Consider the following 115024-nt stretch of genomic DNA (forward strand, 5'->3'; position numbering starts at 1 on the left):
GGCACAGCTGATAATCATCGCCGCCGTTTAGCTGATGTTGCCACCGCTTGGTATCGGGCAGTTTTTGTAAAATTGGGTGCGTGGGTAGCTTATCCAAATCCAGTACCGCACCGACACCGCTGGCGGACAAAATATGCCCCAAATCTTGAGCCAGCCCATCAGAAATGTCAATCATCGCCGACGCATAACCGACAAGCTGCCTGCCTAGTCGAACCTGTGGCATCGGCAAATCTAGGGTGTGCTTAAGCGGTGAAACGACGCCCAAAAACGCCTGCGACAGGGCAAAACTTGCCGAGCCAATCTCACCGCTGACACAAACGAGATCACCGACCTTGGCACCGTGGCGAGTGATGGCTTGATTTGGCTCAATAAAGCCCAAAGCCGTGATGGAGATGGTCAAAATCTCACTGCCAGTGGTATCGCCGCCGATGAGCTCCACGCCAAAGGGCTGACATATCGCCACCAATCCACGACAAAATTCGCCCAGCCAAGCGTCATTTGCCAAGGATTTTGGCAAGCTAAGCCCCAACAAAATCGCATAAGGTGTCGCCCCCATCGCCGCTAAATCGGACAAATTGACCGCCACCGCCTTATAAGCGATGGCATAAGCTGGCGTATCAACCAAAAAATGCCGACCTGCCACCAGCGTATCCATGCAGCTGACCAGCTGGCAGCCTGCTGGCGGCTGACTGACGGCACAGTCATCACCGATGCCAAGCACAGTATCAGGGTGCGACAAGGTGGCATTGGCGAAGTGCTGCTGAATCAGGGCAAATTCGGACATGGCGGCTTGGGGTTTGGGCTTTTAATTCTAATTTTGGTTTTTGTGGGCGGCCACTTCGATGCTGCGGACTTGCTTGGCATATTTGTCCAAAACGGCATTGATGAGCTTATGAGCATCTGTCGCCCCAAAGTGCGTGTTTAGCTGCATGGCTTCGTCCAGCACGACTTTATAGGGAATGTGTTGGCTGTATTTGAGTTCGTACGCACCGATGAGTAAAATCGCCTGCTCAACAGGATCTAGAGCGTCAAAATTACGATCAAGATGTGATGAAATGTCCACAATCAACTCACCCACTTGCTCTGGAATTTGTCGCATCATTTGATGATAATAGCCCAAATGCACCGTGTGCATGGCGTTATCCGCTCGAGTGCGAGCCACGATGGTGTGCGGCTCATTACCACCGACCAAACTGCGGTCGGTTTTACTCAGCCGATAATCGGTGGTCAGCCATTCGTACAAGCCTTGCAGGGCAAAGCGGCGAGCCTTACGCACGGCACTGTGGGTGGTTTTGTAGCCAGTTTCGGCAAAAGTATCATGAATTTCGCTCATAATCATCTCGGTATCATCAGTTGGCGGCAAAAATGCATGGGCATTTTGGTTGATTTTGGGTTGATGTTATCTTATCGCATAAAATCAATTTTGCCAAAGACAAATTTGCCAAAGAAAGGGTGGTTTGATTGTTAAATAGCTTGGAAAAATCCCAAAGCACACCGCATAAGCGTGCTTTTTAGCCAAATTCGCCATGGAAAACTTGGCTAAAATCTGCAAATTGCCCAAACCGCCCAAGGTTTTAAGAATTTCAAAAAAAAAAATTGAGAAATTTACTAATTTGGGCTTGGGCAAATCAATCAGATGGCTTTTAGTACAGCGACCATCTCAAGGGCGGTCATGGCGGCTTCATAGCCTTTGTTGCCAGCTTTGGTGCCAGTGCGCTCAATGGTTTGCTCGATATTTTCGGTGGTCAAGATGCCGTTAATCACAGGGATATTGTGCTGCAAGGCAACATGGCTTAGACCTTTGGCAGATTCGCTTGCCACGATGTCAAAATGTGGTGTCGCCCCACGGATAATCGCCCCCAAGACCACAACGGCATCGTATTTTTCTGAAATTGCCAAACGCTTGGCGACCAATGGCAGCTCAAACGCCCCTGGCACACGCACGACATCGATGTTCTCACCTTTGACACCGTGGCGTACCAGTGCATCGATGGCACCTTCGACCAAACTTTCTACCAAAAAGCCATTAAATCGCCCAACAGCGATGCCGATGCGGACAGATTCGTTTAGGTGTAATTCGCCTTCGATGTGTGTGATGGCGGATTTTTGGGCGGTAAATGTTGTCATTGGGTTTTCCTTGATAAATAATAAGGCGTGGCGGTTGCCAAATCTGATGCTGACAATCAGCCACACGGCAGATGGGTTATTTTAGCATAATTTGCTTTATTTTTTTAGATTTTCGTTGGCTTTTTGGTGGGTTGATTGCTGTCAAATTGATGCCAATCAAGCCGATTTGACCCATGATAACTTGGGACAAATTGAGCAAATTGTGCAAATTGACACAAAACCCAAGCAAATTATCCGTTTAAATGGGGCGGATTGCGATGCCTTGACTTGCCATAAACGCCTTGGCTTCGGCGATGCTATAATCGCCAAAGTGAAAAATACTGGCAGCCAGCACAGCATCAGCACCGCCTTTTAGCACGCCATCGGCCAGATGCTGCAGATTGCCCACGCCGCCTGATGCGATGACAGGGATATTGACCAAATCGCTGATGGTGCGTGTCAAAAGTAAATCATAGCCTTGGCGTGTGCCGTCGCCGTCCATGCTGGTAACCAGTAGCTCGCCTGCACCCCGCTTAGTCATCTGCACCGCCCACTCGATGGCATCGATGCCTGTCGCTTTGCGGCCGCCGTGAGTAAAAATCTCAAAGCCGATGCTGCCGTCAGCTCTGGCGACTCGTTTGGCGTCAATGGATACCACGACGCACTGACTGCCAAAGCGTGCCGCAGCATCATTGACCAAATCAGGATTGGTGATGGCGGCTGAATTGATGCCGACCTTATCAGCTCCAGCGTTGAGCAGATTGCGAATGTCATCAATCTTTCGCACACCGCCACCGACCGTCAGCGGAATAAAGATTGAGCGAGCGATTTTTTCGACCATGTGATAAGTGGTCTCTCGTCCGTCTGATGTGGCGGTAATGTCCAAAAAAGTAATCTCGTCCGCCCCTTGTTCGTTGTAGCGTTTGGAGACTTCCACAGGATCGCCTGCGTCTTTGATATCGACAAAATTCACGCCTTTGACGACACGACCATTTTCGACATCAAGGCAAGGGATTAGGCGTTTGGCTAACATGATTTTCCTTAATAATGAATATATAATTAATTTATTGATAAATTTACATGAAAAAATCAGCACCGATACCGCAGGGCTTTTGTTCATTTTAAATAAAATAACGATTAAATACAAAATATTTGGAAATTTTAACAAAAAATCATTAAAATAGCAGTCAGTTTAATCACTGAATTTGGAAAAATCCCCATGTCTGTCTATACTCACCTTTCTGATGATGAATTTTTTGCGTTTTGTGGCTTGTTTGGTGTGAAATTTGTGCGCGCCATTCCCATTGTCCAAGGGATTAAAAATTCCAATTGGTTTATTCAGACCGATGGCGACAAGGGCGATGATTTTAGCTATGTGTTCACCTTGTACGAAGAGCGTGTGCCAGAAGACATCATCAAAATGGCAACCATCATGCACACCTTAAAGGACAAGCTGCCCATCGCTGCACCGCTTGTCAAGATGACCGCCAAAGGCGAGCATATCGGTGCTGATTGTGTGATGCGTTATGAAAATAAGGCGATTTTGGTTGTGCCAAAATTGGCAGGCTCACACCCAAGTGTAACCGATGAGAAGATGTGTACCGAGATGGGGCGAGCGTTGGCGACTTTGCATAAGACTTTGCAGACGCTAGAGCCTGCCGAAGCGTATGGCGTGCCGCTGTATGACTGGGCTAGAGTCAAAGAGCGTGAAACGGCGTTTATGCCGATGGACGAATCACGCTTAATGAATGACATCTGGCAGGCGTATGCCAACTTGCCCCAAGATTTGCCAAAAGGCTTGTGTCATTTGGATATGTTTACTGATAATACTTTGTGGGATTTTTCAGGCGATGCGGTCAAATTGACTGGCTTGCTTGATTTTACCGAAGTGTCGGTTGAGCATTATTTGATGGACATTGCCATTACGATTAATGATTTTTGTACCACTTGGGGCAATGCCACAGACGGCGAGAGCGTCAATTTTGACAATCAAAAAATGCAGGCCTTTATCGCAGGCTATGAGAGCGTCCGAGCATTGACGGCAGACGAAAAGGCGGCACTGCCAATCATGCTGGCGTACAGTGCGACCATTTTTTGGCTGCTGCGGCTCAATGTCATTCACTACAACCGTGAGCAAGGACGCACAGGCGATGATATTATGGTCAAAAACCCCGATTTGATGAAACGCTTGGCAAGCTATCATTGGGGGCGTGTGTAATGCCATCAAAACCCAAGGCATGGATTGACACACCAGACCAACTTGATTTGCTCAAAAAACGCGGGCTTGTCATTGATGACGATGGGCGAGCCTTACATTATTTGCAAAGTTTAGGGTATTATCGTTTAAGCGGCTATATTTACCCTTTTCGCCAAGTGCAAAATGGTCAGAAAGTCAGCAAGTTAATTGACGACACCAATTTTAACACCATTTTACAGCTGTACTTGTTTGACAAGGGTTTACGGATTTTGGCATTTGATGCCTTAGAACGCATAGAGATGGCAATTCGCACCGACATCGCTCATACATTGGGCAAACACCACCCCAATGCTCACGAAATGCCCGAGCATTTGGATAAAAAATTCACCACAAAAGCTCCCAACCAAACCAAATCCAAACACGACATTTGGCGAGAAAAATACCAAAAACTGCTTCAAAGTAACGCCAAACAAGACTTTATAAAACATCATCTCGACAACTATCAATATTTGCCCATCTGGGCGGCGCGTGAGATTTTGGATTTTGGGGCGTTATCCCATTTATACGGCGGCTTAAAATATAAAGACCGTCAAAAAATTGCCCAAAAATACCATACTACCGCTAATATGTTGGGCAAATGGCTAAAAAGCCTAAATTTTATTCGCAATATCGTGGCTCATCATGGCAGATTGTGGAATTTGAATATTGTTGAGCGTAGTGATTTTGAGAAATCTTTTGCTCACATTGGCAATCGGCTAGAAAATCATAAGGCATTTGGTTACTTTTATCTGATGGGGTACTTTTTGGATATTATTAGCCCAAATTCCACTTGGAAATGTCGTGTCATTGCCCATATTCATGACAATTTTCCCAAGGTGAGCAACAATGCCATAAGCCTTGCCGATTTTGGCTATCGTGATGACATTGGTACATTATGGCAAGCCAAACAAAACATTTAGACAAAAGAAAGCCCCAGATTACCGTTGTTCCAAAAGAACTAGGCAGGGTCTGGGGGCGTATTAGTTAGCATTATAGCAAAATTTTAATATCTTGTCCACAAAAAGAGAATTTCATGTGTCAACTTCTTGGAATGAATTGTAATGTCCCAACGGATATTGGTTTTAGTTTTGCAGGTTTTCGTCAGCGTGGTGGCTTGACTGACCATCACGAAGACGGCTTTGGCATTGCGTTTTTTGAGCCAACGGCATCAGGGGCGATCGGCTTGCGGCAGTTTCACGATGATAAGCCCAGCCACTTATCTCCAGTGGCGGATTTGGTCAATCACTATCCGATTCGTGCGATGAATGTCATTGCCCATATTCGTAAGGCAACCACAGGCGGTCACGGACTTGCCAATATCCACCCATTTGTGCGTGAAGTGTGGGGCGAGCAGTGGGCATTTGCCCATAATGGTCAGATGACCGACAGCTTTATCCGCCGCACCGAACGCCTGATAAATAACGGCAATGCCGAACATTATGCCCCTGTTGGCACGACCGACAGTGAGTTGGCATTTTGTTATCTGCTTAATCGACTAAAAGCCACTTTCAAAACTCGCCCATCAGACGAAGCCTTGTTTGCTTTTTTGACGGCACAATGTCGCTATCTGGCGGCCAATGGCTTGTTTAATTGCCTGATTTCTAATGGCAACTGGCAGCTGGCGTATGCTGGCAGTTTGTTGTTTTATTTGACTCGCAAAGCACCGTTTGGCGAAGCTCGACTGTCCGATGGTGAGATGTCGGTGAATTTTAGCGATGTGACCACCGATAAGGACAAGGTAACGATTTTGGTCACCATTCCTTTGACGGATAATGAAAAATGGCAGCAGCTGGCGGTCGATGAGTGCATCGTTTTTGCTGATGGCGATGTGGTGTTTCGAGATGCTCCCAGCAAAAAAACCTACCTAAGTATCCAAGACGGCATCGAGCTGGCTCGGCAGGTTGGGGCAAGTGTTTAGATACAAATTCTTATCATTATAATAATAGTTCTTATTTACAAATTCATGCCCACACCGTATAATCTTTATTGAATTTTATATAAAATCAATCGTGGACTGCGTCGGTTAGCCAGATTGTTGCGGTGGGCATGATGGGATATTATCGTCAGTGTAATTGTCAGCTTGATTATCAACTCAATTACCAACTTAATTATCGACATAATGATAACTGTCAGCCCAATCATCGGCTTGGTTGTCGGATTGGATATTGGCAAATTGTCATTTGGACAGCTGTGGTGGCTACGGCGATTTGGCTGGCTTTGGTGTCGCACAGTGCCGCAGCTGGACAAGCTGGCATTTGCCAAAATCACGGCGTTTATGATTATCCATGCCTACGCAAGCAATATGCCAAACCCATCAGCAACTGGCCAAAGCCAGTCGTTGATGCCGTCGCATCTTGGCAAGAGTTTTTGCCGATTTTACCTGCATCGATAACGCCTGATGACGAGCCAAAAGTCGCCCTTGGCAAAGAGCTATTTTTTGAAAAATCCCTGTCCGATGACGCTCAAGTATCCTGTGCCAGCTGCCATAATCCTGATTATGCCTTTACCGAGCCAAGAGTAGTTTCGCAAGGGGTTTTTGGGCGGCAAGGTCGCAGAAATAGCCAGTCTTTGGTGCATTTGGGCTTACAAGGTCATCATGGGCAAATGTTTTTTTGGGACGGTCGAGCCAAGACCTTGGGTGAGCAGATTTTGTTGCCCTTGACCGACCCAAATGAGATGAACATCACGCTTGACAGCATTCCTGCACGCCTAGAAAGTGCTGGCTATCGCCCAAAATTTCAGGCGGTGTTTGGTTCGCAACCACAAGCCATCGACATTGAGCAGATGGTCGATGCCTTATCGGCGTACCTAACTCATCTGCGACCGAGCCAAACACGCTTTGATAAAGTGCTGATGGGCGAGATTGACGCTTTTGGCAATCAAGAGCTGCTGGGCATGCACTTATTTCGCACCAAGGCACGCTGCATGAATTGCCATTTTGGGCAGACGCTCAGTGATGGCAAACTGCACAATCTGAACCAAACCTTAGTGGGTGGGCGTTTTGCCGATTTTGGTGCTTATGAAATCACAGGCGATGTTGCCGATTTTGGCAAATTCAAAACGCCGTCATTACGCAATTTAAGCCAATCAAAACCTTGGTTTCATCATGGGCGATTTACCAATTTAGAAGGCGTGGTCGAAATGTACAACCAAGGCATGCCAGAGCGTCTGCCAAAAAACGCACCGCCAATAGCTTGGCAAAATCACAAAGATCCCTTGATACAGCCGCTGGGTCTGACTCGCAGCGAACGAAAGGCGGTGGTTGCTTTTTTGCTGACATTATGACGACAAACCAAATTGTCTATTAATTTTTATTAATCATCTATTAAATCATTCATTAAATCACGGTGCATTGTGCTGGTTTTGCCGTATTTTCTGTAACTATTCTGTTATAAAATAACAACAAAATCATTGATTATAGAAATATTTGCGAAAAGGTATTGACAAATTTTTATAACTAAATAATAATCATTATCTCTTTTTTTTATTGTTTATGTTTCCAAATGAAAGCAAATTCTTTTACATTAACTTTATTAAGTGCGTCCATTGCTTTATCGTTATCCATGACCGCTCATGCCGACACGGCAGTAGCGGATCCAGTGCCTACTGTCGTACTGGAGACGATGTATGTTACTGGCTCTGGTGCGGACGCTGTGCAGCAAGCAAATCTGATCGGCAAAACGCAATATCAGGCATCGGATATTCAAAACACGCCAACGATTAACAAAACCATCACCGAAGTTTTGCAGCAGCATCCCAATGTGCAGTTTGACCGTGAGCAAAATACTGCAGGCACGCAGGGCGAGATTTCGGCAGGGGATTTTAGTATCAATGGCGGGCTGTATTATGATAATAAAATTTTGCTAAATAATATTGATATTGCCAATCGCATCAATCCCAACAGTGGCAGTACATACGATTTTAATGATACCAGACTGCCAGCTGGTTCGCAGACGGCGGTCATTAATACCGATTTGTTATGCCAGCTTGAAGTACTAGACAGCAATGTCGATGCCAAATATGGCGATTTTACTGGCGGTGTGGTCAAGGCAGAAATTTGCATACCCAAGACCCAAGTTGGCAAAATCCACGGCAAAATTGGCTATGACTACACCAGCAGCGACTGGGCAAGATATAATTATGCGTCGGACAAAGAGCGAGAATTTTTTGAAGAAAATAACAGTGTAAAATACCAAAAAGATTATAAAAAACAAGGGCTAAGTGCGTCTATCCACGGCAAGGCAACCGACAATCTGGGTCTGTCGTTGAGTGCATCTCGCCGAATGTCGGACATTAATTTAAAGGCGGATTTGCCTGATGCTAGAGCGTACAACCAAGAGCGTGTGGCGGACAATGTCGCCATTCATGCCGATTATCAGATTGACCAAGATAATAGCGTCAAGCTGGGTTTATTGTACACCAACAGCCATTCTTTGGCGTATCAGCCTAAGGCGACTGACAGCCGCTACACACTTGACCAGAGTAACTATGCACTGGATTTGTCGTTTAAACACTCGCTGCCGATGGCGGTTTTGCAGCATGGATTGGTTTATAAAAAGAACCAACAAGAACGCCAAGTCAGTGCCGATGAATACATCGCTTGGCGTAGCTCACCTGCCAAAAATTGGGGCAAATCGGTGGTCAATGAAGGCACAACGGGCAACCCTTTGCAGCACAATGACACTTCTTTGGATTATCGCATTACGGCGGCGTTTGATGCCTTTACCAAGGGCAAATTTAGCCATCAAATGGAAGTGGGGGCAAGCTTGGGCAAAGACTGGGTGGATTGGCGTCGTGTGCGTGATTATTATTGGTACATTTCGCCAAATGTTACGGGTGCAGGCGGCACAGATTGCCGATTGGCAGATGGTAGCATTGATAAACACTGTGATAGCACCTACGAGCGTAGCGGCAAGATGGTGGGGCAATATCACACACGCCGCAATTATTATCAAGCTGGTAATATCAATCTGGATCAGACTCGTTGGTCGGCTTTTATGGATAATACCTTTAAATTTGGCGAGCATTTGACTGCCAAATTGGGCGTGCGATATGACGACGACAGCTTGACCAAAAAGGCGACCTTAGCACCACGCTTTAACATCACTTATCGACCATTTACCAATCAATCCTTGGGCATCAATGTCGGTGCGAACCGCTATTATGGACGCAATGCCTTTAGTATGGCATTGCAAGATGGTGTCAATAAACTCAGCTGGGAGCAAAAAAGACAGAATCTGAACGACCCATGGACGACAGAAGGCAATGTAACCAATACCAATGTGGCACGCAGTGAACTAAAATCACCTTTTACCAATGAATATGTTTTTGGTGTTTTTGGCAAAGCGTATCACACCGATTGGCAATTAAAGTATGTACATCGTGATTATAAGGATCAAATCAGAAGATACCGTGTCAGCACAGCACCTTTGGTAACATCGTATGACAATCTGGGACAAAGCCAGTCGGACACTTATAGCATCAGTATTAAAAACAGTCGTCCGATTGAGTTTTTGAGTGGTAAACACTACCTATCTTTGGGCGGCAGCTATACCAAGACTTTAAGAAATTTTGACGACTTTGACGACTCAGTCACCTACGAAAAGCCGTATGTGCTGTACGAAGGCAAAGTCATTGCCAATGTCGATAGACCAGCGACGAATTTTAACCAGCCGTGGCGTGCCAGCTTGTCGCTGACCAGTCAATTTGACCGCCTAAAACTGAGCCATCAGTTCAGTTATCGTTCGGCTCAGACCGCTTTGACTGCCAACACTTTGCCAAAAAATCAGCAAATTGTTCACGAAGGCTACAATGTTGATACTGAGTACAGCAAACAACGCACAGGCGGAACATTTAACTGGGATATGAACGCTCAATACACCTTTGGCAAGACCAACCAAATCACCATCGGTGCGACCGTCAAAAATGTCCTAAATCGCAAAAGCCAATATCTAAGCAGTGGTATTTCACGCTCAGAGATTGGCCGCCAATACTTGGCAGAAATCGGCATCAAGTTTTGATGCGTTTGCGACAGCACGGACAGCACGGATAATGTGCTTAATTTAACTGGTGCAAATCGCTTGGTGGCGGTATAATAATGCTTTTGCATTGACCAATTATGCTGCCACCAACCGATTTGTATTCTTTGATTTGTCAAATTTGTCCGACAGATAGCCATCTGACACCTTATGCAGATATTCATAATGATTTTATAAAAACTTATCAATCAGGCCATTTGTCAGATTGGCTCAATCATTATTTTCATATCCATCACATCAAGCCTGTTTTGCATGGCACAAATCAGCCGCTCAGATTTGTCGCTCAAGACGATTTACCGCACGGCACGGCCTACGAGCAGCACATTCACCAGACAGGTAACATTCCCACCAGAGACAATCTGCACGATTGGTTTGGGGCGTGTGTGTGGGCAAAATTCCCCAAATCAAAGGCGGTGCTAAACGCCAAGCACATTCAGCATTATCACGATAACGACAGCGGCAACGGACGCAACCGTGTGCGCGATGCCATTACTGTTTTTGACGAAAATGGGGCGATTTTGGTGGTTAGCGATGATGACGCAGGCGATATGATTGCCAAGGCGTTGGCGGATTTTGATTGGCAGACTTGTTTGGTTGCCAATCGTCAGCACTGGCATCAGCCGATGGTGGATGCTGGGCGTGCCAATATCAATGCCGATGCCAAAGCCTGCGTGTTTATCTTTGGTCATGCACTGCTTGAGCAGATGATAAATCCTTACAAATCGCTGTGCAGTCACACGGTAACGGTGCGAGTGCCAAGCGAGTTTTTTGGGCAAAATATCGATGAGCGTCTGGCGATGGTTGATGAATTATTAAGCCAAAAATTGGATCAGTTTTTGGATAAAGCCGTTACGCCAAAATCGCTCAATCCCTTGCCAATACTGGGTGTGCCGTATTTTTGGGACAATCAAGACCCCCAATTTTATCAAGATGCTTTTGTTTTTCGTTCGGGTCGAGCCAATAAGGACAAATCATGCACAAAATCGCTTTAATTTTACATTTATTGGGAGCCAGCATTTGGGTTGGTGGGCATTTGTACCTGCTGATTCGCCTGATGCCAAACTTTGTCCGCACAGGTGATGTGGCGGGTTTTTTACAATTTGAACAACGCTACGAACCGCTGGGCATGGCGGCGTTGGCGGTGCAGGTCATCACAGGGCTGTACATGATGCACGACATTGTACCGATGGGGCAATGGGGGCAGCCGATGGGCTATTTGACGGCACTGATTCATGGCAAATTGACTTGGCTGGCTTTGACCATCATTACCGCCTTGCACGCACGCTTTCGAGTGGTATCTCGCCTTGAGCAGGGGACTTATACCAAAAACACCCTAAAAATTATGGCGGTGCATGTGGCTTTGATTTGCCTATGGAGCGTGCTGTTTGTCATCACAGGGGCGATGTTTCGCTAAAGATTGGTGTAAGTAATTTGACAAATCCGTGCAAATCAGTGCAAATTTTGCCCAACACGCACAAACGCCCGCACAAAATCACCATAAGGCGGTGCAATATAAGTCAGCACCGCAATGATGGCGTATAAGCAGCCGTATTGGACGATTTTATTGCTCTCAAACAGCTTCATCGCCGTGCCAGCGGATTTTTTGAGTCGTAGGCCATAGATATTGATGCTATAAATTTCGTCCAACACCAAATGCACCACCGCACCGATGAACAACATCAGACCAAACAGCCAGCTGACAAAGGCGGTAAGCCGCAGCCCATAAAAGATGCCACAGACCAATATCAGGGCAAGCATTGCCATATAAGGCAGCGAATGCACCATGCCACGATGCACCGTCAAGCGGCTAAACAGCTCAAACACCCCAAATCGCAGCAACAAAAATCCGCCCGCCCACAAAATGAGCGAGTCCAGCAGCAATTTATCGGCATCATGGCGGTTGGCATAGATGATGGTGGCAAGCGTTGAGACAATGAGCGAGACGGCAAAAAATCCTTGCACTGCAGGCTTGGAATGCTCAAGGTCAATGTCTGGCAGCAGACTGCCAAGCGTGCCGATAATCGCACACAGCACCGCCGTGGTCAGCCCATACAGCTCAAAATAAAACCCTGCCGCCGCCACTGCCACGCTGCTGACTGCTCCAACGCTAATGTGTGTCCGAAAATTTGCCATAAGTTTGCCGTGTGGAAATTTGAAATATCAAATGGTGATAATCATTGATAGTCATTAACAATCATTGATAACCGTTGATAAGTTTGAATACTGGAAAGCACAAACAAAAAAGCCAGTCATCTAAAAGACTGGCTATTTGTTGCTCAAATGAGCAGAATATTGGCATCCCATAGGGGATTCGAACCCCTGTTACCGCCGTGAAAGGGCGGTGTCCTAGGCCTCTAGACGAATGGGACGCAAGTAAAAAGTTTTACAACTTTTAGAATGTAAGAAAGTGCCTAGGTGCTTACATTCTTGCCAAAACAAAATTTGGTGGAGCTAAGCGGAGTCGAACCGCTGACCCCTTGCATGCCATGCAAGTGCTCTACCAACTGAGCTATAGCCCCTTTGTTAAGGTGGGCGTATTATATAAAAGGTGGTGTGGGTTGTCAAATAAATTTTTTGGTAAAAATTCAAAAAAATTGTAAGTTATTGATTTTTAGATAAATTATTTGCTAATTTATCAGTAGATTATCGCCATCAATGCACCGCAGATTGACAGGGTGCATTTATTTCTGCTATCTGTTATCCATGGTCATTGACGGCGATGGGTTTTGGCTCAAAAATCAATTATTGGCTCAAAAAATTGGGCAGCGTTTTGTTTTTTTCTTCCAATTTTTTGAGTTTTTTCTTGCCAAGTCCGCCCAGCACTTCGCAGGCGTGGCGTAGGCGTGCCAAAGTCATGTCCGCTCCGATGATGTACATGGAGTTCATCACAGGCGTGCTGGCAGTCGAACCAGCAATCGCCACAAAAAACGGCTGCATAAAGTCCTTAAGCTTAATCTCAAAATGTGCCGCCAAGCCTTTCATCACTTGATAAATGTTATCTTCTGACCACTGTGGCAAGGCTTCTAGTTGCCAAGTGGCAAGGTATAAAATCTCAAGAATTTGCTCATCGCTTAGGCTTTTGTGGGCGAAGTTTTCGGCGGTCAGCTCAGGCAGATTTTGAAAATAAAAACCTGCCCAATTGACCGCATCAGACAAAAGATTGATGCGTGGGGCGATGGCTTTGGCGATGGCGGTGAGTTTGTCGTCGTCGCTTGCCCATGCCAAGATTCTGTTTTTTAGTTCGCTTGCGTCCATCGCACGCAGATATTCGCCGTTTAACCAGTAGAGCTTGTCGATGTCAAACACAGGACCGCCCAAAGACACACGCTGAATGTCAAAACTTGCAATCATCTCATCAAGCGTGAATTTTTCTTGTTCATTTGGCAGGCTATAACCCATGCGACCCAGATAATTCATCAAGGCTTCTGGCAGCACGCCAGCATCACGATAATAGGTGATGGAAGTGGGGTTTTTTCGCTTAGAAAGTTTGGATTTGTCAGGGTTTCTAAGCAGTGGCATGTGGCACAGCACAGGCATTTCCCAGCCAAAATATTGGTACAATAGCTGATGCTTGGGAGCTGATGGCAGCCACTCTTCACCACGCAGCACATGGGTGATTTGCATCAGATGGTCATCGACCACATTTGCCAAATGATAAGTTGGCAGACCGTCTGTTTTTAGCAAAACTTGCATATCCACCTGTTCCCAAGGAATCGTCACTTCGCCACGCAGCATGTCGTGAATGGTGCAGACGCCTTCGCTCGGCACACGCATGCGGATAACATATGGCTTACCTTGGGCGACCAGTGCGTCCGACTCTTCTCGGCTTAGGTTGGCATATCTACCATCGTATTTGACAGGCAAGCCTGCTGCCATTTGGGCTTCACGCATGGCGTCCAGCTCTTGGGGCGTGCAAAAACAGCGAAACGCATGGCCAGCGTCCAACAGTTGCTCGGCGTATTTTTTATAAATGTCGCTGCGTTCAGATTGGCGATATGGGGCGTGTGGGCCGCCGACATCTGGGCCTTCTGACCAGCTAAGACCAATCCATTTTAGAGCGTCTAAAATCATCTGCTCAGACTGTGCCGTCGAACGCAGCTGGTCGGTGTCTTCGATGCGTAGGATAAATTCACCGCCCATCGATTTGGCAAAAGCCATATTAAATAAGGCGATATAAGCCGTACCGACATGGGGAAATCCCGTTGGGCTGGGGGCGATGCGAGTGCGAACTGGTCGTGTCATGCGTTTTTCTCTGGTAATTTTGGATAAATGGAAAATAAAACGAAAAATAATATCAAATCAATGCGGTATCATACCAAATTGGCGGCGTTTTTGGTAGATTTTTGGTGAATGTGCCAAACGCACAAGGCATTTATGGCAAATCAAAAGTGTTTATCGCAAAAAACGCCAAGAAAACACAAAAAAATTTGCCCCAAGATGAGCGGCAATTGTTTAAAACGGGCAACAAATGAACACAAAAAAATCCCACAATTTCCCCACAAATCCATGATTTACTGATAAAATAGTAAGGTTATCTTTACATCATTTGATATTTTAAATTTTGCTAAATTATTTTTGGTAAAATTTACTAAAAATAAAGATAAACACACAAAGCAAATATCATGGCATCATCGATGAGCTGTCCGCATGAGTAATCCAGCGAAGTTTGTTGATTTTGTGCATGATTTGTTGAATGATTTGTTCAATGATTTGTGAAATTTTTATATAAATTGATTATCGTGAGTTATCATGCCAAGCAGTCAGCCCAGTCCATTTCGCCATACCACGGTTTTGCTAGAACAAACGGTTGCCATGCTGCTGGGTGTCAAAAACTTGGACGACATCGCCAAAGCGTCGGTGTCAGGTGTCTATGTGGACGCCACTTTTGGGCGGGGCGGGCATAGCCGTTTGTTGCTTGAGTATCTGGACAGTGCTGCCACTTTGGTGGTGTTTGACAAAGACCCTGAAGCCATCGCCCATGCTCATGCTTTGGCAAATGATGACGCTCGCATCAAGGTGGTGCATGACAGCTTTGCTAATCTTAGCCAAAACCTGCAGATGCTTGGCATTGACAAGGTCGATGGGCTGATGGCAGACCTTGGCGTGTCGTCGCCGCAGCTGGACGATGGCACTCGTGGCTTTAGCTTTATGCGTGATGGGGCGGTGGATATGCGAATGGACACCACACGGGGCGAGCCTGTGTCGGCTTGGCTTGAGCGTGTCTCGGCAGAGACGCTGGCTGATGTGCTGTATGAGTACGGCGAAGAGCGACATTCTCGCAAAATTGCTCGTGCGATTAAGCAAATGCCAAGCTACCATTCTACACTTGAGCTTGCCGAAGTGATCAAGCAAGCACACCCAAATTGGCAAAAAGGCAAGCACCCAGCGACCCAGAGTTTTCAGGCGATGCGGATTTTTATCAATAATGAGCTTGGCGATATTGATGAGTTTTTGCGGCAAAGCATTCAGGTGCTAAAGGCAGGCGGTCAGCTGGCGTTGATCAGTTTTCATTCGCTAGAAGATCGCCGCATTAAGCAGTTTTTGCAGCGGCACAGTCGTGGGCAATACGAAGAAGATGCCCATTTGCCCATCGCCCCCAAGCGACCCAAATATTTTGGCAAGCCAAGCCGCATCGCCCCAAGCGATCACGAAATCAAACAAAACCCACGAGCCAGAAGTGCGTGGCTGCGTGGTGCTAAACGCAGTGATGTGGCGTATGACGGCGATGTTCAATTGACCCAAAATTGATACCAAACAACCAAAAGTCAAAGCAGTTTTGGCAATTTTATGAATATTAATTCATAGATTATTGAGATATTATTAATATTTTTGAGATATTTTAAAGATTTTATTTGCATGATGGACGAAAAAAAATTCATGAACAACGATCATCTGACAGCACAGCAACCACATTCAGGCACGATAGGCGTGTTACGCTTGGTGCTGGCGGCGTTGATTGTGATGATTTTTGTGGTGGCGTTGGCGATTGTCCAGCAGACCCAAGAGCGGCACGAAACTTATATTCAGCTACAAAAACTCAGCCATGAATTAAATGTCCTAAAAACCGAAGAACAGCGATTGATGATTGAGCAACAAACTTTCAGTGCCACGCCGCAAGTCGCCCAGCGTGCGGTTACTGAACTGGGTATGTTTTTCCCAACCAACGACAGTCGCCGTGTCATCATGCCTAATGTCAAGCCAAGTGATGTAAGCAAGCCGAGTGAGTAAGCGACATGAGTAAAGCAACCAAAAAACCCAACACCAGCTCGGCAAAAGTAACCGCACCCATCAAAAAGCACAAAAAAACCAACAAGCGTGGACTGCTGTCACTGGGCAAAAAACCAACAGGTGCCAGCTTGATGGGCGGCAAGCAGGACGCTGGACGGTTTTTTTTGGTGATAGCGATTATGTTGGCGGTCTTTGCTGCCATTTTTGCACGAGCCATTTACTTACAAATTCTTAATTCAAAATTTTATATTGATAAAGGCGATGAGCTGATCACTTCGGTGCGTACCGAGCCTGCGTATCGTGGCATGATTACCGACAGAGTGGGCGCACCTTTGGCGGCAAATGCACCGCTTTATACGGTGTTTTTTGACCCTTATGCCTATGCCGAAGAATATTACCGCTTGCAATACAATCTTAACACCACCGAAAACGAGAACACCAAACAAAAAATTATCCAAAAAATGGACGACTTGGATTTGGCAAAATTGGCAGCGGTGGCAAATTTCCCACTCGAAAAACTGCAAGCAGCCACCAAGATTGACAAAACTTTAGATGTATCCAATGAACAAAAAGTCAAGGCAGCACTGCCCAAAGGTGCTGGCTCAAGACGCTTGGTGCTGCTTAACCGTGTGTCGCCAGAAGTGGCAAATTCGGTGATGGATTTGGGATTTTTTGCCATTGGCCGTGAGCAGTATTTTCAGCGGTATTATCTGCAAGCTGAGCCTAATGCTCAGATTTTGGGCTATATGTCGCAGTCTGATGACAAAAACAGCACCGCTTATATTGGACGCTCTGGCATCGAAGCTAAGTACAATGAGCATTTGGCGGGCAAAGATGGCAAAGTGATGATTTTGCGTGGTACAGGCAGACAGCCAATCCAAGAAATCAAGCAAGTTGAGCCGCTTGTCGAAGGTCAAGACATTCACCTAACCATCGATTCTCGCTTGCAATATGTGCTGTATAAGGAGCTTGAGCAAGTCGGCCGCCTACAATCAGCACGCTCAAGCTCAGGCATGGTGGTCGATGTCAAAACTGGCGAAGTGCTGGCGATGGGTTCGTGGCCGTCATTTAACTCAAACAATCTGTCCGAGCGTGACGGTGCTAACGAGCGTAACCGCCCCGTGCTTGATGTGTTTGAGCCGGGTTCGGTGATGAAGCCGTTTACCGTGGCGGCGGCACTGGAGTCTGGCAAATACAGCACCAATTCGGTGATTAACACCACACCGGGCAGCATCGTGGTGGGTGGCTATACCATTCGTGATGGCGGCAATTACGGCGTGATTACGCTGGACAAACTTATCCAAAAATCCAGTAATGTGGCATCAACCAAAATCGCCCTAAGCCTGCCTAGCGACGCCATCGCCAATATCCAAAAAAAGTTTGGCTTTGGCAGTAAAACGGCGTTGGATTTCCCTGCTGAAGCCAGTGGCAAAGTCAGCATTCCCAAGCAAAAAGAGCTGTCTCGCCGAGCCACTTTAAGCTATGGCTACGGTCAGCAGGTAACTTTGGCACAGCTGGTTCAGGCTTATGCGACACTGGGCAATCGTGGCGTCATGCAGCCATTAAAACTGGTCAAAGAGCAAGCCGAGCCGCAGCCGATTGAAGTCATCAAACCAGACAACGCCCAAGCGGTGGTACGCATGATGGAGCTGGTAACAGGCCCCGGGGGTACAGGTCAAGCTGCCGCCATCAATGGCTATCGTGTCGCTGGCAAAACTGGTACCAGCCGCCGCACCAATCCCCAAGGCGGCTATTATACCAATCAGCACCGTGCGATTTTTGTGGGTTTGGCACCAGCGTCAAATCCACGGTTTGCGGTGGCGATTTTGGTTGAAGATCCACGCCGTCAATCCTATGCAGGTCAGGTTTCTGCCCCTGTATTTCAAAGGGTGATGAAAGAAGCACTACGCCTGTACAATGTGCCGTATGATAAGCCGCTGCGTGAAGCTGCCCCTGATGCCGCCAAGCATTAATTAAACATAAAATTAAGCATAAGCAAGCACGAATAATTTGCCGAATAAATCAGCAGTAAATTAAAAATATAAGGAAAAAGATGATGCAGCCCATTTGTTTTGAACAGCTAATCGATGCCGCCGTAAGCACCGAGCAGACCATTGCCCATCAGATGGGAGCTGACACCCTAAAAGCGATGTTCGCCCCCATTTTGGCGTGTGAATTTGGGCAGTTTTGTCTTGATAGCCGTAAAATTACCGCCAATGACGGCTTTGTGTTACTGACCAGCACCAGCACAGATGCCGACACCGCCATCATCAATGCCAACCGCTACATTCAGGCAGTCAAAGACACCGCCAGCTTTATCATCAGTCAGTTGCCACTGGACAGGCTGGATTTGACCGATGTCAATATTGCTGTCGTCAGCGTGCCAAATATCCGCTCGGTGCTGGGCGATTTGATCGCTGCACGCTTTCAGTTGCATCAAGCCGTGCCACTGCCTAAAGTGATTGCGGTGACAGGCACCAACGGCAAAACCACCGTCAGTCAGCTGATTGCTCAGCTGTGCCAAGCATCTGGCATCGAGTCGGCGGTGATGGGAACAGCAGGCAATGGCCGTTTGGGCAATCTGGTGCAGGCGGCAAATACCACAGGCGATGTGCTGTCGGTGCAGCAGTTTATTTATCAAATGGCATCACAAGGCGTGCAAGTGATTGCATTAGAAGCCAGCTCGCACGGACTGGATCAGTATCGCTTGCAGGGCGTACCGATTGCGGTGGCGATTTATACCAATTTGTCGCACGATCATTTGGATTATCATGCCGATATGGACGATTATAAAGCCGCCAAAGCCAGATTGTTCGACTTGGCACTGTTTCCTACGCTAAAATTTGGTGTGGTGAATTTGGACGCTGAATATGCGTTGTTTGACTATGCTAAGCCGCAGGGTTATCCGCTTTATACTTATAGCCAACACGATGCCGCTGCCAGTTATTTTGCCAAATCCATCAGCCCAAGCCTAAGCGGTGTCGATATTGAGATGATGACACCGACAGGGCAGATGAGCGTCCGCAGTCCGCTGCTTGGCTTGTTTAATGTGGATAATCTGCTTGCCAGTATGGCAGCTTTTGGGGCGTTATTTGCCGATAGCACCAGCCGTTTGCCACAATTGGTAACTACGCTACAAGGAGCAAGGGGGCGTATGCAGCGAGCCGCCAGTCAGTCAGGCTGCTTTATTGTGGATTATGCTCACACACCTGATGCTTTGGTACAGGTATTATCCAGTCTAAGACGGCACTGCGATGGCAGGCTGATAGCGGTGTTTGGCTGCGGTGGCGACCGTGATCGCACCAAGCGGCCACTGATGACCAAAGCAGGATTGGATTATGCCGATTTGGTAATTTTGACAGCGGACAATCCCCGCTCAGAAAATCCTGCCGATATTTTAAGAGATATGCAACAAGGGCTAACTTGTGAAGATCATTACAAAATTACCATCGAAGCTGACCGCAAAAAAGCGATAGAATTGGCGGTAAAAACCGCCACAGCGTCCGACATTGTCGTCATCGCTGGCAAAGGACACGAAACTTACCAAGAAATCAACGGCATTCGTTATGATTTTGACGATTTGGCGGTGCTTGATGAGTTTTTGGCAAAATATCGCAAATAATTAACGAACAAATAATTAACGATGGATTGACATTTAAATCACACGACATTTAAATGCTTAAAATCTAAAAATCATGCAAAAACAAGGCATTATCATGAGCAATCACACCCCATATTTATGGCACAAGGACAATCTACAACAAGCCACAGACGGCGATTGGCATCACGCTAAGACGGCGGACATTACCGCTGTTCGCATCGTTACCGACACTCGCCAAGTGTCTGCTGGCGATGTGTTTTTGGCGATTCGTGGTGAGCGGTTTGATGCACATGAATTTATCGAAACTGCCAAACAAAACGGTGCATCGGCGGTGATTGTGGAACGATTGGTTGAGTGCGACATTCCGCAGCTGCTCGTGGCGGATACTAAGCTGGCATTGGGGCATTTGGGCAAATTTCGCCGTGATGCACACCCTGATTTGACGGTGGTGGCACTGACAGGCTCAAGCGGCAAGACCACGACCAAAGAGATGATTGGGGCGGTTTTATCGCAAGTAGCACCGACTTTGGTCACTCGTGGCAATCTCAACAACGACCTTGGCGTGCCGATGATGCTGCTTGAGCTTAGCGATGAGCATCGTTTTGCGGTGATGGAGCTGGGGGCGAACCACTTGGGTGAGATTGCTTATACTGCCAATCTGGTGCGTCCTGATGTGGCGGTGGTGCTAAATATCGGCACGGCACATTTGGGTGAATTTGGCGGCCGTGAAAATATCGCCAAAGCCAAAGCCGAGATTTATTCGGCATTGGGTAGTGCAGGCGTGGCGGTGTTGCCATTTGCCGATGAATTTTATGACGAGCTGGCGGCAGCGGCAGCACAGTTTACTAAGCTTAGTTTATCGTTTGGCGAAAAAGCGGTGAGCATTGACAAGGCTGGGCTTGAGCCTGATGATTATCAAATGCTCAAAGGTGAAGGCATCACTTCGGTGCTGATGATGGGCGATTTGTTCGCTGATGATGTGGAAAGTTTTGCCACGCACAGCACCTTTAGCTTAAACGCCAATATTGATGTTGATGACATCGAAAGTCTGCCTGTGCATTTGCCGTTTATCGGTGAGCATAATGTGGCAAATGCTTTGGCGGCAGCGGCAGCGACTTTTGCACTGGGATTGGATTTGCCAACCATTGTCCAAGGACTACAAAACGCCACACCGCCAAAAGGCCGCTTGACTCGCTTGACTTTGGGTGAGCATATTTTGATTGACGATACTTATAATGCCAATCCCACTTCGATGCTCGCCGCTGCCAAGGTGCTAGAAACCGAATCACGCACCAAAGTGCTGGTGTTGGGCGATATTTTTGAGCTGGGCGAAGCGTCAGACGATGAGCATCACAAGCTGGGCGAAGCCTTGGCACAGCTAGACATTGACAAGGTATTGACGCTTGGCACGCACATGGCACACACCGCCGCCGCCATTAACGCTGTCAAGCCGATTGCCACGCATTATGCCGATAAGCCTAGCCTGTTGGCGGATTTAACAGCTTTACTTGACACACAAGCGGCGGCAGTTTTATTCAAAGGCTCTCGTGGCATGGCAATGGAAAGCCTGATTGGTGATTTGATGGCAGATTGATGAAAAACCACCAAAACGATTAAAAATTGCCAGCATTACCCAGACGCGATTGACATTGTAAATTTTAATATTGTAAAAACTATCAAAAACTTAAGGAAAACCCATGCTCTATTGGTTGTTGCAGCAAACAGACATTGCCATCGGCTCATTGACTTTGCGTGCATTGCTTGCGGTGATTACCGCATTACTCATCGTAATTATCGGTGGCAAGCCTGTTATTAATTATCTGCGAACCTTAAAATACGGTCAGGCGGTGCGTGATGACGGCCCAAAAACACACCTTGCCAAGCAAGGCACGCCAACTATGGGCGGTGTGCTGATTTTGGTGGCGATTGGCATTGCAACTTTGGCTTGGGCGGACTTGGGCAATCCTTATGTGTGGATTTTGATGGTGGTGATGGTGATTTTTGGAGCGGTCGGTTGGGCAGACGATTGGCTAAAAATCAAGCACAAAAACCCCCAAGGTCTGATTGCTCGTAAGAAATATTTTTGGCTGTCGGTCGGTTCGCTGTTTGCTGGGATTTCGATGTATTATATCGCCACCAAGCAAGACATGGCGACGATGATTGCCATGCAAGACATGCTCATTCCGCTGTTTAAGGATTTGGTGATTCCGTTTTCGGCGATTCCTTTGGGCTTGGGTTTTATCATTGCCACTTATTTTGTGCTGGCAGGCTCGTCCAATGCGGTCAATCTTACCGATGGCTTGGACGGCTTGGTGATTTTGCCAGTGGTGCTGGTGGCGGCAGGTTTGGGTGTGTTTGCTTATATTTCAGGTTCGGCAAATTATGCCGACTATATGCATGTGCCGCACATTGCTTATAATGGCGAAGTTACCATCGTTTGTGCGTCCATCATCGGTGCAGGCTTGGGTTTTCTTTGGTACAATGCTGCCCCTGCCGATGTGTTTATGGGTGATGTCGGTGCGTTGTCTTTGGGTGGTATGCTGGGTACGATGGCGGTGATGACTCGCCAAGAGCTGGCATTTGCCATCATGGGTGGGATTTTTGTTGCCGAAGCGGTGTCGGTGATTTTGCAGGTTGGCTCTTATCGCCTTCGCAAAAAACGCATCTTTTTGATGGCACCGCTGCACCATCATTTTGAAGAAATGGGACTCAAAGAAACCAAAGTGGTGGCACGCTTTTATATTGTGTGCATTATTTTGGTGGTGCTGGGTTTGATGACGCTAAAACTTCGCTAAATCAATACAACACACTTTTATCAAAAAATTATCAAAAAGCGAAACTGCTCGGCGGTGTCGCTTTTTTTTAATGCCGTAAATTTGGGCGATTTAAGATGGGTGATGCCAAATGGGTGGTGCTAAGTGGTTTGATGCGGTTTTGCTAACAGGGTTCATCAATGCATGGCGATGGACAAATTGTTAGCAAATTGACAAAAATATTCACTGTTTGCGGCATTTTGGGGTATAATAAGCAATTTAGTTGATAATTCATCATCAAAAAACCCTTGCCCATACGCAATTAACACAGGACACGGATTTGACAATGAATGCCCAAAAATATGTCATCGGCAACTGGAAATTAAACCCAAGCACCCACACGCACGCCCAGCAGTTGGCGGCGGCGATGGCGGACTTGCAGAGTGATGCGTCAGTGACGGTTGGCTGCACGCCAAGTTTTGTCCATCTGTCGGCTGTGGCGGCGGCGATGGCGGACACGCCGATTTTGGTGGGAGCTCAAGATGTGTGTGCCTACACCCAAGATGTCGGTGCTTATACTGGTGATGTGTCGGCACTGCAGCTGGTTGATGTCGGTGCAGACTTTGTCATCGTTGGGCATTCAGAACGCCGCAGCTATTATGGCGAAGACAATGCTTTACTTGCTGATAAAATCAAGCAGGCATTGGCGGCAGATTTGACGGTGATTTTTTGTGTTGGTGAGACGCAGACACAATATACCGCCAAGCAGACTTTGGCGGTGCTTGATGAGCAGCTGTCGGCATTGGCAGGTATTGCTGCGACCGACAAGCTGATTGTTGCTTATGAGCCAGTTTGGGCGATTGGCACGGGGCTTACGCCAACGGTTGATGAAGTGACGGCGGTGCATCAGCACATCAAGGCTCGGCTGAATACAGACGGCTGGCAGGGCATCAGTGTGCTGTATGGCGGCAGTGTCAATGCCAATAATGCCGATGAATTTGCTCACGCTGCTGCGGTGGACGGTGCGTTGGTCGGTGGAGCGTCTTTAAAAATTGACGCCTTTGCCCAGATTGTCGCTGCCTTTGCCAAAGCCCAAGAAGCTCAAAAAATCTAAAAAAACCCAAGCGGTCTAAGCAATCTAGCACGCCGCTAAGTTTTATTTTTGGCAAAATCATTTTTGCTTTATTTGCACTCAAATTTGCGTACAAGTTACGATTGGAAAATTTATGCTTACAGTACTTTTAGCCATTCATATTATCATCGCCATTGTTTTGGTTGGGTTTATCCTGATTCAGCATGGTAAAGGTGCGGACGCAGGGGCGTCGTTCGGTGCTGGTGCAGCTGGCACGGTTTTTGGTGCGGCAGGTTCGGCGAACTTTTTGACACGCACGACAGCGGTATTGGCGACGCTATTTTTTATCACCAGTTTGGCGTTGGCACATTTTGCCCAAAAGCAAGCCGAAGACCAGCTGCGACTTGATGTCCCAGCCAGTACCAGCCCAGCACCGACCGCTCCAAATACTGGCAACTGATTTACCAAATCTGCTTGCACTTGGCACGCTTTTTGGTTACAATACTCGGCAATTGCGATCGTGGTGGAATTGGTAGACACGCTATCTTGAGGGGGTAGTGCTTCACGGCGTAAGGGTTCAAGTCCCTTCGATCGCACCAAATTTAACAACCCCTAAAGGCTGACTTTGGGGATTTTGTTTTTGGGCAAGAACTTTCCGAAATTTGACAAAGGCATCATGCCAAAATCGTCAAACTTGGCTTGATTTTACTGGCATTTGGTGATAACTTTAGATAAGTTTATTAATTTTAAAATCAGGAATGACCATGTTAGCTACGCTAAAATCACAATATCAAAATGGTAAATCAAATCGCCCAGACAATCTCAATCTGCGTCTGCATCGAGCGTTGAGCTGGCTTGAAAAAGCCCAAAACTGCCAAGGCGATTTGGATATGCAATTTATCAGTTTGTGGATTGCGTTTAATGCCATTTATGCCAAAGAATTGAGCGATAGCAGCCCTGACAGAGCAAGCTTTGAGAGCTTTTTGGGGCGGATTTGCCAATTTGATAAATCGGACAAATTGTACCATTTAATTTGGGATAAATTCACCAAAAGCATTCGCACCATGCTGGATAATCGCTATGTTTTTGCAGAGTTTTGGGCATTTCATAACGGCAAAATCAGCCCAAAAGCGTGGCAAGAAGACTTTGAAACTTCCAACAAAAAAGCTTATTTCGCTTTGGCAAATCAAGACACCGATGCAATTTTAAGAGTGGTATTTAGTCGCCTGTATGTGCTAAGAAATCAAATCGTGCATGGCGGGGCGACTTATGGTAGTAGCGTCAATCGTGAGCAACTCAAAGACGGCTGCCAGATTTTATTGGACATTATTCCTGTGATTATCCAAGTGGTACTGGACAACGATGATAAAGATTGGGGCAAGCCGTTTTATCCTGTGGTGGATTAACCCAATTTTTGCCAAAATATAAAAAATTCAAAATTTTTACCAAAAACGCTTGACATTATCAAAATATCGACTATAATAGGCAGTCTAAATTGATGCGGGGTGGAGCAGTCTGGTAGCTCGTCGGGCTCATAACCCGAAGGTCGTTGGTTCAAATCCAGCCCCCGCTACCACTTTTTAAAATCCTAAGTGATGTTTTTTACGAAACTTAGGTAGCTTGCAATATTTAAAATGATGATTTAAAGTATTCAAGCTGTCGGCTGGTATTAAAATCACCCACCAACGATGCGTTTTGTGGGTTTTTTTGTATTTATTATTTGTTAAATTGTTTATTGATGACAAGTTTAAGTTATTGATTTTAATTTGCCGATTTTATCAACTTTTGTTGTCTTATCTAGGAAGTATCATTCAATCATGAAACCATCGAGCAAAATTGCTGAATTGACCGAACTGATTGCCCCTGCTGTGGCTGCTTGTGGCGTGGATTTGTGGGGCATTGAGTTTATGCCCCAAGGTCGCAAGTCACTGCTGCGTATTTATATCGAGTCATTGCCACAAAATCGTGCCAATGGCGAGCATGTAACAATCGAAGACTGCTCGGTGGTCAATCACCAAGTTTCAGGCGTGCTAGATGTCCATGATCCGATTGCAGGCGAGTATGTGCTGGAAGTTTCAAGCCCGGGGTTTGATCGTCCGCTATTTACTCGTGAACAAGTCGCCGAATATGTTGGCGAGATTGTCAATCTGCGTCTGATTCACGCCATTGGTACTGGCGACACCAAACGCCGCAAGGTCGTGGGTCGCTTGGTGGCGGTCGGTGGTGATAGCATGAAAGTTGTTACCGAAGATAAGCTAGAATTTGACATTGCCTTTGATAGCGTCGATAAGGCACATTTGGTTTATGAAGACTAAGCCAATCATTTATTAACACTAATCGATAACCTAACCCAAAGGAATCTACAGATGAGTCGTGAAATTTTGACCGTGGTTGAGACCGTCAGTAATGAAAAAGGGCTAAATCCTGAAGATATTTTTGAAGCGATTGAGCAGGCTTTGGTCGTTTCTACCAAGAAAAAAGTCTATACCGAGCAGCCTGAAGTCGCCATTCGTGTGCATATTGACCGCAAAACAGGCGATTATGACACTTTCCGCTACTGGACGGTGGTCGCTGACGAAGATCACGAGATGCCAGCTTGCCAGCTTGCCATTAGTGATTTGGACGAAAACGAATGGCAAATTGGCGACATCAAAGAAGAGCAAATCGAATCTATCGAATTTGGTCGTATTGCTGCTACCCAAGCCAAGCAAGTGATTATCCAAAAAATCCGTGAAGCTGAGCGTGCTTTGGTGGCAGATGCATTTGAATCACGCCTAGGCGAGCTGGTTACTGGCGAAGTTAAAAAACAAAGCCGTGATGCTTATATCATCGATTTGGGCGAAGGCGGTGAAGGTTATCTGGCCAAAGATCAGACCTTGCCAAGAGAAGCATTGCGTCCAAAATCTCGTGTTTCAGCGATTTTATATCAAGTCAATCGTGATGGCAGAAATCCGCAGCTGATGCTGTCTCGCACCAACAACGAGATGCTGGTTGCTTTGATGAACAAAGAAGTGCCAGAGATTAGCGAGCAAATCATTGAGATTCGTGATGTTGCACGCTTGCCGGGACTTCGTGCCAAGATTTCGGTAAAAACCAACGATCATCGCATTGATCCTGTGGGGGCGTGTATCGGCATGCGTGGCACTCGTATCCAAGCGGTACAGCAAGAGCTGGACGGCGAACGCATCGATGTCATCGTCTGGAATGAAGACCCAGCCCAGTACATCATCAGTGCCTTAGAGCCTGCCGATGTCAGCGGCTTGGTGCTGGACGAAGACAGCAAAACTGCCGAAGTGATTTTTGCAACCAACGATCAGCTGGCTCGTGCCATCGGTTCTCAAGGGCAAAATGTCCGCTTGGCATCAGAATTGACTGGCTATAAGCTCAACATGATTTTAGAGTCAGAATACAACGCACGCCAAGAAAGCGAAAACCAAGCGGTGATTGAGATGTTCTATGAGCGTCTGGAGCTGGATCGTGATTTGGCAGAAGTGTTGGCAGAAGCTGGCTTTGGCGATATTGAAACAGTGGCATATGCCCCTGTTGAAGAATTTTATGAAATTGATGGACTGGACGATGAAACCATCGCCGCCATTCAAGAGCGTGCCAAAGAAGTCATCATCAGTGACGAAATCGCCAAAAAACAAAATGTCAAAGAGCCAAGCGGTGAGCTTTTGGCACTTGAAGACATGACCCCTGCCATTGCCTATAAATTGGCAGAGCGTGATATCATCACCTTGGACGATTTGGCAGAGCAGGCAGTATTTGATATTGAAGATATCGAAGGCTTGGACAGCGACAGTGCTGGCAAGCTCATCATGGCAGCACGCCAATCATGGTTCGAGTAATCATGGCTGCTGCGGCGTTGGATGCATAGCAATGAATATGCAGCCGTCAAGATAATTTTGCCAAACCCTAATATCGGTTTGGCAGCGAAAACATAAAGCGGGCAATGTTTGGTAATCGATACCAAGCCCGCTTGCCAAACCAAAACAATTAGGTGATATGAATGGCAAAAACAGTCAAAGAACTTGCAAAAATCTCAAAAACAACAACCGATACTATCCTAAAACAGCTTGCCGATGCTGGCTTGCCAGCACGAGATGAGCATGATGTCGTTAGCGATGCCGAGCAAGAAAAGCTGGTGGCATTTTTAAAACAAAGCCATGGCGAAAAACCCAAATCTCGCATCAGTCTAAAATCAAAAACCACATCTGTCGCCCAAGTGACTGGCACATCAGGCAAAGCCAAAACCGTCAATGTCGTCCGCACCAAAAAAGTCGTGTACGAAAAACCAGACCCTGCCAAGATTGAAGCCGAGATTGCCGCTCAAGCCAAAGCTGCCGAAGAAGCACGCCTAAAAGCTGCCGAAGAAAAGCAAGCTGCCGAACGCAAAAAACAAGAAGCTGCCGAACGTCAAGCGGCGACATTGGCGGCGATGCGTGCCAGCAGTGAACCTGAGAAAAAGGCAGACGCCAGCACAGTCGTGGTGGTCAAGCAAGCCAAAAAAGCTGCCGAAACCAAACCTGCTGACAAAGCTGATAAGGTTGAAAAAGCAGATAAAGCCGATAAGAAAAAAGCGGCCAAACCAAGCAAACAAGAGTCTGCCGAGGATAAAAAAGCTCGTGAGGCTCGTGAGGCTGAAGAAGAACGCTTGCGTCAGATGGAGGCGGAAACTCGCCGCAAAGCTGCCGAAGAAGCCCAAAAACGCACCCTTGAGCAGATGAAGCAGATGGCATCACGATACAGCGACACCGATGACAGCACCAGCACCGCCATCGTCCGCACCAAAGACGATGCACCGCTGGCTGATGGCTTGGTGGGGGCTGCCTTAGAAGAGTCGTTCGAAAAAGAACGCCGAGAAATCAAGCGTGGCACGGCTGGCACAACTGGCAAAGGCAACAAAAAAGGCCGCAAAGGTCAGCAAGAAGAGCGTGAAATCAAAACTCGCTCAAAAGGTCTAAAATCATCGCAGGCCAATAAGCACAAGTTTGAGATGCCTGTTGAAAAGATTGTGCATAATGTGGAAGTGGGCGAGAGCATCGTTTTGTCCGACTTGGCTCAAAAAATGGCGGTCAAGGTGCGTGAAGTCATCAAGGCTTTGATGAAAATGGGCGAGATGGTGCGAGAATCAGACACCATCGACCAAATGACAGCAGCCTTGGTTATCGAAGAATTTGGCCATAATTTTATCGCCGTCAGCGACACGCAGCTAGAAGACGATTTGCAAGTTGCCGTTGATGAAAAATCAGGCAATGTCCAAACTCGCCCACCAGTGGTTACCATCATGGGTCATGTCGATCACGGCAAAACTTCATTGCTTGATAAAATCCGTGCCACCAAAGTGGCAAGCGGTGAGGCAGGCGGCATCACCCAGCACATCGGTGCTTATCATGTAACCACCGATCGTGGCGTGATTACTTTCCTTGACACCCCGGGCCATGCTGCCTTTACGGCGATGCGTTCTCGTGGTGCTCAGGCAACCGACATCGTGGTGCTGGTTGTGGCGGCCGATGATGGCATGATGCCACAGACCGAAGAGGCGATTGATCACGCTCGAGCTGCTGGCACGCCATTGATCGTAGCCATTAACAAAATGGACAAAGACACTGCCGATCCTGATCGTGTGATTAATGAATTGTCCGTCAAAGAAGTTATCCCAGAAGAATGGGGCGGCGATACGCCAATGGTCAAAGTCTCTGCCAAGTCAGGCATGGGCATTGATGAGCTTTTGGAAGTTATCAGTATCCAAGCTGAACTGATGGAGCTAGAAGCCCCTGTTGATGGTGCGGCTCAAGGTGTGGTCATCGAATCACGCTTGGATAAAGGCCGTGGTGCAGTTGCTAGCTTGTTGGTCAAAAAAGGTACACTTAACCAAGGCGATTTGGTCTTGGCAGGTGAATACTACGGCAAAGTGCGTGCGATGACTGACGAAAATGGCCAGCGTATCAAAACCGCAGGCCCATCAATTCCTGTTGAGATTTTGGGCTTGCCAGAAGCACCAGCGGCAGGCAGTGAGTTTTTGGTGGTCTCTGATGAGAAAAAAGCCCGTGAAGTGGCGGACTTTAGAGCAGCTCGTGAGCGTGAGCGTGTGCTGGATCGCCAAAACAAAATGCGTCTGGATACCTTGTTTGACAGCATGGGCAGTGCCGAGGTAGCGACCTTGAACATTATCCTAAAAACCGATGTTCGCGGTTCGCTTGAGGCATTGCTTGGGGCGTTGGACGAGCTATCAACCGACGAGGTCAAAGTGCGTGTCATCAGCTCAGGGGTTGGTGCGATTACCGAGTCTGATGTGATTTTGGCAGAATCGAGCGAGGCGGTGCTGCTGGGCTTTAATGTGCGTGCCGACAACGCTGGTAAGCGTAAAGCCGATGAAGCTGGCATTGATATCCGTTATTATAGCGTCATTTATGGCTTGATTGATGATGTCAAGGCGGCGATGAGCGGCATGCTTGCACCAGAGCATCGTGAGCAGATTTTGGGTATTGCCGAAGTGCGTGAAGTATTCCGCTCAAGTAAATTCGGTGCGGCGGCAGGCTGTATGGTTCAAGAAGGCACAATCCACCGCAACAAGCCGATCCGTGTTTTGCGTGATGACAAAGTCATCTTTACCGGTCAGCTACAATCGCTACGCCGCTATAAAGACGATGTCAATGAAGTCAAAGCTGGCATGGAATGTGGCTTGGCGGTCAAAGGCTATGAAGTTGCCGCAGGCGATAAGATCGAAGTCTTTGAGATTCACGAAGTCAAGCGTGAGCTGTAATTTGGCAGCTAAATTTACCAAAACCGTCCATAAGATTATGGGCGGTTTTTTGTGTTTTTGCCCATCAAAATTGGGTGGAAAATAGCTATAAATGGTGGTTGATTGTCGGTTTTGTGTGTGGTTTTTGATAAGAATTATTTTTAGAATAAGCTATGGTATTTTAGATGTATTATGATTTAATTTGTTAAGTGAGTATCAAAAATGGCATACAGAACTGATCCTGATTTAGAGTTTTTGGCATCTATTCCAAGCAGAGATTTAGATGATTTGGTTCGACATTTAACCCATGATAAGGACGGGTCCGCAAGACTTACCGAAGAGCTGACCTATTCGGAAAGTTATAAAATGTATTATCCAGATCATCGTAGATATTGGAGAGAGATTGCAGCAGAAATACAGTGTTTTGGGGCAAATTCTTTTGCAACTTTGTTTAGGGGTGGAAAAGGCGTTTTGTACAAAGAAGTCTTAACTGATGTTTGTGAAAAGATGAATGTAAGCTTTAATAGCAATGCTTCAGTTGTTAGAATTGAACAGGCGTTATTATTTAAAGTATTAGAAGACGCTTTGGAGCAGATGAGTCCCCAAGAGCTTAGAAGTATCGCTGAAGAGTTTAATTTTAACCCATCAAATCTCACTCCTCAAGCAATGATGGCAGCGGCACAGACTGTATTTATTCAAGGTGGCTTTGCTTCCTATCAATTAAGTATGGTTGTTGCAAATGCTGTTTCAAAAGCTTTATTGGGTAAGGGGCTGACTTTTGCGGCTAATAGTACACTCACTAAAGGATTATCTATTTTGACAGGTCCTGTGGGGTGGGCTATCACTGGTGCTTGGACGGCAATTGATTTGGCAGGTGCTGCCTATCGAGTAACAATCCCTGCTGTTTTTATGATAGCAACTCTTCGCCAGTCTTATTTGAATGGTTAAATGTAAAGAGCCATTAAAAAAGCAAGGTTAATCCTTGCTTTTTGTTTCTAATAGTTGCTTGAGCAGTTGGATTTGGGCGATGTGCTGCTCAATGATATAGTCTTTTTGTGCCAGTAGCTCGTCTTTATGTTTTAAAGAAAGTTTTAAAGTTTCGATTTCGATGGCATAATTGTCTGCATTGCCATAGTAATTCATATTGTGATGGTTGTTGTTATCGCCTGTCAGCCAAATTGGTGCTTGATAACCATTTGATAACAAATCGCTCAATTCCACCTGAAAAACTTCAGAAATTTTTTCTAATCTGCCCAAATAAATGCGTGATTCACCACGCTCAAGTTTGGCATAACTATTAACTGACATACCCAACTTTTCTGCCAAATCTTCTTGCGTCCAGTTTTGTGCTTCACGCATTAGGCGGATTTTTTCATTAGTTTTCATGAATAGTAATCAAGATAAGTGTTTGTGCTTGATTATAAACTGTTCAATATCAAAAGTAAACAAAGTAAATCAAGCCGTCAGTGGTCTAAATGATTAAAATCAGCTATACTATACCCATTTTAACCACAAGCAAACAAAGGCTAATATGAACCAACGACTACAACGACTTGCCGATCAGATTCAGCGTACTTTGGCGACGCTGATTCGTGATGAGATTAACGATCCCCGCTTGACAGGTTTTGTAACCATCTCTGGCGTCAAGGTCAGCCCTGATTTGGGCTATGCCGACATTTATGTAACCATCTTAGAACCAAGCCAAGATGGTGGCATGAACATCGATGCACACCGTGACAGCCTAAAAGTGCTAAACAGTGCCGCAGGGTTTTTGCGTACTGAGCTTAGCCGCACCATGAAAACTCGCACCACGCCACGCTTGCGTTTTCATTATGATGAAGTAACCGCACACGGCAATCACATGATAAATCTGGTCAGCCAAGCGATGCAAAAAACGCAAGAAAGCGAAAAAAACTACACCGATGGCGATGATGAATGAGCCAAAGTAATCCAAAAACCATCATTTCAGGCGTGTTATTGCTCAATAAACCTGCTGGCATCAGCTCGCATTCGGCATTGGCTCGTGCCAAGCATTTGTTCAAATCCGATTGCCAAGACTCCAAAAAAGCTGGGCATACTGGCACGCTTGATCCGATGGCGACAGGGCTTTTGCCGGTGTGTTTTGGTGAAGCGACCAAATTTAGCCAATATGGACTTGATGCCGATAAGGGCTACACGGCGTTGATTCGCTTGGGCGAGCAGACCGACACAGGGGATAAAGAAGGTCAGGTTATCGCCACGGCAGCAGTACCGCCTTTTGACCAAAATCAGCTAAATACCATCGCCAACGCCATGCTGGGTGAGCAGCAGCAAGTACCGCCGATGTATTCGGCACTCAAAAAAGACGGCAAAAAACTGTACGAATACGCCAGAGCAGGCATTGAAGTTGAGCGAGCGGCACGCTCGATTACCATTCATCAGCTGGCGTTGAGTAGTGTTGATAATCAGACGGTGGCGTTATCGGTGCTTTGTTCAAAAGGCACTTATGTGCGTGTGCTGGGCGAAGAGATTGCCGCACGGCTAGGCACGGTTGGGCATTTGACCCAGCTGCACCGCACGGCGACAGGCGGCTTTGATGTTGCAGCATCGCTAAGTCTTGATGAGCTTGATAAACTTACCATGCCAGAGCGATTGCAGCGGCTGTTGCCTGTTGATGCGATGCTTGGCCATTTGCCGATTTTGCAGGTCAATGCCGACCAAAGTCAGCGGCTACGACTGGGTCAAAGGCTCAATGTCAAAGATCAGCTTGCCACTTTGCCGCCTTTTGAATCAGCTCAGTCAGCCGATACGGTGATGCTGGTGCGTCTGTATGCCGATGGTGGCTTTATTGGCTTGGCGGAAGTGGCACACAGCGGCAGATTACAGCCCAAAAAACTGCTGGCTTGATGATTTGCCCATGCCAAATTATCAATAAAATCAATCGTTTAACAAGGCATATTGGTAGGCAATTAATCAAATCCTTGCTAAAATCAGGGTTTATATTTAAAATTAAGCCAATCAATTGAGTAAATTTTAACCATTTCACCCACTTTATTTAACCAGTTTGAACCAATTTTTGGTCAGTTTAAGGTGATTTTATGAAAAAACTAGCCATGATTGCAGCATTATTGACTGCCAGCACTGCCCATGCGTCCATTTATGATACGCCTGCCAAGACTAACGCATGGTATTATCAAGTGGATTTGGGCTATTCTGATTTGGATTTTAAATATCAAAATCTTAAGCGTAGCGAAGACGGCGTAGGCGTCAAAGTCGCCATCGGCAAGGACAAGGGCAATTATCGCTATGCCTTTGATTATAGCTATTATGGCGATGTCAAAACTCGCCGCACTTTTGACAGAAATTTTAACCAAGCGACCAATTCACCGTTTGCTCCGACACGCTTTACGCAAACGATTGACGATGAATACACCATCACCGCCCATTCTTTGGGGGCGACGGCGTATTATGATTTTAAAAATAGCACGCCCATCACGCCGTATGTTGGCGTGCGAGCTGGCGTAAATTTCGTCAATGATGAACTGTACCGCTGCATTTACACCGCAGGCATTCGCACGATTTGTGGCTATGACAGAGATGATGATGCCAAAGTCCGCCTAGGTGCTGGTGCGATCATTGGGGCAGCCTACCAAATCAAGCCAAATGTTGCCGCAACCATCAGCGGTGAGTACAATTATTTGGGTAAAATCGATGATGTCAAAATCAGCCAAGCTGGTGGGCATCTGGGCATGCGTGTGCAGTTTTAGGCGAGCTGATTTGCCAGTCAAATTAACCTGCTTTGCGTGATGTTGGCAGGTTAATTTTTTTTGAAAAATTTTGTAACATAATCACCCAATTGTATCAAAATGACTTGACAGCCATCACAAGGAGGGGGTAGAATGAACTAACTTTAGCAATTTATGCAAAACTTCGAAGGAGAGCTTTATGAAAAAGTTAGTTCTTGCAACCGCTTTGGCAGCACTATCAACCACCGCTATGGCAAATGTCGCCGCTAACAATGGCTACTATGTCCAAGGTAATGTTGGCGTATCAAAATTAGAAGCCAAAGAAGATGGCGACAAAATCAAAAAAAATCAAACTGGCTTTACGCTTGCTGTGGGTAAGGACACAGGTGCAGTTCGTTATGTGGGCGATTATACCTATTTTGGCAAAATCAAAAACGATGAAGTGGTCAGCCCTACTGACTACCACCATGCCAAATTGGTCGCACACTCGCTTGGTTTGTCAGCGATTTATGATTTTGACAATCAATCTGCTTTCACCCCTTATGCAGGTGCCAGATTGGGCGTGAATGTGTTGAAGTTAGACACAAACAGTCGTTACAATGCCAGCTATTCCAGCCTTGATGAAAGAAAAACCAATGTTGGTGCAGGCGTGCTTGCAGGCGTACAATATGCGGTTAATCCAAATCTAGCCGTTGATGCTGGCGTAGAATACAACTACCTTGGTAAAGTTGGCAATGATGATGTTAAAGTAAACCAATACGGTGCCAAAGTTGGTCTGCGTTATAACTTCTAATTAATACCGTTAGTTAAGAAGTCTAAAACCCATTGGTTCTCCACACCAGTGGGTTTTTTGGGTGATAAAATATAAAAACAGCTGACATCGCCCAAAAAAACTGCTATAATCAGCGTTTTAACGCCAATTGGCTTAGGCAGGCTTTAGCAATGCAATGCTTGCCCGAATAACTTTGCATTGCCTAGATAGGAAAGTATCTTATGCTAACTAACAAAGATCGTGAAGAGATCATCGCAAAATACAAGCGTGGCGAAAATGACACTGGTAGCCCAGAAGTGCAAGTGGCACTATTGACCGCTCGCATCAATGACCTACAAGAGCATTTTAAAGTGCATAAAGCAGACCATCACGGTCGCCGTGGTCTAATCCGCATGGTAAACCAACGCCGCAAATTGTTGGACTACCTAAAAGGTAAAGATCTAAACCGCTATACCGATCTTATCGGTTCATTGGGTCTGCGTCGTTAATTTGCTCTGTGAGCATCAGGATTATCCTGTGTACGATACCAAAAACGGCGTGCTTTTGCGTGCCGTTTTTCTTTGAAATTTTGCAATTTTTTAAATTTTATCAATCAAATTGCACAAAACATTTTAGCAATCGGCAAGAATTTAGAACTCTAAGGTATGACATTTTGGCATTGGTGCGTGATGTTATAGCTTAGGGCTTTAGATTTAGCCGAGCCACAAAAGATAGGAATTGTTATGTTTAATACCATTCGTCAAGAATTTCAATACGGCAACCAGCAAGTTGTCCTAGAAACGGGTCGCATCGCTCGCCAGGCCGACAGTGTGTTGGTACACATGGGCGGCGTGTCTGTACTGGTCGCTGTGGTGGTGCGTCCAGAAGCGGTCGCAGGTCAGAATTTTTTCCCATTGACCGTCAATTATCAAGAAAAAATGTACGCATCAGGTAAAATCCCGGGCGGCTATGGCAAGCGTGAAGGTCGTGCTAGCGAGTTTGAGACCCTAACTTCTCGCTTGATTGACCGTCCAATCCGTCCGCTGTTCCCAGAAGGCTACTATAACGAAATCCAAATTACCGCCACAGTTATCTCATCGGACAAATCACAAGATGCCGACATCGCAGCGATGATTGGTGCATCAGCGGCACTTGCCATCTCACCAGCACCGTTTAACGGTCCGATTGGTGCGGCACGAGTGGGCTTTATCAATGGCGAATATGTCCTAAACCCAAACAGTGCCGAGATGAAGCAAAGCGATTTGGATTTGGTCGTTGCTGGCACAAAATCTGCCGTGTTGATGGTTGAATCTGAAGCCAAAGAGCTGTCTGAAGATCAAATGCTGGGTGCGGTGCTATACGGTCATGGTCAGCAGCAAGTGGTGATTGATAATATCAATGAATTTGCTGCCAAGGTGGGCAATGCCAAGCAAGAATTTGTCGCCCCAGCCATCGATGAAGCACTGAATAATGCTCTAAAAGCAGGCTTTACCGAAAAAGTGAGCCAAGCGTACACCATCACCGTCAAGCAAGATCGCTATGCTCGCCTAGATGAAATCAAAAATGAAGCGGTTGAAGCTTTGGCAGGCGATCCAGAAAGCGAAGAATACGCCGAAAAAGCCGACAGCGTCAAAGCCTTGTTCGAAGAACTCAAATACCGCACCGTGCGTGATAATATCCTATCAGGCAAGCCACGCATTGACGGTCGTGATTTGGAGACGGTGCGTGCCTTGGATATCCAAGTGGGCGTGTTGCCATATACGCATGGCTCGGCATTGTTCACTCGTGGTGAGACCCAAGCGTTGGTGGTAACGACACTAGGCACGACTCGTGATGTCAATTTGGTCGATACTTTGGCAGGCACTAAGCAAGATCATTTCATGCTGCATTATAATTTCCCACATTACTCAGTGGGCGAAACTGGCCGTGAAGGTGCGCCAAAACGCCGTGAAATCGGCCATGGCCGCTTGGCACGCCGTGGGGTGCAAGCCATGCTGCCTGCTGCTGACCGTTTCCCATACACCATTCGTGTGGTATCTGAAATTACCGAATCTAACGGCTCATCATCGATGGCGTCAGTTTGTGGTGCGTCGCTGTCATTGATGGACGCTGGCGTTCCGCTAAAAGCACCTGTGGCAGGCATTGCGATGGGCTTGGTCAAAGAAGGCGAGCGTTTTGCGGTCTTATCAGACATTTTGGGCGATGAAGACCACTTGGGCGATATGGACTTTAAGGTGGCAGGGACTACCGAAGGCATCACCGCCTTGCAGATGGATATCAAAATCGAAGGCATCACCGCCGACATCATGGAGCAAGCCCTAAAACAAGCACACGCTGGCCGTATCCATATCCTATCGGCGATGAATGAAGTGATTGCCAGCAGCCGCACCGAGATTAATGCTCATGCACCAAACTATGCGACCATGAACATCAATCCTGAAAAAATTCGTGATGTTATCGGTAAAGGCGGTGCAACCATTCGCCAGCTGACCGAAGAGACAGGGGCGACCATCGATATCGAAGATAACGGCACAATCCGTATCTTTGGTATGGACAAAGCATCAACTCGTGCAGCAATGGCACAAATCGAAGCAATCACTGCCGAAGTGGAAGTGGGTACAGTTTATGAAGGTGTGGTGGCTCGCATCGTTGATTTTGGTGCATTTGTAACCATCTTGCCGGGTACAGATGGCTTGGTACACATCAGCCAAATCTCTGATGAGCGTGTCGAAAATGTCAGCGACTATCTAAAAGAAGGCCAAGTGGTCAAAGTCCAAGTCCAAGACATCGACAATCGTGGCCGCATCAAGCTAACCATGAAAGGCATTGCTTAATTTGCTTATTTTGGTTAATTTGTATTAATCAAACATTGGCTTTTAATAAAACCAAAACCGCCGATCAGACGATGGGCGGTTTTTGTTTTATTATTTTAATTAAAGATTAAATGTAAATCATCAGCCTAGCCGCCCCGATGATATGGGTGATTATTAATAATGCTCATCGCACGGTATAGCTGCTCCATCACCAAAACACGCACCAATGGGTGCGGCAAAGTCAGCTCAGACAGCGACCATTTAAAATCGGCAGCACGCAGCACTTTATCAGCCACGCCATCGGCACCACCAATGACCAAGGCAATGTCTACGCCATCTTGCATGGCAACGGTCAGCTTATCCGCCAGCTTTTCGGTGGAGAGCATTTTGCCCTTGACTTCCAGTAGCCACAGCAGCTCTTTGGGCTGTTTGGCGTTTAAGATGGTGGCAGCTTCGGTGGCTTTGTATTTTTCGATTTCGGCAGGCGAAGGGTTTTTGCTGCGTTTGGCAGACGGCAGCTCGACCATTTCGACCGTCATCATCGGCTGAATGCGTTTGAAATATTCTTCAAATCCTGCCTGCACCCAATTTGGCATTTTATGCCCAATGCTTAAAATTCGTAATTTCATAAATTTCTCACCGTCAATTCACAATATTTTACCGAAAATCCACAAAAAATTCACGGCAAAATCGCAGAACTTATGGCGAAAAGTCCAAAACTTTGTTATGCTAGAACCATTTTATCATAGTAATCAAAAACAACCGCCAAGGCGATCATAATATGACGACACCCAATACCATTCACGACCCACGATATGACGATTCACAATATCAGTACGCAGGATTTTGGGTGCGTTTTGCAGCGACGATGATTGACTGCTTACTGGTTTTTGCGATTATATTGGTTGTATCTTTGGCGATGATGGCGTTTTCGCCATCGGCAATGCTTGACAATCCATCGCTGGCAGACGATAGCGGGTTTGTGTATTTTGATCTGATTAGCAATTTGGCGATAACAGCACTGGTTATCTGGTTTTGGCTAAAAAAGGCAGCAACACCCGGCAAGATGCTGTTTGATTTGCAAATTTTGGACGCCAAAACAGGTCAAAAAATCAAACTGTCGCAGGCGTTGTTGCGGTATTTTATCGGCTATACGGTTTCTGGTATTGTGCTGGGGCTGGGCTATATTTGGGCAGGTTTTGATGCCAAAAAACAAGGCTGGCATGACAAAATCGCCAGCACGGTCGTGGTCAAGCGTATCCGCTGATGCCAAAGACCGCCAAACGCCAGCAGGGCGATGCGTTTGAGATGCGTGCGGCAGAGATTTTGCGTCAAGCAGGATTTCAGATTGTTGCCACCAATTACACCATAGCTCGCTTGGGTGAGATTGATATTATCGCCCGCCAAACTGCACACCAAACCAAACACCCAAGCAGCAGCTCAAACACCAAAAATCTTTTGGTTTTTGTGGAAGTCAGAAGTCGTTCGGCATCGGCATTTGGTACAGCCATTGACAGCATCACACCTGCCAAGCAAGCCAAAATCTATCGCACCGCCGAGCAGTTTTTGCAGACGCATGAGCAATATGCGGACGATGAATGCCGCTTTGATGTGATGGCGTTTGATTTGCTTGATGGTGTGGCGGTGCATGAGTGGCTAGTGGCTGCGTTTTGATTTGGCGGTCGATATGGCTTATGGTTTTGATTGTGTGGCAAATTGGTGATTTTTTTTGATGATTTTAACAAGGGATAAAGGCATATGTACCAAAATCCCAAGCGATACGGAATGACTTTTATGAAAAAAATCTTAGCAGTCGCCTTGTGTGCGGCGGTGTTTGGTTTGACGGCGTGTGCTTCGGGCAAGGCAGACAGCATCGGTGCTGATGCCATGGGTCGCAGCATTCCTGAGCATATCAGTGACAGCAGCATTGAGCTGACGGCACGCCGCAATTTGGTAACCATTCCAGGGATTAACCCCAGCAATGTCCGTGTCGCCATTGACAGCTATCGCCGAGAAGTGCTATTGACTGGTGAAGTGCCAAGCGAGCAAATCAAAGTGGACATCGGTCGCACCATCGAATCGATGAGAGATGTCAATAAAGTGTTTAATTATCTGACTGTGATTGAGACGCCAAAAAGCCAAAGCCACACGGTGCATGAAAACTACCTGCGTTCAAAAATTAACGCACGCTTGATTGCCAATCGCAATATCAAATCGTCGCAATATAAAATTATCGTCCGTGATCGCACCGCTTATGTGATGGGCAATTTGACCACAGCACAGCAAGACGATATTTTGCAGGCGATTCAAGCAACACCCGGCATGGCGATGGCGGTAACTTTGACCACTTTGGTGGATCATGCACCGATGGACGATGCGTCGATGGCGACCGAGACTTATACCCCTGATGAGCCATACCAAGGCGTGCCGTCAATGCCTGATACGCCAAATGATTCTGGCAATAACACTGGCAACTCAGGTTATGTCTTACAAGAAATTTACACGCCAAACGCCAGCAATGCCGCTCCGATAAACACCGCACCAGTTTTTGGTGGTGGCAATTAGCCAGCGTAAAACGCACGATAAATTAATGGACGCACGATAAATTAATTATCAACTTTTTAAATAATGTCCGATAGTTTTGTTATAATAATTGGTACAATACTGTTGGTATAATAATATTGGTACAATACGATTTTATGTCAGCCGATGCTGATTGAGATTTGATGAGAATTGCTATGAATGCAGAAAATTTGATTGAAACACTTCGCCCACATTTCCCTGATGCCAAGATAGAATCGGTCAATCAAGGCAATAAATTTGAAGTGCTGATTGTTGATGAAGTCTTTGTTGGCAAGCGATTGGTGGCACGCCAGCAGATGATTTTTCCTTTGGTGAATGAATATATCCAAAGCGGTGCAATGCACGCCTTGACCATTCACGCCTTGACCCCAGCCGAATACGCCGAGCGGACAGCACAATAAAGAGAGATGCTATGGACAAATTTAAAATCACAGGCAGCAGCCGTATCGCAGGCGAAGTCACCATTTCTGGCTCAAAAAATGCCGCCTTGCCGCTGCTTGCCGCCATGTTATTGCCCAATGACCAAACCGTCCTGCATAATGTGCCAACGCTCAAAGATACTGCTACTTTGATTAAGCTTATCGCAGGGACTGGTGTTAAAATCAGCAAAGAAGGCAACACGGTGGTGGCAGACGCTCGAGCTGTAACCGATTATTATGCCCCTTATGAGCTGGTGCGTACCATGCGGGCATCGATTTTGGTGCTGGGTCCGCTGCTAGCTCGCTTTGGTGAAGCCGAAGTGTCCTTGCCCGGTGGCTGTTCAATCGGCTCTAGACCTGTGGATCAGCACCTAAAGGCATTTGAAGCTTTGGGAGCTAGCATCGAAGTTGAAAACGGCTATGTTAAGGCAAAAGCACCTGCTGGCGGCCGTTTGATTGGCTGTGATTTTAGCTTTGATATGGTTACTGTTGGCGGTACCGAAAATGTAATCATGGCAGCAACTCTTGCCAAAGGCACAACACGCCTACAAAACTGTGCCACAGAGCCTGAAGTGGTGGATTTGGCAAATATGCTGGTAGCGATGGGGGCAAAAATCAGCGGCATCGGCACGACAACGATGATTATCGAAGGCGTGGACAGCTTGCATGGCTGTGAGTACAGTGTCATTGCTGATCGCATCGAAACAGGTTCATATTTGGCAGGTGCTTTGATGAGCCGTGGCGATGTTTTGACCAAAAACACATCGGCGGTATTTTTGCAGCCAGTTTTACAAAAATTTGAAGCCATGGGAGCGACCATCACCACAGGCGATGACTGGATTCGTGCGGTGATGACCACACGCCCCAAGGCGGTAGATATTCGCACGCAGGTACACCCGGGTTTCCCAACCGATATGCAGGCTCAGCTGATGGCGGTATGCTGTCTTGCCGAAGGTACCAGCACCATCATCGAAAATATCTTTGAAAACCGCTTTATGCATGTGCCAGAGCTACAACGCATGGGTGCTAAAATCCATATTGATGGGCATACCGCCATCGTTACAGGTGTCGAAAAATTCACCCCAGCCCCTGTGATGGCGACCGACTTGCGAGCGTCGATGTCCTTGGTGATGGCAGCCGCCTGTGCCGATGGCGAGAGCATTATTGACCGCATTTATCACATTGACCGTGGTTATGACGATGTGGAGAATAAACTGCGTGCTTTGGGCGTTAATATTGAGCGTATCAAGGCATAAGACAACCAGCACCGATGATGTATCGGTGCTTTTTTGTATAGACAATTTATCAGACGATTAAAATAATAACTGGGAATCTTGTTAACATGAATCATCAGACGCAAGCAGACACTTTTGATGGCTTGACCATCGCTTTATCAAAAGGGCGGATTTTGGACGAGACGCTGCCTTTATTTGCCAAAGCAGGCATCACGCCGCTTGAAGATATGAACAAATCACGCAAGCTGATTTTTCAGACCAGTGATCCGAGCGTGCGTTTGTTGATTTTGCGAGCGTCTGATGTGCCGACCTATGTTGAGCATGGGGCGGCTGATATTGGCGTGGCGGGCAAAGATGTGCTGATGGAATACGATGCCCAAGTGTATGAACTGCTTGACTTAAATATCGCCAAATGCCGCCTGATGACCGCAGGTGTGGCAGGGGCAAGTTTGCCAAATCGCCGCTTGCGTATCGCCACCAAATATGTCAATGTCGCACGAGAGTATTTTACTTGCCGTGGTGAGCAGGTGGATATTATCAAGCTCTACGGCTCAATGGAGCTGGCACCGTTGGTGGGTTTGGGTGATTTGATTGTCGATGTGGTGGACACGGGCAATACTTTGCGTGCTAATGGACTTGAGCCACTGGAGACGATTTGCCAAGTGTCATCACGACTGATTGCCAATCCTGCCAGCTACAAGCGTAAACTTGCCCAGCTTGAGCCGATTTTGCAGATTTTAGAAACAGCGGTGCAGCACTAACGCCATGCAGTATTTGTTTGTTTATGGTACACTGGCTCCCAATGAGTGCAATCACCACATCATGACGCCCATCACAGGCAGTTGGCAGCAGGCTTTTGCCAAAGCCAAGATGGACAAGGACGGCTTTGGCTTGACTGGCGGTTATCCTGCCTTGGTGCTTGATTTGCCTGAACAGATAACCCAGACGGTGCAGGGGTGGCTGTTTGGCTCTGATGAGCTGCATTTGCATTGGGACAGATTGGACGCTTTTGAAGGATCGGCGTATCAGCGTGAATGCATCACAGTAACCACAAGAGCAGGCGAGCGTGTCGATGCCTATGTGTACGCCTTGCATCGCAAGCTGTATCATAAGTTAGATGTGGCACGCACAAATTTGGCTGACCAATAACCAAATCGCCGAATTGCCAAATCACGCCAAGTCTTAACTAAATAGCCAAACAGTCAAATTGCCCATGCTTATCGGCCACCATTAAGCCAATAACCATTGATGACACAATAACTGATACGTAAATGATACGGATTTTAGGAGTAGCCTTATGCCAACCATCACCAGATTAAACAGCCAAGATGAGAATTTTGCCAGCCAATTACAAAACCTGCTTGCCTTTGAAACAGTTACCGACAAGGCGTTGGTTGCCACGGTAGATGAGATTATCGCCCAAGTGCGTACCAAAGGCGATGCGGCGGTGCTGGCTTTGACGCAGCAGTTTGACAAGCACCCAGCCAAGACGATGGACGAGTTATTTATCGGCGCTGACCAATTAAAATCGGCATTTGATGCCCTTGATGATGAAGTCAAAACCGCTTTGGAATTGTCGGCGGCACGCATTTTTGCATTTCATGAATACCAAAAAGAATCAGGCTTTCGCTTTGTTGATGCTTTGGGCAATACTTTGGGACAAAAGGTAACACCGCTTGATCGTGTCGGCATCTATGTGCCGGGCGGTTTGGCAAGTTATCCATCGAGCGTGTTGATGAATGCCATTCCTGCCAAAGTCGCTGGCGTGGGCGATATTACCATGGTCGTCCCAGCACCGAATGGCGAGCTAAACCCTTTGGTGCTGGCGGCAGCACATCTGGCAGGCGTGGATACGGTCATCACCATTGGTGGGGCTCAAGCGGTGGCAGCATTGGCGTATGGCACAGACAGCATACAGGCAGTGGATAAAATCACAGGGCCGGGTAATAAATATGTCGCCGCTGCCAAGCGAGCGGTGTTTGGTCAAGTGGGCATCGATATGATTGCAGGGCCATCAGAAGTTTTGGTCTATGCTGAAGGACAGGCGAATGATAATGCCGATTGGATTGCGATGGATTTGTTATCACAAGCCGAGCATGACACAGTGGCACAGGCGATTTTTGTAACGACCAGCCAAGCTCAGCTTGAAGCAGTGGCACAGGCGATTGATGCGGCATTGGCACGCTTACCCAAGGCAGACATCGCTCGCCAAGCACTGCTCAACCGTGGGGCGTTAATTTTGGTCAAAGATCGCACAGAAGCGGTGGCGGTGATTAACCAAGTTGCCCCAGAGCATCTGGAGCTGCTGCTTGATGAGCCTGAATTGGTCGAAAAGGACATTCGCCATGCAGGTGCGATTTTTATGGGTCGCTATACGCCAGAAGCGATCGGCGATTATTGTGCTGGTAGTAACCATGTGCTGCCGACATCAGGCACGGCACGCTTTAGCTCACCGCTTGGCGTGTATGATTTTACCAAAAAATCATCGCTGATTTATTGCACGCAGGCAGGCAGTCAGACGCTTGCTAAGACCGCCGACATTTTGGCAATCCAAGAAAATCTAAAAGCACATGCTTTGTCGGCACGCTATCGCCATCAATCAAAAGCCAATTGATTGTTATCGATTTTGGGATTTTAAATTTTTAAATTTATTAAGAATGCACCAAAATGCACCCCAATTGACCAAAACACGCCAAATGCCAAAACCAATTTAAGGATATGATATGACCATTGATAATCGCTTGTGGAGCAACAAGGCAAAAAGCCTAAGCCCTTATGTACCGGGTGAGCAGCCTAAGCATGACAATTTGGTAAAGCTCAACACCAACGAAAATCCCTTCGCTCCCAGTCCAAAGGCGGTGGCGGCAATGCAAGCGGTCATCGGTGATGACGCCAAAGCCTTGCGTCTGTATCCTGAACCTGAGTCCGACACCCTGCGTGCGGCACTGGCGGCGTATTATGGGCTAGATAGCGATGAAGTGTTTGTGGGCAATGGTTCAGACGAAGTGCTGGCGTTGGTGTTTGCGTGCTTTTTTACCAAATCTAAGCCGCTGTTAATGCCTGCCATCAGTTACAGTTTTTATCCAGTTTATGCCGATACTTTTGGTGTGCCTGTGCAAAGCGTGCCGCTGACGGCGGATTTTGGTATTGATGTCAAAGCGTATAATCAGCCGTGCGATGGTGTGATTCTTGCCAATCCTAACGCACCGACAGGGCGACTGCTTGGCATTGATGATATTAAAAAACTTGCCGCCATGCACCCTGATGTGGTGGTGGTGATTGATGAAGCGTACATTGACTATGCTGACGATGTCAAGGCGGCATCTGCCATCAGTCTGATTCGCCAATTTGATAACATTGTCGTTACGCAGACCTTTTCTAAGTCTCGTGCCTTGGCAGGTTTGCGAGTTGGCATGGCGTTTGCCAATCCCAATCTCATCGCTGCTTTGACGGCGATGAAAAACAGCTTTAACAGCTATCCACTGGATCGTGTGGCACAGGCAGGGGCGACTGCCAGCGTCCAAGATGTGGCGTATTTTGAAGAAAAACGCCAAGCGGTGATCGCTCTGCGTGAAGCGTTGCGGGCGGATTTACAGGCGTTGGGCTTTGAAGTTGTGCCATCGACGGCAAATTTTGTGTTTGCCAAATTGCCAAATTTTGACGCCAGTACCATCAGCGACAAATTGCGTGAGCAGGGCGTGATTGTCCGTCATTTTAAACAAGACAGCATCAAAGACTACCTGCGAATCAGTGTCGGCACCACAGAGCAAAACGCTCGCTTGATTGAAGTGCTAAAGCAGATTTTGGCAAAATAATGTTTGTTTTTTCAATGATTTTGTTGTGAATTTCTCACCCAAAAAATGATAAAATAAGTTTATAATTAGAGTTATCATTGTGCCATGACATCGATTGTATGCCATGGCAACATATTGGACGCTTGGGCTTAACCGCTTGGGCAAAATTAGCCGTTTGCGTGCATTTGTACGATTTGCACCAAATTAGCCATAAGGAAGTCATCATGACCGTAATTAAGCAAGAGGATTTTATCCAAAGTATCGCTGATGCGTTTCAGTACATTAGCTACTATCACCCAACCGATTATATCGAGGCGTTGGTCGAGGCACTTGAGCGTGAAGAAAACCCAGCCGCCAAGGACGCCATGACGCAAATTTTGGTCAATAGCCGTATGTGTGCCGAAGGTCGCCGCCCAATTTGCCAAGATACAGGCATCGCCACGGTGTTTTTAAAAGTCGGTATGAATGTTACTTGGGACGCCACCATGAGCGTGGCCGATATGGTCAATGAAGGCGTCCGCCGTGCTTACAAGCACCCTGACAATACTCTGCGTGCATCTGTGCTACTAGACCCAGCGGGCAAGCGTCAAAACTCTAAGGACAATACGCCTGCGGTGATTCATATGGAAATCGTCGCTGGCGATAAGGTTGAAGTGACTTGTGCGGCAAAAGGTGGCGGCTCAGAAAACAAATCAAAACTTGCCATGCTAAACCCATCAGACAGCATCGTGGATTGGGTGCTAAAAACTGTACCAACCATGGGGGCAGGCTGGTGCCCACCGGGGATTTTAGGCATTGGCATTGGCGGCACGCCAGAAAAGGCGGCTTTGCTTGCCAAAGAATCTTTGATGAGCCATATTGATATCCATGAGCTAAAAGACAAGGCGGCATCAGGTGCTGAGCTATCGACCACAGAAGCGTTGCGTCTGGAGCTGTACGAAAAAGTCAATGCTTTGGGCATCGGTGCGCAAGGCTTGGGTGGCTTGACCACCGTGCTAGATGTCAAAATCCTAGACTACCCAACCCATGCAGCGTCCAAGCCTGTGGCGATGATTCCAAACTGTGCTGCCACTCGCCATGTGGAGTTTGAGCTGGACGGTACAGGCCCTGTAGAGCTGACACCGCCAAGCCTTGATGTCTATCCAGATGTGACTTACAATCCTGAAAATGGCAAGCGTGTCAATGTCGATACTTTGACCAAAGACGAAGTCGCCACTTGGCAAACTGGCGATGTGCTACTGTTGAGTGGCAAAATTTACACTGGCCGTGATGCAGCACACAAACGCATGACCGATATGCTCAATAACGGCGAGCAATTGCCAGTGGACTTTACCAATAAGCTGATTTATTATGTTGGTCCTGTCGATCCTGTGCGTGATGAAGTGGTCGGCCCTGCTGGCCCAACGACAGCGACTCGCATGGATAAATTCACTCGCCAAATGCTAGAGCAAACTGGTCTTTTGGGTATGATTGGCAAATCAGAGCGTGGCGAAGCGGCTTGCCAAGCGATTGCTGACAATAAAGCGGTGTATCTGATGGCAGTGGGCGGCTCGGCGTATCTGGTGTCTAAGGCGATCAAACACGCCAAAGTCGTGGCATTCCCAGAGCTGGGCATGGAAGCGATTTATGAGTTTGAAGTTAAGGACATGCCTGTAACGGTTGCGGTGGACAGTAGCGGCAGCTCAGTACATGCCACTGCCCCAAAAATCTGGCAAGCCAAAATCGGTAAAATCCCAGTTACCGAAGCCTAACGATAAAGCAGACTGACGATTTTATCCATTATCCCAAATGTGCGTTTGGTGCATTTGGGATATTTTTTTTGGGCAATTGTTTTGAATCATGGTTTTGGGCAGTTGTTAGGCAAATCATCAAGCAAATAAAAAAGAGAACCCAAAATCGGATTCTCTTTTTGTGAGAAATAATTTATCGGTGTTTTGCCACCAACGTATAAATTATTTGCCAGCTTCTTGAGTTGCTTCAGTAGCAGCTTCTTGTGCAGTTTCAGCAGCTTCTTGAGCTTGGTCAGCAGCAGCTTCAGCTTGTGCAGCTTCAGTAGCGTTTGCGTCGCCAGTAGCAGCGTCAGTAGCAGCTTGTGCAGCTTCGCCAGCTTTTTCAGTTGCTTCAGCAGCAGCGTCAGCAGCAGTGTTTGCAGCGTCAGCAGCAGCTTCGCCAGCAGTAGCAGCAGCGTCTTGTGCAGCTTCAGTTGCTTCAACAGCGGCGTCAGTAGCGGCAGCAGCAGCGTCTTGAGCTTTTTCTTCAGCTGGTTTTGAGCAAGCAGTTAGAGCTAGAGCAGCGATTAGTGCAGATGCGATTAGTTTAGTTTGCATGGTAAACTCCAATTTGGGTGGATATTTAGTAAAAAAAATGCCTATGAATGCGTTTTGTTATCTTAAAATTAGATAAAAAAGACAACAAAACCACTCAACAGGTGGGTATAAATTCGTCTCATTATACGATAATTTAGGACAAATCAAAATATATTTTTTGTTAAAACAGATATTATGTGTAACAAAAAATGACAATCAACCGCCCTACCACTTAAGTCAAGCCACAATTTATCGTTTCAAAATTGGCAATCGACAAGCAATAAGATTGTCATTGATAAAATAAATTGTAAAAGACGCTGTGTTCTTGTTATTTTAGCATAAAATTTGACATAAAAAAACAAAAATCACAAAGATTTTTATAAATTTAATACAAATATTGTGTAGCTGCTTACCAAGCAAATTGGCAGGTTAAAGGTAGCAAAAATATCCAATTAAAAAACAAGCACTTAGAGATTTGCTGAGTAAATCGGTGAAATAATTTGGGCAACAAAAAGCCCAAGCGGTTGCTTGAGCTTAAAGGTTTTTGGGATTTTGGGTGCATTTGCCAAAACTAGTTTTGGGCTTTTTTGACCATTTGCTCAAAAAATTCTTCGTTGGTCTTAGAATCTTTGAGTCGTTCAAGCAAAAACTCGGTCGCTTGCGAGTCTTCCATTGGCTGCATCAGTTTACGCAAAATCCACACACGGCGTAGGGTTTCTTCGTCAAGCAGACGCTCTTCACGGCGAGTGCTGGATTTTTTGATATTGATGGCAGGGAAAATGCGGCGTTCGGCAAGATCTCGTTCAAGGGTAATTTCTTGGTTGCCTGTGCCTTTGAATTCTTCAAAAATCACGCTGTCCATCTTTGAGCCAGTGTCAATGAGTGCGGTGCTGATGATGGTCAGACTGCCGCCTTCTTCGACATTGCGAGCAGCCCCAAAAAAGCGTTTTGGGCGTTCAAGGGCATTGGCGTCCACGCCGCCTGTCAGCACTTTGCCGCTGGACGGAATGACGGTATTATACGCACGAGCCAGTCGAGTGATAGAGTCTAACAAAATCACCACATCTTGTTTATGCTCAACCAGTCGCTTGGCTTTTTCGATGACCATCTCGGCAACTTGGATATGGCGTTGTGGCGGCTCATCAAAGGTCGATGCCACGACTTCGCCACGCACGGTGCGTTGCATCTCGGTAACTTCTTCAGGGCGTTCATCGATAAGCAGAACAATCAAGTGGCATTCAGGGTGATTGCGAGTGATGGCTTGGGCGATGGTTTGTAGTAGGACGGTTTTACCAGCTTTTGGCGGTGCTACGATAATTGAGCGTTGTCCTTTACCGATAGGGGCAATCAAATCGATAATGCGGCCTGTCAAATCTTCGGTTGTGCCGTTACCTGCTTCCAAAACCAGCTGCTGCGTAGGAAATAGCGGCGTTAAGTTTTCAAAGATGAGCTTGTGGCGGCTGCGGTCTGGCGTATCAAAGTTAATTTCGCTGACCTTTAGCAGTGCAAAATAACGCTCACTGTCCTTGGGTGGGCGGATTTGCCCTGCGATCGAGTCGCCAGTTTGTAGATTAAAGCGGCGAATTTGGCTTGGGCTGACATAGATGTCATCAGGGCCTGCCAAATATGAGCCTTCGGACGAACGCAAAAACCCAAAGCCATCAGGCAGGATTTCAAGTACGCCATCGCCATAAATCGGCTCACCGTTGCGGGCGTGGGTTTTTAGGATGGCAAAGATGATGTCTTGTTTGCGGCTGCGAGCCATATTGTCAAGACCCATAGATTCGGCAATCTGCAATAGTTCGCCAACAGATTTTCTTTTGAGTTCGGTTAAATTCATAGGTAGGCAAATGTATGAGTGATCACCCAAAATGGGCGTAAATCAATAGATACAGCATTAGGATAGAAAAAGAAAAATGCAATCAGCAGAATGTGATTGCAGGTGTTGCTAATATTAAGTCAAAACATAGATTGTGTCAAGGCATTATTGCGTCATTGTACAAAGTAATTGTACAAAAATGTGTCATCGCCCAAAAATTTGCCAAGCGGATAGCAAATTGACCAATGCCAAGCGTGTATCAATCAGCGAATGGTTTGGCGATTTGGGTAAATTTGTTGGCTTGATGGGCATTGATACGCATTTTGAACGCCATTTGACGATTTATTTCAATATCAATTTAAATATGGACTTAAAAACCATTCAAATGCTGGCAAGTCAAAAAGGCACAGGACTTTCCCAGTCTAGCCATACGCCGTGTCTGGGGTGTTTTAGACGCAGTTTGTGTGCGTGCAGATTGAGCCGATGGGACAATTCGGCGGCAACACCTTCGGCATAAATCGGATCGCCAATCATCACATGGCCGATGTGCGTCATATGCACTCGCAGCTGATGACTTCTGCCTGTGATGGGCTTTAGGGCGACACGAGTGACAGGGTGTGCCTTGCCAGCGTTATCGCAGCGTAATTCATGGTGTAGCACTTGATAATGCGTCAAGGCACGCTTTGACCAATTCATATCCACAATGTGCCGTGGCTTGGTGCTGGGTTCATAACGCACTGGCACATCGATGATGCCTTGTTTGTCATCATCAATCAGGCTGCCCATCACCACCGCTTGATATTCTTTTTGGGGAATGCGGTCAATGAATTGCTTGCTGATGTGCGTCTGAGCTTCGGCGGATTTGGCAAAAATAATCAGCCCTGAAGTGTCCATATCCAAGCGGTGAATGAGTCGCACGGCAGGATTGACACGCAAAAGCCGAGATTGTAGACTGACTTTGAGCAGTCGCCCATCGACACTGAGCAGGCCAGCAGGCTTATCCAGCACCCAAATGTCATCGTCTTCATAGACGGTGATGGATTGGATAAAATCCCCAAAAAACGCATCGCTTTGTTGTTGTTCGGTCTGGTTCATGCGTATGATGTCGGTATCAGATAGCGTCATATTTTATTTGCTCAATCGGTATGTTTGATAAATTAAATAAAGTTTGGCAAGCCTTGCTATAAAAGCGTTGTTATTATATCACGACTTGATTTTAATGCCTTTATCCGTGCGTTTGTCTTGAATTTTGTTGGAATAAGGCACATAATAGTTAGTAAATCTCGTTTCATTCCCTAAAATTTAAAAGGTAGCAAATTATGTCAATCATTAATGCCACTGATGCCAGCTTTGATGCTGATGTATTAGCCAATGATAAATTGGTTTTGGTCGATTTTTGGGCAGCTTGGTGCGGCCCATGTAAAGCCATCGCCCCTGTGCTAGAAGAGCTTGCCGAAGACTACAAAGACCGTGTACAAATCGTCAAAGTCGATGTTGATGCCAACCCAGAGTCAGCGGCTCGTTTTGGTATTCGCAGTATCCCAACTTTGTTCGTGTTCAAAGATGGCGAGCGTGTCGATACCGTTGTGGGCGGTCGTCCAAAGTCTGAATTTGCCGCTTTGTTGGACAAACACCTATAAGCACGCAGACAAATTGTCGGATAAAAAACCATTCGTAATCAGACGAATGGTTTTTATTTTAACATTTTTAATGATTTTTGGTTGAATCATTTCAGCACGCCAGCCACGCCAATTCTGCCAATCTTGCCAATTGCCACACTAAACAGCAAATCAATCATCACAGCCAAAATTTTTTTTAACTTTTTAAAGTCTTTGAACCCAAAATCTAAAATTCAAAACTGTCAAAATCAAAGCAATCCTAAAATCAAAGCACTCTGATATAAGCGTTTGGCACGAGCACCTGTGCCACAAAACACCATCACAGGCTTGGGGGCTTGGTGAATCAGCTGGGCAAAATGCTGGGCTTGAGCAAGGTGAATATTATCAATATCAATCGGCAAACTGTGGTAGTCAAGCCCAGCATCATTGGCACTGTCGGCGATGTCGCTGTTTTTGGGCTGACCGTCAATCTCAGCATCAAAACGCAGATTAATCAAGCTTTTAAAGCCCAATTTGGCAAGCATTTGGCACTGTTTTGGGTGGATTTGCTTATAAAGAGTGATTTGGTTGTGCATGCTGATTCCTTGGATTGCTGTCATCGCCATGATTGATGGGTGGATATTTTGGCATATCTTAGCCGATGTATCTGGCGGTTTCAAGCGTGATTTGGCATAAGCTTATGCACGCCCATCATGCCCATTTTGTGGCTCGATTAGGCTTTGTACGGCTTGGTTGGCACTCAAAAACACTTGCCCTGACAGCGTGGCAAACACCGCACTTGGCTTTAGTATGTCCATCACAGGACCTTTGACTTCGGCAAAATGCAGCTTTTGATGGTGTTTTTGGCATTCTTGGTTGAAGTTGTACAGCATTTCTTGGGCGGACAAATCCACATGATTGACCGCTGTCATAATCAGCACAATGTGGCGGATTTTTTCGTCATGAGCCAGTTTTAGCAGTTCATCATGCACCGATTGAGCATTACCAAAATACAGACTTTCGTCAATCCGCAGTAGCAGCAAGCCATCAAAAGTGGTTGCCTGATGGCGACAAATGTTGCGAAAATGCTCACTGTCGCCAACTCGCCCAACCACGGCAATATGCACCCGATGCGTGCGGTAAATCATCGCTGCAAAACTGGCAAGCAGTCCCACCACCAAGCCGCTATTTAGCCCAAAAATAATCGCCGTACCAAAGGTGATAATAAAGCAGATGGCGTCTGATTTGTCCTGATGCCACGCTGTGCTAAGGGTTTTGCTATCAATCATGGCGACGCTTGAGCTGATAATGACGGCGGCTAAGATGGCGTAGGGCAGACCTTCTAAATATTGCCCAAAAAATAATAAAATCAACAAGATGCCGATGGCACAGACGATGGACGCTAGGGGAGAATTTGCCCCAACGGACAAGTTTAGGCTGGTGCGAGAGATGCCGCCTGCCACCGTAAAACCGCCAAACACACCGCTGGCGATGTTGGCAAGCCCAAGCCCATAGAGTTCTTTGTTGGCATCATAAGGCTCATCACGCAGCCGTGCCTGCTGGGCAGACATGGCACTTGACGAAATAAACGCAATCAAGGCAATCAATAAAGCCGATGGCAGCAATGTCAAAATCGTGGCCAATGAAATCGCAGGCAAACTGGCACTGGGTAGGCCAGTGGGCAGTGCTTGCAAAAGGTTGATTTGCCAAGCGGCCAAATGCCAGTGATGACTTAGCCAAATCGACACCGCCACAAGGACAATCACAAACAGGCGATTGGCAAAATCTTGTTGTTTGCCAGCCAGCCAGCCCCACACCAGTTTTTTGGCATAGCGACTGACCAGCAGTAGCACGATGGCACTCACGCCAAGCAAGGTGGTGGGCAGATGAATGGGTTTGGTGGTGTTATAAATGCCAAGTGCAAGCTCAATTAAGCTATCGGCATGCAACGGTATGCCGACGATGTGCTTAAGCTGTCCGATGACAATCAGCACCGCCGCACCACTGATAAAGCCTGCCGACACGCCACGACTGACAAATTGGATAATCCAGCCAAGACGCATCAAGCCGCCGACAAATAAGATTGTCCCAACCATCAAAGCCAGCACAATGGCAAGGCTGACATATTGCAAACTGCCAGTGGCGTAGTCGGACAATGCCGCTGCCGTCATGATGGCGGTAATCGCCACAGGGCCAACGGCAGAGACGCTACTGGCACCAATCCACGCATAGACCAGCACTGGCGTGATGGCGGCATACAGTCCCATAATGGGCGGTAGTCCTGCCAATGCTGCATAGCCCAGACTTTGGGGAATGACAAGCACCGCCATCATCAATCCAGCTTGGATATCTGATAAGGCGGTGCGTGGATTTTGGACGAATTGCAAAATCCAGTTAGGCAGTAGATTTTGCATTCGCATCGGTTATTCTCCGTAGATTTTGATGCCTTGGGCAAAGGCACAGTTTTGTTGGCGAGCGGCGACAATCATCGCATCGTGTTCGCCGTAGAGCTTAGACAGGGTGTTGTTTTTGGCGGCACGCTGACCACCGCCTGTTCCCATGCCAAGGCTGATGGTTGGGTAGATGCCATGACGACCGCCAGTGATGCCGATACCGATGCCTGATGCTGATAGGCCGACTTGCTGATTTTTGGTTTTGGTAACTAAGGCGGAGATGCGTTCAACTTCTGATTGTAGCTGCGGGCAAGTGTAGCCTTGATAAACTGTTGGGTTGATATACTGCGGTGCGACATTGCCCGTGCTGGCACAGCCTGCCAAAGCAAGCAATGCAGCGGTACTGATGAGTAGTTTTTTCATAATTTTCTCGATTAACACATGGGTAAACTGATCTTGGCACTCACCCATAATCCTGCCAAGATGTGATATTGATGCCAATACGCACCATATCACCAAATTATCATTCAATGATTGCCAAATTGCCATTGTCCAAACAATTGCCCAAGCAGTGAGCAAAATTAACTAAATTTTGGCAAAAATTCAGCCAAAATCCAATTCACCAAATTCAGACGCCAGCCTAGCGACGAGATGCACACACAGGACTGTCTGGTGCTTGACCCATGTCTGCCCACTCATCTGGCGTGTAGGCGTGAATGGCAAGGGCATGTACCGTACCACCAGCACTGGTGAGCAGTGGATTGACCAGTGCATAGACTTTTTGGTGGCGTGCTGCCAGACGCAGCCCTGCAAATGCCGAACTGACAACGGTTAGCTTAAAGTGGCTTTCTTTGCCATCAAAATAGCCAGCGTGCATGTGGCTTTCGTTGTCCAGTGTCAGATGACTGGGGCTGAGTGCTTGCAGAGCTTGAGTCAAAGCGGTTGCGGTTGGTGTATTCATCTTGTTGTCTGTTTGTTGGTTAATTTGCCTGCTAAATTGATTGTTAAATTCAATTTATTTTTATCAATTAATTTAACAAATCAATGGCATTCATCAAATACAAAATATCAAATCGTACGCATCAGTATTTGGGTGCGGCTTGATACAGCGGCTGCACAGTCGGCACAAGTGCCTGCAAGTTTTTGATACGCTTGGCGTCGCTTGGGTGCGTACTCAAAAACTGTGGCACTTTGCCATCGCCAGATGCTTGCATTTTTTGCCACAAAACAACAGCAGCATTAGGGTTGTAGCCTGCTCTTGCCATCAGCTCCAGACCGATTTTGTCAGCTTCGGCTTCTTGGGTGCGTGAATGCGGCAGATTTAGCCCAATTTCACCCGCCAGTCCGACCATCTGCGTCTGAAAGTCTGACAAACCCATCGCTGCAGCGGCAATGCTAATCACGCCTGATGTCGCCATGCCACGACTGGCTCTTTCTCGTGCATGCTCACGCAGGGCATGAGCCATCTCATGTCCCATGATGGCGGCAATCTCTGCATCGGTCAGCTTGAGTCTGTCAATAATCCCTGTATAAAATACAATCTTACCGCCGGGCATCACATAGGCGTTGATTTGGTTATCGGCGATGGTATGCACCGTCCAATCCCAGCGAGTTGCATCAGGGCGTAGCACCGCCGTTTGGGGTATCATGCGATGGGCAATCTTACGCAGACGCTGCACTTGAGCATAATTGATGTCAAGTTTGCCCTTGGCTTGTGCTTCGGCGATGGTCTCGGTGTAGGTCTGATTGGACAGTCGCATCATCTCATCGCTTGAGATGAGCAATAACTGCTTGCGATTGGCACCGACCACACCAGCATTGGTTGTACTGACACAGCCAGCAATGGGTGCAGCAGTGGTGGCGGCTAGACTAATCGCAAAAATGCTTTTTTTGAGTGCATTCATCGCATTCACTCCCTGTGGGTTGTTGATATGCCAAATCAGCTGGCGACACCGACGATTATAAACCAAAGCAGGGCATTTATCCTAGACATATCGACAAAAATTCACAAATTTTTATCACAAACTCACAATCTCCCCTTAAGCCTTAAAATTTTGGCAAACTTTTCACCGCTTTGGCGATAAATTTTGGTAAAAAGTGGTAAAAAATGACAAAAATCCTTATTTTCGGACTGATTTTGTGAATGGTTTGAATTTTTGCCAATTTTTTTGATAATTTTTCGATTATAACTCATTGATTTTTAATGATAAAATAAAAAAGTGGCAAAAAAGTACAAAAATTTTATAAAAAACGCTTGACGGCAGTTTTATTTACTGTATAATACGCACCCATACAGCGAATGCTGACAAGCGGGAATAGCTCAGTTGGTAGAGCACAACCTTGCCAAGGTTGGGGTCGCGAGTTCGAATCTCGTTTCCCGCTCCAAATTCTAAAAAGTCCAAATCGAAAGGTTTGGACTTTTTTTGTATTTTAAATCTGTGGGAAATTGAGCAAAATGTCTTGCAAGAGTGTTGTGGAAATAACACTGGACTTAGTTTTGGTGGTTTTAAATGGCAAAATACACCAACTGGAGAGTAATAAACGATAATTGATTCAATAAAATTAGCAGAGATTAAAGATATACTAGTCTCCATCATGCCACCCAATGCAATAAGTTGTACCTGTGTGGGATTTTTGTACCCAGATGCTACAGGTAGATCCTTATATTTTTTTGATAATCAAAATAAAAAGAGCTGTGAATTTCCTGATATTGACTTTGATGAGTATGATGAGATTGGTCAAGCACTAGAAAAAATTGTGCAAGCTGAACACCTGAAGTTTGTAGACCAATGGAATCACTACAGAATAACTCTTGATAAAAATCACGAACTGGATGCTAAATTTGTTTACATTCCAGACGAAGATCATGATTTTCCTACATTTATGAAAGCCATCAGTGATCTTACCGAAGAAGAATGAAAAAAACCCATATTCCAAGAGTACTTTGGGAAGAGCGAGTTCGTTTTAAAGGTACAGGGTAATTGGGTAGACCAAAAGCTGATTTTTGTAGCACGGCTGAAGCCACGCCACGACCTAAACCAGTACAAGTTGATGAAACACTAGACCCTTATCAGGCCATAGCAGAAGCACTTAAATTAATCAAAGTTGAAGATGCTAAGGTGCTTTTTTATAATTTAAAAGCCATGCAAGGTATAATTTCTATTGATTTATCATATAGAGACCAAGTGGGTATTATACATAAACTTCCACCCACAGGCACAATAAATGGTTATTCTATTTCAAATATTTCTAACATCATTTATAAAAATGTGATGAAGATTCGTGATTCCGATCGGCAATAAGGTGATTATTGGGACAGAGTATCGATTCAATTATTTAGCAATGGTGCGGTACGCTTTCAGACAGAGTTTGATTAAGGTTTGTTAAATTCTCAAAGAATGTGGGTTTGGATTTGATTATAATAACAAACGCCATCATTTCACTATAAAAAACCGAACAAACAGATCAATCCATTTGCTCAGTTTTATTTAAACCAAAAACTTAGTCAATTAATCAAAGCAAAGCATGCGGCACAAATAAGCTGGTGTCTTTGGTAATCAGCGTGCTGTCTTCACGAATGCCAATCCCTGCTGCACCATGGCCAACAATCCAGCTACCAAGCACGGTATAGACCGTTTGCCCTTGGTTGTTGGTGAATTTGGGTAAGGGAGCAAAGGCTTGGTAAATATGACCTTCACTGCCATAATCACCATCTGTGGCAAGATTTTGCCCATCGCAGTTTAGGCTGATGTTTGCACCTTCTCGAGAAAAGAACGGTTTTTTGACCATATCGCCTGCGATATCGGCGGCGTTTAGGCTCGCTGGCAGCAGATTTGGGTGATTGGGGAACAATTGCCACAGCACCGCCAGCAGTGCTTTGTTGCTCATCAGTAGCTTATAGGCAGGCTCAATAAAGCGTGTGCCAGCGGTGGCGATATATTGACCAAACGCTTCATTCATCAGCCACTCCCAAGGGTATAGCTTGAACAGATGATGAATGACATTGTCCTGCGTGTCGGTAAATTTGCCATCACTGGCACGATAACCGATAGCACCGATGTCGATATAATCGGTGCGTAGCCCTGCTTGGACGGCGACATCTTGCAGATAGCGTGTGGTGATAAAATCTTCAACACTGTCCGACACGGCAGTCAGGTATAGCGTGTCTTGATTGACGGTGTTTTTTAATGCGTTAAACTCAACCAACAGACGCTCGTGAATGCTGTTAAATTGATCCGCACCTGCCAAACTGCCATGCTGTGCTTGAAGCCAGTACCATTGGGCGACGCTGGCTTCAAACAGTGATGTGGGCGTGTCAGCATTGTATTCGTACAGCTTGGGCGGATTGACGCCATCAAAACACAAATCAAAGCGTCCGTACAGGCTGACCGCTTGACTGCGAAAACTGCTTTCAATCAAGCCAGCTGCGGCATCGCCAATACCCAGCGGTGCATAATCGCCAGTTTTGATGACATGGGCAACCGCTTGCAGATACATTTGGTGCAGCTCATTGGTGGCATCTTCGATGATGTCAATTTGTCGCTCATCAAACACATAGCAGGCATCTTCTTGCCAATAATTGCCATCGATGCTGTGATAATCAAAGCCGATGCGTGCCATCTCATCTTGCCAGTTGGGGCGTGGCGTTACAGCGATGCGTCTCATGAAGCCACGCTCTTTGAGCCGCCTGTTGTCCCAAAGCCTTGGCGAGTTGTGCCAGTTTTGTTGTCTTGAGTGGCTTGGGCAAGCGATTGGCGGTTGCTATTGGCGGCTTGCTGCTGTGAGCTTTGGGCGGGCTGCTGGGTGGTGGCTGGTGCGGTCGCAGTTTGCGATGCTTGAGTGGCAGCAGCGTTATTGCCGGCCATTTTGCTTGCCACATAGCCTGCAGCAGCACCAGCAGCGGCAGCCGCTAACAGACTGCTTGTGCCGCTGTCGGCGGTTGCTTCGCCTTCGTTGCCACCTTCGCCTTGTTCGGCAGCTTGGGCGGCTTGCTGTGCTTGTGCTTCTAGCTCAGCAGCTTGAGCTTGCAAGGCGGCAGCTTGTTCTTGTAGAGCTTGGGCTTCGGCACTGGCATAATTTGGCTCAGTGGCGACTTGGGCAGCTTGTTCAGCAGGTGGCGCATCGGCAGGCGAGCAGGCGGCCAGTCCTAGGCTTGCCGTACCAAGCAGCACCAAAGAAACTTGTTGGGACGATTTGCGAGTTTTATTAAAAGTAGTCATAACCTTACCTAGATTGAAAATCGGACAGATGTTTTATTATGCAGACAAATCCATGATTTTACAAGCCATTGCCCCAAGCTTGGGCGAAAAATCTGCGTTTTGCCAGCAAAAGTATATGGGTAAATCATCTGATGTGTTATAATGAGCCATTTGTTATTTTTGACGATAAGTCAGCATTTGACTGACCAGCTAGGTGATTTATGCCAAAAGACAGCCCAGCTTCCAAAGATGCCAGCCGAATGGGCTTTTTTGACCGCCTATGGCAGGGGTTTTTGACCACCGTTGGTACTGAACGCTTTTTTCACATTTTTTCGCCGTGGGTAAAATACCTTGCCACGATTGCGTTGTTGCTGCTCGGCGTTGGTACGGTTTGGGCATTGGGCTTTGCACCGCCTGACTATTTGCAGGGCAACAGCTACCGCATTTTATTTATCCATGTGCCATCAGCCAGCCTTGCCATGAGCATTTATTTTGCCATGAGCGTGCTTGGGGTGATTTTTTTGGTATGGAAAATCAAAACCGCCAACATCGTCGCCCAAGCCATCGCACCGATTGGTCTGATTTTTTGTGTATTAAGTCTTTTGACAGGCTCAATCTGGGCAAAGCCAACTTGGGGTACATACTGGGTGTGGGACGCTCGCCTAACTTCGATGCTGATTTTGGCGTTTTTGTACGCTGGGGTGATTGCCCTGTTTTCGGCATTTGAGCATAGCAGTAACCGTGGTAAGGCGGCGGCAGTGTTGTCCATTGTCGGTGCGATTAATTTGCCGATTATCAAATACTCGGTCGAGTGGTGGAATACGCTGCACCAAGGGGCGACTTTTACCGTTACCGAGACGCCAAAGATGAGTGCGTCGATGTGGATACCGCTATTGATTATGATGCTGGGCAGTTATTTTTTGGTGGCGGCGATTGCCATTTATCGCACCAATTCGCTGATTTTGGCACGAGAAGTCAATAAAGCATGGGTAACCCGATTGATTAACAAAAACACCGATGGGGGTGCATGATGACGCCATATTTTAAGACTTTTGGTGAATTTATCGCCATGGGTGAGCATGGCGTGTATGTTTGGTCGTGCTATGCCATCACTTTTTTGGCGATTGTTGGCTTGGTTATTTATGCCAAAAATGAACGCAAAGCCACGATTGATAGGCTCAGTCGCCAGCATAAGCAAGGCAGGCTGACCAACAAGCAGCGTCGCTCTAAATAACCATTGCTTAAACATTAAGCATGAAACATTAAACAAACAACAATCCAAAAAATCAATCAGCAAAGCAAGCAAACGATTGCAAAAACGACATTGTCAGCAATCAAGTTGCCAGTCAATCAATGATAAATGTAAGCAGAAGTTTTGTGGGGTAAATGATGAACGCAGCAAGACAAAAAAAACTGATGTGGGTGCTGGCGGTGCTGCTCGGTGCTGTCGTGGCGGTGGGGCTGATTTTGTACGCCATTCGCCATCAGACGGATTATTATTTTGATCCGACCGCCATCGCCACAGGTCAAGCTCCTGAAGCCAAGCGTATCCGTGCTGGCGGCATGGTGGTGGCAGGCAGCGTCAAGCGTGATCCAGCAGACCAGCTAAACATTCAGTTTAAAATTACGGATTATAAATCGGTCGTGCCAGTCAATTATCGTGGCGTGTTGCCAGATTTATTTGCCGAAAATTCTGGCGTGGTCGCCACAGGCGAGCTCCAAAATGGCGTATTTGTCGCCAGTGAAGTGCTTGCCAAGCATGACGAAAACTACATGCCGCCAGAAGTCGCCAAATCACTAAAAACCGAACACGCCACTCGTGGGGCAGATGTCGATAAGGCACAATTTGTCCCAGCGACACCGATGAGCGAGATTGATGAGCGTAATGCCAAAGAATCAGCACAGCAAAATGATGCCAATTCAGCAAAATAATTTGCTTTAACTTCATTTAGTGTAAATTGATAAAACCGCAAAAATAAAAATCCCCTTGAAAAAATCAAGGGGATTTTTGATGGTGCTTTAATCGTGCATTGGGGCTGCCGATTACCAGCCTTTGACCACGCCGTCTTTGAATTGTTTTTTCGCTTCGGCTTCTACTTCGTCAGTTTGGTAGGCTTTGACGAAATTTTGGATCGCTTCAGAGTCTTTGTTGTCGCTGCGAGCCACGATGATATTGACATATGGTGAGTCTTTGTCTTCAACGAATACGCCATGTTCGCTGGCGTTTAGACCGACTTGACCGGCATAGTTGTTATTGACCACTGCCAAATCCACATCGTCAATGGCACGCACGGCAACTGAAGTGTCAACTTCTTTGATTTTTAGATTTTTTGGATTTTCAACGATGTCTAGCGTCGTTGAATTTAGGTTGTCGTTGCCTTTGAGTTTGATTAGGCCTTGTTTTTCAAGCAAAATCAACGCACGAGCCAAGTTGGTCGGATCGTTTGGCACAACGATGGTCGCACCGTCTTGTAGCTCATCGATGCTTTTGATGGTTTTTGAGTAGCCTGCCAATGGATAAACAAAAGTATTACCCACGATAACCAAATTATCCAAGCCTTTTTCTTTAGAATCATTATCCAAATATGGCTTGTGCTGCATGGCGTTGGCGTCCAAGTCGCCTTTTGAGACGGCGGTGTTTGGCAATGCGTAGTCGTTAAATTCGACCAATTGCACATCTAGGTTGTATTTTTCTTTGGCGATTTGACTGGCCACTTCGGCAACTGCCTGCTCAGGGCCTGCCATCACGCCCACTTTGATGCTGTGGGTGTCAGCAGCGGCTTGGTCTGCTTGTTGTTCGGTGGCTTTGTTGCCGCAGCCTGCCAGTGCGATGCTTGATGCCAACGCACAAATACCAAATAATTTACCAAATGTCATGATAAAATCCTTAAAATATATAAAACATATCAATACGATTTCGCCCAATCAGATTGGGCGGCCAATTTATCATATTAAAGCACAAAGCAGAGTTTGGGGCAATAGATGGTTTGGTTAAATTGTGTTTTTGTACAAAATTTATAAACCATCACCGTCAATCATCAGCTTAATCAGCGGTGATCGACTCGAGCGGCCAGCACATCGCCGACTTTTTGGCAAATCATTACAATCGCCACGATGATAATCGTTGAAATCCATTTGACAAAAACCATGTTACGATAGTTGCCGTAGTTGATGGCAAGACTGCCCAAACCGCCGCCGCCAACCACGCCTGCCATCGCCGAATAGCCGATGAGCGACACCAGCGTGAGCGTAACGGCATTGATCAAAATTGGCAAACTTTCGGCAAAATAATATTTGCTGACCACTTGCCAATGCGTCGCCCCCATGGATTTGGCGGCTTCGGTCAAGCCAGTGGGGATTTCAAGCAGGGCGTTGGCGGTCAAGCGTGCAAAAAACGGAATCGCCGCCACGCTCAAAGGCACAATTGCCGCTGTCGTGCCGATGGTTGTACCGACCAATAGCCGAGTCGCTGGCAATAAAATTACCAACAAAATAATAAACGGAATCGAGCGACCGATATTGATGATAATGTCCAAAATGACAAAACAAAAACGGTTCTCTAAAATCCGACCTTTGTCGGTCAAAAATGCCAAAAAACCAATCGGCAAGCCAACCAACACCGCAATGGCAGTGGCGGCTAGGCTCATATAGACGGTTTCCCAAGTCGATTGGGCGACCATCTCCCACATCTTAGGGTGCATCTCACTGATGAAATCTGCGACAATCTTATCCCACATAGCCAAGTATCTCGATATTTACCCGATGGGCGTGTAAAAATTCTGTTGCCTGCGTGATGGCGTCGGCATCTCCGATGACTTCGGCGATGGTAAAGCCAAATTTCACGCCGCCAGCATAGTCCATTTGTGAAGTGAGAATATTAAACTCCACCCCAAACTGCTTAGATGCTTGCGAAAATAGCGGCATATCCACTGAATTGCCTGTAAATTCAAACTTAATCACGGGCAATTTGCCAGCGTCAGGCGTGCCAGACAGTGTTTGCACATAGCTGTCAGGCAAGCCGATATGAAAGGTGGAGCGGATAAATTGCTTGGCAAGTTCGGTTTGTGGATTGGCAAAAATTTCACTGACCGACCCTTGTTCGATAATCTTACCCTTATCCATCACAGCGACTTTATCGCAGATGCCTTTGACCACGTCCATCTCGTGCGTGATGAGCAAAATGGTAATACCAAGCGTTTGGTTAATTTGCTTAAGCAGCTTAAGAATTGACTGTGTGGTGGCAGGATCCAGTGCTGAAGTGGCTTCATCACAAAGTAGCACCTTAGGATCAGACGCTAAGGCACGAGCGATGGCGACACGCTGCTTTTGACCACCAGACAAGTTGGCAGGATAGACATCTTTTTTGTCCGTCAGACCAACGAGTGCCAAAAGTTCATTCACCTTTTTGGCGATGGCGGCTTTTGGCGTGCCAGACAGCTCCAGCGACAGGGCGATATTGTCAAAAGTTGTGCGTGAATGCAGCAGATTAAAGTGCTGAAAAATCATGCCGATTTTGCGGCGTTGATTGATCAGCTCACGCTCTGCCAAAGCGGTCAAATCCACGCCATCGATGATGACTTTGCCTGTGCTGGGACGCTCAAGCAAGTTGATGCAGCGAATCAGGGTGGATTTGCCTGCCCCTGATGCACCGATGATGCCGTAGATTTCTTTGGGATAAACGGTCAAATCGGTCGGCTGTACGGCGGTAAAAGTGCTTTTTTTGCCATCTTTTTCGACATCAAAAGTTTTGCTCACTGCCGACAGCGTAATCATTGACGCCATAGATTGTGTGGACATTGTCATTGTCTTTATAATATAAGATAAATCTTACATTATAGCATATTTTGCCCAAGTAAACAGTATCTAAATGCCAGCAAAGCACAGCGAAGTGATACAATGCAATCATGGCAATGGGTTATCTTGCGACTATTTAACAATGGGATAATTTAACAATTTAACAATAATCAACTAACAACAAGCAAATGCAACAACCCATTGCAAAACTCAATGCAACAACCAAAACCAATCAGTTTGGCGTGGCTGGGGCGGATTTACCGTGCGTCATTTTGGCATCTTTTAATGGCAACACGACCAAAAAGCGAGTGTGTCCCTGCCAAGTGTCGGTGCTGATTTTGCCGTTGTGGGCTTCGACGATTTGCGAAACCAAGGACAGTCCCAAACCCGAACCCTTTTTTTCTTGTTTTAGGCGAACAAATGGGCTAAAAATATCTTCACGCTTATCTTCGGCGATGCCTTTGCCTTGGTCAATAAAGCACAGCACAGCATAGCGATAGGGCGGTTTGTCTTTTTGCTTGTCTTTTTCTTTGGTGCGAGTCAGCCGCTTGAGAAAATCGGCTGGCGTTTTGGTATCGCTGGCGTTGTCGTCATCTGCTGCCGCATCGCACAGCACATCATTAGCATCTGGCTGATAATTGTCCAGTAGGTTTTGTGGAATGATTTTGGCATCGGCCATATCCACCGCTTGATACAGATACACTTCAATCGGCGGTATGCCGTGAATCATGGCGTTATTGAGCAGATTTCTGATCAGATGCGTTAAAAGTTTGGGCTGTGCCATCAGGCTGACTGGCTCGGCAATCAGTGTCGCTTCAGGATAATGCTGGCATTCTAGGCGAGTCAATTCATACAAATCAACCTGCTCTGCTGCTTGTACGGCATGGCCAGCGTCAAGGCGTGAAACCAACAAAATGCTCTCAACCAAGTCATTTAGCCCCGTCAAATCTCGGTTGATGGCCGCCGCTCGCTTGTCAAATTTTTCTTTGGTGGCAGCGTCCAGCCCTTGAGTGAGCATGTCCATCATCTCGATTTGTAGACGAATGCGAGTGATGGGTGTGCGAAATTCGTGCGAAGCGTGTGCCAACAGCAGGTTGTTGGCATTAATCAGTTGTTCGATTTTTTGGGCGGATTGGTTAAAGCCGTGAGCCAGTACAGCAATCTCATCGTTGCCATTTTCGCTGACACGCACGCTAAAATCACCTTCACCCAAGCGGCTCATCTGGCGGCTCATCTGATTGATACGCCAAGTGATGCTGTGCGAAATCCACCAAAGCACTGCCGACATGATGGTAAATAATAAAGTCGTCCCCGAAAACAGGTTAAACCACGCCATCAAAGGGCGTTCTGGCGATGGCGAGCGGCTTTCGTACCACAGCGAATAACCCAGCACGCTATCAACGATGGTATATGGCGGTGGCGGCGAAAAAATTTGGCTCACCCATGGTGGATTGGGCAATAAGGTGCTGGGCAAATCGGTGTCTTCGGTTTGTAGCATCAGCCGCCCTTGGGGGTCGTACAGACCGATTTTGGCATTAAGACTTTCATCGAAAATATCAAAACTTTTTTTGATGACCACCAGCGAAAACCGTGCTTGCAGCAGATTGTTATTGACAGATAAGTCGTGTGCTTCTGCCAAAAACGGCTCAATTTGGCTCATGATTTGGCTGGCGATGGCACGATTGCGTGCGGCATCGGAGTTGTTGTGGGCAAATTGCGACAACAGCACAAAGGCGATGGTAAAGGTCAATAACGCCAAAAACACGCTGATAAACAGTCGTGCCGAGATGGAGCGAAAGCCAAATTTACCATGGTGTGCCAAATTCATAAAGACAATCAACCTTTTAGACAATCAAGACAATGCATTTAAGATGATTGGTTAAAAAAACCAATTAAGAAAGCCAATCTGTAAAACCCATATTTATAATAATCAAAGCCATCAAGCAGCACACTTGATGGCTTTGGTTCGGTGCGATTTAGACTTGGTCGGTGGCGAATTGATAGCCGACACCACGCACAGTGATGATACGCTTGGGCTGGCGTGGGTTATCTTCGATTAACGCCCGCAAGCGAGAGATATGCACATCGATGGCACGGTCGATATTCTCCGAGCTGTCGTCATTTGGCATGGCTTGCCACAGCTGCTCACGGTTTAGCACTTTGCCAGCATGAGTAGCAAAGTAGTGCAGCAGCTGGAACTGATGCGTGGTCAGGCGAACCATTTTTTCATCGATGGTTACTTCATGACTGTCAGGATAAACCGTCAAGCGGCCAAAGGTTAGGCTGCCCAGATTGGTATCGGCTTGGTTGGGCATCTCGTGGCGGCGTAGCACCGCACGGATACGAGCAAGCAGCTCTCTGGGTTCAAATGGCTTGGCGATATAGTCATCAGCACCCATCTCCAGTCCTAGCACTCGGTCGGTGGTGTCGCCTTTGGCGGTGAGCATGACGATAGGCACTTTGTTAATCAAGGTGTTTTTTGAGCCACGCACTTTTTGGCAAACTTGCATGCCGTCCATGTCAGGCAGCATCAAATCCAGCACAATCAAGCTGATATCACGCTCTTTGGCTTCCAAAATGTCCAATCCGCCTTGTCCTGTGCCAGCGTGATGCACTTCATAATAATTCATCGATAAATAATCGCTAATCAGCTCCGCCAAATCTGGATCGTCTTCGATTAATAAAATTTGTTTATTCATATCATTGCCTTAAAAATTGTTTTGGTTTCTCACTGGCATATCTTGCCAAGTTTTGCGGCAGTTAGCAAGCGATATTTTGTAGTCAAATTGCACAAAAGCCAGCCAAACGGCAGATTTTAGCAAACAATTCCAAAAATGCGTAACATTTGCTTATATTGGGTAATAATTTGGCGATTTTACCAAAAACTTGGCAAATTGTGTTGGCGGTTTGGATAATTTTGGATACAAAATATAACAGTTGTGGCATAAACAGCCAAAGTTAGTTTGATAAAATGGTGTATTTAACAAATTGCATCAATCATGCCAATGCCATATCAAATGATTTCATCACATGACATCATCGATAAGATGGTATCAATGGCATAAATGATAAAAATTATTGAATTTTGATTGAATTTTTAACACGATAGGTAAGTAAATATGACCCAATCAGCAGCACATTTAAGCAAACACAACAGCAGACACAGCAACAAATACAACTTGGCAGCCCGCATTTTTCATTGGATTGGTGCGTTATTGATTTTGGCAGCGTGGATTATCATTGAGCAGGGCGACGATTATATCAGTTTGCACAAATCGGTGGGGTTTAGTTTTTTGATTTGGACGCTGCTGCGTATCACTAACCGTGTCTTTACCAAAGCACCGCCACCACCGCCGATGTCGGCACTGCAAGCCAAAGCGTCGCTGTTGGTGCATCTACTGCTGTATGTGGCGATGGTTGCCATGCCGCTGACAGGATTTTTGGCGTCGATGTACGCAGGCTATGGGGTCAATGTCTTTGGTGTGTTGCCGATTGCTGGCGTGGCTGTACCAAATGAGTTGCTGGCAGATACGCTGATGGGTCTGCACAAAGGCTTTATCTGGCCGCTGTTATTGGGCTTGGTTGGCGTGCATATTTTGGGTGCGTTGCATCATCAGTTTATCCTAAAGGACAATTTGATTGCCAGAATGCGTTAATCTGCCAATTTAATTTACCAATAAATACCAAACACCGCCAATCATCGGCGGTGTTTTTTTGGTCAATCAAAAATGAAAAATCCGCCAAATCCAACAAAACTAAGGGCTTGGCGGATAATTGCATTATCAATTTGCTAATCGAAATCATCAAATCATCAAATTAGCAATCAGCAATCCAACGATAAAGAATAAATCAGATGCTGTATTCAAACATGGCACTGATAGACTCTTCGTTATTGATGCGGCGAAGTGCTTCGGCAATCATCGCAGCGATGCTCACTTGGCGGATATTGGCACAAGCAGTCGCTTCGGCAGATAGCGGAATGGTGTCAGTAACCACCAGCTCGTCCAACGCTGAATTGGCGATGGTTTCGATGGCTTTGCCTGACAGTACAGGGTGGGTGATGTAGCCGACCACACGGCGAGCACCGTTGTCTTTTAGGGCTTGGGCGGCTTTGCACAGCGTGCCTGCGGTATCAACGATATCATCGACAATCACACAATCACGGCCAGAGACATCACCGATGATGTGCATCACTTGAGATTCGTTGGCACGAGCGCGACGCTTATCAATGATGGCAAGGTCGGCATCGCCAAGCAGTTTTGCCATCGCACGAGCGCGTACCACGCCGCCGACATCTGGCGAAACTACCATTAGGTTTTCGTAATGTTGTTGCTTAAGGTCGCCCAATAGTACAGGCGTGCCGTACAGATTGTCCACTGGCACATCAAAGAAACCTTGGATTTGGTCAGAATGCAAATCCACCATCATGATGCGGTCGATGCCAGCGATTGACAGCATATCCGCCACCACTTTGGCAGAGATAGGCACACGAGCCGAGCGTGGGCGGCGGTCTTGACGAGCATAACCAAAATACGGCATGACGGCAGTGATACGGCCAGCACTAGAGCGGCGTAGGGCATCGGCAAGTAGCACCACTTCCATCAGGTTGTCGTTGGTTGGGGCGCAAGTCGGTTGTAGGATAAATACATCTTTGCCACGCACATTTTCTTTGATTTCGATGGCAATTTCGCCATCAGAAAAGCGAGTGATGTCCGCACGACCCAATGGGATATGCAGATGCTCGGCGACAGTTTGGGCAAGTTGTGGGTTGGCACTACCTGAAAAGACAGCCATATATGACATGGTAAAAATCCTATAAAAACGAATCGGACGCTGTGGTCGTGTGTCTTGGAAATGGCGGCGTGGCGACTTAAAAGCGTGCTTGGCCGCATTTTCAAATTAAAATACAAATAAAGCTGGTGAAGTGTCTATTTTAGCACTTTTGGGGGCAAATTTTTAGCACTTTTGGCAAATTTTTCGCAAATATTGCTCGTGCCTACTCAATCGGCGAGTTTTGGTAAACATTGACACAAAAAAAATCAAGCCAATCATAATGACTGGCTTGATTTGGATTTGGCAGAGGTAGCTGGACTCGAACCAACGAATGTCAGGATCAAAACCTGATGCCTTACCAACTTGGCGATACCCCTAGGTTGCAATTTTAAAGATTGCGAACTTGATTATCAAAGGTGAAATCAATGATAAAAATTGGCAGAGGTAGCTGGACTCGAACCAACGAATGTCAGGATCAAAACCTGATGCCTTACCAACTTGGCGATACCCCTGTATAGGGCAAAAATTATACCAAAATTTTAATCGATTGCAAGCACTTTTGACAAACATTTGATAAATTTTATATAACTTGTTGAAAAATAACTATTTTTTGTGTGATTTTTGGCAAAGTTTTGCGATTTTTAGTACAAACTTTCAGCGATAATACTTGGGCATGGGGCAGACAGCTGCCATGCGGTCAGTACGCCGTCATCAATATGAGCAGGAATCGGCAAAAATACGGTGCTGCCCGTGCCAGTCAGTCGTGCGGTGCTGGCGGTCAGTGGCTCAAGGCTGCGTAAATAATTCAGTGCCGTTTTTACCGCTGGTGAATGCTGGGCGGCAATCGGCTCAAAGACATTACAAAACTCTGCCGTCATCTGCTCGCCATAGTCGCCGTAGCGTTCAGCGATGGGGGCAATCAGCGGGCAGTTTTTTGGTAAATCAGGGTGAGCAAAAAACACCGCTGTCGTCAGATGTACAGGCGGAAATAGCAGCAAATAGCGAGCTTGTGGCAGGTTTAATGGCTCAAGCTCATCGCCGATGCCTAGGGCGTGGGCGTCTGCTTGATTGGCATGGCTAAAGATAAAAAACGGCACATCTGCCCCCAGCGTTTTGCCAAGTGCCATCAGCGTCTGTGGCGACAGCTCAAGCTGCCAAAGCTCATTTAGGGCAATCAGTGTGGTGGCGGCATTGCTTGAGCCACCGCCTAAGCCTGCACCTGTGGGGATTTTTTTGTCAAGGTGGATATTGACCGCTTTGGCGTGCTGGGGGTAGTGCTTGGCAAGCAGTTGCACGGCTTTGATGATTAAATTATCATCAAGATGCTCGGTGAGTGTGTCGGCACCGCTTAAAGTGACCAAAGGTGTCTGTGCTGTTGCCAGTGTAAAGGTCAGCTCATCACCAAAATCAATGGCACGAAAGACGCTTTGTAGATTGTGGTAGCCATCGGCACGCTTGGCGGTGATGTGCAAAAATAAGTTGAGCTTGGCAGGGGAAAAACACTGTAATGACATGGTTGAGCCTATTGATGAGTGATGCTTAGGGTAACTTTATGCCCATCGCTGTGGCTGATGCGTAGGCGAGATGGCTGATTGCCTTTATCATAATCAAAGACCGCAAGCCACGCCCCATGTGTCGCACGAATCAGCCGACCGCTGCTATCGGTCGCTGTATCGGTATCGTCTGGTGTGGCACGCCCCACAATCCAATAAGGCAGCTGTGAAATCGGTGCTTGCCAGCCTGTGGCGGTGTATAGCAAATCTTCTGGGCTGTCGGCACTGATAGTACCAGTGCGTTCACTGGTCAAGGTGGCGGTCGTGCCGTTGTAGCGGATTTGGGTAGCACCGATGCCCAATGCCCCTGTCAAATCAATGCCAAAGCGTTGGTTTTCTTGCGACCATGCATAAAAAGCACTGCCAGCTTGCTTGCCATTATCGCTGACGGTGGTGATGCCGATTTTGCCAGTGATGGCAAATTTGAGCGGTGCTTCGGCAACAGGCAATGTGCTGACGGCGGTCGTGGTAGGCTGGGTGCTGGCACAGGCACTCATCAGCAGTGCCAAGGCGGTGGCAGCGGTGATTTTTTTCATGGGATTGTCCGTGTGAATTTGATTTGTTATCTTAAATTTGTGATTTTAAAAATTGATAAAAATGCCATTGGGCAATTTGCCAGTTTGATGGCTTGACAGTTGAATATTTTAATCATTTGACAAACCAGCCAATTTACTGATTTTAATTAAAAAATCCAAACATCGGCAACTCATCAATCAGTAAATTTGGCTGTCATCATCGCCAGCTTGATTGCCCATAAAGCGAGATTGCAAATCGGCGAGCAGTTTTTGTACAGCATCGCCATCGCCCAGCCCTTGATAGGCACGCAGCAGCGTGATGCCGACATTGAGCGTTGGGCTGACTTCATAAGGGGCTTGCAGATAGTCAATCACCGCATCGTAGTTGTTTTGTGCCAGTGCGTGATTGGCAAGTACCAGCAGGGCATCAAGCTGTAATTGGCTGTCATAATCAGGATTGTCAAAGCTGATATTGCTTACTTCTAACGCCACGCCCAGAGCATCGGCATCGTCTGGGTTATCCGCCAGACGCAGCTTGGCATCTGCCAGCCGATAATAGGGGTTGAAACTGGCGATTTTTAGCAGCTGATTGATGGCTTGGCGTTTGTCTTCTGGCTCTAGCTCATTTTCGAGCAGCTGATAACTGGCGTACAACAAGCGGTCATCGTCAGGATATTCTCGGTTGGCGATGGTCAATAAATCTTTGGCTTTTTGTTTGTTGTCTTGTCTGAGATAAATTTCGGCTTGCAAAATATAACTGTCCGTGGCATAAGCTTCAAACTCATCACGCAGACGAATCAAGGTTTTGATGGCGGCATCGGTGTTATTTTCTGCCAAATAAAAACCAACCACTTTACTGCTGGCGTCCAGTGCGTGTTCGTAGTCATTGACCTGCTCAAAATGCTGGCGTGCATTGACGGTATCGCCCAGACGCTCATAGCCGATGCCCAGATAATAATGGGCTTGATTGGCAAGTTTGGGGGTGTGGGTCAAGGGTTTTAGCAGTTCAACCGCCGCCAAATAACGACCGCTGTCCAGCCCCACCAAAGCTGCCAGCAGTGTTACATCATTGTCTTTGGTGTTTTTGACCGCTTGGGTCAGTAGCTGCCATGCTTGTGTCAAATTGCCCGACTCAATAAAATGGCGTGCTTCGTACAGATACAGCTCTTTTTCTTTGGGCTGTTTTTTGCGAACTTGATGCAGATACTGCCACAGCTCGTCCATGCGATTGGCGGCACGCAGAATGTTTAATTTGAGCGTGATGAATGCCAAATTATTCGGCTCAGATGCCAGTGCTTGCTCAATGTGCAGCCGAGCGGCTTCGTAGTCGTTTAGCCCCATCAAAATACCTGCACGCAGCACCGAGACAGACGCATTGTCATGTCTGATGCCCTGCAAGGCATAAAACAAGGCTCGCTTGTCGTTTGGGTTTTGGGGAATGATGCCTGTGAGAATCTGCCCCAAGTCCGAGCGTGGGTCGTAGTGTAAAATGGTCGAGAGCATGGCGGCAGCTTGTTTGTATTCGCCAGCTTTGAGTGCCAAATGCGTCACATAAAACCATGCAGGAATATGCTCAGGGTTGCGATCTTGCCAAGCAGTGGCAAATGCCAAGGATTGTTTTGGCGTTTCAAATTCGATGGACAAAGACAATGCTCGCTCAAAGACGCTGGTGGCATTTTGTTTGAAGGATTCCGCCTTATAAATCGCCAACGCCTTGGCAATCTCGCCACGATCGGCGGCAAATTCAGCGGTCAAAAGAGCGTCCAAATCTGGCGTGTCAAGCATCGGCTCGATGTCATTGGCAATCAGCGTATCGTCCAGCAGTATCGCAGGAATCGCCGAGTCAGCAGGGGTATCGATGTCTGTGGTATCGTCAGGCAATGACGGCACGACATCGTCACTGGCTGTATCTGCCGTATCGGTATCAACATTATCGGCATCGACAGTGGGATTGGCGTCCGCTGGCGTGGGTAAATCGCCATTTTCGCTGGTTGTCGGTTTATAAAATGGCAACAAAATCTTTAAAAGCGGATCAAAAACATTGGCATTAGCAGGCGTGCCAACGGTCGTGGCGGCGATGGCAGCAGCGATGGCGACTTTGCCAAAGCGGTGAAATTTTGACAGACCAAATGGTCGATGTGCCACTTTGGGCGTATCGCCAAAACGCTTAAGCAGGGGATTGCGATGCCAAGATTGATTCATGCACGGACACTAAAATCAGCTGAGATATGCTTATTATAAAAGTATTTTAAATAAGTGCAAACAAAACCGTCAAAAATACCAAAAATTATGGATAAATGCGTGTAAAGTGGCGATTTGCGGCGTTTTTGGGCGAGTTTTGGGCGGATTTGAATTTTATAAATTTTTAAATTGCCCAAATTGCTGTTATTGTGTGATTTTTTTGATTGTCAATTGATTATCAATGATGATAAAACGGTCAATAAAAAATGGCAAAATTGCCCAAAATTTGCTTTTTATCAAAAGATGGGTATTGTCTGGGCGTGATTGGGCGAATTTTGATAAACTTTTGCAAAATAAACTTGCAATTTATTGCTTCAATCGTCATGAAAGCTGTTATAATAACAAATTTTGTAATCCTTTGAATGCTTGGTATTAAATTTACAAAATAAGCCATTGGCTGTTGGTTGCTTTATGAAATTAGCTGTAATCGGTGTCAATCATAAGACTGCCCCCGTATCATTGCGGGAGCGGCTGTCGTTTGGCTCGGATATGCCCCAAGCCATCGAGCAGATGGCGGCACTGACCAGCGGCTGCACCATCGTCTCAACTTGTAACCGCAGTGAGTTGTATGTCGGCTTGGACGATGATGAGCTGTACGCTGACGATGCACTGGACGAGCAGACGGACGCTGTTGGCATCATTTCGCCAAAATTGCGTGCCATCGGTGAGTGGCTGGCTGAATTTAAGGGTGTGGCATTTGATGAGATTTCGCCGTATTTGTACGCCTACGAAGGCTCACGAGCCTTAAACCACTGGCTGCGTGTGGCAGCAGGGCTAGATTCGATGATTTTGGGCGAGCCGCAGATTCTTGGGCAGATTCGCCAAGCGGTCGCCACCGCCAAAGAGCATGGTGGTATCAGCAGTGAGTTTGGTTGGCTCACACAGCAGGTATTTGCTGCCGCTCGCACTGTCCGCCGTGATACCAAGGTTGGGGCTCAGGCGGTAACGCTGGGCTTTGCCACCGCCAAACTTGCCACGCAGATTTTTGATAATCCTAGCGAATTGACCTTTTTGCTGGTCGCAGCTGGTGAGATGAACCGCTTGGTTGCTCACAATGTCGCCGCCTTGGGCGTCAAAAAAATCATCATCTGTAACCGAACGCACGAGCGAGCCAAAATCCTAGGCGATGAGCTGGCGCAGATGCAAGCACAGGCAGGGCGTGCGGTTGAGATTGAGCTTTGTGGTCTGGGCGAGCTTGCTCGTGTCTTGCCAGAAGCGGACATTATCAGCAGTTGTAGCGGCAGTATGCAGGCACTGATTGATGTGGCGATGGTCAAGCAAGCACTCAAGGTACGCCGCCATCAGCCGATGCTGTTTGTGGATTTGGCAGTACCAAGGGACATTGAGCCTTTGGTGGAGCAGCTGGATAATGTTTATCTGTATTCGGTCGATGATTTGCAGCATGTGATTGCTGGCAATTTGGCCGAGCGTAAGCAAGCAGCGGTCGAAGCGGAGCTGTTGGTCGGTCAGCTGGTGGCGGACATCGAAGCACAGATGCAAGAGCAGCTGGCACGAGAGCATATCCAAAACTACCGCCAAATGGCACAAGCCAGAACCGATGCTCTGCTAAAACAAGCCCTTGATAAAATCGATGATGGTGCTGATGCCAAACTTATCTTGGCACAATTCGCCCATGATCTGTCGCAGACCTTGATGCACAGCCCATCACGACTGATTCGCCACAGTGCCAAGCACAGTGATGCCCAGATGCTGGAGATGGTGTCTTATGAGCTGATACACAGCTACCGCAAGCCGATTGGCTAGATAATATATCGAAAAAAATTATAAAATTGCCAAAATGATTGCTTAAATTATTCAAATTGCCCAAATTGGGCTATCAGCGTGGTACTTGGTCGCAAGTTTTGTTCAGTTGCACTTAAGTTGTTTTCCCAATTTGGCTTTATCCAATTTATCATCTCTTACTTTTAAGCATATCTGCAATTTTCAAGCATCAAAACACCCCAAAATCACGCTTGGATTTTGGGGTGTTTTTTTAGATAGATTTAAAATATCACATCACATGTTTGGATAATTTGGACCGCCGCCGCCTTCTGGCGTTACCCAAGTGATGTTTTGGGCTGGGTCTTTGATGTCGCAAGTTTTGCAATGCACGCAGTTTTGACTGTTAATCACCAATTTGGGTTCTTCGCCGTCTTTTTGTACGATTTCATAAACACCTGCTGGGCAGTAGCGTTGGGCAGGCTCGGCATACAGTGGCAAATTCACCGACACAGGCACGGTGGGGTCAGTCAAGCGCAGATGGCAGGGCTGATCTTCGGCGTGGTTGGTGTTTGAGATAAAGACGCTGGACAATTTATCAAAAGTTAATTTGCCGTCAGCTCGTGGATAATCAGGCTGATAAGCGTGAGCTGCCTTATCCAGCGTGCTATAATCTGGCGTGGTGTCGTGAATGGTCAGTGGCATTTTGCCGCCCAAAAGATTTTGCTCAACAAAGGTAAACGCACCGCCCAGCCAAGTTCCCATGCGGTGCATCGCAGGGGCGAAATTGCGAGCTTGATGAGCGTCTTCAAACAGCCAAGAATTTTCAAAGGCAGTCTGATATTCGCTGACTTCATCACCTTGGCGGCCGGCTTTTAGGGCATCAAAAATACTCTCAGCCGCCAGCATGCCTGATTTCATGGCGGTGTGCGTGCCTTTGATTTTGGCAGGGTTCAAAAAGCCAGCATCATCGCCGATTAACACGCCGCCAGCAAAACTGAGCTTAGGTAAGCTGTTTAGACCGCCTTTGACCAACGCACGAGCACCGTAGGATAAGCGTTTGCCGCCTTCTAGGATTGGGCGAATGGTTGGGTGTAGTTTTAGGCGTTGCAATTCGTCAAATGGCGACAAGTTGGGGTTATGATAGGACAAATCGACCACCAAGCCAAAGCTGACTTGGTTATCTTCGGCAAAGTACAAAAACCAGCCGCCTGTTGAGCCAGTTTCAGACAGTGGCCAGCCTGAGCCATGCATGATGACGCCAGTTTCGTGTTTGTCAGCATCAATCTCCCACAGCTCTTTGAGTCCGATGCCGTAATGCTGGGTATCTTTGCCTTGATTCAGATTAAAGCGGCTGATGAGTTTTTTGCCCAGATGGCCACGGCAACCTTCGGCAAAGATGGTGTATTTGGCGACCAGTTCGTAGCCCGGCTCAAAACTTGCCTTTGGCTCGCCTTTGGCATTGACGCCCATATCACCAGTAACCACGCCACGCACTGAGCCGTCTTCGTGGTACAAAATATCACTGGCAGCAAAGCCGGGGAACATCATTACTTCTAGACTTTCGGCTTGCTCTGCCAGCCAACGCACGACATTGCCCAAAGAGACGATATAGTTGCCTTCGTTATGCATACTGCTTGGCACGACTGAGTTTGGCAAGGTGATGGCTTTGGTTTGGCTGGTTAGCACATAGACACGGTCTTCTTTGGCTTGGACGGTCAAAGGGGCGTTGCGTTGTTTCCAATCAGGGAACAGCTCGTCCAAGGCACGAGTTTCCATAACCGCCCCTGACAGCGTGTGAGCGCCAAATTCAGAGCCTTTTTCGATGACGCAGACCGTCAGCTCGTCCATGCCATTGGCGATGGCCAATTGGCGTAGGCGAATGGCAGCCGACAAGCCAGCAGGACCGCCGCCGACAATGACCACATCAAATTCCATAGATTCTCGTTCGATTTGCATGAAATGTCCTTAAAAAATAGCAATAGCATAAAAATTAAAATCATTCAAAAGCGTGCAAACTGTCAGGCAGTCAGCTGGCAAAATTGGGCAAAAATTGAGCAGTTGCGATGATTTGAGCTGGGTAAATGCTGCCAAAATCCCAATACTGCCTATTGTAACAATCTTGGGCGATTAGGCAAGTTTTTTTCAATGACCAATCAGGTTTAAAATGGACAAAATCGCCAAATTAATCGGCAGATTTGCCAAATTGAGCGAATTTTTGTCCGATTGCGTCCAGTTTTATGCTGTTTTATCGCCCAATTTGCCTTGTGCCTTGCTTGCATTTTGACAAAAAATCACCCATTATAACAAAGATACTGCCAAATTTTATCAAGTTTTGTTGATAATTTTGGGCAATTTATCCCAAATATATCAAAAATGTCGAGTAAATTTATGCCTGATAATAACCAAGATATTGCCAAAAATATCAATAAAAATAATGACTTAGCAAATCATTTGGCCAAGACTTTACAACATATCAGCCAAAATCCTACTCGTAAAATTCCGCCTGTCGATCAGTGGCAGCCAACCAATTGCTCACCGCTTGATATTACCATCTGCGATAATGGCGAATGGTGGCACGAAGGGGCAAAAATGACTCGCCAGTCATTGGTGGATTTGTTCGCCAGTGTGCTGTGGGTTGAGATGCACGACGGACAAAAGGTGCATTATCTAAAAACACCGACTGACAAATACCAAATTTGCGTGGTTGATGCACCGCTGTTTATCAATCGTGTCGAGCAGGTGGCAGATGGCGGCGTGGATTGGATTGTGCTGTACACCACGCATGGCGATGCGATTTGTCTTGATGATAGGCACAGGCTGTATTTTGCTGATTTTGCTGGCACGGAGCGGCTGTATATTGACACACGCTTTGGCTTGACGGCACGGCTATTGAATAATGCCATGTATCATTTGGTTGAGCTTGGTGAGCTTGTGGAAGTGGACGGCTTGACGGCATTACGCCTAACAAGTGGCGGCAAGGTGTATCAAATCACACAAAAATAAGCACAAACGCCGCATTTTTAATCGTGGTTTGGTATAATAATTGGTTAAAATTGGCTTAAATTGACAAAATTTTAATTGAACAGATAGGGAAATTCGGTATGTCGCCACAAGATGGCAGTCAAGACTCGGACACTTATACGCCAATGGCTGATAAGGACAGGCTAAAGGTTTTGCTATTTTTGGTAGGCTTGGTTTTGTTGTGCTGCATGGCTTTTGTTGATTTTCGTAAGTTTTTCATCTGCTTGCCGATTGGGCTTTTGACTTTGATTGGCTTACTTATGATGTACAAAAGCAAGAATTTTGCGGCGATTGAGCGGACAAGTGACTTAACGGTAGGCTATGTGCTATTTTTAAGCGGTAGATTTGCTGTCGGCTCATTTTTTGATTTAGACGATGGGGATTTTTACATCAAAGACACGATTTGGGCTGTGTGTTTGGGCGGTCTTTTTTGTATTTTGTACAAGCAATTATTTGAAAAACCGTTACGCCTGCACAAAAACTGGGTTGCTAAATACGGCATTTTTACCAAAAATACCCCAGAATAAATGCTCATGGCAGCATTGACCAAGCTTATCATTTGCCAAAAATTGACAAATTTCAAAGAATAGATTTTGAAATAGTTTAAAAACTGGACATAAAATTATGATCAACCAGCACCCAGATTCGATAAATACCGCAAACACCGCACCGATTGGGGTTTTTGATTCGGGAGTTGGTGGTCTGTCGGTGTTTCGCCATTTGGCACGGCTGATGCCGCACGAACGCTACATTTATTATGCCGACACCAAAAATGTCCCATACGGCAACAAATCTGGCGATGAGATTTTGTTTTTGACCTTACAATCGGTGGATTGGCTGTGTCGGCAGGGCTGTAAGCTGATTGTGATTGCTTGTAACAGTGCATCAGCACACGCCTTGAGTGCTTTGCGTGAGCGTTGCAGCGTGCCGATTGTGGGACTGGTGCCAGCGGTCAAGCCTGCTTGTCAGATTAGCAAAACTCGCCAAATTGCTGTGCTTGCCACCCAAGCCACGCTGCAGGGCAAACTTTTGGCTCAAGTGATTGAGCAGACCGCCGTCCCAAAAGGCGTAACGGTGCATAAGCACTTTGAGCCGATGCTGGTGCCGTGGGTGGAGTCTGGTATGCCGATTGATCATCAAGTGGCAAATCTGTTGATTGAGCAGACACGCACTTGGTATCAGATGGGCATTGATGTGATTGTGCTTGGCTGTACGCATTATCCGTTTTTTCGTGAGTTTTTGCAGGCGTGGATAGATGAACAAGCCGTACCGATGACGCTGCTGGATTCGGGTGCTGCCATCGCCGAGCGAGTCAAATCCTTGCTGGAGCTGTTTCATATCGCTACCACAAGCCGTGAGCAGGGCGTGCCGCTAAAGTTTTATGCGTCCAGTCTGGCAGGTCATGTGGCAAGCACCGCTCGCCGATTGTCTGGCGTGCCGATGGTGTTTGTCGATAGCGATTTTATCCGACTTGATGGGCAATGATTTTTGATAAATGTTAAAAATTGATGGTAAGTTTATTTTATATTAAATTTTAGATTAATTTAAACAAGTAATAAAAGGAATCAACAATGAGCGAAAAAACCACCTTGCGTGAACAAATTGAAAAATTTGAAAACCTAAGCGATGCCATGCACCACGCCGAGAAAAAACGCACCCTAGAAGAGCAAGTCGCTTATCTAAAAAGCCAAGGCATCGACCCTGCCAAAAGCTATGCCAAATGGGACGATGAGCCAGAAGACGACTGATGGACGGTGTTTGGTAAGGTTTTTAGGTGAAATCCAAATTAAATTTGGAAAAATTTTAAAATTTCAATATCAAAAAGCTCAAGCGGTAAACTTGAGCTTTTTTGTTGGGCGGATAATGCCGCCATTTGTTGGCTGATTACCAGATTATTTGACAGGCACAAGCGAAGTTGAGCCATCGGCATTGATGATGCGACGATAGGTCGTGCCAGTGTTGGTTTTTGGACTGGCTGGGCTGATTGGAGCGACAGTTTTGGGGTCTAAAGTTGGCTTATACAGCACAGGGGCGGCGTTTGGCACTTGGTAGCTTGGCTGGGCTGGTTGTACAGGCGTTGGCGTGGCGGTATTTGGCACGCCGCCATGTGAGATAATCAAGCGGTAAAACTTCTGTCCTGCTCTGCCGTCTGGCGTAACGCCCGCTTTTCGCTGATAATCCATGATTGCACGGCGTGTGTTATCACCGATGATGCCGTCGGCGGCACCGATGTCATAGCCAGCGTTGAGCAGGGCTTGTTGGATTTGCTTGGATTCACGGCGGCCGATGCCGGGATCATCGGTTGGCCATGGCGTGGCAAAGTCGGTATTGGTGTTTTCGCTGGTGATCAAATCCGACAAATGAGCGATGGCAAGGGCGTAACTTTCGGACGCATTATAAGCATAAAAGGCATCGAAATTTTTGCCGACCAAGAACGCAGGCCCATGCTTGCCAGCAGGCAATAATAAGCCCGCCGATGCCATGTTGTTGGGAATTGGCTGACCGTTTGGCAAAGTGATGCCTTGGGCTCGCCAATAGTTGATTGCTTGCTTGTTTTTGCGGCCGCTGCTGCCGTTATAGCCGTTTAGACGGACTTCATAGCCCCAAGGTTCGCCGCTGCGGTAGCCGCTTTTTACCAAGAAATTGGCGGTGCTTGCCAAGGCATCTGCCTTAGAATTGACCAAATCTTTGCGGCCATCACCATCAAAATCCACCGCCAAATTCAAAAAAGTACTCGGCATAAACTGCGTCTGCCCAAATGCCCCTGCCCATGAGCCAGTCATGTCCTGTGGGCGAATGTCGCCGTTTTGGACGATTTTTAGGGCGTTGGCAAATTCACCACGAAAATACGACTGGCGGCGATCAAAGCACGACAAAGTCGCTAGGCTGTCAAACAGATTTTTTTTGCCCAAAGTTTGCCCAAAATTACTTTCAACGCCCCACACACCAAGCACATGCTCGCCCTTGACACCGTAGCGGCTCTCGATGCGGCGTAGCACATCGGCTTGCTCGTGTTTGGCACGGATACCGTCTTCGACACGCTCACTGTCCACTAAGGACGCCAAATAATCCCACACATCTTTTTTAAATTCAGGTTGATAATTGAGCGAGCGAATCACGCTGGGATCTGGCTGGCTTGGGCGATACGCTTCAAAGGTCTGGCTGCTGATGCCACGAAATGCCGAGCTGTTTTTTAGATTATTTAAACATTGCTGAAACTCAGTATTGCTCAAATTTGGCAAATCGTTGGCGATGGCAGCATTGCCAAGACCGACACCAAGCACGGCAAGAGCAAGATAAGTGGTTGATAATTTCATCAAAAATCCTTAAAAAGTCAAATAAAACCGCTCTAGCTTAGCGAATTTTTGCTATAAATTCAAAACAAAACCGCAGCCAATAGCCAAAACCAACCAACTTGCAACAAAAGCGTAAGATTTGCTAGGCTTAGTTGGGTAGATGACAGTCGCCAGTGGTTAATAAAATCGTTTTGGTTTTAATTTTACCACCAATCAATGCCATCAGTGCTATAATAAGCACATTTTAGGCACTTTTAGCGTATCACAAATCATGCCAAACACCAAACACGACACTTTATTTACCACGCCATTGGATAAGTCGGCACGCTTTAGCTTTGATGAAGAAGTGGTGGCGTGCTTTCCTGATATGATTCGCCGCAGCGTCCCCGGCTATGGGCAGATGCTGGCGATGTTGCCGATTTTGGCACGCCGTCATTGTCTGTTTCGCCAGACAAATGAGCAAGGCAATAAAATCAGCCGAGTGTACGACTTGGGGACTTCGTTGGGGGCGGCAAGTTTTGCATTGGCGGATAAATTTGATGCAGGCGAGCTTGAGATTCATGCCGTTGATATCTCAGCACCAATGATTGATAAGGCCAAAACGGTGATGGGCGAGCATTATCCGACGCACGACATTCGCTTTATTTTGGGCGATGTGTGCGAGATGGATTTTTGGCCATGTGATATGATTATTATTAATTTAACTTTACAATTTTTGCCGCCTGAGCAGCGATTGGCATTGCTTAAAAAATGCCACGATGCACTGGCATCTGGCGGTATTTTGATTTTGACCGAAAAAACACATCTAAGCGATGAGCAAGACGACGCATGGCGAGTGGAACGCTATTACGATTTTAAGCGTGCCAATGGTTACAGCGAGCTGGAGATTAGCGGCAAGCGTAACGCCCTTGAAAATGTACTCATCACTGACACCATCGATGTGCATCATGCACGCTTGGCACAGGCAGGTTTTGAGCGGTGTTTGACTTGGTTTATGTTTTTAAATTTTGCGTCAATTGTGGCGTTTAAATCTTAAACAAACCCATCGTCCATCATTGCCAATTTTTAATCATTATTAAATTATCAAAACCAAAAATTCCCAAAATTTCACACCAGACATTACAAATTAAATTATTGTTATGAATACCATCGCACGCACCGAACAAGCCTTATACCAGACTTTATTTGAGCTTGCCCAGCATCACCCCATCGCCTATGAGTGGCTCAAGCGACTGCCTGACTGGTTGGCCGCCATTAAAAACAAAGAGCGTTATGCCCAAGCCCCTTATTATGCGTCGGTGATTGATAAGCTGCCATCGGTTGCTCCCACCGCCATTGATTTGAACACAGCGTGTGTTACCGCCAGCATTGATTTTGAGCATAGCGAATATCGCCGCAGTGAAGCGTTACTAAAAAATCTGATGCCTTGGCGAAAGGGCGGCTTTATCATCGGCAATCAGCCTAAGATTCATATCGATACCGAATGGCGTAGTGATCTGAAATGGGATCGTGTGCTGCCGCATTTGAGCGATTTGTCAGGCAGGCGAGTGCTTGATGTCGGCGGCGGCTCTGGTTATCACGGCTTTCGCATGGTTGGACAAGGGGCAAGCACGGTGGTAGTGATTGATCCATCTTGCCTGTTTTATCATCAGTTTATGGCGATACGGCATTTTTTGGGAGCGATGACCAACCGCTTTGGGCAGTCGCCAATTCATTTTATCCCTGTGGGACTAGAAGAGCTGCCGCAGGATAATCAGCAGGCTGGGCTGTTTCATACCGTGTTTTGTATGGGGGTTTTGTACCATCGAGCATCACCGTTTGAGTGCCTAACTCAGCTAAAGGCACAGCTGACACGCGGCGGCGAGCTGGTGCTAGAAACTTTGGTGGTTGATGGTGATGAACAAACGGTGCTGGTGCCAAAAGATCGCTATGCAATGATGAACAATGTGTATTTTTTGCCATCAGTGGCGGCACTGACTTTGTGGTTACAAAAAGTGGGTTTTGTGGACATCAAATGTGTGGATATTAACATCACCACCAGTGATGAGCAGCGTGCGACGGCGTGGATGAATTATCATTCTTTGAGCGATTTTTTGGACAAAGATGACCCAAGTCGGACGCTCGAAGGCTATCCCAGACCCAAGCGGGCGGTGCTGATTGCCAAAAAACCTTAACTTTGGCAGATGGGATTTGGTGGTTATAAGTTTTGTTGATTGATAAACTTTAAAAACGGCTGTATAAGCTGTACAAATTGCTACAAAATTCGACCACCAACTTGATTATAATGTACGCCAAAGTATTCAATACAAATTAGTAAATCAAAAGATAATAAGGTGAAATTATGGCAGGTGGTAGTTTATTAATGCTGCTTGACGACATTGCCACCGTCTTGGACGATGTGTCCTTGATGACAAAAGCTGCCGCCAAAAAAACCGCAGGCGTGCTGGGCGATGATTTGGCACTCAATGCCCAGCAGGTAACTGGCGTGCGTGCTGATCGTGAGTTGGCGGTGGTGTGGGCGGTGGCAAAAGGCTCATTCATCAACAAGCTGATTTTGGTGCCAGCGGCATTGCTCATCAGTGCCGTGGCCGCTTGGCTAATTACGCCGCTTCTGATGCTTGGCGGAGCGTTTTTGTGCTATGAAGGGGCGGAGAAAGTCGTGCATAAATTTGCCCCAAATCTTTTGCCGCATCACGACGATGACGCCGCCCATACCCAGCGACTGCAAGCTAATGCCGATGAGCAGGTTGATTTGGTCGCCTTTGAAAAAGACAAAATCCGTGGGGCGGTGCGTACCGATTTTATCCTATCGGCGGAGATTGTGGTGATTTCGCTGGGTGTGATGGCAGCAGTGCCATTGGCGACTAAGGCGGCAGCATTGTCGGTGGTGGCGGTGCTGATGACGGTGGGCGTGTATGGTTTGGTCGGCTTGATTGTCAAATTGGACGATATGGGCGTGCATCTGCTAAATAAGCCAGCCAGCACCAGCCAAGCGGTGGGGCGGCTGCTGTTGGCATTTGCCCCAAGGCTGATGAAAGTGCTGTCTGTCGTCGGCACGCTGGCGATGTTTTTGGTTGGCGGTGGGATTTTGGTGCATGGCGTGGACATATTGCACCATCAAGCACAGGACTTGGCGGCGTTGTCGGGCGTTTTTGGTGGGCTGACCGAAGCGGCATACCAAGGCGTGGTCGGACTGGTGGCAGGTTTGCTGATTTTGGCGGTGATTGTTATATTGCAAAAACTGTTTCATCGTGCTTAATCATCTAAAGTTAATGATTTTGATAATTTAGCTGTTTTTTTAAAATTTTAAGGGGTTGTCCTAGATAATGACCAAAAACTCCATTTAGGTTAAAATAACCCAATGAGAAAAAGTCGTCTAAGTCAGTACAAACAAAACAAATTAATTGAGCTGCTGTTCTTGCAGGTGTTACTGCAAGAACAGCAGCTCAATTGGTTAATGTAAACAAAACAACTTATTATTTTCACCGCTTACACTTACTTATTTATCAGCACAGTTAGCCACTTTACTGCCCATTATACGAGAAAAGGTAGAACCTGACAGTATTGTTTACACAGATTTTCACAAAAGCTATGATGTGTTAGATTAGAATCAATCACAGCACGCATTTTGTATAAAAACAAAATCACATTAATGGCATTGAAAAATTTTTTAAAATCAAGCAAAATATCATTTACGCAAATTTAATGGTATTCCCAAAGCTCATTTTGAGCTGTATCTTAAAGAGTGTGAATGGCGTTTTAACAATAATGACCTTAAATCTCAAATTTTCATTTTAAAACAATTGGTTAGGGGCAATTTGGTTTGGTTATCTAGGACAGCCCCTTAAAGATTTCATGGAGAATGAATTAAAAAAACACATTCAAGGCATATTCAAGAAAAAGAGAGAAAAGATGGGCCTAAAAAATGAGCGTGTTGCCCTTGCTGTGCTGCTGACAATTAATGCTATTTTGGCGATTTTTCCAGCGATTGACAGCTCATATCCATATTTTATTGATGCTAAAAAATTCATCTTGGTATTTATAGTATTGACAACTTTTTCACACCCCATTAAAAGCTTTATGTTTGGCAAAAAATTCTTGGCATTTACAGATTTTGCCAAAGATGTACCCAAATCAGACAGGCTTTTGGGCGTAAGCTGGTGTGCTATGATGTATATTATTGCCTATATTTTAGCTTTGGTTCATCCTGATTGACACCAGCACAACTCGTATCATCATCACAGACGCCAAAGGCAATCAGATGGTTCTATCACAGGTGGCATAGAAGGTACTATGGGCGGAGCTTTGGCTGGTGCCATAATGATTTGTTCAAAGAAAGTGGGAGATCATTGTGTCGATCAATGATAGTTATTATAAAAATAAAACCAAGTTGAAAAATTTTCATATCAGCTTACTTATCTGTTTTGTTTTATTTTTTATTTCGTTTGTACTGGCATATTTTAGATTTATATTTCTATATAAAGTAGTTTTTTGTGTCATGTTTTTATGTATGCTTCATGCTTTTTATCGATGTTTTGTTCTTAACCAACATGTTATAGACAAAATGAAAGAGAAAAAGAAAAAAGGCATAAAACCTGTTTTTGATATAGATATTTTTGAAGACTAAACAACTTACTAAAGCTGAAAATGAAGGCTTGACTAATGCCGTCATAAGTGAGACAAATTCACAAATGATTGACACGGCAGTTGGTTCAAAAACAGGTGTAATTTTGGATGTGTTTGGCATTAAAGATTCCACGGAGCATGAATTAAAAAACACATTCAAGACATATTCAAGAAAAAGAGAGAAAAGATAAGCCTAAAAATGAGTGTGTTGCCATAGCTGGTGCTGCTGTGCCTATACTAGGCGTCAAGTTCAATGCCACCTTTCATGACAACGGAGCAATCGCCATACAACCAGCTATAGGCATAGGTGCTGAAGCTGGGGTTGCTGTACAAATATGTGAAAATAAAACATCTAAATATTGTAATAAATAAAGGTAAGTATGAATAAAAAAACTGTTATTCTGTTTTTAGCAACATGGCTTTCTATTGTATTGTTTATTATTTTACATGCTGTATTGGACCTTAATATTTATATTTTTAGATTTATATTTTTTGCACTAGTCATTATGATTGTTTTTTTATCTTTATGTATAGGAGGTTTTGTTTTTGATTCAAATATCAAGCTTATTAAAAATTTTTTTAAAAAAGACAACAAATAAAGAATTTGGTTCAATCAGCACAAGATATTGAGGTAGGGCATCGCTTATTGGATAAAAATGGCAATTATCAGATTGTCATTCATATTCAAAATGAACAAAACCCAAAAGCCGAATGCTGCTTTTGGGTTTTTGTTTAAATCAGTTTAATGATTTGATACATTCAATAAACACATCATTTGTCTTTATCTGCTTTGTCCGCCTTGTCCGTTTTATCTGCTTTGTCTGCCTTGCTTGCGGTCGCTGAACGCTGCTCAATCAACAAAGAATCGATACCGTTATTACGCAGTCGCACGCTGGCGGCGGCAGCTTCGCTGTGGCTCATTGGCGCTGAGATGACTTGATACAGATAATTGCCGTTTTTGGTTTCGTGGCGGATAACAATGGCATCGACGCCAGACATCAGCACTTCGGCACGCTTTAGGTCGGCATCTTCGGCATTTTGGTAGCTTTTGATTTGCAAAATGTAGTTGCCTTGGCTGATTTTTTGTTGTCCGATGCCCCGCTTGGATTCGTCAGAGGTCAAAGGATTGCTCGGCCCATCATAAGTGCGGTTTTCTTCGACAATGGCAATGGTGGCCGCTGGCTCATCGTCTGGCTTGTCGGCAGATTGATTGTTGTTTGAGTTTAGCACCAAGTCGGTAACAGGCTCAGGCAACGGCGTGCTGACCTTTTGTTCTTGAATGCTCACGCCTTCAGGAATGCTTTGAAATTTTTGTTCAGGCAATACTTCATAAAACTCAAACTCCATCGCAGTTTTTGGCGTATCAATCGGCTCAACAGGGGCTTCTGGCTCGGCAATGGTTTCTTGGCGAAAACCATCAAACAACGGCGACAAATACAAAATCACCGCCATCGCCACCACGATAAATGCCCCCACAAACATCCACAGCAGGCTACTTAGCCCTGTGCGGCGGCGGTGGATTTCGTCTTTATAGACGGCAGAAGGGCGTTTTTGGTGTCTTTGCGACATAAGACTTCCTTTGGTTGGTGGTGGCACGCTCAAACTTGGGCGATTTGGCGATTTTTAAATTTGCTTAATTTGCTCAGTTTGTTCAATTTTATACGGATTATCAGCGATAATCGAGAAATTATGCCTATTTTAGCAAATTTTTATAAAAATATCGTGCTTATTGTGGCTGGGTGGTTGGTAGTTATCATAAATATTGTTATAATGTGCTGATACATTATCATAAAGGTGTTTAGCATGACTGCGATGACAACACTGTTTTTGGTGTCGGACGAGACGATCACCACGCTCGGTTTGTATGTTCTGTTGCCTGTATTTATTGCATTTTTGATTTTTATTATGTGGGACATTTCCAAAAAATCCAATGCAGGCAAGGCAGGAACTTTTTGGATTTTTGTGGCATTGGGCATGGGGTTTTTTGGTTTTCTTGCCAAACTGGTGATTGAGTTTGTACTCAAGCAGTGGATTTTATAGGCCATTTTACCGCTATCCGTACCATTTATTTGCCCATTGATGGTTTGTCTATCTTAATTTGGAGTAATGATATGAAAATTTCTGTAATGCTTGCTGCATTGGCGGCTGTGTTGGCTTTGAGTGCTTGCGGTGGCGAAAAGCACGAGAAAGTACACGCTGTTGATCGTGTCGAAGCTGCCCAAGAAGCGGCATTGGCAGCCGCCCCAAAAGCCGAAGAGATGATTTTTGATGACCACGGTCAGCCGACTTTTGCCGAAGCATCAGGTGCAGCGACTGCTGATGCTGCCACCGATGCCGCCGCTGATGCTGCCGCTCCAGCTGCAGCCGAAGCAGCGACCGAAACTGCCGAAGGTGCTAATTAATTAACGATTGCTTGGTTAATAATTGCCCAAATTATTGCGGTAGTTGCAAGTAATTACAAAAACATCATCAAGCCATACACCAAAATGCGTGTATGGCTTGATTTTTTGGTTTTGACTTGGTACAGTGTATCACTTAGCTGAGTGGCTCATTTTAAGTATTTTAAGTAACTTGATTGAAGTTGCTCGGTTTAAGCGTTTAAGCCATTTGGTTTAAATCATTTGATTTAAACAATTCGATTGAAACAATTTTATTTAAATGGTTTTATTTAATAAATTTAGCAAACTTACCAAGTAGCCAAATCAACCAAGCTAAGGAGAAAGCGATGCCAGCATTGCGAAATGATATTGATCCAGATGGATTGTTGGAATATTCTGTGGTTTATACCGACCGTTCGCTAAACCATATGTCTGCACAGTTTATGGCGGTAATGAGAGATTTGTCCGCTGAACTCAAATCCATCTACCAAGCCGATGCCGTCGCCATCGTGCCAGGTTCTGGCACTTCGGGCATGGAAGCGGTGGTGCGTGCCTTGGCTGCCGATAAGGATTGTGTGGTGGTGCGTAATGGCTGGTTTAGCTATCGCTGGACGCAGATTTTGAATATGACAGGCGTCGCCAAATCCAGCCATGTCTTTAAGGCACAGAGCAAAACTTGTGGCGATAAGGTGCAATTTGCCCCAGCCGATATTGAACAAGTGACCGAATATATCAAAACCGCCCGCCCAAATATCGTCTTTGCACCGCATGTCGAGACGGCGTCAGGCATGATGCTTGATGATGCGTATATCAAGGCGTTGAGCGATGCAGCACACTCGGTGGGGGCGGTGTTGGCGATTGACTGCATTGCATCAGGCTGCGTGTGGCTGGACATGAAGGCGTTAGGCATTGATGTGCTGCTGTCAGCACCGCAAAAAGGTCTATCCAGTACGCCATGTGCAGGTCTTGTCATGCTGTCTGAGACTGCCAAAGCGGCGGTATTGGCAAGCACGCCATCGAGCTTTGCACTGGATTTGAAGGCTTGGCTAAATATCATGACGGCGTATGAAAATGGCGGTCATGCCTATCATGCCACGATGCCAACCGATGGGCTTAAGCAGCTGCGTGATACGCTGCTTGAAGCCAAAGCCATCGGTTATGACACTCTAAAAGCTGCCCAAATCCGCCTTGGTAAAGAGATTTTGGCAGTACTAAACGCCAAAGGTATCCAAAGCGTTGCCGACAGTGCCGCCCAAGCCTATGGCGTGGTGGTCTGCCATGCACCCAGTGAAGCGGTGCATAAAGGGGCTGCTTTTGCCAATGTCGGCGTACAAATCGCCGCTGGTACGCCGCTACAAGTCGATGAGCCAAGCGATTATCAGAGTTTTCGCATTGGCTTGTTTGGATTGGATAAACTGACCGATGTGGACGGCACGGTGGCACGCTTTCAATCGGCGGCGGATTTGGTTTTTGCTTGACTTGATGAATTTTAATAAATTTTTAATTTAAATTAATTAAAAATCTCACCCTAAAGTTGCACAGCTTTGGGGTGTTTTTATCAAAATAAACAATCTGGATAAAGCGGTTTATTTTTATGCCGCTTTGATTTATACTCATTTTTGCAAATTTATGCTTACCGACCGATTTTTGATTTTAATTTAATGTAATTGAATGTGATTATTTAAGGATAATTATGAGTTTTGATAGTATTGCTTATCAACAGAATTTGCAGGTTGTCAAAGATTTTGCCCCAACGCAGCTTTGGCAATGGTTTGCTCGCATCTGTGCCACACCGCACCCCAGCCATCACGAAGAAGCCTTGGCAAACGACATCGTCCAATGGGCAACCGAGCAAGGTCTGTCGGCACGCCGTGATGCTGTGGGCAATGTCATTATCCAAAAAAACGCCAGCAAAGGCTATGAAAATCGTGCCAGCATCGCCTTGCAAGCACATCTGGACATGGTACCACAGGCAAATGCCGACACGGTGCATGACTTCGAGCGTGATCCGATTCGCCTGCGACTGCGTGCCGATGATGATGCGTGGCTGATGGCGACTGGCACGACTTTGGGGGCGGATAACGGCATCGGTATGGCAAGCTGCTTGGCGGTGCTGGCGGACGATACGCTGGCTCACCCTAAGCTTGAAGTGCTTTTGACGATGACCGAAGAGACAGGCATGTTTGGCGTGTTTGGCTTGCAGGCAGGTGAATTGACATCAAAAATTATGATCAATACCGACACCGAAGAGATTGGCGAGATTTATGTTGGCTGTGCTGGCGGTATCGATGCCGATGTTGCCTTGCCCTTGGTGTGGCGGGATAATGCCTTTGATAGCAGTATTGATTTGACGATAAAAGGCTTGCGTGGCGGGCATTCTGGACTGGATATTGACAAAAACCGTGGCAATGCCATCAAGCTTTTGGGCGTGGTGCTGGCACAGCTGGCTGATAAATTTGCCAATCAATTTGCCATCAGCCATATCCAAGGCGGCACGCTAAGAAACGCCATTCCCCGTGAAGCTGGCGTGATTATCAGCTGTCACGCCGACCGCCAAGACGAGCTGATTGCCGCCATTAATGACGCACTGGCACAGCTGACTGTTCAGCTACAAACGACAGAGCCTGATTTTGTCGGCAAAGTGCAAAGCACCGCCAATCCAGCACGCACGCTAGATGACGCATCGACAGCACAGGTTATCCGCCTGATTAATGCCTTGCCAAGTGGCGTGGTGCAGCACAGCCAAGTTTTGGCGGATACGGTAGAAACATCGCTATCATTGGGACTTTTAAAGATTGACGAGTCGCAGCTGCTTGGCGTGTTATTGGTTCGTTCACTGATCGAATCCCAAAAGCAGGCGATATGTCAAACCTTGCAGCAGATTACAAGCGACATGGGAGCAAGCGTTGCCTTTAGTGGTGATTATGTCGGCTGGAATCCAGACACCGATTCGGCGATTGTGTCTTTGACCAGCCAATTATACGCCAAGATTTTGGGCGATGAGCCACAGATTAAGAGCATTCATGCTGGCTTAGAGTGCGGTTTGATTAAGCAAAGCCACCCTGATATGGACATTGTTTCTATCGGACCGACCATCAAAAACGCCCATTCGCCTGATGAGATGGTCAATATCGCATCGGTTGGCGTGTATTGGCAGTTATTGACCGAGATTTTGGCAAATGCTCCTGTCAAGTCTGACCATCAAGCCTAAGCCTTGCACCAAGTGCCAAAATCAAGCCACTGGCTAAAGTTACCAAATAAAGCTGCTAAGGTAAAAATAAAAAATCAAACCACAAAAAGCCACTGATACAAAACAGTGGCTTTTGTCATTGGTTTGCTAGCTCAAATATGCTAAAAATCATCACGATAAAACCGATGATGACAAATGGTAACTGGCAACGCCGCCATGCCAACAATGCCAATCATCACAACGCCTATCCTGCGATATTATCAATTATAAACCATAAACTGCCTATAAACTACAAATTGGCACGCATAAACGCCACCATCTTATCCCAGCTGGCAGCAGCGGCGTCGGCATGATACGCCAAATCAATGCCGTTATCAGCAGCTCGCTTATTGGCATAAGGGTTGCTAAAGCCGTGTTTAGCACCGTCATAGACATCGATTTGATAATCAACTTGGGCGGCGATCAGCTCGTCTTTTAGTCCATCGATGGCAGACATCGGCACCATGCTGTCAGCATCACCGTGGGCGACCAAAACTTTGGCGGTGAATTTGTCGGCGGTGGCAAGAGTGATGGGCGTTGGGTTGCCGTGAAAAGTGGCAACAGCTTTTAGCGGCGTGCCAAGTCGTGCCATATCTAGGGCGATTTTACCGCCAATTCCCCCATAATTGTGTCTGGTCAGAAGGTTGTCTGGATAACTTAACAATCCGCCATGGCAAAGTTGAGCAGTTTTTTGTCCGTTTTTACGGTACAATAAGCCCAATAATTTTAGATAAACGATGATGACAATGCTAAAAACACCAAAACCGCCGATACGCCCCAGATTTTGGGAAAATTACCCCCTGTCCAAGCTGAACGATGCCGAATGGGAAGCCTTGTGCGATGGCTGCGGTGCGTGCTGTTTGGTCAAATTTTTGGACGAAGACGATGTGCGTTTTACCGAATACACCGATGTGGCGTGTCGCTTATTGGACTGCCAAACAGGGCATTGCTCAGATTATCCCAATCGCCAAAAAAGCGTGCCAGACTGCATTCGACTCACGCCTGATATGCTGGCGGATATGTTGTGGCTACCACGGCATTGTGCCTATAAGCGGCTGTATTTGGGGCTGTCTTTACCGGCGTGGCACAGGCTCATACAAGGCGGACAGACGCACGGCTCAGACTTTGCTAAGGTATCGGTGGCAGGCAGGTGCGTCAGTGAAGCAGGACTTGATGATGAAACCATTGAGACTCGTGTGGTGCGTTGGGTCAAAGTTTGATGAATTAAATTGGTTCAATTAAAAATACGCACGCCAACACTGGCATAAACTGCCAAAATGATGGCTATATTTTGCCAAGCCCCTTGAATAATTGCCATCAATACGCTAAATTGTGCATTTGGTGCGATTTGCCAAAACCACGATTTGGCACTAGCCATATTGGGCTTGGCGATGGATTTGGGCGGATTGTGCCGTATTTGTGATGATGTTTTAATAATTTTATGAGATAAGTTTAATAATACGAGGTTAAATTACACCATCTATGTCTGATGACAATTTGAGTGGCTGGTCAATGCGTGGGCTAAAGCGTTGGTTATCAACCGCCCCTGAAACCCGAGATGATTTGTTAAGATTGGTGCAGGATTCACGCCAGTTTTTGGAGCCTGACACGGTGGATATGCTAGAAGGCGTGCTAGATTTGCCCGCCACGCAGGTGCGAGAAATCATGACACCACGCCCGCAGGTACACGCCATCGCCAGTGATGCCAGCCTTGCTGATATTTTGGCTGTGGTGCTTGAGACGGAGCATTCACGCTATCCAGTGTTTGACAGTTTGGACGATAATGCCGTTGTTGGCATTTTGTTGGTCAAGGATTTGATTCCGCTGCTCAAAGCCCATGCCGAAGGGCAAGATATGCCGCTACAACTGACCAAGATGGTGCGTAAGCCTTTATACATCAGCGAAACGGCTCGTTCGGATACGCTTTTGCGAGCCTTTCAAAAGGCACAGGTGCATATGGCGGTTGTCGTTGATGAGTTTAGCTCGGTTTCAGGCGTGGTTACGATGGAAGATTTGCTCGAAGAAATCGTCGGCGACATTGTCGATGAGCATGACGATATTGAAGCGGATACTGACATTAACAATATCGTCCCACACCCTGACAAGGCTGGCGTGTGGCTGGTGCAGGCAGCGACTTTGATTAGTGATTGTAATGAGATATTGGGCAGCAGTTTTGATGACGCCGATGTCGATACCATGGGCGGCTTGGTGATGCAGGCGTTGGGCTTTGTCAGTCATCTAGAAGGCGAAGTGGTGCAGATTGACAATTGGCAAATTACGGTGCTTGATGTCGAAGGGCGGTTTATCCATTTGCTGGAGCTGACACTGATACCACAAGTGCAGGACGATGATTGAGCCAATTTGCCAAATTTTTATGGATTAAGCATTTTGGCAAATTCAACCAAAAAATAGACTGACCACTCTCAGTCTATTTTTTTTATTAAATTTCTTTAATTTAAATCAAACTGATTTAAATTAACCATCACGCCCAACGGCAGCTTGCAGCGGACTTGGCAAATCCAAAACGCTCAAGTCTGACAACTCATCAGGGCGAGCGATGACCAAAGCTTCAAAGCCAGTATCGGTGGCGATGCTATTGACGATGCTTACTTTGCCGACATCGCTACCAGCAGCAGGCGGCGTGCCTGTGCCTGCCACACGGTGTAGATAGGCTTTTGGGCTGGATTTAAAATACAGCCGTGCGATGATTTCTTGTCCCAGATAGCAGCCTTTGTCATAGGCGACACCGCCACGCTGATGCAGTCGCAGCTCTTGGGGCTGATACAGCTCGCTGGTGGCAGCGGTGAGCCAGTAGTTGCCTTGGGCGATGCTCAGTTGTTGCCATGCTTGGCTTTGGGCGTGGTCGGTGGTGTCAAAACTTGGCACACCATCGATAATTGCAGGATAAATGGGCTTGGCATCGGATAAGGCGATTTTGGAAAATGCCCCAAATTTTTTGACATGAGCGGTAAACGCCGCTTGCATATCTTGGCTGATGACAATGCCAAAGCCAGTTTCGGTTTTTTGTAGCCATAGGCCAAATTGCACACGCCCTTTAAGATTACAAATCGCTGTCGGCACAAAATCCTGTGTCAGCTTATGGACATCGGCGGTTACTTGCCCTTGTAAAAATTTTTTGGCATCGACACCGCTCATCACAAAATGGCCAAATTGTGGTTCTGTTGGTTCGCTAATTGGTTGGTTCATTGTTGATTTTTCCGTATTTTTTGGTAAAGTTTTTATCAATTGATCATCATGATGGGGCTGATTTTTGTTAATTATAGGGCAATTTTGCCAAAATTTATCAATTTTTACCAGCTTTTGGCGATTTTTGGGACAAATGGATAAAATTTGCCCAAAATTAGCCACGACTGGGCGGATTTTGTGCAGGCGGTTACAAAAGTTCAACACGCTTGTGGCAAAATCGGTTACAATAAGCAGTTAAGTTTTTACTTTCGCTTTTGTTTGCTACCCAAGTTTTGACTTTGGTTTGACTTTGGCGATTGATAAAGCTGTTTATTAAGTTTTTGATTAATGATTATCAAGGTGATGTGATGAGCCTACCTGCTTGCCCAAAATGTAATGAAGATTATACCTATGCCGATGGCGTGATGCTGGTTTGTCCGATGTGTGGACACGAGTGGCAAGATGGCGAAGCTGGTGATGGCGATGATTTGCCAGTCATCAAAGATGCGGTGGGCAATGTGCTAAGCGATGGCGATGCGGTTACAGTCATCAAGGATTTGAAGGTTAAAGGCTCAAGCACGCCGATTAAAGTTGGCACGAAGGTAAAATCAATCCGCTTGATTTATGATGCCCCTGATGATCATGATATTGATTGTAAAATTGATGGCTTTGGGGCGATGAAGCTCAAATCATCAGTCGTCAAAAAAGCCTAAAGACAAGCAACACTAAGCAACAAAACGCATAACAAGGATAAGCCATGACTCATATTCGCCCAACCAACGAAAAACTGTTTAATGCCGCCAAATGCCACATTGCTGGCGGTGTCAATTCGCCTGTGCGTGCCTTTGCTGGTGTGGGCGGCGTGCCAGTATTTGTCAGTCGTGCCAAAGGGGCGTACATCTACGACACCGAAGACAATGCCTACATTGACTATGTCGGCTCGTGGGGTCCGATGATTTTGGGGCATGCACACGATAAAGTTATTGATGCGGTTAAGGCAGCGGCCGATGATGGCTTGTCTTTTGGTGCGCCGACACCGTCAGAGACGACGATGGCGGATTTGATTTGTCAAATTGTTCCAAGCATTGATTTGCTGCGTATGACCAGCTCTGGCACCGAAGCGACGATGTCGGCGATTCGCTTGGCTCGTGGCTATACGGGCCGTGATAAGATTGTCAAGTTTGAAGGCTGCTATCATGGGCATTCGGACAGTTTGTTGGTCAAGGCAGGCTCAGGCATGCTGGATATTGGCGAGCCGACTTCCAAGGGCGTGCCAGCTGATTTTGCCAAGCATACCATCACTTTGCCTTATAATGACACCGAAGCATTGCAGGCATGTTTTGACAAATTTGCCGATGAATTGGCGTGCGTTATCTTAGAGCCTATCGCTGGCAATATGAACATGATTATCCCAAGCCAAGACTTTCACGACACTTTGCGTCGCCTATGCACCGAGCATGGCACGGTGCTGATTTTTGATGAAGTGATGACGGGTTTTCGTGTTGGCTTGGGCGGTGCTCAGGCACATTTTGGCATCACGCCAGATTTGACGACTTTTGGCAAAATTATCGGTGCTGGGCTGCCAGTGGGGGCGTTTGGCGGTAAGCGTGAAATTATGGAGTGCATCGCGCCTTTGGGCGGCGTGTATCAGGCAGGCACTTTGTCAGGCAATCCATTGGCGATGCGTGCTGGCAAGGCGATGTTTGATGAGCTATGCCAAGCAGGATTTTATGAAGCATTGACCCAAAAAACCCAATATTTGGTCAAAGGACTCAAAGCCGCCGCCGACAAGCACGGCGTGGCATTTCAGGCTTGTTCGGTGGGCGGTATGTTTGGTTTGTTCTTTGCTGATGAGCTGCCGAGTAATTTTGGCGAAGTTAGCGGCCGCTGTGATGCTGGCAAATTTGCCAAGTTTTTCCATGCGATGCTGGACGAAGGCGTGTACTTGGCACCATCAGCATTTGAAGCGGCATTCATGAGTTCGGCACACACTTATGAAGATTTGGATAAGACCATCGCCGCCGCTGACAAGGCATTTGCCCAATTGTAATTTTGTTGTAATTTTATGGCAGTTACCAAGCACAACTTTGCCAAGCACAACTTGCCCAAGTGCAGTGCTTTGCCTTGACTTTTGCTTATCGATATCCATATAGATAAAATAAAGTTTTATTTTATGACAATCTTGATAAACTTGATAAAATCGCTCACTTGGACAAGCGTGGGCGATTTTTGGGTAAATAAAGAATAAACTGACCATGAGCATTTTATTCTAACCCATATTGCAAACATCACTTAGAATGGATAAGGCATTCATTCTTAATGGAAAATTTCGTATGTTCACAAAAATCATCAGTACAGTCATCGGCACCAAAAACGAGCGAGAGCTTAAGCGAATGCGTAAGGTGGTCGCCAAGATTAACGCATTTGAGCCGAGCATTCAGGCGTTGTCCGATGAGCAACTACGCCAAAAAACCACCGAATTTCAGCAACGCCATCAAGCAGGCGAGAGCCTAGATAAGCTGCTGCCTGAAGCGTTTGCTGTCTGTCGTGAAGCGTCATTGCGTGTCAATGGCATGCGTCATTATGATGTGCAGCTGATTGGTGGTATGACCTTGCACGAAGGCAAAATTGCCGAGATGAAAACTGGTGAAGGCAAGACGCTGATGGCGACCCTTGCCATCTATCTGAACGCCATCAGCGGCAAAGGCGTGCATGTGGTAACGGTGAATGACTATCTGGCAAGCCGTGATGCCGAGCTAAACCGTCCTTTGTTTGATTTTTTGGGTCTGAGTGTTGGGGTGATTTATAGCCAACAGCCGCCCCAAGAAAAATTTGCCGCTTATCGTGCCGACATCACTTATGGTACCAATAACGAATACGGCTTTGATTATCTGCGTGATAATATGGTGTTTAGCCTAAGCGAAAAAAAACAACGCCCGCTCAACTACTGTATCATTGACGAAATTGACTCCATTTTGATTGACGAAGCACGCACGCCGCTGATTATCTCAGGTCAAGCCGAAGATTCGGCACATTTGTATGCTTTGATTGATAAGATTGCCGAGCGGTTGGTGCGTTCAAAGGACGAAGAAGCCAATAAAGACAATACCGATGGCGATTTTTGGATTGACGAAAAAAACCGCACCATTGAGATTAGCGAAAAAGGCTACGAAAAAATCGAGAAGTTTTTGATTGAAGTTGGCGAGCTGAACGAAAACGAAAGCCTATACAGTCCAGCACGCTTGCCGCTGCTTGCTCATGCTCAGGCGGCGATTCGCGCGCATCATTTGTTTGTCAAAAATATCCATTACATCGTCCACGATGGCGAAGTGATTATCGTTGATGAAAACACAGGGCGTACCATGCCGGGTCGCCGCTGGTCGGACGGCTTGCATCAAGCGGTTGAAGCCAAAGAAAATGTCCAAATTCAAGCCGAAAACCAGACGATGGCGACAACCACTTTCCAAAACTATTTTAGATTGTACGACAAATTGTCAGGCATGACAGGGACGGCGGACACCGAAGCGGCAGAGCTAAAGTCCACTTATGGCCTTGATGTGGTGATTATCCCAACGCATCGCCCAATTGCTCGTATCGATATGGACGATCAGATTTTCTTGACCAAATTGGGCAAATATAGGGGCATCATTCGTGAGATTAAGCAAATCACCGACAAAGGTGCGCCCGTGCTGGTCGGTACGGCGACCATCGAAGCGTCAGAAGAGCTGTCGTATTTGCTCAATCAAGAAGGCATTGCCCACAATGTCCTAAACGCCAAGCAGCACGAGCGTGAAGCAGAGATTATCGCACAGGCAGGTAGACCAAAAGCCGTTACCATCGCCACCAATATGGCAGGTCGTGGTACGGATATTATTTTGGGCGGTAACTGGCAGGCAGAGCTTGAGCAATATGGCGAAATCAGTGAGCAGATGCGTGCTGAAGCCCAAGCCGCTTGGCAAAAGCGTCATGATGCCGTGCTGGCAGCTGGCGGCTTGCACATCATCGGCTCAGAGCGACACGAATCTCGCCGCATTGACAATCAGTTGCGTGGTCGTGCTGGCCGTCAAGGCGACCCGGGTCAGTCCAGATTTTTCTTATCGCTTGAAGATGATTTGATGCGGATTTTTGCAGGCGATCGCATCACCAATATGTTCCGAGCCATGGGGCTAAAAGAAGACGAAGCGATTGAGCATAAGATGGTCTCTCGCTCCATCGAAGGGGCGCAAGGCAAGGTCGAAGCTCGTGATTTTGATGCTCGCAAAAGCCTACTAAAATATGATGACATCGCCAATGAGCAGCGTAAAGTGATTTATAGTCAGCGTGATGATTTGCTGGCTGAGATGGATTTGCAAGAAGGCATCAAAGCCATGCACCACGAAGTGTATAATGCTTTGATTGATCAGTTTGTGCCACCGGGTTCGGTCGATGATCAGTGGAATATTGACGGACTTGAAGACGAAATCGAAGAAGCGTTCCGTTTTTATATGCCAATCAACGACTGGCTTGATGCCGACCGCCGACTGGACGAAGATGGCCTGCGTGACAAGATTGTCCAGACCGCCATCGAGCGGTACGAGTCTCGCCGTGAGCAGATGGGCAATGAGATGGCTGCCCAGCTTGAGCGTCATTTTATGCTACAAAGTCTGGATCGCCACTGGAAAGAGCATCTGACGCAGATGGATCAGCTGCGTAAGGGCATTCATTTACGCAGTTATGCCCAAAAAAATCCCGAGCAAGAATACAAGCGTGAATCGTTTGAGCTGTTTCAGTCGATGATGGGGGCAATCAAGTCTGATTTGGTGCAGGATTTGGCTCGTGTGCATGTGCCGACACCTGAAGAGCTGGCCGCTCTAGAAGAGCAACGCCGCCTACAAGCCGAACAGATGCGTATGATGTTTGAGCATGATGAGATGAATTTGGACGGCAGCCATAGCCCAGATGCCAATCTGGATACTGCCAACCGCCAGCCTGTGCAGCGTGTAACATTGACACTGGGAGCAGCAGCACCTGCTGTCAATGAGACTGCCAGTACCATCGCTGATGATGAGCTGGTTATTCCAGAGCATATCAATCGCAACGCCCCTTGTCCGTGCGGCTCAGGCCTAAAATACAAGCAATGCCACGGCAAATTAAGCTGATGCTTTGCTTGGGTGGTCGGATACGGCTGGCAAATTGACATCAATTGGTTTTGGCTTGTCAAATTTATGGCAACTGCTAAAGAATTGCCAACAATTTGCCAAAATCGTATCTGAATCGCTGACTGCGACAAATCACCAAAGTTTGGTCGATTTGTCGGCAAATTGCACAAAAAATTATGCTATACTGGAGCGATTGCAAATCAATCGCATTTGATGATAACATTTTTGGCATTTATGAGCCATTGGGGTGGTAATATGAAAAAATCTGTCTGGCAAGTTTTGGCATTATCGGCGGTGGTGATGCTGACCGCTTGCACACCAAAAACCGAAGAAGCAGCCGACAAACCTGCCGAAGAACAAGAAGTGCCAATGTCTGCCGAGCCTGCCGAGCCAGTCGCTGTGGCAACTGCTGATGTCGCCGATACCGCTGCTCAGCCTGCCGAGCCAGAAGCATTCGCCGCTGATGCCAATAACGCCATCGATAGCGATGATGCACAGATTGCCGAAGGTGTGGAGATTGACGAAACTGCCGACACCGCCACCCAAGATGCCGAAGTCCAAGACGGCGGCCAATAACCCTTATTTGGCATCGAACGGCTGCCATTTGAGATGTCAATGCTGCTCGTGCTTGGGCGGCATTTTTATTGTCAAAATGCAGTTTTCTTTGGATTGATTCAGGCTGATTAACCCAGATTGATTAAATCGGATTAATCAAAAAAATAATTGTTGATATTTAACAAGTTAAATTTATCATTAACCAAACATGTGATAACGATGACAAGAATGACCCAAACATTGTCCCAGCGGCATGCACGCCAAGCCCCACGATTGCCTTATGCGTTTTGTTGTTTGCTGGCGTTGGTGGCAGGGGCGGTTTTTAGCCTGTCTTTGGCACCGTATGCGTTTTATCCGTTGGCACTGCTGTCGCCAGCGATTTTGTACGCTGTGTTAATCAACGCTGCCAATCGCAGGCAGGCATTTTGGTTGGGCGAGTTGTACGGCTTTGGTACTTGGGCGGTGGGGGCGTTTTGGCTGTATCATTCCATTCATGAATATGGGGCAGTACCGCCGTATTTGGCGTTGACGCTGATTGCTGCTATGGCGGTGATTATGGGCTTGTTTCATGCGGTGATGGCGTGGGCGTTTGTGCGATTTACCGCACGCCAGCCACTGTCCTTTGCTGGCCTGTGGGTGCTACAAGAATGGCTAAAAACTTGGCTTTTGACTGGTTTTCCTTGGCTGTTTGTCGGCTATGCTTTTACTGGCGTTGGCTGGCTCAATGGCGTTGCACCGATTTTTGGGGTGTTTGGCTTGTCGTTTTTGGCGGTGCTATTGGCGGCGTCTTTGGTTGAGATTTTTCGCAAAAAATTGGGCTATATGAGCATCTCGGCGGTGCTTTGGCTGCTGGCGGTGCTGATTTGCTGGGCGGACATCGCTTGGACGACACCGACTGGCAAAAACACCAGCGTGTCGCTCATTCAGGGCAATATTCCGCAGGATCTTAAATGGCGTGAAGGCTTTGGCGTGCAGACCTTGGGCATCTATGCCGGGCTTTCGCAGGCAGAGTGGGGGCGTGATTTGGTGGTTTGGCCAGAAGCGGCAGTGCCGATGATGTATGATGAAGCCGAAGATGAGATGGCAACCATCGCCAAGCACGCCAATCAAGCTGGCAGTGCGTGGCTGACTGGGATTTTGTACCGTGATTTGCCAGCCCAAGACCAAGCGGCATTTCGACTGTATAACAGCGTGATGTTGTTTGAGTCAGGGCAAATTTCCACCTACCACAAGCAGCAGCTGGTACCATTTGGTGAGTACATTCCTTTTGGTGGGTTATTGGATTTGTTACCTGGACTTGAAGGCGTGCAAGGGCTGGTCAGCCTTAGCCGTGGCGATGTTACGCAGCCGCCTTTGGTGGCACATGGCGAGCGTATCGGCATGGCGATTTGTTATGAAGTGGCGTATCCCAAGACCACACGCCAAAACGCCATCGACAGCGACTTTTTATTGACGGTGTCAAATGATGCGTGGTTTGGCACGACGGCAGGGCCGATTCAGCATTTACAAATGGTACAAATGCGTAGCTTAGAGACTGGGCGTTGGTTTGTGCGTACCACCAATAACGGCATCACCGCCATCATTGACCAACATGGGCAAATTACTAAGCAAATTGCTCCGTTTGAGCGTGGCGTGCTGCGTGGACAAGTGCCGAGTTACACTGGGCGTACGCCATACATGCTGTGGGGTGATTATCCTGTGCTTTTGTTGTCTGCTTTGTTGATTTTATTAAGTATTTTGGCAAATCGCCTAAAAAATACCAGTGCCAAGCGTGAGAAATTTTATACCGCTGACGGTGTCAAAGATTGCTAATTGTCAGAATAATTCCTTAAATCGTAAAAGGAATTGTACAAAAAGTTGTAATTTGGTATATAATATAGAAAAATTTCTCTTAGGCTAAAACCCAATTTTAATTTATTAGGCAGGTGACCTATGGCACATGATGCGTCAAATAACAACCCAGTAAAAGAATCGGCAATGGCACTTGTTGGTATCGTGCTACTATTTGTAATGATTGGTGCGATTGCTGTATCGGCGTGGTTACGCCCAGCAGGTGAGCATGCCGCTGCCGAGCAAGAGCCAGCCGCCGAAATGGCAGAGCAAGCCGCTCCTGAAGCTGCCGCAACCACTGAAACCGCTGAAGCCAATGCTGAAGCTACAACCGAACAAGCAGCTGTCGAAATGCCAGCAGCTGAAGCTACAACCGAGACTGCCAGCGAAGCGATGGCAGAGCCAGCCGCTCCAGCAGAAGCTGATGCTGCTCCAGCCGCCGATAAATCTGAATAATCGGCATTGCTGACAGATGGCAGGTGGTAAATATCAATTTGCCTGTCAAGCCATTTGACAAATTGCAAGACAAAACCCTTGTGCGACGCTCAAGGGTTTTTATTTATCAAAATCCAAGTGGTTAAAATCCAAGCAGCCAAAACCAAACAGTCAAAGCCAAGCAGGGCAAATCCTATAAACCCAACAACCAATTTACCGATTTGGAGCAATTGATAATTTAGGATAACTGATCAAGCAGTGGTTGGATTTTATCTAGGCATTCTTGGTATTCGTCTTGGGCTTTGGAACGCACGGTGATGCCACCGCCTGCCCAGACGCTGGTGGTGTGGGCATTGGCTTGCACGGTGCGGATAAGTACATTAAATTGCCCTGTGCCATCAAAATTCAAAAACCCCATCGTACCACAATACGCCCCCCGTGGCATGGATTCGATTTCATCAATCATCTCGCAGGCTCGTTTTTTGGGTGCGCCAGTGATTGACCCTGCAGGCAGCGAGCCAAACAGCACCGCCAATGGGTGGCAGTCAGGACGAAGCTGGGCGGTGATGGTGCTGACCATGTGATGCACATTATAAAAACTCTCGATGGCAAAGCGTGTGGGGGTTTTGACGCCGCCAGTGATGGCGTATTTGCCCAAATCATTGCGTAATAGATCCACAATCATCAAGTTTTCGGCGATGTCTTTTTCGCTGTTTTTTAGCTCATTTTTGAGTCGATTATCTGCCGATGCGTCCTTGGCTCGTGGGCGTGTGCCTTTGATGGGTTTGGTGATGATGTGCTTGTGCCCATCTTGTTGATAAAAGGTAAAAAACAGCTCAGGCGAAACCGAGAGTAATTCAAAAGTAGGCAGTCGCAAAAAGCCACCAAAAGGGGCGTTGCTGGTCGCCATCAGACTGGGCAAGTGTGCCGTCAGCACGCCCAAATAAGGCGTATCGGCACGCCAAGGCTGTGTCAGATTGATTTGATAGCCATCGCCAGCGTACAAATAATCTTGCGAGCGGTCAAAGGCGTGCTGATACTCGGCTTTTGACCAGACAGGTTTGAGTTTAAGAGCGTCTGCCTGCGGCAAATGCTGCTTGGATAATTGGGTTAATTTGTCCACCAGTGCCGTTTTGTCCGCCCAAATTTGGGCAGTGCTATCCGCCGTATTTAGCCAAAAACCACCATCGGCAGGCACAAGATAAACATCATAATGCCCAAAAAAACTGGCAGGCTGCTCATCGCTAACGGCAATACAGGGATTGAGTGCGTGGGCAGCGGCATCATAGCCGACAAAGCCCATCAAGCCGTGATGATATTGGGCGTTTGGGTCAGATTGCTGAGCTGTTGGTGTATCGGATAAATTTTGGCAATAATCAATCAAACCTGCCAAAAATGCCGCATAATCGCAGGCGGTGGTGGTGGATTGATAATTCAAATCATCACAGCGGACGGCAGTGCTGACGGTGTAGGTTGTGGTGTTTACTGGGCAGTCATCTGCTTGGCAGGCATTCAGTTGCCAGCTGATTTTTGGCAAAATGCCGATAATCGGCGAGTGTTGATTGTTCAAAAAACACACTTGCCACGCAGGATAATGATGGCTGATGAGTGCGGTCAATTCGCTGGTGGTCAGCGTGCTTGGTATTAAGGTGGTGGGCATAATCGTATCAATCGGCAAAAGAACAAACAAAACAATCGCTAAACGACAAATTGTAAAGCAAATCCACCAAAAAACAAGCCCCAATCTGTGTCATTGGGGCGTTTTGGGTTTGGGCAATTTGCGTAATGCCGCATTGTGCCGTATTGTCCGTTAAATTGTTTTGATGAATAAATTTGCCAAATTAATTTATTGGGCGAATTTATTGAACAAAGTTATTGAGTAAATTTTTGGATAATCAAAGCGGCATTTGTCCCACCAAAACCAAAGCTGTTACTCATCGCCGAATTGATGGTCGCTTGGCGAGTTTTGGTAACAATATCAAAAGGTTTGGCACCTTCGTCCAGTTCATTGACATTGATGGTCGGTGCGATAAAGTCATGATTCATCATTAGTAGGCAATAAATCAGCTCTTGGACGCCGACCGCACCTAGGCTGTGGCCAGTCATTGATTTGGTTGAGCTGATGGCAGGGGTATTCTCCACACCACCAAAGGCAGCTGCGATGGCATTTAGCTCGGTAATATCCCCCAAAGGCGTGCTAGTGCCGTGGCTGTTAATATAATCCACAGTGGTAAGCCCTGCTTGATTTAGGGCAATCTGCATACAGCGAGTTGCCCCTTCGCCGCTTGGAGCGACCATTTCAGCACCGTCTGAAGTTGCCCCATAGCCTGTGATTTCTGCCAAGATGGTCGCACCCCGAGCTAAAGCAGAGTCCAGACTTTCGACGACGACCATACCACCACCGCCTGCGATAACAAAACCATCACGGCTGACATCATAAGGACGGCTGGCGGTGCTTGGCGTGTCATTATACTGCGTACTCATCGCCCCCATGGCGTCAAACATACACGACTGCGTCCAATGTTCGCTTTCGCTGCCGCCAGCCAGTACGATGTCTGCCTTGCCCAGCTGAATCAACTCCATGGCATGACCGACACAGTGGCTTGATGTGGCACAGGCTGATGATAACGAATAAGACACGCCCTTGATTTTTAGGCCAGTTGCCAGTGTTGCCGATACCGAGCTTGCCATGATTTTTGGTACTGCCATCGCACCCACACCACGAAGGCCTTTTTCACGCATGGCATCGACAGCATGGGTAACATCGGCCGTGGACGCACCACCAGACGCTGCCACCACACCAATGCGGGGATTGTCAGCGATTTGCTCAAGCGTCAGACCAGCGTTTTTGATGGCGGATAAAGCACTGACATAGGCGTACAGACTGGCATCACTCATAAACCGCTTAAGTTTACGGTCAATGCCTGTGGTGTCCAACAAGCTGGCATCGATACTGCCAGCAACTTGCGATTTAAAGCCACGCTCGGCATATTCTGGCTGAAAGCGAATGCCAGATTGCCCTTGCTCTAGGGCAGTTTTGACGGCATCTAACTCATTACCGATACAAGAGACGATGCCCATGCCGGTGATAACAACTCGTTTCATAATTTTATCCCAAAAAGTTTACAGTTGTAATGATGGCTATTGTAACAAATTATTTGCAAAATTCATCAAGTTTTATGGCAAATTTTTTAAAAAATTGCCAAAAATTCCCCATAAATGCCCAAGCAAAGCATACAAACTGTGCGTTTTTGGCACAATTGATAACAATTTTGGTGCATTTTGACACTGGTCGCTGTGCTGATTTTGTGTTAGGCTGATAAAATCATTGGTAAATGCCAATGGCAAATATCGTATAAATATGGTAAATGTGTAAACAGTGAAGGAATCATCATGGCAAAAAATAACAAATCTGCTAAGCAGTCCGCCGAGCCAAACAATCAGTCAAACAGCCAGTCAAATGCTCAAATGCAACAGATGCAAAATCTTGCCGATGCCGTTGCTGAGCATGATGCCAAGATTGTCGCAGCGGTGGATATTGATAATAAAGCGGTGTCTGATGTGCTAATTATCCGTGATAGCGAGCCTGCTAAGCCTGCCGATGCTGAATCTGGCAAGCCTAAACTTGACAGCCAAGGCGATAAAGGCGAGCCAAGTAATCTGACCGATAACACTGCCGACGCAGATGGTCTGGATAATGCCAAGCAGCCACAAGACAAGCCAACAGACAGCTTACTTGACAATCCAGGCAGTAATAAGACAAGCCGTGATTATCACCCAAAAGGTTTGGTGGCAAAACTTGGCAAATTGGGGGCGTATTTGGCCCAATCAATCCACGCCGAGCCAAATCGCCAAAAATCATATCAAGCGGTAAATATTGAGCAAGACGACTTTGCACCAGATGCTTTTCATGAGCAAACGGCATCGCTTGCCAAGCAGCTACTGGGCAGCAAGGTTGAGATGGCACAAACCTTATCCGCCAAGGTTTTGCCCCAAAGCCGTTTTGATGCGGTCAGCGATGCCATTTATGATCAAGTTGCCAACTTATCGAGCAAATGGGCGATGAATGATTTACAAAAAGATGCACGCTTTGGTCAGCTTGACACCATGAGCGATGATGAGCGTGCCGCCTTTGCCAAAGACATCGCCAACCAAAACCGTGCTTTGGCAACTTTGGGCGGCATCGCAGGCTTGACAGGATTAAAGGGCGTGCTGCTTGATACGGCGTGGCTTTTGATGGTTTCGCTACGCACGGTGTATCAGCTGGCAGCGATTTATGGCAAACCGCTGCACGGCAAGGCAGGCAGTAAAAAAGCCTATGGCGTGTTGTCAGGGGCAAAGCTGGATAAATTGCAAGAAAAGCAGGTGATTTTGACCGCCTTGGCTCTGGGCAGTACTTTGCTTGCCAATGCTTATCAAACAGGTATCAAAACGCAGCTGGAATCTTTGGCACAGCGTTATCAAGAAAGCCAGCTGTATGCCAAGCAATTTGCCGATTTGGACAAATTTATCAACTTGGATAAACTCAACCCAAAATGGCTGCATAAGCTGTTACCGCTGGCGTCGGTGGCGGTCGGTGCTTATTATAATCATAAATTGATTGATGAAGTGATTGGCACAGCACTGGCAAGTTTTGCGAGCGTGCCAGCCGATAAAATGCTTGAAATTGAGCCGCCAAAATCGCCATATAATTAAGTGATGATAATAAATTATTATTATCAAATTATCACAAACAATGATCAAACATCGCCTTTTTGCATTTTGCCAAAACTTAATGGTGGTAATGGCTTGAAGTTTTATTGATTTGGCTATATAATATATTGCCCCTAAAAAGGGGATTTGCGTTATTGGTCAAAAATTGACTTCGGTTATTTTTGACTGATGGCGAATTATTAACAACAACGGGAGAGAATTGCCCTATGGCAACTACAAACCAGCTAATCCGCAAGGGTCGCACAACGATTAAGGAAAAATCAAAAGTTCCTGCGTTGCAAGCTTGCCCACAGCGTCGTGGTGTGTGTACTCGTGTTTACACCACTACACCAAAAAAACCAAACTCAGCCATGCGTAAAGTGTGCCGTGTGCGTCTAACTTCAGGCTATGAAGTATCAAGCTACATCGGCGGTGAAGGCCACAACCTTCAAGAGCACAGCGTTGTGCTAATCCGTGGCGGTCGTGTTAAAGACTTGCCGGGTGTGCGTTATCACACTGTGCGTGGTGCACTTGACTGTGCAGGCGTGAAAGATCGTAAGCAAGGCCGTTCTAAGTACGGTGCTAAGCGTCCTAAGGCATAAGCCTAAGACACTCATTTGCATGAAATTTGGGTTTGGTGTGTCAAGCCCAGTCATGCAGTAAGGCTGGTTAAACCTAGCTTTATACCAGACAATCCTGAAGAACAAGGAAATTTATTATGCCAAGACGTCGTGTCGTCGCTGCCCGTGAAATCCTACCAGATCCAAAATTCGGCAGCCAAACAATCGCTAAATTCATTAACCATGTAATGGTTGATGGTAAAAAATCAGTCGCAGAAAAAATCGTTTATGGTGCACTAGAAGCAGTTGCTACCAAGAAAAACATCGAAGATCCTGTGGCTTTCTTTGAAGAAGTGTTAGAAAATGTCCGCCCAACGGTCGAAGTAAAAGCTCGCCGTGTTGGTGGTGCTACCTATCAAGTACCAATGGAAGTACGCCCATCCCGTCGTACGGCATTGGCTATGCGTTGGTTGGCAGATGCCGCTTCTAAGCGTTCTGAAAAATCAATGGCACTACGCCTAGCTGGCGAGCTAAATGATGCATCAGAAGGCAAAGGTGCAGCCATCAAGAAGCGTGATGATGTTCACCGCATGGCAGACGCAAACAAAGCGTTCTCACACTATCGCTTCTAATTGTAAGACCATCGGTCTTTGGGCTGATGGCATTGCAAATTTGCGATTGTTTTTGGGCAAGTCCCAAACAATACTTCAAAATCTGCTTGGCTGTCATCGCTGGCAGTCAGTAGATTTACCAAATTACAAAGAATTTTTCTAGGAAAAATTATGGCTCGTACAACCCCTATTAGCCGCTACCGCAACATCGGTATCTCGGCACACATTGACGCTGGTAAGACCACTACTTCTGAGCGTATTTTGTTCTACACAGGTGTATCTCACAAAATCGGTGAGGTGCATGATGGTGCTGCTACCATGGACTGGATGGAACAAGAGCAAGAGCGTGGTATTACCATTACTTCTGCTGCGACCACAGCATTCTGGTCAGGCATGGGCAATCAATTCAAAGAACACCGTATCAATGTAATTGACACCCCAGGCCACGTTGACTTTACCGTTGAAGTTGAACGCTCTATGCGTGTACTTGATGGTGCATGTATGGTTTACTGTGCGGTAGGTGGTGTACAGCCGCAGTCTGAAACCGTATGGCGTCAGGCAAACAAATATAAAGTACCACGCCTAGCATTCGTGAACAAAATGGACCGTACTGGTGCCAACTTCTTCCGTGTTGTTGAGCAAATGAAAACTCGCCTAGGTGCTAACCCAGTGCCTATCGTTATCCCAGTGGGTGCCGAAGAAACCTTTACTGGTGTGGTTGATTTGATCGAAATGAAATCAATCATCTGGGACGAGCCATCTCAAGGCATGAAGTTTGAGTACGGCGAAATTCCAGCTGACTTGGTTGATGTCGCTGAAGAATGGCGTACCAACATGATCGAAGCTGCTGCCGAAGCATCAGAAGAGTTGATGGACAAATACCTAGAAGACGGCGAATTGTCAAAAGAAGACATCGTTGCAGGTCTGCGTATTCGTACATTGGCCAGCGAGATCCAACCAATGCTATGCGGTTCTGCCTTTAAAAACAAAGGCGTACAGCGTATGCTTGACGCTGTGATCGAGTTCTTGCCAGCACCAAACGATGTTGAAGCCATCAAAGGTATCCTAGACGACAAAGACGAAACTGAAGATTCTCGTGAAGCGTCTGACGAAGCACCGTTCTCAGCATTGGCGTTCAAAATCATGAACGACAAATATGTGGGTAACCTAACCTTCGTTCGTGTGTACTCAGGTGTTGTGAAACAAGGCGACAGCGTTTATAACCCTGTTAAGATGAAGCGTGAGCGTATCGGCCGTATCGTACAGATGCACGCTAACGAACAAAAAGAAGTTGAAGAAATCCGTGCAGGTGACATCGCAGCCTTGGTAGGTATGAAAGATGTAACCACTGGTGATACTTTGTGCGACAACGACAATGTTATCACACTAGAGCGTATGGAATTCCCAGAGCCAGTAATTTCATTGGCAGTTGAACCAAAAACCAAAGCCGACCAAGAAAAAATGTCAGTGGCATTGGGTCGTTTGGCAAAAGAAGACCCTTCATTCCGTGTTCGCACTGATGAAGAATCAGGCCAAACCATCATCTCTGGTATGGGCGAGTTGCACCTTGACATTATTGTTGACCGCATGAAGCGTGAATTCAATGTTGAAGCGAACATCGGTGCGCCACAGGTTGCTTATCGTGAAACTATCCGCCAATCAGTGGAAGTTGAAGGTAAGTTCGTTCGCCAAACTGGTGGTCGTGGTAAGTTCGGTCATGTATGGCTACGCCTAGAGCCGCTTGATCCTACTGGTGATGTTGAATACGAATTTGCCGAAGAAATCGTTGGTGGTGTCGTACCAAAAGAATACCACGCAGCGGTTGATAAAGGTATCCAAGAGCGTATGAAAAACGGCGTTATCGCAGGCTATCCAGTCGTTGGCGTTAAAGCGACCCTGTACGATGGCTCATACCACGATGTTGACTCTGACGAATTGTCATTTAAGATGGCAGGTTCTATGGCATTCAAAAAAGGTTTCTTGCAAGCTAGCCCAGCATTGCTTGAGCCTATCATGAAGGTCGAAGTAGAAACGCCAGAAGACTACATGGGCGACATCATGGGCGACTTGAACCGTCGCCGTGGTATGGTTCAAGGCATGGACGACTTGCCTGGTGGCACGAAGTCTATCCGTGCAGAAGTACCTTTGGCTGAAATGTTCGGCTACGCAACCCAAATGCGTTCAATGTCTCAAGGTCGTGCAACTTACTCAATGGAATTCTTGAAATACCAAGAAACACCGAAGAATGTTGCAGATGAGATCATCAAGAAATTCACTGCTAAGGACGATGACGAGTAATCCGTCACCCATTTAGCAAATCAGCATGATGCCATTTGGCGATTTTCAGATGGCATCGTGATTTGACTTTTAATCTACCTTGTGCCAAGTTTTGTAATTGGCACACCAATCGAGGAAACCATCATGGCAAAGGCCAAGTTTGAACGTGTAAAACCACACGTAAACGTTGGTACCATCGGTCACGTTGACCATGGTAAAACCACTCTAACTGCTGCTATCGCAACCGTTGCTGCTAAGCACCACGGTGGTGAAGCAAAAGACTACGCTGCGATTGACTCAGCTCCTGAAGAAAAAGCTCGTGGTATTACCATTAACACTTCTCACATCGAGTATGACACTGCAAACCGTCACTACGCACACGTTGACTGCCCAGGCCACGCTGACTATGTTAAAAACATGATCACTGGTGCAGCACAGATGGACGGTGCTATCCTAGTTGTATCAGCAACTGACGGCCCAATGCCACAAACTCGTGAGCATATCCTACTATCTCGTCAGGTTGGCGTACCATACATCATGGTATTCATGAACAAGTGCGACATGGTTGATGACGAAGAGCTACTAGAATTGGTTGAAATGGAAGTTCGTGAACTTCTATCTGACTATGACTTCCCAGGTGATGACACTCCAATCATCAAAGGTTCTGCTCTAGAAGCCCTAAACGGTTCAGATGGCAAATACGGTGAGCCAGCAGTTCTAGAACTACTAGACACGCTAGACAGCTATATCCCAGAGCCTGAGCGTGACATCGATAAGTCATTCCTAATGCCAATCGAAGACGTATTCTCAATCTCTGGTCGTGGTACTGTTGTTACTGGTCGTGTTGAATCAGGTATCATCAAAGTGGGTGACGAAATCGAAATCATCGGTATCAAACCAACTGCCAAAACTACCTGTACTGGTGTTGAAATGTTCCGCAAACTGCTAGACGAAGGCCGTGCCGGTGAAAACTGTGGTATCCTACTTCGTGGTACTAAGCGTGAAGAAGTTCAGCGTGGTCAAGTATTGGCAAAACCAGGTTCAATCACACCACACACCAAATTTGACGCAGAAGTCTATGTACTGTCAAAAGAAGAAGGTGGCCGTCACACCCCATTCCTAAATGGCTATCGTCCACAGTTCTACTTCCGTACCACTGACGTAACTGGTGCAATCACCCTACAAGAAGGCACTGAAATGGTTATGCCAGGCGATAACGTTGAGATGAGCGTTGAGCTAATCCACCCAATCGCTATGGACAAAGGTCTACGCTTTGCTATCCGTGAAGGCGGTCGTACCGTAGGTGCTGGTGTTGTTGCAAGCGTTAAAGACTAATACGCTCAACAAACCAAAAACACAAAAAGGCAAACTCATTTGGGTTTGTCTTTTTTTTGGTTAAAAGCCAAAAGAGAATAAGAAAATGGGTGAAAGTAAAATAATTGGGGGAAAGTGATAAAAAGTGCTTGCAAAAGACAAAATATTTGCTATAATAGCAGTCCTTAACACCCTAGGCGATTGGCTCAATTGGTAGAGCATCGGACTCCAAATCCGAGGGTTGGGGGTTCGAGTCCCTCATCGCCTGCCATCTATTCTTCATACCATTCTTTTAATTTCATAAAAATTGGTCATTCCAAGGCAAGTCCCTGCATGAGCGATAATAAAGACAATTTGGAAACCCAATCTGAAACTTCAGCATCTGGTCAAAATCACAATAAAAAGCCCATCACAATCTCAAAAGAAAATATGGTTGAGGTTGCCAAAAGACGCTCACCAAAAGATGTGTTTTTGTGGCTGATTGCGATTGCATCAATGATTGCGGCGACATTGGTATCTCAATATCTGCCACGATATTGGGCACCAGCAAATAATGTCTGGACACAGATCGGTATTACGGTTGGTTTGGTGGTTTTTGGTTTTGTGTGCTTAAGCTTCACAAACCAAGGCACGGCGTTTAAGGTGCTTTTAAAAGATGCGGGCATTGAGCTGCGTCGCATTACTTGGCCGGGTAAAGACGAAACCGTGCGATACACTTGGCAAGTCATTTTGGTCATGATTATTGCCGGCATTATTATTTGGTTGTTGGACTCGTTTTTTAGTTATATTATCAGCTTTATTGTTTAAATAAATTGATTCAAAGGTTATACACATGCGTTGGTATATTATTCAGGCATTCTCTGGTTACGAAAATCAAGTTCAGCGTTCTTTGATTGAGCGTATTAAGCGTAGTGAATTTGCAGATAAATTCGGCGATGTCCTTGTGCCAACTGAAGAAGTCATCGAAATGCGTGATGGCAAAAAACGCACCACACAACAAAAATTGTTCCCGGGCTATGTCTTAATTAATATGGACATGAATGAAGACACTTGGCACATTGTCAAATCTTGCCCAAATATCACAGGTTTTGTCGGTGGCACGCCAGAAAATCCTGCACCGATTACCAAAGTAGAAGCCGACCGCATTTTAAACCGCATTAACAAAACTGGCGATGCACCCCGTCCAAAAACCATCTTTGAGCCGGGCGAAGAGGTGCTGGTTATTGATGGCCCATTCACTGACTTTAAAGGCTTGGTGAAAAAAGTCGATTACGATAAATCCAAATTGCATTTGACAGTCAGCGTCTTTAATCGACCAACCGAAGTTGAGCTTGAATTCACAAAGGTTGAAAAGATTAATTAATTATTGTATAATAGATTACTTAGGCTTTGGGCAATGTGTCCAAAGCTTGTTATTCACTGGGGAGCTGTTTAGCGTTATCACCCATTATCGGAGAGATTCTCATGGCAAAGAAGATTGATGGCTACATCAAGCTACAAGTGCCTGCTGGTAAGGCAAATCCATCACCACCGATTGGTCCAGCATTGGGTCAAAAAGGTGTAAACATCATGGCATTTTGTAAAGAGTTCAATGCTGCGTCTGCAAACATTGAGCCAGGCTTGCCAATTCCTGTTGTTATCACTGTATTTAATGACAAATCATTCACTTTTGTGATGAAGTCGCCACCAGCGGCGGTACTACTGCGTAAAGCAGCAGGCATTGCCAAAGGTTCAAGCACGCCACACAGTGCAAAAGTTGGTACAGTTAATCGTGCGCAACTTGAAGAAATCGTAAAAACCAAACAAGCAGATCTGACTGCTGCTGACCTTGAAGCAGCTGTTCGTACGATTGCTGGTACTGCTCGCTCAATGGGCATCACTGTGGAGGGTGTATAATGGCTAAGCTAACAAAACGCCAACAGCTAATCAAAGACCGTGTTGATGCAAACAAACTGTACACCATCGAAGAAGCGGTTGCAATCTTGAATGATTTGCCAGCAGTGAAGTTCAAAGAGTCAATCGACATCGCTATCAATCTAGGCGTTGATCCACGCAAATCAGACCAAGTGGTTCGTGGTGCAACCAACCTACCTGCAGGTACTGGCAAAACCAAGCGTGTTGCTGTATTTGCCCAAGGTGCTGCTGCTGAAGCTGCTAAAGAAGCAGGTGCAGATGTTGTTGGTTTTGAAGACTTGGCTGACAGCATCAAAGCTGGCAACATGGACTTTGATGTAGTGATTGCTTCACCAGATGCGATGCGTGTGGTTGGTCAATTGGGTACTATCCTAGGCCCACGCGGCTTGATGCCAAACCCAAAAGTTGGCACAGTAACTGCTGATGTTGCTACTGCGGTAAAAAATACCAAAGCAGGTCAGGCTCAATACCGTGTTGATAAAGCTGGTATTATCCATGCATCTATCGGTCAAGTTGGCTTTACTGGCGAACAAATCGAGCAAAACGCAACAGCATTGCTAAACGATCTAAAACGTGCTAAACCAGCAACTTCTAAAGGTATTTATATCAAGAAGATTACTTTGTCTAGCACCATGGGTCCTGGTATCGCTATCGATCCAGTACCACATCGTGTGAATAAGTAATTGTGAATTTTGTTAAATCTTGCAATTTGGCTTGATTTTAATACAATTCTGCTTATAATAGCACTTTTCATGATTGAAGATGGCATTTGTCTTCAATCATGATGTTAAAAAATTATTAGTTCAGCACAACGGGTTGTGCTGTCTAAGACCGTAGGTATGATTCATTTAATAGGGCAACCTGCCTACGCAGACGGTGAGACTTTTGTCGCCGTAATGGTGCAGATATCCTTGTGATGTCTGTGAAATTCGCTTATTGCTTAGTAATTGA

The 115024-nt window shown here is 46.5% G+C and carries 109 protein-coding genes, 8 tRNA genes and 2 pseudogenes (1 of these 119 only partly in view); 80 read left to right on the forward strand and 39 right to left on the reverse strand.

Translation table 11 applies throughout. The features are described from left to right. The 4 genes from thiL to hisF form a co-directional block, all read right to left on the reverse strand. Nucleotides 1–784: the 5' portion of a thiamine-phosphate kinase gene (gene thiL / locus ACFBZI_RS04335; protein WP_375715205.1), read on the reverse strand. 155 nt of this gene lie to the left of the window's left edge; only the first 784 of its 939 coding nucleotides appear in the window; it begins with the start codon at nt 782–784; the stop codon falls past the left edge of the window. Between the two features lie 27 nt (nt 785–811). After that, the gene (gene nusB / locus ACFBZI_RS04340; protein WP_375715206.1) at nt 812–1333 is read right to left on the reverse strand and encodes a transcription antitermination factor NusB; all 522 of its coding nucleotides are present in this window, start codon (nt 1331–1333) and stop codon (nt 812–814) included. Between the two features lie 299 nt (nt 1334–1632). Next, nucleotides 1633–2127 carry a 6,7-dimethyl-8-ribityllumazine synthase gene (gene ribH / locus ACFBZI_RS04345; RefSeq protein ID WP_375715207.1) on the reverse strand — a complete coding sequence of 165 codons (495 nt, stop codon included), beginning with the start codon at nt 2125–2127 and terminating at the stop codon, nt 1633–1635. Nucleotides 2128–2365: 238 nt separating this feature from the next. Further along, nucleotides 2366–3139, reverse strand: a complete 774-nt coding sequence (gene hisF / locus ACFBZI_RS04350) for an imidazole glycerol phosphate synthase subunit HisF (protein ID WP_446221235.1) — start codon at nt 3137–3139, stop codon at nt 2366–2368. A 186-nt stretch (nt 3140–3325) separates the two neighbouring features. On the opposite strand from hisF, the gene ACFBZI_RS04355 reads away from it, so the two are divergent. The 7 genes from ACFBZI_RS04355 (at nt 3326) to ACFBZI_RS04385 (ending at nt 11794) form a co-directional block, all read left to right on the forward strand. After that, on the forward strand, nt 3326–4324 hold the full coding sequence (locus ACFBZI_RS04355) for a homoserine kinase (RefSeq protein ID WP_375715208.1): 999 nt from the start codon (nt 3326–3328) through the stop codon (nt 4322–4324). Then, nucleotides 4324–5262, forward strand: coding sequence for an Abi family protein (locus ACFBZI_RS04360; protein ID WP_375715209.1), 939 nt, complete (start codon nt 4324–4326; stop codon nt 5260–5262). The genes ACFBZI_RS04355 and ACFBZI_RS04360 overlap by 1 nt, the downstream gene beginning before the upstream one ends. A 113-nt stretch (nt 5263–5375) precedes the next feature. Continuing rightward, a complete protein-coding gene (locus ACFBZI_RS04365) occupies nt 5376–6260 on the forward strand; it encodes a class II glutamine amidotransferase (protein WP_375715210.1) in 885 nt (294 codons plus the stop codon). A gap of 275 nt (nt 6261–6535) precedes the next feature. Next, nucleotides 6536–7627, forward strand: a complete 1092-nt coding sequence (locus tag ACFBZI_RS04370) for a cytochrome-c peroxidase (protein WP_375715211.1) — start codon at nt 6536–6538, stop codon at nt 7625–7627. A gap of 218 nt (nt 7628–7845) precedes the next feature. Continuing rightward, nucleotides 7846–10362 carry a TonB-dependent receptor plug domain-containing protein gene (locus ACFBZI_RS04375; RefSeq protein WP_375715212.1) on the forward strand — a complete coding sequence of 839 codons (2517 nt, stop codon included), beginning with the start codon at nt 7846–7848 and terminating at the stop codon, nt 10360–10362. A gap of 98 nt (nt 10363–10460) precedes the next feature. Continuing rightward, the gene (locus ACFBZI_RS04380) at nt 10461–11372 is read left to right on the forward strand and encodes a DUF3025 domain-containing protein (RefSeq protein WP_375715213.1); all 912 of its coding nucleotides are present in this window, start codon (nt 10461–10463) and stop codon (nt 11370–11372) included. Next, on the forward strand, nt 11354–11794 hold the full coding sequence (locus ACFBZI_RS04385; protein WP_375715214.1) for a CopD family protein: 441 nt from the start codon (nt 11354–11356) through the stop codon (nt 11792–11794). The genes ACFBZI_RS04380 and ACFBZI_RS04385 overlap by 19 nt, the downstream gene beginning before the upstream one ends. A 35-nt stretch (nt 11795–11829) precedes the next feature. Here ACFBZI_RS04385 and ACFBZI_RS04390 read toward each other — a convergent pair whose 3' ends face one another. From ACFBZI_RS04390 to gltX, 4 genes are all read right to left on the reverse strand, one after another. Beyond that, entirely contained in the window at nt 11830–12513 is a 684-nt protein-coding gene (locus tag ACFBZI_RS04390) for a metal-dependent hydrolase (RefSeq protein ID WP_375715215.1), read from the reverse strand. Between the two features lie 160 nt (nt 12514–12673). Next, a tRNA-Glu gene (locus ACFBZI_RS04395) sits at nt 12674–12749 on the reverse strand. 74 nt (nt 12750–12823) lie between these two features. Further along, nucleotides 12824–12899 (reverse strand) — tRNA-Ala (locus ACFBZI_RS04400). Nucleotides 12900–13122: 223 nt separating this feature from the next. Continuing rightward, nucleotides 13123–14622 (reverse strand): glutamate--tRNA ligase, encoded by a 1500-nt coding sequence (gene gltX, locus ACFBZI_RS04405; protein ID WP_375715216.1) that lies wholly within the window; start codon nt 14620–14622, stop codon nt 13123–13125. 507 nt (nt 14623–15129) lie between these two features. Here gltX and rsmH point away from each other — a divergent pair. The 15 genes from rsmH (at nt 15130) to ACFBZI_RS04480 (ending at nt 31727) form a co-directional block, all read left to right on the forward strand. Further along, a complete protein-coding gene (gene rsmH, locus ACFBZI_RS04410) occupies nt 15130–16128 on the forward strand; it encodes a 16S rRNA (cytosine(1402)-N(4))-methyltransferase RsmH (RefSeq protein WP_375715217.1) in 999 nt (332 codons plus the stop codon). A 108-nt stretch (nt 16129–16236) separates the two neighbouring features. Next, nucleotides 16237–16608 (forward strand): cell division protein FtsL, encoded by a 372-nt coding sequence (gene ftsL / locus ACFBZI_RS04415; protein WP_375715218.1) that lies wholly within the window; start codon nt 16237–16239, stop codon nt 16606–16608. Nucleotides 16609–16613: 5 nt separating this feature from the next. Beyond that, a complete protein-coding gene (locus ACFBZI_RS04420) occupies nt 16614–18581 on the forward strand; it encodes a peptidoglycan D,D-transpeptidase FtsI family protein (protein ID WP_375715219.1) in 1968 nt (655 codons plus the stop codon). Nucleotides 18582–18664: 83 nt separating this feature from the next. Beyond that, nucleotides 18665–20230 carry a UDP-N-acetylmuramoyl-L-alanyl-D-glutamate--2,6-diaminopimelate ligase gene (locus tag ACFBZI_RS04425; RefSeq protein WP_375716310.1) on the forward strand — a complete coding sequence of 522 codons (1566 nt, stop codon included), beginning with the start codon at nt 18665–18667 and terminating at the stop codon, nt 20228–20230. A gap of 94 nt (nt 20231–20324) precedes the next feature. Further along, nucleotides 20325–21803 carry a UDP-N-acetylmuramoyl-tripeptide--D-alanyl-D-alanine ligase gene (locus ACFBZI_RS04430; protein ID WP_375715220.1) on the forward strand — a complete coding sequence of 493 codons (1479 nt, stop codon included), beginning with the start codon at nt 20325–20327 and terminating at the stop codon, nt 21801–21803. A gap of 103 nt (nt 21804–21906) precedes the next feature. After that, nucleotides 21907–23004: a phospho-N-acetylmuramoyl-pentapeptide-transferase gene (mraY, locus tag ACFBZI_RS04435; RefSeq protein WP_375715221.1), complete on the forward strand. Its 1098-nt coding sequence runs from the start codon at nt 21907–21909 to the stop codon at nt 23002–23004. Between the two features lie 304 nt (nt 23005–23308). Beyond that, nucleotides 23309–24076 carry a triose-phosphate isomerase gene (gene tpiA, locus ACFBZI_RS04440; RefSeq protein WP_375715222.1) on the forward strand — a complete coding sequence of 256 codons (768 nt, stop codon included), beginning with the start codon at nt 23309–23311 and terminating at the stop codon, nt 24074–24076. Between the two features lie 112 nt (nt 24077–24188). After that, nucleotides 24189–24494 carry a preprotein translocase subunit SecG gene (gene secG / locus ACFBZI_RS04445; protein WP_375715223.1) on the forward strand — a complete coding sequence of 102 codons (306 nt, stop codon included), beginning with the start codon at nt 24189–24191 and terminating at the stop codon, nt 24492–24494. A gap of 54 nt (nt 24495–24548) precedes the next feature. After that, a tRNA-Leu gene (locus tag ACFBZI_RS04450) sits at nt 24549–24633 on the forward strand. Nucleotides 24634–24798: 165 nt separating this feature from the next. Then, entirely contained in the window at nt 24799–25440 is a 642-nt protein-coding gene (locus tag ACFBZI_RS04455; RefSeq protein WP_375715224.1) for a hypothetical protein, read from the forward strand. 93 nt (nt 25441–25533) lie between these two features. Further along, nucleotides 25534–25610, forward strand: a tRNA-Met gene (locus ACFBZI_RS04460). Between the two features lie 241 nt (nt 25611–25851). After that, nucleotides 25852–26349: a ribosome maturation factor RimP gene (rimP, locus tag ACFBZI_RS04465; RefSeq protein ID WP_375715225.1), complete on the forward strand. Its 498-nt coding sequence runs from the start codon at nt 25852–25854 to the stop codon at nt 26347–26349. A 51-nt stretch (nt 26350–26400) separates the two neighbouring features. Next, entirely contained in the window at nt 26401–27882 is a 1482-nt protein-coding gene (nusA, locus tag ACFBZI_RS04470; protein ID WP_375715226.1) for a transcription termination factor NusA, read from the forward strand. Nucleotides 27883–28043: 161 nt separating this feature from the next. Then, complete coding sequence (gene infB, locus ACFBZI_RS04475) at nt 28044–30800, forward strand: translation initiation factor IF-2 (RefSeq protein WP_375715227.1); 2757 nt, start codon at nt 28044–28046, stop codon at nt 30798–30800. 201 nt (nt 30801–31001) lie between these two features. Beyond that, nucleotides 31002–31727 carry a YaaW family protein gene (locus tag ACFBZI_RS04480; protein ID WP_375715228.1) on the forward strand — a complete coding sequence of 242 codons (726 nt, stop codon included), beginning with the start codon at nt 31002–31004 and terminating at the stop codon, nt 31725–31727. A 27-nt stretch (nt 31728–31754) separates the two neighbouring features. Here the strand turns inward: ACFBZI_RS04480 and ACFBZI_RS04485 are convergent, their stop codons facing one another. Further along, on the reverse strand, nt 31755–32165 hold the full coding sequence (locus ACFBZI_RS04485; RefSeq protein ID WP_375715229.1) for a helix-turn-helix domain-containing protein: 411 nt from the start codon (nt 32163–32165) through the stop codon (nt 31755–31757). Between the two features lie 145 nt (nt 32166–32310). On the opposite strand from ACFBZI_RS04485, the gene ACFBZI_RS04490 reads away from it, so the two are divergent. The 6 genes from ACFBZI_RS04490 (at nt 32311) to pnp (ending at nt 38089) form a co-directional block, all read left to right on the forward strand. After that, complete coding sequence (locus ACFBZI_RS04490; RefSeq protein ID WP_375715230.1) at nt 32311–32718, forward strand: ribosome-binding factor A; 408 nt, start codon at nt 32311–32313, stop codon at nt 32716–32718. After that, on the forward strand, nt 32715–33665 hold the full coding sequence (gene truB / locus ACFBZI_RS04495) for a tRNA pseudouridine(55) synthase TruB (RefSeq protein ID WP_375715231.1): 951 nt from the start codon (nt 32715–32717) through the stop codon (nt 33663–33665). Before ACFBZI_RS04490 ends, truB begins: the two co-directional genes overlap by 4 nt. A gap of 191 nt (nt 33666–33856) precedes the next feature. After that, nucleotides 33857–34525, forward strand: coding sequence for an opacity family porin (locus ACFBZI_RS04500; RefSeq protein ID WP_375715232.1), 669 nt, complete (start codon nt 33857–33859; stop codon nt 34523–34525). A 178-nt stretch (nt 34526–34703) separates the two neighbouring features. Further along, entirely contained in the window at nt 34704–35297 is a 594-nt protein-coding gene (locus ACFBZI_RS04505) for an opacity family porin (protein ID WP_375715233.1), read from the forward strand. A gap of 200 nt (nt 35298–35497) precedes the next feature. Beyond that, on the forward strand, nt 35498–35764 hold the full coding sequence (gene rpsO, locus ACFBZI_RS04510) for a 30S ribosomal protein S15 (protein ID WP_375715234.1): 267 nt from the start codon (nt 35498–35500) through the stop codon (nt 35762–35764). A 228-nt stretch (nt 35765–35992) separates the two neighbouring features. Next, the gene (pnp, locus tag ACFBZI_RS04515; protein WP_375716311.1) at nt 35993–38089 is read left to right on the forward strand and encodes a polyribonucleotide nucleotidyltransferase; all 2097 of its coding nucleotides are present in this window, start codon (nt 35993–35995) and stop codon (nt 38087–38089) included. 125 nt (nt 38090–38214) lie between these two features. Here the strand turns inward: pnp and rlmH are convergent, their stop codons facing one another. Continuing rightward, nucleotides 38215–38697, reverse strand: a complete 483-nt coding sequence (gene rlmH / locus ACFBZI_RS04520) for a 23S rRNA (pseudouridine(1915)-N(3))-methyltransferase RlmH (protein WP_375715235.1) — start codon at nt 38695–38697, stop codon at nt 38215–38217. A 152-nt stretch (nt 38698–38849) separates the two neighbouring features. Between rlmH and ACFBZI_RS04525 the strand changes: the two genes are divergently transcribed. From ACFBZI_RS04525 to ACFBZI_RS04570, 10 genes are all read left to right on the forward strand, one after another. Beyond that, a complete protein-coding gene (locus ACFBZI_RS04525; protein ID WP_375715236.1) occupies nt 38850–39335 on the forward strand; it encodes an RDD family protein in 486 nt (161 codons plus the stop codon). Next, complete coding sequence (locus tag ACFBZI_RS04530) at nt 39335–39742, forward strand: YraN family protein (RefSeq protein WP_375715237.1); 408 nt, start codon at nt 39335–39337, stop codon at nt 39740–39742. Before ACFBZI_RS04525 ends, ACFBZI_RS04530 begins: the two co-directional genes overlap by 1 nt. A gap of 120 nt (nt 39743–39862) precedes the next feature. Continuing rightward, complete coding sequence (locus tag ACFBZI_RS04535) at nt 39863–40633, forward strand: BON domain-containing protein (protein WP_375715238.1); 771 nt, start codon at nt 39863–39865, stop codon at nt 40631–40633. 173 nt (nt 40634–40806) lie between these two features. After that, complete coding sequence (locus ACFBZI_RS04540; RefSeq protein WP_375715239.1) at nt 40807–41052, forward strand: BolA family protein; 246 nt, start codon at nt 40807–40809, stop codon at nt 41050–41052. An 11-nt stretch (nt 41053–41063) separates the two neighbouring features. After that, complete coding sequence (murA, locus tag ACFBZI_RS04545; RefSeq protein ID WP_375715240.1) at nt 41064–42326, forward strand: UDP-N-acetylglucosamine 1-carboxyvinyltransferase; 1263 nt, start codon at nt 41064–41066, stop codon at nt 42324–42326. An 86-nt stretch (nt 42327–42412) separates the two neighbouring features. Then, nucleotides 42413–43066: an ATP phosphoribosyltransferase gene (gene hisG, locus ACFBZI_RS04550; RefSeq protein WP_375715241.1), complete on the forward strand. Its 654-nt coding sequence runs from the start codon at nt 42413–42415 to the stop codon at nt 43064–43066. 4 nt (nt 43067–43070) lie between these two features. After that, nucleotides 43071–43454 carry a gamma-glutamylcyclotransferase family protein gene (locus ACFBZI_RS04555; RefSeq protein WP_375715242.1) on the forward strand — a complete coding sequence of 128 codons (384 nt, stop codon included), beginning with the start codon at nt 43071–43073 and terminating at the stop codon, nt 43452–43454. 148 nt (nt 43455–43602) lie between these two features. Then, nucleotides 43603–44919: a histidinol dehydrogenase gene (hisD, locus tag ACFBZI_RS04560; protein WP_375715243.1), complete on the forward strand. Its 1317-nt coding sequence runs from the start codon at nt 43603–43605 to the stop codon at nt 44917–44919. A gap of 109 nt (nt 44920–45028) precedes the next feature. After that, nucleotides 45029–46120 (forward strand): histidinol-phosphate transaminase, encoded by a 1092-nt coding sequence (gene hisC, locus ACFBZI_RS04565; protein WP_375715244.1) that lies wholly within the window; start codon nt 45029–45031, stop codon nt 46118–46120. Nucleotides 46121–46320: 200 nt separating this feature from the next. Then, on the forward strand, nt 46321–47850 hold the full coding sequence (locus tag ACFBZI_RS04570; RefSeq protein WP_446221241.1) for a fumarate hydratase: 1530 nt from the start codon (nt 46321–46323) through the stop codon (nt 47848–47850). Nucleotides 47851–48051: 201 nt separating this feature from the next. On the opposite strand, the gene ACFBZI_RS04575 is transcribed toward ACFBZI_RS04570, so the two are convergent. The 3 genes from ACFBZI_RS04575 to ACFBZI_RS04585 all read right to left on the reverse strand — a co-directional run bounded on the left by ACFBZI_RS04575 (nt 48052) and on the right by ACFBZI_RS04585 (nt 51349). Next, the gene (locus tag ACFBZI_RS04575; RefSeq protein ID WP_375715245.1) at nt 48052–48426 is read right to left on the reverse strand and encodes a hypothetical protein; all 375 of its coding nucleotides are present in this window, start codon (nt 48424–48426) and stop codon (nt 48052–48054) included. 550 nt (nt 48427–48976) lie between these two features. Further along, entirely contained in the window at nt 48977–50245 is a 1269-nt protein-coding gene (rho, locus tag ACFBZI_RS04580; protein WP_375715246.1) for a transcription termination factor Rho, read from the reverse strand. Nucleotides 50246–50620: 375 nt separating this feature from the next. Continuing rightward, nucleotides 50621–51349 (reverse strand): RluA family pseudouridine synthase, encoded by a 729-nt coding sequence (locus ACFBZI_RS04585; protein ID WP_375715247.1) that lies wholly within the window; start codon nt 51347–51349, stop codon nt 50621–50623. A gap of 194 nt (nt 51350–51543) precedes the next feature. Between ACFBZI_RS04585 and trxA the strand changes: the two genes are divergently transcribed. Beyond that, the gene (gene trxA, locus ACFBZI_RS04590; protein ID WP_375715248.1) at nt 51544–51864 is read left to right on the forward strand and encodes a thioredoxin; all 321 of its coding nucleotides are present in this window, start codon (nt 51544–51546) and stop codon (nt 51862–51864) included. 227 nt (nt 51865–52091) lie between these two features. Here the strand turns inward: trxA and ACFBZI_RS04595 are convergent, their stop codons facing one another. The 5 genes from ACFBZI_RS04595 to ACFBZI_RS04615 form a co-directional block, all read right to left on the reverse strand. Continuing rightward, a complete protein-coding gene (locus ACFBZI_RS04595; RefSeq protein WP_375715249.1) occupies nt 52092–52418 on the reverse strand; it encodes a protein tyrosine phosphatase family protein in 327 nt (108 codons plus the stop codon). A gap of 102 nt (nt 52419–52520) precedes the next feature. Further along, nucleotides 52521–54242, reverse strand: a complete 1722-nt coding sequence (locus tag ACFBZI_RS04600; protein WP_375715250.1) for a SulP family inorganic anion transporter — start codon at nt 54240–54242, stop codon at nt 52521–52523. Between the two features lie 3 nt (nt 54243–54245). Then, complete coding sequence (locus tag ACFBZI_RS04605) at nt 54246–54638, reverse strand: hypothetical protein (protein WP_375715251.1); 393 nt, start codon at nt 54636–54638, stop codon at nt 54246–54248. 217 nt (nt 54639–54855) lie between these two features. Next, complete coding sequence (locus ACFBZI_RS04610) at nt 54856–55176, reverse strand: BolA family protein (protein WP_375715252.1); 321 nt, start codon at nt 55174–55176, stop codon at nt 54856–54858. Between the two features lie 121 nt (nt 55177–55297). Continuing rightward, nucleotides 55298–56119 carry a M48 family metallopeptidase gene (locus tag ACFBZI_RS04615; RefSeq protein ID WP_375715253.1) on the reverse strand — a complete coding sequence of 274 codons (822 nt, stop codon included), beginning with the start codon at nt 56117–56119 and terminating at the stop codon, nt 55298–55300. A gap of 405 nt (nt 56120–56524) precedes the next feature. Between ACFBZI_RS04615 and ACFBZI_RS04620 the strand changes: the two genes are divergently transcribed. From ACFBZI_RS04620 to ACFBZI_RS04630, 3 genes are all read left to right on the forward strand, one after another. Next, nucleotides 56525–56600, forward strand: a tRNA-Gly gene (locus tag ACFBZI_RS04620). A gap of 210 nt (nt 56601–56810) precedes the next feature. Next, nucleotides 56811–57134 (forward strand): hypothetical protein, encoded by a 324-nt coding sequence (locus ACFBZI_RS04625; RefSeq protein ID WP_375715254.1) that lies wholly within the window; start codon nt 56811–56813, stop codon nt 57132–57134. 62 nt (nt 57135–57196) lie between these two features. Next, nucleotides 57197–57517, forward strand: coding sequence for a hypothetical protein (locus tag ACFBZI_RS04630; protein ID WP_375715255.1), 321 nt, complete (start codon nt 57197–57199; stop codon nt 57515–57517). A gap of 211 nt (nt 57518–57728) precedes the next feature. Here ACFBZI_RS04630 and ACFBZI_RS04635 read toward each other — a convergent pair whose 3' ends face one another. After that, nucleotides 57729–58880, reverse strand: a complete 1152-nt coding sequence (locus ACFBZI_RS04635; RefSeq protein WP_375715256.1) for a glutathionylspermidine synthase family protein — start codon at nt 58878–58880, stop codon at nt 57729–57731. Beyond that, a complete protein-coding gene (locus ACFBZI_RS04640; protein WP_375715257.1) occupies nt 58877–59434 on the reverse strand; it encodes a hypothetical protein in 558 nt (185 codons plus the stop codon). The genes ACFBZI_RS04635 and ACFBZI_RS04640 overlap by 4 nt, the downstream gene beginning before the upstream one ends. 200 nt (nt 59435–59634) lie before the next feature. Here ACFBZI_RS04640 and ACFBZI_RS04645 point away from each other — a divergent pair, with 200 nt between their 5' ends. From ACFBZI_RS04645 to ccmE, 3 genes are all read left to right on the forward strand, one after another. Next, a complete protein-coding gene (locus ACFBZI_RS04645; protein WP_375715258.1) occupies nt 59635–60444 on the forward strand; it encodes a heme ABC transporter permease in 810 nt (269 codons plus the stop codon). Then, a complete protein-coding gene (gene ccmD / locus ACFBZI_RS04650) occupies nt 60441–60647 on the forward strand; it encodes a heme exporter protein CcmD (RefSeq protein WP_375715259.1) in 207 nt (68 codons plus the stop codon). Before ACFBZI_RS04645 ends, ccmD begins: the two co-directional genes overlap by 4 nt. 155 nt (nt 60648–60802) lie before the next feature. Beyond that, entirely contained in the window at nt 60803–61345 is a 543-nt protein-coding gene (gene ccmE / locus ACFBZI_RS04655) for a cytochrome c maturation protein CcmE (RefSeq protein WP_375716313.1), read from the forward strand. A 111-nt stretch (nt 61346–61456) separates the two neighbouring features. Here the strand turns inward: ccmE and ACFBZI_RS04660 are convergent, their stop codons facing one another. The 5 genes from ACFBZI_RS04660 to ACFBZI_RS04680 all read right to left on the reverse strand — a co-directional run bounded on the left by ACFBZI_RS04660 (nt 61457) and on the right by ACFBZI_RS04680 (nt 66906). Further along, complete coding sequence (locus ACFBZI_RS04660) at nt 61457–62290, reverse strand: MetQ/NlpA family lipoprotein (protein WP_375715260.1); 834 nt, start codon at nt 62288–62290, stop codon at nt 61457–61459. 170 nt (nt 62291–62460) lie between these two features. Continuing rightward, the gene (locus ACFBZI_RS04665) at nt 62461–63150 is read right to left on the reverse strand and encodes a methionine ABC transporter permease (RefSeq protein ID WP_375715261.1); all 690 of its coding nucleotides are present in this window, start codon (nt 63148–63150) and stop codon (nt 62461–62463) included. After that, nucleotides 63140–64210 (reverse strand): methionine ABC transporter ATP-binding protein MetN, encoded by a 1071-nt coding sequence (gene metN, locus ACFBZI_RS04670; protein ID WP_446221236.1) that lies wholly within the window; start codon nt 64208–64210, stop codon nt 63140–63142. Before metN ends, ACFBZI_RS04665 begins: the two co-directional genes overlap by 11 nt. A gap of 229 nt (nt 64211–64439) precedes the next feature. Next, nucleotides 64440–66035, reverse strand: a complete 1596-nt coding sequence (locus ACFBZI_RS04675) for an ATP-binding protein (protein WP_375715262.1) — start codon at nt 66033–66035, stop codon at nt 64440–64442. A gap of 148 nt (nt 66036–66183) precedes the next feature. Beyond that, nucleotides 66184–66906 (reverse strand): response regulator transcription factor, encoded by a 723-nt coding sequence (locus ACFBZI_RS04680; RefSeq protein ID WP_375715263.1) that lies wholly within the window; start codon nt 66904–66906, stop codon nt 66184–66186. Nucleotides 66907–67326: 420 nt separating this feature from the next. Between ACFBZI_RS04680 and ACFBZI_RS04685 the strand changes: the two genes are divergently transcribed. Beyond that, nucleotides 67327–67863: a cytochrome b gene (locus tag ACFBZI_RS04685; RefSeq protein WP_375715264.1), complete on the forward strand. Its 537-nt coding sequence runs from the start codon at nt 67327–67329 to the stop codon at nt 67861–67863. A 193-nt stretch (nt 67864–68056) separates the two neighbouring features. On the opposite strand, the gene ACFBZI_RS04690 is transcribed toward ACFBZI_RS04685, so the two are convergent. The 6 genes from ACFBZI_RS04690 to ACFBZI_RS04715 all read right to left on the reverse strand — a co-directional run bounded on the left by ACFBZI_RS04690 (nt 68057) and on the right by ACFBZI_RS04715 (nt 73250). Next, the gene (locus ACFBZI_RS04690) at nt 68057–69010 is read right to left on the reverse strand and encodes a ribose-phosphate pyrophosphokinase (protein WP_375715265.1); all 954 of its coding nucleotides are present in this window, start codon (nt 69008–69010) and stop codon (nt 68057–68059) included. 271 nt (nt 69011–69281) lie between these two features. Continuing rightward, a tRNA-Gln gene (locus ACFBZI_RS04695) sits at nt 69282–69357 on the reverse strand. A gap of 59 nt (nt 69358–69416) precedes the next feature. Further along, nucleotides 69417–69492 (reverse strand) — tRNA-Gln (locus ACFBZI_RS04700). A gap of 129 nt (nt 69493–69621) precedes the next feature. Continuing rightward, the gene (gene ispE / locus ACFBZI_RS04705) at nt 69622–70494 is read right to left on the reverse strand and encodes a 4-(cytidine 5'-diphospho)-2-C-methyl-D-erythritol kinase (RefSeq protein ID WP_375715266.1); all 873 of its coding nucleotides are present in this window, start codon (nt 70492–70494) and stop codon (nt 69622–69624) included. Between the two features lie 8 nt (nt 70495–70502). Next, nucleotides 70503–71069, reverse strand: a complete 567-nt coding sequence (locus ACFBZI_RS04710) for a lipoprotein insertase outer membrane protein LolB (protein ID WP_375715267.1) — start codon at nt 71067–71069, stop codon at nt 70503–70505. A 177-nt stretch (nt 71070–71246) separates the two neighbouring features. Continuing rightward, nucleotides 71247–73250: a tetratricopeptide repeat protein gene (locus tag ACFBZI_RS04715; RefSeq protein ID WP_375715268.1), complete on the reverse strand. Its 2004-nt coding sequence runs from the start codon at nt 73248–73250 to the stop codon at nt 71247–71249. A 450-nt stretch (nt 73251–73700) separates the two neighbouring features. Between ACFBZI_RS04715 and hemA the strand changes: the two genes are divergently transcribed. Beyond that, nucleotides 73701–75053 carry a glutamyl-tRNA reductase gene (gene hemA / locus ACFBZI_RS04720; protein WP_375715269.1) on the forward strand — a complete coding sequence of 451 codons (1353 nt, stop codon included), beginning with the start codon at nt 73701–73703 and terminating at the stop codon, nt 75051–75053. Between the two features lie 252 nt (nt 75054–75305). Here hemA and ACFBZI_RS04725 read toward each other — a convergent pair whose 3' ends face one another. After that, nucleotides 75306–76967, reverse strand: coding sequence for an electron transfer flavoprotein-ubiquinone oxidoreductase (locus tag ACFBZI_RS04725; protein ID WP_375715270.1), 1662 nt, complete (start codon nt 76965–76967; stop codon nt 75306–75308). Nucleotides 76968–77399: 432 nt separating this feature from the next. Here ACFBZI_RS04725 and ACFBZI_RS04730 point away from each other — a divergent pair, with 432 nt between their 5' ends. From ACFBZI_RS04730 to ACFBZI_RS04745, 4 genes are all read left to right on the forward strand, one after another. Further along, entirely contained in the window at nt 77400–78014 is a 615-nt protein-coding gene (locus ACFBZI_RS04730; RefSeq protein WP_375715271.1) for a DUF1285 domain-containing protein, read from the forward strand. 98 nt (nt 78015–78112) lie between these two features. Next, nucleotides 78113–78559, forward strand: coding sequence for a hypothetical protein (locus ACFBZI_RS04735; RefSeq protein ID WP_375715272.1), 447 nt, complete (start codon nt 78113–78115; stop codon nt 78557–78559). A 97-nt stretch (nt 78560–78656) separates the two neighbouring features. Next, nucleotides 78657–79517 carry a glutamate racemase gene (gene murI / locus ACFBZI_RS04740; protein WP_375715273.1) on the forward strand — a complete coding sequence of 287 codons (861 nt, stop codon included), beginning with the start codon at nt 78657–78659 and terminating at the stop codon, nt 79515–79517. An 86-nt stretch (nt 79518–79603) separates the two neighbouring features. Beyond that, the gene (locus tag ACFBZI_RS04745) at nt 79604–79780 is read left to right on the forward strand and encodes a hypothetical protein (protein WP_375715274.1); all 177 of its coding nucleotides are present in this window, start codon (nt 79604–79606) and stop codon (nt 79778–79780) included. Nucleotides 79781–79924: 144 nt separating this feature from the next. Here ACFBZI_RS04745 and ACFBZI_RS04750 read toward each other — a convergent pair whose 3' ends face one another. Then, nucleotides 79925–81349: a lytic murein transglycosylase gene (locus ACFBZI_RS04750; RefSeq protein WP_375715275.1), complete on the reverse strand. Its 1425-nt coding sequence runs from the start codon at nt 81347–81349 to the stop codon at nt 79925–79927. 250 nt (nt 81350–81599) lie between these two features. Here ACFBZI_RS04750 and cmoA point away from each other — a divergent pair, with 250 nt between their 5' ends. The 7 genes and pseudogenes from cmoA (at nt 81600) to ACFBZI_RS04785 (ending at nt 86553) form a co-directional block, all read left to right on the forward strand. After that, a complete protein-coding gene (cmoA, locus tag ACFBZI_RS04755) occupies nt 81600–82364 on the forward strand; it encodes a carboxy-S-adenosyl-L-methionine synthase CmoA (protein WP_375715276.1) in 765 nt (254 codons plus the stop codon). Nucleotides 82365–82467: 103 nt separating this feature from the next. Beyond that, nucleotides 82468–83502, forward strand: a complete 1035-nt coding sequence (gene cmoB, locus ACFBZI_RS04760; protein WP_375715277.1) for a tRNA 5-methoxyuridine(34)/uridine 5-oxyacetic acid(34) synthase CmoB — start codon at nt 82468–82470, stop codon at nt 83500–83502. A gap of 167 nt (nt 83503–83669) precedes the next feature. Beyond that, the gene (locus tag ACFBZI_RS04765; protein WP_375715278.1) at nt 83670–84587 is read left to right on the forward strand and encodes a DUF808 domain-containing protein; all 918 of its coding nucleotides are present in this window, start codon (nt 83670–83672) and stop codon (nt 84585–84587) included. Nucleotides 84588–84689: 102 nt separating this feature from the next. Continuing rightward, nucleotides 84690–85176 (forward strand): annotated as a pseudogene (locus ACFBZI_RS04770) (transposase). Nucleotides 85177–85183: 7 nt separating this feature from the next. Continuing rightward, nucleotides 85184–85543, forward strand: coding sequence for a hypothetical protein (locus ACFBZI_RS04775; RefSeq protein WP_375715279.1), 360 nt, complete (start codon nt 85184–85186; stop codon nt 85541–85543). Nucleotides 85544–85944: 401 nt separating this feature from the next. Further along, nucleotides 85945–86145: a hypothetical protein gene (locus tag ACFBZI_RS04780; protein ID WP_375715280.1), complete on the forward strand. Its 201-nt coding sequence runs from the start codon at nt 85945–85947 to the stop codon at nt 86143–86145. Between the two features lie 189 nt (nt 86146–86334). After that, the gene (locus ACFBZI_RS04785) at nt 86335–86553 is read left to right on the forward strand and encodes a hypothetical protein (protein WP_375715281.1); all 219 of its coding nucleotides are present in this window, start codon (nt 86335–86337) and stop codon (nt 86551–86553) included. Between the two features lie 172 nt (nt 86554–86725). Here the strand turns inward: ACFBZI_RS04785 and ACFBZI_RS04790 are convergent, their stop codons facing one another. Beyond that, nucleotides 86726–87523, reverse strand: a complete 798-nt coding sequence (locus tag ACFBZI_RS04790) for an SPOR domain-containing protein (protein WP_375715282.1) — start codon at nt 87521–87523, stop codon at nt 86726–86728. A gap of 234 nt (nt 87524–87757) precedes the next feature. Between ACFBZI_RS04790 and ACFBZI_RS04795 the strand changes: the two genes are divergently transcribed. From ACFBZI_RS04795 to ACFBZI_RS04810, 4 genes are all read left to right on the forward strand, one after another. Beyond that, nucleotides 87758–87994, forward strand: a complete 237-nt coding sequence (locus tag ACFBZI_RS04795) for a DUF2788 domain-containing protein (RefSeq protein ID WP_375715283.1) — start codon at nt 87758–87760, stop codon at nt 87992–87994. Between the two features lie 71 nt (nt 87995–88065). Then, entirely contained in the window at nt 88066–88356 is a 291-nt protein-coding gene (locus ACFBZI_RS04800; RefSeq protein WP_375715284.1) for a hypothetical protein, read from the forward strand. A gap of 323 nt (nt 88357–88679) precedes the next feature. Continuing rightward, the gene (locus ACFBZI_RS04805) at nt 88680–89810 is read left to right on the forward strand and encodes an aminotransferase class V-fold PLP-dependent enzyme (RefSeq protein WP_375715285.1); all 1131 of its coding nucleotides are present in this window, start codon (nt 88680–88682) and stop codon (nt 89808–89810) included. 215 nt (nt 89811–90025) lie between these two features. Beyond that, on the forward strand, nt 90026–91543 hold the full coding sequence (locus ACFBZI_RS04810; protein WP_375715286.1) for an aminoacyl-histidine dipeptidase: 1518 nt from the start codon (nt 90026–90028) through the stop codon (nt 91541–91543). A gap of 268 nt (nt 91544–91811) precedes the next feature. Here ACFBZI_RS04810 and ACFBZI_RS04815 read toward each other — a convergent pair. After that, nucleotides 91812–92174 (reverse strand): annotated as a pseudogene (locus ACFBZI_RS04815) (dienelactone hydrolase family protein); the annotation flags it as partial. A gap of 127 nt (nt 92175–92301) precedes the next feature. On the opposite strand from ACFBZI_RS04815, the gene ACFBZI_RS04820 reads away from it, so the two are divergent. Beyond that, nucleotides 92302–92781, forward strand: coding sequence for a YcgN family cysteine cluster protein (locus tag ACFBZI_RS04820; protein ID WP_375716315.1), 480 nt, complete (start codon nt 92302–92304; stop codon nt 92779–92781). Between the two features lie 14 nt (nt 92782–92795). On the opposite strand, the gene ACFBZI_RS04825 is transcribed toward ACFBZI_RS04820, so the two are convergent. After that, nucleotides 92796–92939 carry a hypothetical protein gene (locus ACFBZI_RS04825; protein ID WP_375715287.1) on the reverse strand — a complete coding sequence of 48 codons (144 nt, stop codon included), beginning with the start codon at nt 92937–92939 and terminating at the stop codon, nt 92796–92798. Nucleotides 92940–93043: 104 nt separating this feature from the next. Here ACFBZI_RS04825 and ACFBZI_RS04830 point away from each other — a divergent pair, with 104 nt between their 5' ends. After that, on the forward strand, nt 93044–93916 hold the full coding sequence (locus ACFBZI_RS04830) for a transporter associated domain-containing protein (RefSeq protein WP_375715288.1): 873 nt from the start codon (nt 93044–93046) through the stop codon (nt 93914–93916). Nucleotides 93917–94036: 120 nt separating this feature from the next. Here the strand turns inward: ACFBZI_RS04830 and ygfZ are convergent, their stop codons facing one another. Further along, nucleotides 94037–94768: a CAF17-like 4Fe-4S cluster assembly/insertion protein YgfZ gene (gene ygfZ / locus ACFBZI_RS04835; protein ID WP_375715289.1), complete on the reverse strand. Its 732-nt coding sequence runs from the start codon at nt 94766–94768 to the stop codon at nt 94037–94039. A gap of 347 nt (nt 94769–95115) precedes the next feature. On the opposite strand from ygfZ, the gene ACFBZI_RS04840 reads away from it, so the two are divergent. The 6 genes from ACFBZI_RS04840 to ACFBZI_RS04865 all read left to right on the forward strand — a co-directional run bounded on the left by ACFBZI_RS04840 (nt 95116) and on the right by ACFBZI_RS04865 (nt 102726). Then, nucleotides 95116–95460 (forward strand): zinc ribbon domain-containing protein YjdM, encoded by a 345-nt coding sequence (locus ACFBZI_RS04840; protein ID WP_375715290.1) that lies wholly within the window; start codon nt 95116–95118, stop codon nt 95458–95460. 44 nt (nt 95461–95504) lie between these two features. Beyond that, nucleotides 95505–96797 carry a glutamate-1-semialdehyde 2,1-aminomutase gene (gene hemL / locus ACFBZI_RS04845; protein WP_375715291.1) on the forward strand — a complete coding sequence of 431 codons (1293 nt, stop codon included), beginning with the start codon at nt 95505–95507 and terminating at the stop codon, nt 96795–96797. 283 nt (nt 96798–97080) lie between these two features. Next, on the forward strand, nt 97081–99885 hold the full coding sequence (secA, locus tag ACFBZI_RS04850; RefSeq protein ID WP_375715292.1) for a preprotein translocase subunit SecA: 2805 nt from the start codon (nt 97081–97083) through the stop codon (nt 99883–99885). A gap of 255 nt (nt 99886–100140) precedes the next feature. Next, entirely contained in the window at nt 100141–100461 is a 321-nt protein-coding gene (locus ACFBZI_RS04855) for a hypothetical protein (RefSeq protein WP_375715293.1), read from the forward strand. A 198-nt stretch (nt 100462–100659) separates the two neighbouring features. Continuing rightward, the gene (gene lnt, locus ACFBZI_RS04860) at nt 100660–102252 is read left to right on the forward strand and encodes an apolipoprotein N-acyltransferase (RefSeq protein WP_375715294.1); all 1593 of its coding nucleotides are present in this window, start codon (nt 100660–100662) and stop codon (nt 102250–102252) included. Nucleotides 102253–102372: 120 nt separating this feature from the next. After that, entirely contained in the window at nt 102373–102726 is a 354-nt protein-coding gene (locus ACFBZI_RS04865) for a hypothetical protein (RefSeq protein ID WP_375715295.1), read from the forward strand. A 217-nt stretch (nt 102727–102943) separates the two neighbouring features. On the opposite strand, the gene ACFBZI_RS04870 is transcribed toward ACFBZI_RS04865, so the two are convergent. Both ACFBZI_RS04870 and ACFBZI_RS04875 read right to left on the reverse strand, forming a co-directional pair. Then, the gene (locus ACFBZI_RS04870) at nt 102944–104365 is read right to left on the reverse strand and encodes an anthranilate synthase component I family protein (protein ID WP_375715296.1); all 1422 of its coding nucleotides are present in this window, start codon (nt 104363–104365) and stop codon (nt 102944–102946) included. A 212-nt stretch (nt 104366–104577) separates the two neighbouring features. After that, nucleotides 104578–105810 (reverse strand): beta-ketoacyl synthase N-terminal-like domain-containing protein, encoded by a 1233-nt coding sequence (locus tag ACFBZI_RS04875; RefSeq protein WP_375715297.1) that lies wholly within the window; start codon nt 105808–105810, stop codon nt 104578–104580. A 288-nt stretch (nt 105811–106098) separates the two neighbouring features. Between ACFBZI_RS04875 and ACFBZI_RS04880 the strand changes: the two genes are divergently transcribed. The 10 genes from ACFBZI_RS04880 (at nt 106099) to rplA (ending at nt 114756) form a co-directional block, all read left to right on the forward strand. Further along, nucleotides 106099–107400 carry an EcsC family protein gene (locus ACFBZI_RS04880; protein ID WP_375715298.1) on the forward strand — a complete coding sequence of 434 codons (1302 nt, stop codon included), beginning with the start codon at nt 106099–106101 and terminating at the stop codon, nt 107398–107400. A gap of 224 nt (nt 107401–107624) precedes the next feature. Next, complete coding sequence (gene rpsL / locus ACFBZI_RS04885; protein ID WP_003656377.1) at nt 107625–107999, forward strand: 30S ribosomal protein S12; 375 nt, start codon at nt 107625–107627, stop codon at nt 107997–107999. Between the two features lie 116 nt (nt 108000–108115). Beyond that, complete coding sequence (rpsG, locus tag ACFBZI_RS04890) at nt 108116–108589, forward strand: 30S ribosomal protein S7 (protein ID WP_126330217.1); 474 nt, start codon at nt 108116–108118, stop codon at nt 108587–108589. A 150-nt stretch (nt 108590–108739) separates the two neighbouring features. After that, a complete protein-coding gene (fusA, locus tag ACFBZI_RS04895) occupies nt 108740–110866 on the forward strand; it encodes an elongation factor G (RefSeq protein ID WP_375715299.1) in 2127 nt (708 codons plus the stop codon). Nucleotides 110867–110989: 123 nt separating this feature from the next. After that, the gene (tuf, locus tag ACFBZI_RS04900; protein WP_375715300.1) at nt 110990–112180 is read left to right on the forward strand and encodes an elongation factor Tu; all 1191 of its coding nucleotides are present in this window, start codon (nt 110990–110992) and stop codon (nt 112178–112180) included. 174 nt (nt 112181–112354) lie between these two features. Then, nucleotides 112355–112430: transfer RNA gene (locus ACFBZI_RS04905), tRNA-Trp, on the forward strand. A 62-nt stretch (nt 112431–112492) separates the two neighbouring features. After that, nucleotides 112493–112966, forward strand: a complete 474-nt coding sequence (gene secE / locus ACFBZI_RS04910; RefSeq protein ID WP_375715301.1) for a preprotein translocase subunit SecE — start codon at nt 112493–112495, stop codon at nt 112964–112966. 25 nt (nt 112967–112991) lie between these two features. Then, nucleotides 112992–113522, forward strand: coding sequence for a transcription termination/antitermination protein NusG (gene nusG, locus ACFBZI_RS04915; RefSeq protein ID WP_375715302.1), 531 nt, complete (start codon nt 112992–112994; stop codon nt 113520–113522). A 101-nt stretch (nt 113523–113623) separates the two neighbouring features. Then, nucleotides 113624–114055, forward strand: coding sequence for a 50S ribosomal protein L11 (gene rplK, locus ACFBZI_RS04920; RefSeq protein ID WP_375715303.1), 432 nt, complete (start codon nt 113624–113626; stop codon nt 114053–114055). Continuing rightward, a complete protein-coding gene (gene rplA, locus ACFBZI_RS04925; protein ID WP_375715304.1) occupies nt 114055–114756 on the forward strand; it encodes a 50S ribosomal protein L1 in 702 nt (233 codons plus the stop codon). The genes rplK and rplA overlap by 1 nt, the downstream gene beginning before the upstream one ends. Nucleotides 114757–115024: the final 268 nt, after the last annotated feature.

The sequence above is a fragment of the Moraxella marmotae genome (assembly GCF_042219885.1).
Classification (GTDB): Bacteria; Pseudomonadota; Gammaproteobacteria; order Pseudomonadales; family Moraxellaceae; genus Moraxella; species Moraxella marmotae.

Coding starts and splice junctions, on each gene's coding strand:
- hisD (WP_375715243.1), top strand. CDS start 43,603: ATGCCAACCATCACCAGATTAAACAGCCAAGATGAGAATTTTGCCAGC.
- rpsG (WP_126330217.1), top strand. CDS start 108,116: ATGCCAAGACGTCGTGTCGTCGCTGCCCGTGAAATCCTACCAGATCCA.
- trxA (WP_375715248.1), top strand. CDS start 51,544: ATGTCAATCATTAATGCCACTGATGCCAGCTTTGATGCTGATGTATTA.
- ACFBZI_RS04525 (WP_375715236.1), top strand. CDS start 38,850: ATGACGACACCCAATACCATTCACGACCCACGATATGACGATTCACAA.
- hemL (WP_375715291.1), top strand. CDS start 95,505: ATGACTCATATTCGCCCAACCAACGAAAAACTGTTTAATGCCGCCAAA.
- ACFBZI_RS04625 (WP_375715254.1), top strand. CDS start 56,811: ATGCCACCCAATGCAATAAGTTGTACCTGTGTGGGATTTTTGTACCCA.
- ispE (WP_375715266.1), bottom strand. CDS start 70,494: ATGTCATTACAGTGTTTTTCCCCTGCCAAGCTCAACTTATTTTTGCAC.
- murA (WP_375715240.1), top strand. CDS start 41,064: ATGGACAAATTTAAAATCACAGGCAGCAGCCGTATCGCAGGCGAAGTC.
- ACFBZI_RS04390 (WP_375715215.1), bottom strand. CDS start 12,513: ATGGCAAATTTTCGGACACACATTAGCGTTGGAGCAGTCAGCAGCGTG.
- ftsL (WP_375715218.1), top strand. CDS start 16,237: ATGATGGACGAAAAAAAATTCATGAACAACGATCATCTGACAGCACAG.
- ACFBZI_RS04830 (WP_375715288.1), top strand. CDS start 93,044: ATGTCTGATGACAATTTGAGTGGCTGGTCAATGCGTGGGCTAAAGCGT.
- ccmD (WP_375715259.1), top strand. CDS start 60,441: ATGATGACGCCATATTTTAAGACTTTTGGTGAATTTATCGCCATGGGT.
- ACFBZI_RS04605 (WP_375715251.1), bottom strand. CDS start 54,638: ATGAAAAAACTACTCATCAGTACCGCTGCATTGCTTGCTTTGGCAGGC.
- ACFBZI_RS04820 (WP_375716315.1), top strand. CDS start 92,302: ATGACAATGCTAAAAACACCAAAACCGCCGATACGCCCCAGATTTTGG.
- ACFBZI_RS04765 (WP_375715278.1), top strand. CDS start 83,670: ATGGCAGGTGGTAGTTTATTAATGCTGCTTGACGACATTGCCACCGTC.
- rlmH (WP_375715235.1), bottom strand. CDS start 38,697: ATGAAATTACGAATTTTAAGCATTGGGCATAAAATGCCAAATTGGGTG.
- ACFBZI_RS04680 (WP_375715263.1), bottom strand. CDS start 66,906: ATGAATAAACAAATTTTATTAATCGAAGACGATCCAGATTTGGCGGAG.
- rsmH (WP_375715217.1), top strand. CDS start 15,130: ATGCCAAGCAGTCAGCCCAGTCCATTTCGCCATACCACGGTTTTGCTA.
- murI (WP_375715273.1), top strand. CDS start 78,657: ATGATCAACCAGCACCCAGATTCGATAAATACCGCAAACACCGCACCG.
- ACFBZI_RS04540 (WP_375715239.1), top strand. CDS start 40,807: ATGAATGCAGAAAATTTGATTGAAACACTTCGCCCACATTTCCCTGAT.
- ACFBZI_RS04425 (WP_375716310.1), top strand. CDS start 18,665: ATGCAGCCCATTTGTTTTGAACAGCTAATCGATGCCGCCGTAAGCACC.
- ACFBZI_RS04530 (WP_375715237.1), top strand. CDS start 39,335: ATGCCAAAGACCGCCAAACGCCAGCAGGGCGATGCGTTTGAGATGCGT.
- nusG (WP_375715302.1), top strand. CDS start 112,992: ATGCGTTGGTATATTATTCAGGCATTCTCTGGTTACGAAAATCAAGTT.
- ACFBZI_RS04355 (WP_375715208.1), top strand. CDS start 3,326: ATGTCTGTCTATACTCACCTTTCTGATGATGAATTTTTTGCGTTTTGT.
- metN (WP_446221236.1), bottom strand. CDS start 64,210: ATGTCCACACAATCTATGGCGTCAATGATTACGCTGTCGGCAGTGAGC.
- ACFBZI_RS04785 (WP_375715281.1), top strand. CDS start 86,335: ATGAATAAAAAAACTGTTATTCTGTTTTTAGCAACATGGCTTTCTATT.
- rimP (WP_375715225.1), top strand. CDS start 25,852: ATGAAACCATCGAGCAAAATTGCTGAATTGACCGAACTGATTGCCCCT.
- ACFBZI_RS04880 (WP_375715298.1), top strand. CDS start 106,099: ATGGCAAAAAATAACAAATCTGCTAAGCAGTCCGCCGAGCCAAACAAT.
- nusB (WP_375715206.1), bottom strand. CDS start 1,333: ATGAGCGAAATTCATGATACTTTTGCCGAAACTGGCTACAAAACCACC.
- ACFBZI_RS04660 (WP_375715260.1), bottom strand. CDS start 62,290: ATGACATTTGGTAAATTATTTGGTATTTGTGCGTTGGCATCAAGCATC.
- ACFBZI_RS04555 (WP_375715242.1), top strand. CDS start 43,071: ATGCAGTATTTGTTTGTTTATGGTACACTGGCTCCCAATGAGTGCAAT.
- hisC (WP_375715244.1), top strand. CDS start 45,029: ATGACCATTGATAATCGCTTGTGGAGCAACAAGGCAAAAAGCCTAAGC.
- ACFBZI_RS04775 (WP_375715279.1), top strand. CDS start 85,184: ATGGAGAATGAATTAAAAAAACACATTCAAGGCATATTCAAGAAAAAG.
- ACFBZI_RS04610 (WP_375715252.1), bottom strand. CDS start 55,176: ATGAATACACCAACCGCAACCGCTTTGACTCAAGCTCTGCAAGCACTC.
- ACFBZI_RS04430 (WP_375715220.1), top strand. CDS start 20,325: ATGAGCAATCACACCCCATATTTATGGCACAAGGACAATCTACAACAA.
- ACFBZI_RS04690 (WP_375715265.1), bottom strand. CDS start 69,010: ATGTCATATATGGCTGTCTTTTCAGGTAGTGCCAACCCACAACTTGCC.
- ACFBZI_RS04875 (WP_375715297.1), bottom strand. CDS start 105,810: ATGAAACGAGTTGTTATCACCGGCATGGGCATCGTCTCTTGTATCGGT.
- ACFBZI_RS04635 (WP_375715256.1), bottom strand. CDS start 58,880: ATGAGACGCATCGCTGTAACGCCACGCCCCAACTGGCAAGATGAGATG.
- ACFBZI_RS04385 (WP_375715214.1), top strand. CDS start 11,354: ATGCACAAAATCGCTTTAATTTTACATTTATTGGGAGCCAGCATTTGG.
- ACFBZI_RS04745 (WP_375715274.1), top strand. CDS start 79,604: ATGAGCGAAAAAACCACCTTGCGTGAACAAATTGAAAAATTTGAAAAC.
- hisF (WP_446221235.1), bottom strand. CDS start 3,139: ATGTTAGCCAAACGCCTAATCCCTTGCCTTGATGTCGAAAATGGTCGT.
- ACFBZI_RS04615 (WP_375715253.1), bottom strand. CDS start 56,119: ATGAATGCACTCAAAAAAAGCATTTTTGCGATTAGTCTAGCCGCCACC.
- tpiA (WP_375715222.1), top strand. CDS start 23,309: ATGAATGCCCAAAAATATGTCATCGGCAACTGGAAATTAAACCCAAGC.
- nusA (WP_375715226.1), top strand. CDS start 26,401: ATGAGTCGTGAAATTTTGACCGTGGTTGAGACCGTCAGTAATGAAAAA.
- ACFBZI_RS04365 (WP_375715210.1), top strand. CDS start 5,376: ATGTGTCAACTTCTTGGAATGAATTGTAATGTCCCAACGGATATTGGT.
- rpsL (WP_003656377.1), top strand. CDS start 107,625: ATGGCAACTACAAACCAGCTAATCCGCAAGGGTCGCACAACGATTAAG.
- ACFBZI_RS04825 (WP_375715287.1), bottom strand. CDS start 92,939: ATGGCTAGTGCCAAATCGTGGTTTTGGCAAATCGCACCAAATGCACAA.
- ribH (WP_375715207.1), bottom strand. CDS start 2,127: ATGACAACATTTACCGCCCAAAAATCCGCCATCACACACATCGAAGGC.
- ACFBZI_RS04810 (WP_375715286.1), top strand. CDS start 90,026: ATGAGTTTTGATAGTATTGCTTATCAACAGAATTTGCAGGTTGTCAAA.
- ACFBZI_RS04485 (WP_375715229.1), bottom strand. CDS start 32,165: ATGAAAACTAATGAAAAAATCCGCCTAATGCGTGAAGCACAAAACTGG.
- ACFBZI_RS04715 (WP_375715268.1), bottom strand. CDS start 73,250: ATGAATCAATCTTGGCATCGCAATCCCCTGCTTAAGCGTTTTGGCGAT.
- ACFBZI_RS04490 (WP_375715230.1), top strand. CDS start 32,311: ATGAACCAACGACTACAACGACTTGCCGATCAGATTCAGCGTACTTTG.
- ACFBZI_RS04360 (WP_375715209.1), top strand. CDS start 4,324: ATGCCATCAAAACCCAAGGCATGGATTGACACACCAGACCAACTTGAT.
- ACFBZI_RS04790 (WP_375715282.1), bottom strand. CDS start 87,523: ATGTCGCAAAGACACCAAAAACGCCCTTCTGCCGTCTATAAAGACGAA.
- ACFBZI_RS04455 (WP_375715224.1), top strand. CDS start 24,799: ATGTTAGCTACGCTAAAATCACAATATCAAAATGGTAAATCAAATCGC.
- ACFBZI_RS04710 (WP_375715267.1), bottom strand. CDS start 71,069: ATGAAAAAAATCACCGCTGCCACCGCCTTGGCACTGCTGATGAGTGCC.
- ACFBZI_RS04595 (WP_375715249.1), bottom strand. CDS start 52,418: ATGCACAACCAAATCACTCTTTATAAGCAAATCCACCCAAAACAGTGC.
- hemA (WP_375715269.1), top strand. CDS start 73,701: ATGAAATTAGCTGTAATCGGTGTCAATCATAAGACTGCCCCCGTATCA.
- ACFBZI_RS04380 (WP_375715213.1), top strand. CDS start 10,461: ATGCTGCCACCAACCGATTTGTATTCTTTGATTTGTCAAATTTGTCCG.
- ACFBZI_RS04645 (WP_375715258.1), top strand. CDS start 59,635: ATGCCAAAAGACAGCCCAGCTTCCAAAGATGCCAGCCGAATGGGCTTT.
- secA (WP_375715292.1), top strand. CDS start 97,081: ATGTTCACAAAAATCATCAGTACAGTCATCGGCACCAAAAACGAGCGA.
- ACFBZI_RS04600 (WP_375715250.1), bottom strand. CDS start 54,242: ATGCGAATGCAAAATCTACTGCCTAACTGGATTTTGCAATTCGTCCAA.
- mraY (WP_375715221.1), top strand. CDS start 21,907: ATGCTCTATTGGTTGTTGCAGCAAACAGACATTGCCATCGGCTCATTG.
- ACFBZI_RS04840 (WP_375715290.1), top strand. CDS start 95,116: ATGAGCCTACCTGCTTGCCCAAAATGTAATGAAGATTATACCTATGCC.
- ACFBZI_RS04675 (WP_375715262.1), bottom strand. CDS start 66,035: ATGAATTTGGCACACCATGGTAAATTTGGCTTTCGCTCCATCTCGGCA.
- ACFBZI_RS04685 (WP_375715264.1), top strand. CDS start 67,327: ATGACCCAATCAGCAGCACATTTAAGCAAACACAACAGCAGACACAGC.
- tuf (WP_375715300.1), top strand. CDS start 110,990: ATGGCAAAGGCCAAGTTTGAACGTGTAAAACCACACGTAAACGTTGGT.
- ACFBZI_RS04795 (WP_375715283.1), top strand. CDS start 87,758: ATGACTGCGATGACAACACTGTTTTTGGTGTCGGACGAGACGATCACC.
- infB (WP_375715227.1), top strand. CDS start 28,044: ATGGCAAAAACAGTCAAAGAACTTGCAAAAATCTCAAAAACAACAACC.
- ACFBZI_RS04750 (WP_375715275.1), bottom strand. CDS start 81,349: ATGAAATTATCAACCACTTATCTTGCTCTTGCCGTGCTTGGTGTCGGT.
- lnt (WP_375715294.1), top strand. CDS start 100,660: ATGACAAGAATGACCCAAACATTGTCCCAGCGGCATGCACGCCAAGCC.
- ACFBZI_RS04500 (WP_375715232.1), top strand. CDS start 33,857: ATGAAAAAACTAGCCATGATTGCAGCATTATTGACTGCCAGCACTGCC.
- ACFBZI_RS04505 (WP_375715233.1), top strand. CDS start 34,704: ATGAAAAAGTTAGTTCTTGCAACCGCTTTGGCAGCACTATCAACCACC.
- ACFBZI_RS04535 (WP_375715238.1), top strand. CDS start 39,863: ATGAAAAAAATCTTAGCAGTCGCCTTGTGTGCGGCGGTGTTTGGTTTG.
- cmoB (WP_375715277.1), top strand. CDS start 82,468: ATGAATACCATCGCACGCACCGAACAAGCCTTATACCAGACTTTATTT.
- ACFBZI_RS04725 (WP_375715270.1), bottom strand. CDS start 76,967: ATGCAAATCGAACGAGAATCTATGGAATTTGATGTGGTCATTGTCGGC.
- rho (WP_375715246.1), bottom strand. CDS start 50,245: ATGAATTTAACCGAACTCAAAAGAAAATCTGTTGGCGAACTATTGCAG.
- ygfZ (WP_375715289.1), bottom strand. CDS start 94,768: ATGAACCAACCAATTAGCGAACCAACAGAACCACAATTTGGCCATTTT.
- ACFBZI_RS04575 (WP_375715245.1), bottom strand. CDS start 48,426: ATGCAAACTAAACTAATCGCATCTGCACTAATCGCTGCTCTAGCTCTA.
- rplK (WP_375715303.1), top strand. CDS start 113,624: ATGGCAAAGAAGATTGATGGCTACATCAAGCTACAAGTGCCTGCTGGT.
- ACFBZI_RS04855 (WP_375715293.1), top strand. CDS start 100,141: ATGAAAAAATCTGTCTGGCAAGTTTTGGCATTATCGGCGGTGGTGATG.
- truB (WP_375715231.1), top strand. CDS start 32,715: ATGAGCCAAAGTAATCCAAAAACCATCATTTCAGGCGTGTTATTGCTC.
- ACFBZI_RS04480 (WP_375715228.1), top strand. CDS start 31,002: ATGGCATACAGAACTGATCCTGATTTAGAGTTTTTGGCATCTATTCCA.
- ACFBZI_RS04870 (WP_375715296.1), bottom strand. CDS start 104,365: ATGCCCACCACCTTAATACCAAGCACGCTGACCACCAGCGAATTGACC.
- rpsO (WP_375715234.1), top strand. CDS start 35,498: ATGCTAACTAACAAAGATCGTGAAGAGATCATCGCAAAATACAAGCGT.
- fusA (WP_375715299.1), top strand. CDS start 108,740: ATGGCTCGTACAACCCCTATTAGCCGCTACCGCAACATCGGTATCTCG.
- ACFBZI_RS04420 (WP_375715219.1), top strand. CDS start 16,614: ATGAGTAAAGCAACCAAAAAACCCAACACCAGCTCGGCAAAAGTAACC.
- ACFBZI_RS04800 (WP_375715284.1), top strand. CDS start 88,066: ATGAAAATTTCTGTAATGCTTGCTGCATTGGCGGCTGTGTTGGCTTTG.
- rplA (WP_375715304.1), top strand. CDS start 114,055: ATGGCTAAGCTAACAAAACGCCAACAGCTAATCAAAGACCGTGTTGAT.
- ACFBZI_RS04805 (WP_375715285.1), top strand. CDS start 88,680: ATGCCAGCATTGCGAAATGATATTGATCCAGATGGATTGTTGGAATAT.
- cmoA (WP_375715276.1), top strand. CDS start 81,600: ATGCCAAACACCAAACACGACACTTTATTTACCACGCCATTGGATAAG.
- ACFBZI_RS04665 (WP_375715261.1), bottom strand. CDS start 63,150: ATGTGGGATAAGATTGTCGCAGATTTCATCAGTGAGATGCACCCTAAG.
- hisG (WP_375715241.1), top strand. CDS start 42,413: ATGAATCATCAGACGCAAGCAGACACTTTTGATGGCTTGACCATCGCT.
- ACFBZI_RS04730 (WP_375715271.1), top strand. CDS start 77,400: ATGCCTGATAATAACCAAGATATTGCCAAAAATATCAATAAAAATAAT.
- ACFBZI_RS04585 (WP_375715247.1), bottom strand. CDS start 51,349: ATGACGCTATCTGATACCGACATCATACGCATGAACCAGACCGAACAA.
- secE (WP_375715301.1), top strand. CDS start 112,493: ATGAGCGATAATAAAGACAATTTGGAAACCCAATCTGAAACTTCAGCA.
- ccmE (WP_375716313.1), top strand. CDS start 60,803: ATGAACGCAGCAAGACAAAAAAAACTGATGTGGGTGCTGGCGGTGCTG.
- ACFBZI_RS04735 (WP_375715272.1), top strand. CDS start 78,113: ATGTCGCCACAAGATGGCAGTCAAGACTCGGACACTTATACGCCAATG.
- ACFBZI_RS04640 (WP_375715257.1), bottom strand. CDS start 59,434: ATGACTACTTTTAATAAAACTCGCAAATCGTCCCAACAAGTTTCTTTG.
- ACFBZI_RS04865 (WP_375715295.1), top strand. CDS start 102,373: ATGGCACATGATGCGTCAAATAACAACCCAGTAAAAGAATCGGCAATG.
- gltX (WP_375715216.1), bottom strand. CDS start 14,622: ATGACACGACCAGTTCGCACTCGCATCGCCCCCAGCCCAACGGGATTT.
- secG (WP_375715223.1), top strand. CDS start 24,189: ATGCTTACAGTACTTTTAGCCATTCATATTATCATCGCCATTGTTTTG.
- ACFBZI_RS04375 (WP_375715212.1), top strand. CDS start 7,846: ATGAAAGCAAATTCTTTTACATTAACTTTATTAAGTGCGTCCATTGCT.